The organism is Fructobacillus evanidus (genome assembly GCF_963580165.1).
Classification (GTDB): domain Bacteria; phylum Bacillota; class Bacilli; order Lactobacillales; family Lactobacillaceae; genus Fructobacillus; species Fructobacillus evanidus.
Genome location: NZ_CAUZLM010000007.1, coordinates 1 through 88,143 on the forward strand (window position 1 = coordinate 1; position 88,143 = coordinate 88,143).

Annotated in this window: 75 protein-coding genes, 1 tRNA gene, 1 other RNA gene, 2 pseudogenes, 2 riboswitches and 1 other annotated feature; of the genes and pseudogenes, 19 read left to right on the forward strand and 60 right to left on the reverse strand. The window is 45.7% G+C overall.

The genetic code is table 11. The features are described from left to right. Positions 1-177: 177 nt before the first annotated feature. Both AABI08_RS06100 and AABI08_RS06105 read right to left on the reverse strand, forming a co-directional pair. A complete protein-coding gene (locus AABI08_RS06100; protein WP_338344120.1) occupies positions 178-2,223 on the reverse strand; it encodes a hypothetical protein in 2,046 nt (681 codons plus the stop codon). Positions 2,224-2,240: 17 nt separating this feature from the next. Further along, positions 2,241-2,714, reverse strand: a complete 474-nt coding sequence (locus AABI08_RS06105; RefSeq protein WP_338344119.1) for a hypothetical protein — start codon at positions 2,712-2,714, stop codon at positions 2,241-2,243. Between the two features lie 360 nt (positions 2,715-3,074). Here AABI08_RS06105 and AABI08_RS06110 point away from each other — a divergent pair, with 360 nt between their 5' ends. Further along, on the forward strand, positions 3,075-3,320 hold the full coding sequence (locus AABI08_RS06110) for a hypothetical protein (RefSeq protein WP_203617831.1): 246 nt from the start codon (positions 3,075-3,077) through the stop codon (positions 3,318-3,320). 194 nt (positions 3,321-3,514) lie between these two features. Here AABI08_RS06110 and trmB read toward each other — a convergent pair whose 3' ends face one another. Genes trmB through AABI08_RS06125 form a run of 3 tightly spaced genes read right to left on the reverse strand, consistent with a single transcriptional unit; the run spans position 3,515 to position 6,180 of the window. Next, positions 3,515-4,174: a tRNA (guanosine(46)-N7)-methyltransferase TrmB gene (gene trmB, locus AABI08_RS06115; protein ID WP_059393438.1), complete on the reverse strand. Its 660-nt coding sequence runs from the start codon at positions 4,172-4,174 to the stop codon at positions 3,515-3,517. Positions 4,175-4,186: 12 nt separating this feature from the next. Further along, positions 4,187-5,473 (reverse strand): ABC transporter permease, encoded by a 1,287-nt coding sequence (locus AABI08_RS06120; protein ID WP_338344117.1) that lies wholly within the window; start codon positions 5,471-5,473, stop codon positions 4,187-4,189. Beyond that, on the reverse strand, positions 5,470-6,180 hold the full coding sequence (locus AABI08_RS06125) for an ABC transporter ATP-binding protein (RefSeq protein WP_338344122.1): 711 nt from the start codon (positions 6,178-6,180) through the stop codon (positions 5,470-5,472). The genes AABI08_RS06120 and AABI08_RS06125 overlap by 4 nt, the downstream gene beginning before the upstream one ends. Positions 6,181-6,276: 96 nt before the next feature. On the opposite strand from AABI08_RS06125, the gene AABI08_RS06130 reads away from it, so the two are divergent. The 3 genes from AABI08_RS06130 to AABI08_RS06140 are packed head-to-tail and all read left to right on the forward strand — an operon-like array spanning position 6,277 to position 7,897. Continuing rightward, on the forward strand, positions 6,277-6,705 hold the full coding sequence (locus AABI08_RS06130) for an HIT family protein (RefSeq protein ID WP_059393440.1): 429 nt from the start codon (positions 6,277-6,279) through the stop codon (positions 6,703-6,705). 3 nt (positions 6,706-6,708) lie between these two features. Further along, a complete protein-coding gene (locus AABI08_RS06135; protein ID WP_059393441.1) occupies positions 6,709-6,948 on the forward strand; it encodes a hypothetical protein in 240 nt (79 codons plus the stop codon). Between the two features lie 49 nt (positions 6,949-6,997). Continuing rightward, a complete protein-coding gene (locus AABI08_RS06140; RefSeq protein ID WP_338344115.1) occupies positions 6,998-7,897 on the forward strand; it encodes a peptidylprolyl isomerase in 900 nt (299 codons plus the stop codon). Positions 7,898-8,051: 154 nt separating this feature from the next. Here the strand turns inward: AABI08_RS06140 and AABI08_RS06145 are convergent, their stop codons facing one another. The 3 genes from AABI08_RS06145 to AABI08_RS06155 are packed head-to-tail and all read right to left on the reverse strand — an operon-like array spanning position 8,052 to position 12,664. Next, positions 8,052-9,092 (reverse strand): 3'-5' exoribonuclease YhaM family protein, encoded by a 1,041-nt coding sequence (locus AABI08_RS06145; protein WP_338344114.1) that lies wholly within the window; start codon positions 9,090-9,092, stop codon positions 8,052-8,054. After that, positions 9,085-11,490, reverse strand: coding sequence for an ATP-binding protein (locus AABI08_RS06150; protein WP_338344113.1), 2,406 nt, complete (start codon positions 11,488-11,490; stop codon positions 9,085-9,087). Before AABI08_RS06150 ends, AABI08_RS06145 begins: the two co-directional genes overlap by 8 nt. After that, positions 11,480-12,664: a metallophosphoesterase family protein gene (locus tag AABI08_RS06155; protein ID WP_338344111.1), complete on the reverse strand. Its 1,185-nt coding sequence runs from the start codon at positions 12,662-12,664 to the stop codon at positions 11,480-11,482. Before AABI08_RS06155 ends, AABI08_RS06150 begins: the two co-directional genes overlap by 11 nt. A gap of 815 nt (positions 12,665-13,479) precedes the next feature. Here AABI08_RS06155 and AABI08_RS08425 point away from each other — a divergent pair. Beyond that, a complete protein-coding gene (locus AABI08_RS08425) occupies positions 13,480-13,593 on the forward strand; it encodes an IS3 family transposase (RefSeq protein ID WP_421823472.1) in 114 nt (37 codons plus the stop codon). 90 nt (positions 13,594-13,683) lie between these two features. Here AABI08_RS08425 and ribH read toward each other — a convergent pair whose 3' ends face one another. The 21 genes from ribH to glmS all read right to left on the reverse strand — a co-directional run bounded on the left by ribH (position 13,684) and on the right by glmS (position 39,929). Further along, a complete protein-coding gene (ribH, locus tag AABI08_RS06160) occupies positions 13,684-14,160 on the reverse strand; it encodes a 6,7-dimethyl-8-ribityllumazine synthase (protein ID WP_338344109.1) in 477 nt (158 codons plus the stop codon). Between the two features lie 215 nt (positions 14,161-14,375). After that, complete coding sequence (gene ribA / locus AABI08_RS06165; RefSeq protein WP_338344121.1) at positions 14,376-15,566, reverse strand: GTP cyclohydrolase II; 1,191 nt, start codon at positions 15,564-15,566, stop codon at positions 14,376-14,378. Further along, positions 15,563-16,165 (reverse strand): riboflavin synthase, encoded by a 603-nt coding sequence (locus tag AABI08_RS06170; RefSeq protein WP_338344108.1) that lies wholly within the window; start codon positions 16,163-16,165, stop codon positions 15,563-15,565. The genes ribA and AABI08_RS06170 overlap by 4 nt, the downstream gene beginning before the upstream one ends. A 1-nt stretch (position 16,166) precedes the next feature. Beyond that, a complete protein-coding gene (gene ribD / locus AABI08_RS06175) occupies positions 16,167-17,225 on the reverse strand; it encodes a bifunctional diaminohydroxyphosphoribosylaminopyrimidine deaminase/5-amino-6-(5-phosphoribosylamino)uracil reductase RibD (protein WP_338344106.1) in 1,059 nt (352 codons plus the stop codon). Between the two features lie 153 nt (positions 17,226-17,378). Then, positions 17,379-17,509: riboswitch (FMN riboswitch) on the reverse strand. A 125-nt stretch (positions 17,510-17,634) separates the two neighbouring features. Continuing rightward, entirely contained in the window at positions 17,635-18,987 is a 1,353-nt protein-coding gene (glnA, locus tag AABI08_RS06180; RefSeq protein ID WP_338344105.1) for a type I glutamate--ammonia ligase, read from the reverse strand. Between the two features lie 143 nt (positions 18,988-19,130). Then, positions 19,131-19,469 (reverse strand): MerR family transcriptional regulator, encoded by a 339-nt coding sequence (locus AABI08_RS06185; protein WP_059393450.1) that lies wholly within the window; start codon positions 19,467-19,469, stop codon positions 19,131-19,133. A 31-nt stretch (positions 19,470-19,500) separates the two neighbouring features. Further along, on the reverse strand, positions 19,501-22,191 hold the full coding sequence (gene polA, locus AABI08_RS06190; protein ID WP_338344103.1) for a DNA polymerase I: 2,691 nt from the start codon (positions 22,189-22,191) through the stop codon (positions 19,501-19,503). 81 nt (positions 22,192-22,272) lie between these two features. Then, complete coding sequence (locus tag AABI08_RS06195) at positions 22,273-22,998, reverse strand: Bax inhibitor-1/YccA family protein (RefSeq protein WP_338344102.1); 726 nt, start codon at positions 22,996-22,998, stop codon at positions 22,273-22,275. A gap of 82 nt (positions 22,999-23,080) precedes the next feature. Continuing rightward, on the reverse strand, positions 23,081-24,415 hold the full coding sequence (murC, locus tag AABI08_RS06200; RefSeq protein ID WP_338344101.1) for a UDP-N-acetylmuramate--L-alanine ligase: 1,335 nt from the start codon (positions 24,413-24,415) through the stop codon (positions 23,081-23,083). Positions 24,416-24,429: 14 nt separating this feature from the next. After that, positions 24,430-25,086 (reverse strand): YtpR family tRNA-binding protein, encoded by a 657-nt coding sequence (gene ytpR / locus AABI08_RS06205; protein WP_338344099.1) that lies wholly within the window; start codon positions 25,084-25,086, stop codon positions 24,430-24,432. Positions 25,087-25,137: 51 nt separating this feature from the next. Beyond that, positions 25,138-25,815, reverse strand: a complete 678-nt coding sequence (locus tag AABI08_RS06210) for a 5'-methylthioadenosine/adenosylhomocysteine nucleosidase (protein ID WP_338344097.1) — start codon at positions 25,813-25,815, stop codon at positions 25,138-25,140. A gap of 21 nt (positions 25,816-25,836) precedes the next feature. Next, the gene (locus tag AABI08_RS06215; protein WP_059393456.1) at positions 25,837-26,145 is read right to left on the reverse strand and encodes a hypothetical protein; all 309 of its coding nucleotides are present in this window, start codon (positions 26,143-26,145) and stop codon (positions 25,837-25,839) included. After that, a complete protein-coding gene (locus AABI08_RS06220; protein WP_338344095.1) occupies positions 26,135-26,710 on the reverse strand; it encodes an NUDIX hydrolase in 576 nt (191 codons plus the stop codon). Before AABI08_RS06220 ends, AABI08_RS06215 begins: the two co-directional genes overlap by 11 nt. Before the next feature lie 2 nt (positions 26,711-26,712). Then, positions 26,713-26,928 (reverse strand): cold-shock protein, encoded by a 216-nt coding sequence (locus AABI08_RS06225; RefSeq protein ID WP_059393458.1) that lies wholly within the window; start codon positions 26,926-26,928, stop codon positions 26,713-26,715. Positions 26,929-27,049: 121 nt separating this feature from the next. Further along, the gene (locus AABI08_RS06230; protein ID WP_338344094.1) at positions 27,050-28,501 is read right to left on the reverse strand and encodes an NCS2 family permease; all 1,452 of its coding nucleotides are present in this window, start codon (positions 28,499-28,501) and stop codon (positions 27,050-27,052) included. A 281-nt stretch (positions 28,502-28,782) separates the two neighbouring features. Then, entirely contained in the window at positions 28,783-33,096 is a 4,314-nt protein-coding gene (locus AABI08_RS06235; protein WP_338344093.1) for a PolC-type DNA polymerase III, read from the reverse strand. A gap of 55 nt (positions 33,097-33,151) precedes the next feature. Continuing rightward, positions 33,152-34,888: a proline--tRNA ligase gene (locus tag AABI08_RS06240; protein WP_203617414.1), complete on the reverse strand. Its 1,737-nt coding sequence runs from the start codon at positions 34,886-34,888 to the stop codon at positions 33,152-33,154. A gap of 78 nt (positions 34,889-34,966) precedes the next feature. After that, complete coding sequence (rseP, locus tag AABI08_RS06245) at positions 34,967-36,220, reverse strand: RIP metalloprotease RseP (RefSeq protein WP_338344091.1); 1,254 nt, start codon at positions 36,218-36,220, stop codon at positions 34,967-34,969. Positions 36,221-36,300: 80 nt separating this feature from the next. After that, positions 36,301-37,098 (reverse strand): phosphatidate cytidylyltransferase, encoded by a 798-nt coding sequence (locus AABI08_RS06250; RefSeq protein ID WP_338344090.1) that lies wholly within the window; start codon positions 37,096-37,098, stop codon positions 36,301-36,303. A gap of 93 nt (positions 37,099-37,191) precedes the next feature. After that, positions 37,192-37,977: an isoprenyl transferase gene (locus tag AABI08_RS06255; protein WP_338344089.1), complete on the reverse strand. Its 786-nt coding sequence runs from the start codon at positions 37,975-37,977 to the stop codon at positions 37,192-37,194. 146 nt (positions 37,978-38,123) lie between these two features. After that, a complete protein-coding gene (gene glmS, locus AABI08_RS06260; RefSeq protein ID WP_338344088.1) occupies positions 38,124-39,929 on the reverse strand; it encodes a glutamine--fructose-6-phosphate transaminase (isomerizing) in 1,806 nt (601 codons plus the stop codon). 237 nt (positions 39,930-40,166) lie between these two features. Between glmS and ade the strand changes: the two genes are divergently transcribed. Together ade and AABI08_RS06270 are read left to right on the forward strand one after the other, a co-directional pair. Next, positions 40,167-41,825, forward strand: a complete 1,659-nt coding sequence (ade, locus tag AABI08_RS06265) for an adenine deaminase (protein ID WP_338344517.1) — start codon at positions 40,167-40,169, stop codon at positions 41,823-41,825. A gap of 10 nt (positions 41,826-41,835) precedes the next feature. Continuing rightward, positions 41,836-42,336 (forward strand): hypothetical protein, encoded by a 501-nt coding sequence (locus AABI08_RS06270; RefSeq protein ID WP_338344085.1) that lies wholly within the window; start codon positions 41,836-41,838, stop codon positions 42,334-42,336. 163 nt (positions 42,337-42,499) lie between these two features. Here the strand turns inward: AABI08_RS06270 and AABI08_RS06275 are convergent, their stop codons facing one another. After that, positions 42,500-44,884: an FtsK/SpoIIIE family DNA translocase gene (locus AABI08_RS06275; RefSeq protein ID WP_338344084.1), complete on the reverse strand. Its 2,385-nt coding sequence runs from the start codon at positions 44,882-44,884 to the stop codon at positions 42,500-42,502. Positions 44,885-45,240: 356 nt separating this feature from the next. On the opposite strand from AABI08_RS06275, the gene AABI08_RS06280 reads away from it, so the two are divergent. After that, positions 45,241-46,041, forward strand: coding sequence for a manganese catalase (locus AABI08_RS06280; protein WP_059393467.1), 801 nt, complete (start codon positions 45,241-45,243; stop codon positions 46,039-46,041). A gap of 124 nt (positions 46,042-46,165) precedes the next feature. Here AABI08_RS06280 and solA read toward each other — a convergent pair whose 3' ends face one another. The 4 genes from solA to AABI08_RS06300 form a co-directional block, all read right to left on the reverse strand. Beyond that, complete coding sequence (solA, locus tag AABI08_RS06285) at positions 46,166-47,290, reverse strand: N-methyl-L-tryptophan oxidase (protein ID WP_338344081.1); 1,125 nt, start codon at positions 47,288-47,290, stop codon at positions 46,166-46,168. A gap of 374 nt (positions 47,291-47,664) precedes the next feature. Then, a tRNA-Glu gene (locus tag AABI08_RS06290) sits at positions 47,665-47,736 on the reverse strand. An 86-nt stretch (positions 47,737-47,822) separates the two neighbouring features. Next, positions 47,823-48,335, reverse strand: coding sequence for a tRNA (cytidine(34)-2'-O)-methyltransferase (locus AABI08_RS06295; RefSeq protein ID WP_059393471.1), 513 nt, complete (start codon positions 48,333-48,335; stop codon positions 47,823-47,825). Then, positions 48,332-49,492: an AI-2E family transporter gene (locus tag AABI08_RS06300; protein ID WP_168778202.1), complete on the reverse strand. Its 1,161-nt coding sequence runs from the start codon at positions 49,490-49,492 to the stop codon at positions 48,332-48,334. Before AABI08_RS06300 ends, AABI08_RS06295 begins: the two co-directional genes overlap by 4 nt. A gap of 229 nt (positions 49,493-49,721) precedes the next feature. Between AABI08_RS06300 and AABI08_RS06305 the strand changes: the two genes are divergently transcribed. Further along, positions 49,722-50,753, forward strand: coding sequence for a lactonase family protein (locus AABI08_RS06305; protein WP_168778201.1), 1,032 nt, complete (start codon positions 49,722-49,724; stop codon positions 50,751-50,753). Positions 50,754-50,869: 116 nt separating this feature from the next. Here AABI08_RS06305 and AABI08_RS06310 read toward each other — a convergent pair whose 3' ends face one another. The 5 genes and pseudogenes from AABI08_RS06310 to recU form a co-directional block, all read right to left on the reverse strand. Beyond that, entirely contained in the window at positions 50,870-52,357 is a 1,488-nt protein-coding gene (locus AABI08_RS06310) for an ABC transporter substrate-binding protein/permease (protein ID WP_338344079.1), read from the reverse strand. Between the two features lie 181 nt (positions 52,358-52,538). Next, an RNA gene (gene rnpB, locus AABI08_RS06315) (RNase P RNA component class B) lies at positions 52,539-52,907 on the reverse strand. A gap of 57 nt (positions 52,908-52,964) precedes the next feature. Next, a complete protein-coding gene (locus AABI08_RS06320) occupies positions 52,965-53,348 on the reverse strand; it encodes a cell division regulator GpsB (protein ID WP_047974255.1) in 384 nt (127 codons plus the stop codon). Between the two features lie 258 nt (positions 53,349-53,606). Further along, on the reverse strand, positions 53,607-54,164 hold the full coding sequence (locus tag AABI08_RS06325; RefSeq protein ID WP_338344518.1) for an SLOG family protein: 558 nt from the start codon (positions 54,162-54,164) through the stop codon (positions 53,607-53,609). A gap of 188 nt (positions 54,165-54,352) precedes the next feature. Next, positions 54,353-54,964 (reverse strand): annotated as a pseudogene (gene recU, locus AABI08_RS06330) (Holliday junction resolvase RecU); the annotation flags it as partial. 146 nt (positions 54,965-55,110) lie between these two features. Here recU and AABI08_RS06335 point away from each other — a divergent pair. Next, positions 55,111-56,145 (forward strand): branched-chain amino acid aminotransferase, encoded by a 1,035-nt coding sequence (locus AABI08_RS06335; protein WP_047974253.1) that lies wholly within the window; start codon positions 55,111-55,113, stop codon positions 56,143-56,145. Positions 56,146-56,282: 137 nt separating this feature from the next. Here AABI08_RS06335 and AABI08_RS06340 read toward each other — a convergent pair whose 3' ends face one another. Next, entirely contained in the window at positions 56,283-56,633 is a 351-nt protein-coding gene (locus tag AABI08_RS06340) for a hypothetical protein (protein WP_338344519.1), read from the reverse strand. 223 nt (positions 56,634-56,856) lie between these two features. On the opposite strand from AABI08_RS06340, the gene AABI08_RS06345 reads away from it, so the two are divergent. Next, on the forward strand, positions 56,857-57,558 hold the full coding sequence (locus AABI08_RS06345) for a response regulator transcription factor (protein WP_338344075.1): 702 nt from the start codon (positions 56,857-56,859) through the stop codon (positions 57,556-57,558). 121 nt (positions 57,559-57,679) lie between these two features. On the opposite strand, the gene AABI08_RS06350 is transcribed toward AABI08_RS06345, so the two are convergent. After that, complete coding sequence (locus tag AABI08_RS06350) at positions 57,680-57,922, reverse strand: hypothetical protein (RefSeq protein ID WP_338344073.1); 243 nt, start codon at positions 57,920-57,922, stop codon at positions 57,680-57,682. Between AABI08_RS06350 and AABI08_RS06355 the strand changes: the two genes are divergently transcribed. The 3 genes from AABI08_RS06355 (at position 57,909) to AABI08_RS06365 (ending at position 62,338) form a co-directional block, all read left to right on the forward strand. Then, positions 57,909-59,243 (forward strand): sensor histidine kinase, encoded by a 1,335-nt coding sequence (locus tag AABI08_RS06355; RefSeq protein WP_338344072.1) that lies wholly within the window; start codon positions 57,909-57,911, stop codon positions 59,241-59,243. The genes AABI08_RS06350 and AABI08_RS06355 overlap by 14 nt on opposite strands. A 288-nt stretch (positions 59,244-59,531) precedes the next feature. Further along, a complete protein-coding gene (locus tag AABI08_RS06360) occupies positions 59,532-60,200 on the forward strand; it encodes a phosphatase PAP2 family protein (protein ID WP_338344070.1) in 669 nt (222 codons plus the stop codon). 335 nt (positions 60,201-60,535) lie between these two features. After that, entirely contained in the window at positions 60,536-62,338 is a 1,803-nt protein-coding gene (locus tag AABI08_RS06365) for a glycosyltransferase family protein (RefSeq protein WP_338344520.1), read from the forward strand. A gap of 230 nt (positions 62,339-62,568) precedes the next feature. Here AABI08_RS06365 and AABI08_RS06370 read toward each other — a convergent pair whose 3' ends face one another. The 11 genes and pseudogenes from AABI08_RS06370 to leuS all read right to left on the reverse strand — a co-directional run bounded on the left by AABI08_RS06370 (position 62,569) and on the right by leuS (position 77,042). Continuing rightward, positions 62,569-62,847, reverse strand: a complete 279-nt coding sequence (locus tag AABI08_RS06370) for a helix-turn-helix domain-containing protein (protein WP_203617474.1) — start codon at positions 62,845-62,847, stop codon at positions 62,569-62,571. Between the two features lie 2 nt (positions 62,848-62,849). After that, positions 62,850-63,209, reverse strand: coding sequence for a type II toxin-antitoxin system RelE/ParE family toxin (locus tag AABI08_RS06375; protein ID WP_338344068.1), 360 nt, complete (start codon positions 63,207-63,209; stop codon positions 62,850-62,852). A 399-nt stretch (positions 63,210-63,608) separates the two neighbouring features. After that, complete coding sequence (locus AABI08_RS06380) at positions 63,609-65,489, reverse strand: ATP-dependent DNA helicase (RefSeq protein ID WP_338344066.1); 1,881 nt, start codon at positions 65,487-65,489, stop codon at positions 63,609-63,611. 59 nt (positions 65,490-65,548) lie between these two features. Further along, the gene (locus AABI08_RS06385; RefSeq protein ID WP_338344065.1) at positions 65,549-66,331 is read right to left on the reverse strand and encodes a hypothetical protein; all 783 of its coding nucleotides are present in this window, start codon (positions 66,329-66,331) and stop codon (positions 65,549-65,551) included. Positions 66,332-66,427: 96 nt separating this feature from the next. Further along, a pseudogene (locus AABI08_RS06390) lies at positions 66,428-66,565 on the reverse strand (type I restriction enzyme endonuclease domain-containing protein); the annotation flags it as partial. 711 nt (positions 66,566-67,276) lie between these two features. Further along, positions 67,277-68,818 carry a glutamine-hydrolyzing GMP synthase gene (gene guaA, locus AABI08_RS06395; RefSeq protein ID WP_203617480.1) on the reverse strand — a complete coding sequence of 514 codons (1,542 nt, stop codon included), beginning with the start codon at positions 68,816-68,818 and terminating at the stop codon, positions 67,277-67,279. Between the two features lie 3 nt (positions 68,819-68,821). After that, positions 68,822-69,781 (reverse strand): IMP dehydrogenase, encoded by a 960-nt coding sequence (locus AABI08_RS06400; protein ID WP_203617494.1) that lies wholly within the window; start codon positions 69,779-69,781, stop codon positions 68,822-68,824. 35 nt (positions 69,782-69,816) lie between these two features. Beyond that, complete coding sequence (guaB, locus tag AABI08_RS06405) at positions 69,817-70,929, reverse strand: IMP dehydrogenase (RefSeq protein WP_203617497.1); 1,113 nt, start codon at positions 70,927-70,929, stop codon at positions 69,817-69,819. A gap of 88 nt (positions 70,930-71,017) precedes the next feature. Then, a riboswitch (purine riboswitch) is annotated at positions 71,018-71,114 on the reverse strand. Positions 71,115-71,190: 76 nt separating this feature from the next. Then, on the reverse strand, positions 71,191-72,165 hold the full coding sequence (locus AABI08_RS06410; protein ID WP_047974244.1) for a YitT family protein: 975 nt from the start codon (positions 72,163-72,165) through the stop codon (positions 71,191-71,193). Positions 72,166-72,341: 176 nt separating this feature from the next. Continuing rightward, positions 72,342-74,495: a putative polysaccharide biosynthesis protein gene (locus tag AABI08_RS06415; RefSeq protein ID WP_338344064.1), complete on the reverse strand. Its 2,154-nt coding sequence runs from the start codon at positions 74,493-74,495 to the stop codon at positions 72,342-72,344. Between the two features lie 114 nt (positions 74,496-74,609). After that, complete coding sequence (gene leuS / locus AABI08_RS06420; protein WP_338344063.1) at positions 74,610-77,042, reverse strand: leucine--tRNA ligase; 2,433 nt, start codon at positions 77,040-77,042, stop codon at positions 74,610-74,612. 317 nt (positions 77,043-77,359) lie between these two features. Here leuS and AABI08_RS06425 point away from each other — a divergent pair, with 317 nt between their 5' ends. Both AABI08_RS06425 and AABI08_RS06430 read left to right on the forward strand, forming a co-directional pair. After that, positions 77,360-77,884, forward strand: coding sequence for a hypothetical protein (locus AABI08_RS06425; protein ID WP_338344062.1), 525 nt, complete (start codon positions 77,360-77,362; stop codon positions 77,882-77,884). 64 nt (positions 77,885-77,948) lie between these two features. Then, complete coding sequence (locus AABI08_RS06430) at positions 77,949-78,080, forward strand: hypothetical protein (RefSeq protein ID WP_275542753.1); 132 nt, start codon at positions 77,949-77,951, stop codon at positions 78,078-78,080. 122 nt (positions 78,081-78,202) lie between these two features. Here the strand turns inward: AABI08_RS06430 and tuf are convergent, their stop codons facing one another. The 7 genes from tuf to AABI08_RS06465 form a co-directional block, all read right to left on the reverse strand. Beyond that, positions 78,203-79,390 (reverse strand): elongation factor Tu, encoded by a 1,188-nt coding sequence (gene tuf / locus AABI08_RS06435; protein WP_059393490.1) that lies wholly within the window; start codon positions 79,388-79,390, stop codon positions 78,203-78,205. Between the two features lie 176 nt (positions 79,391-79,566). Next, positions 79,567-80,475, reverse strand: a complete 909-nt coding sequence (locus AABI08_RS06440; RefSeq protein WP_338344060.1) for a type I restriction endonuclease subunit R — start codon at positions 80,473-80,475, stop codon at positions 79,567-79,569. Positions 80,476-80,631: 156 nt separating this feature from the next. Then, on the reverse strand, positions 80,632-82,533 hold the full coding sequence (locus tag AABI08_RS06445) for a ribonuclease J (protein ID WP_338344059.1): 1,902 nt from the start codon (positions 82,531-82,533) through the stop codon (positions 80,632-80,634). Between the two features lie 273 nt (positions 82,534-82,806). Then, positions 82,807-83,226 carry a 50S ribosomal protein L20 gene (gene rplT / locus AABI08_RS06450; RefSeq protein WP_047974239.1) on the reverse strand — a complete coding sequence of 140 codons (420 nt, stop codon included), beginning with the start codon at positions 83,224-83,226 and terminating at the stop codon, positions 82,807-82,809. 43 nt (positions 83,227-83,269) lie between these two features. After that, entirely contained in the window at positions 83,270-83,467 is a 198-nt protein-coding gene (rpmI, locus tag AABI08_RS06455; protein ID WP_047974238.1) for a 50S ribosomal protein L35, read from the reverse strand. A gap of 59 nt (positions 83,468-83,526) precedes the next feature. After that, the gene (infC, locus tag AABI08_RS06460; RefSeq protein WP_047974237.1) at positions 83,527-84,045 is read right to left on the reverse strand and encodes a translation initiation factor IF-3; all 519 of its coding nucleotides are present in this window, start codon (positions 84,043-84,045) and stop codon (positions 83,527-83,529) included. Positions 84,046-84,078: 33 nt separating this feature from the next. Then, positions 84,079-84,203, reverse strand: a sequence feature (ribosomal protein L20 leader region). 62 nt (positions 84,204-84,265) lie between these two features. Next, the gene (locus AABI08_RS06465) at positions 84,266-84,916 is read right to left on the reverse strand and encodes a DUF1361 domain-containing protein (RefSeq protein WP_059393493.1); all 651 of its coding nucleotides are present in this window, start codon (positions 84,914-84,916) and stop codon (positions 84,266-84,268) included. Between the two features lie 223 nt (positions 84,917-85,139). On the opposite strand from AABI08_RS06465, the gene rpmF reads away from it, so the two are divergent. The 3 genes from rpmF (at position 85,140) to mscL (ending at position 87,656) form a co-directional block, all read left to right on the forward strand. Then, a complete protein-coding gene (gene rpmF, locus AABI08_RS06470; protein WP_047974236.1) occupies positions 85,140-85,313 on the forward strand; it encodes a 50S ribosomal protein L32 in 174 nt (57 codons plus the stop codon). Positions 85,314-85,447: 134 nt separating this feature from the next. Beyond that, on the forward strand, positions 85,448-87,160 hold the full coding sequence (locus AABI08_RS06475) for an Rqc2 family fibronectin-binding protein (protein WP_338344055.1): 1,713 nt from the start codon (positions 85,448-85,450) through the stop codon (positions 87,158-87,160). 40 nt (positions 87,161-87,200) lie between these two features. Beyond that, positions 87,201-87,656 (forward strand): large conductance mechanosensitive channel protein MscL, encoded by a 456-nt coding sequence (mscL, locus tag AABI08_RS06480; RefSeq protein WP_059393495.1) that lies wholly within the window; start codon positions 87,201-87,203, stop codon positions 87,654-87,656. Positions 87,657-87,710: 54 nt separating this feature from the next. Here mscL and AABI08_RS06485 read toward each other — a convergent pair. Next, positions 87,711-88,143 (reverse strand): IS3 family transposase (locus AABI08_RS06485; RefSeq protein WP_338344054.1); only part of this gene is annotated, 433 nt, incomplete at its 5' end.

Sequence of the window (88,143 nt, forward strand, 5' to 3'; positions counted from 1 at the left end):
GAATAGCTCAAAGAATTTCTCCTCATGGTTTGTCTAGCAACTACCATTGTAAAGAATTCTTTGGGTTTTTTGTTTTTCAATTATCGTTCGAATTAATTATAGAATCTGCCACATAAAAAAGCCAAAGGTTCTAAAAACCTTTGGCTTCAGTTAAAAACAATGAAGAACTTGTTATTTTTATTCGCGGGTTTTCTTGCTAGTCACCCCGAAGATTGCCAAAATACCAGCAAATACGAGTGCTAGAACACTTTGGTTACCATGGTTACGTTGACCAGTAGCTGGCAATACCGAACTATTCTTTGCAACCCGAGTTGTTGCTACTGGGGTTGCTGTTGCATCCTGAGCACTTGCAGCCACTGTTGTAGCACCATTTGAGGCTGCTACTGCTGTACCTTGACCGCTTGCATCCGCCGTCGTATCACCTGCTGAAGTTGCTGCTGTTGTGCCCTGAGTACTTGCAGCTGCGGTCGTGTCACCGCTTGTTGGCGTGGTAGTTGCCCCGCCGGTAGTTGATGTGTCACCACTGGTTGTTCCGCCTGTGGTTGACGTACCGCCGTTGGTCGTTCCACTCGTTGATGGCGTTTGACTTGCTTCGCTTGTCGTTGAGCCCTCGCTCGCCGTTCCACTCGTTGTTGGTGTTTGACTTGCGGCGCTTGTCGTTGAGCCTTCGCTCGTCGTTCCACTCGTTGTTGGTGTTTGACTTGCGGCACTTGTCGTTGAGCCTTCGCTCGTCGTTCCACTCATTGTTGGTGTTTGACTTGCGGCGCTTGTCGTTGAGCCTTCGCTCGTCGTTCCACTCGTTGTTGGTGTTTGACTTGCGGCGCTTGTCGTTGAGCCTTCGCTCGTCGTTCCACTCGTTGTTGGTGTTTGACTTGCGGCGCTTGTCGTTGAACCCTCACTCGTCGTTCCACTCGTTGTTGGTGCTTGACTAGTTGTTGATGATGTTGGCTGTTGCGTATTACTAATCGCTTCAATCTGCGACAGCAATGCCTGCTTCGACTTCAAATCATCAGTATCAGTGCTCAATTGCTTTTGCAGATCAGTTAACTTACTTTGAGCAGCATCCAACGTTGACTGTGCCTGAGCCTGATTTGACTGAGCAGTCTCCAAATCTTTTTGCTTAGCAGCAACATCTGCCTCGTCAACTGTACCATTGCTCTCAGATTTAATTTTATTTTGTAAATCAGAAATCTGCTGGTTAAGGCTAGCAATCGTGCTATTCAAATTATCAACAGCTGTCTGCGCATTAGCCTTCGCCTGTTGGGCCAAGATAATTTGGTTTTGCAAATCAGTATAAGTTGGATTTGTCACCTGTGTTGCTGTATCAGCAACCTCGCTGGCACCAAGCTCCTCCGTTTCATCGACACTATCCGTCGTAACGGCTGAGGTAGTAGCGGCACTTGTTGATAGCGAGCTAGTAGAACTTGTCGATGAAGCAACATAAATCGAAGGATCTACCGTCGTATCATTAGCAGACTTTGTCTGTTGTCCCAGCAAAGCCTGTTGCGAAGCACTATTGATAGCATAAACATCGTATAGTTGTTCAACCTGACCATTAATTGGGCTTAAACTAAAATTAATCGCAATACCCTGATTAGCAGATTCAGCTGTTGGCTTCAAATCATCTGTAATACCCATCAAGGAATCGCGGTGTCCCCATTGGTTGGATCCGTCTTGATAGACCATGGCGGTAATAACGTTTAAAATCCAAACCTTTGCCTGTAACATGGTTGTTGGATTTTGGCTTGAGTCCCCAGAAGTGCTAAAGTCCTGTGAATAAGTGCTTGGTATAAAACCAATCCCCTTCAAATAATCAATATTCATATAGTGAGGATAGCCACTTTTTACCTTTGGGTCTTGATAACGCAATTGCGTTTCCTTCTGCATATTGGTATCCAACTGTGCATAAGAACTAACCGGATTGACCCCAAATGATGCACGACCAGAATTAACAATGGTCATCGCATACTGACGTAATTCTTGCAATTGTGCCTGATTAGTCACGTCAAACTTAGCTGATGTGTCACCATCTCCGACAGTATACCAACCATAAAAACTATCATTGTTCGCTGTTTGGTCCACATTAGCCGGCTTAACCAATGTCAATGGCAATTGTTGTTGCGAATTAATCGTACCATTCGTCTCACCTTTACTTATGCCACCATCATCAGCCGTGGGTGTTGCTACGCTTGTACCATCAACAGTCTTTGGTGTGTTAGCCAATTTGTTTTGCAAATCAGTTACAGTCTAGTTACAGTCTGGTTATTCGTTTGCAACGTCTGCTGTGCCGGTGTCAAGGCTGACTGATTTTGTGCCAGGCTTGCCTTAGCTGTTGCAAGAGATTGGTTATCGGTTGCAACCTGTGATTGCTGATCAGAGGTAAGACTTCCCTGCTTAGCCGTCGCCAAAGCGGAATTGGCAGTTGCTGTGGCAGCCGTGGTGCTGTTCAGATTCTGTTGGGCACTATTCACAGTAGCCTGTTGGGAATCAACAGCTTGCTGGTCAGAGTCCACCACTTTTTGCTGGGTATCAACAGCAGCCTGCGCCTGCGCCTGCGCCTTTGTTTGCGTCGATGTTCCTGTCTGACCGGAGCTAGCAGCTGACGTCCCCTGGGTGGTGGTGTCATCGGCATGCGCTGTCGTATTTGAAGCAGCAACTCCTGCCAGAGCAGCCGTCGCGGCTGCCAGTCCAATAATTTTCTTAGTATTACTCATTGTTTAATTGTCCCCCTCTGATTCTAAACTTAACCACAGTCATATTAATTTTCACCAATCCGGTTCGCAACAAAAGGTACGCAACAGTATTTTAGAATAATGTGTCGTACTGGTGTCGATTATACAATTATTTTCTAATAAAAACCACACTGTTAAAAACTAAGCAATCTTACTAATCAAGAACAAACAATTGTTGCATTTATAAGTCGAAGGTATACAATAAGAGTTGACTAAGCCAAAAGCACAATTTCATCTCTGCCTCGGCCGATCTGATTTACTTTCTGGTGAAATTTCAATAAAATATTAGTAGGAAATCAGTCATTCGTACACAACCATCAAATTCGCGAAAGGAAATTGCCCATGGTTCAATACAACTTTATTATGGCCTCAGCCCGCGTCGAAACTGACGTTCAACTGCCCATCACTCCCCGTCGCGGTGACATCGTTTCGCTAACAACTGGCGTTGACACCCCCCACTACCTTGTTCAGCGAGTCGAGCTGTTTGCTAACTCCGACATCGTTAACCTCCACGTCCAACGCTTCCCCGACCAACTTTCGGCCAAGCTTGCAATCGACGGTTTCCGCAACACCAGAAACTTCCTTTAAAAGGAAACCTCCCCACAGAAAAATCCTCTTACCAGCAAATTGATTGGTCGCGTTACTATGCTTCCCAGTCAAAGTTGATAAGAGGATTTTTTGTTTTGCCGTCAGGCGTTGCTGGCTCCGAACCTATCCATTCCACACCCAAACATTCTCAAGACAATAAAAAAACGACCTCTCGGTCGTTTTTTAGAACGTCTTTAAAAGTGAGCCTTCACCTTATAGATTGGTTGTCCCAGGGCCATGAACTTCTGTTCATACTCCGTTTCAACGTTGCCTTCAACCTTGTCAGCATCAGCATGCAAGTCCAAGGTATAGTCTTCTGGCGTCCAGCGCATTCCAAAGTCCATGAAAGAAACCAAAGAATACTCGAACAGATGGCGGTTATCAGTCTTGAATTCGACTTCCCCACCCTCTGGCAAAACTGCTCGGTAAGAAGACAAGAAGGTCTTATAAGTCAAACGACGGCTTTCATGTCGTGACTTTGGCCATGGATCAGAGAAGTTCAGGTAAATCTTTTGGATTTCGCCCTTCTCAAAATAAGTTTCCACTCCTGAACCATTACCGTAAAGGTAACGCAGGTTTGGCAAAATGCCAACGGCCTCAAAAGACTTGCGGGCAGCAATCGCCACGGCCGTTTCTTGAATTTCCATCCCAATATAGTTGATATGCGGATTCTTCTTGGCCATTTCCATAATGAATTGACCCTTTCCGGAACCGATTTCAACATGGATTGGTTGGTCTTGGTCAAAAATTTCTTGCCAGTGGCCGCGCAACTTTTGTGCGTGTTCCTGGTCAATGACCAAATCAGTGTGAGCTTCAAGCCAAGGTTTGGCCCATGGTTTTGAACGTAAATGCATAAGTATTTCCTTTTAATTCTTTTTGTGTAAAGTTTTTGGCAGCCAAAGTCCATAAAGAACTAAGGCTAAAAGTAGACCGCCTGCCAAAACAGCTAAGGCAGCCGCAGGACCCGCTATCAGCAACATCAGCAAGAAGGTCAAGCCAATCACGGTACTAGTGATTTCGGCCAGGACAACTAAGAAGGTTTTTTCTTGCTGATTTTTATCCGCAAAGGCTAACCGAGACCACAGCACCGCCCGCGTCTTTTCAAAGACCGGCAGCAACTGAAAGTTGATTAAGTAGACCAACACCGCCATCCCCGCCGCTTGCAGGTAATAGCTATCCTTGGGCAAAGCCACCAGTAAAATCAGCCCAACTACAACCAGCCGAAGAACTAAGACGAGCTCGTCCCCACCGCGCAGGAGCTTAATCCAGAACAACCGACGCATCGGCTCCTTTTGAAAGGAGAACCGGCCAAGCAAGTTATCCAGGTAGGCCCGTCGTTTGACCACGGCACCCTGATTGGGTACCTGAGCAAAGAGGCCGTAAAACTGCCTGACTGCCTGACTGTGCCGCTGACTCGTTGTCAAAGCGACATGCCAATCAATCGCACGCTGCGCCTTTTGGTGTTGCAAAAACCAAGTCACTGCAACCGCTGCTAGAATCACCGTTAATCCCGACAAAACCCAAAGTCGCCATGGATCAGGTAGCAAAACAATCGCCAAGACCAAAACAAATGGCATGGCAAGGCGAATTAGCCAACTTGCTCGAGTTTGGTCAAATCCGGTCCAGGTATTCCCCCGCTCATGACGGTCAAGGGCCTGAACAAGCATGAAGGCCTTACTTGCCACTAAGGTAAGCAAGGATAGCGACCAATCAACAGGATTACCAAGACCGACAATATTCATCACTGGCCAGGCAAGGCCAAGAAAAGCAATCTGCCAACCGGTAGCCAAGATGAAGGACCGACGCCAAGCCTGGTTAAGGTAGGTCTTCGTCAGGAAGTCATCACTGGCTGAGAGAAAGACCCTGTCGGCTGGTTTGAGGTAAGTCACAAAGGAGCCAAACTGTTGTCCTAATACCAACCAGAAAATCAGACCCATCTGCCAATAGGATGGTAAAAAAGCAATTGGCGTTTCCAGGGACTTCTTGGCTAATGATTGAAAGGCCAAGATGGCCGCCCCTATTACAATAAGAAGAAAGACGACAAAATGATCGTTAAACAGCAGGCGAAGGTAACGCTGATTTTGCCGATTCGTAGCCGCTGACCGGTCTTTGTAGAGCCGGTTTAAGTCAAGTTTCTTACTGTCAGCCGTCATGAAAAGAGTTCATCCATTTCAGCTAAGGATATCTGGTGTTCGGCCGCCAATTCTTCGGGGCTTGCCTGCTCGCGAACCTCGCCCTGGTCCAGCCAGACAAATTGATCAACAAAGGCTGCCGCCGAGGACAGCAAATGTGTCGTCAAAAGGATTGCGCCACCCGCCTTGGTTCGGTCTTCCATTAGTTGGACCAAAGCCTTTTGGGCCAAAACATCTAGACCAAGGAATGGCTCATCGATGACCATTAATGGTGCTTCGAGACTGAAAGCTGCCACTAACATCACCTTTTGCTGCATGCCCTTGGAAAAATGCTTAGGCAACCAGTGCAACTTATCATCCAAGCGGAATGTTGCCAACAAGGTCATCGCCTGATGCCAATGTGCCTGGTCGTCAAGACCATGACTGGCCAACATGAGATGAATATGTTCCGCCAGAGTCAACTCGTCATAAAGGATTGGCTGTTCTGGAATATAGGCCAACTGCTCCTTAAAGGCGGTTGGATTCTGGACGAGGTCCACCTCGTTCAAAACCACCTTTCCTGCTCGAATTGGTCGTTCCCTAATAATATGCTTGAAGGTTGTCGACTTTCCGGCTCCATTTAAGCCGATTAAGGCGACGATTTGCCCATCGGGCACCGTGATGGAAACGTCTTTTAAGACATCCTGGCCAGCATAGCCACCATATAATTTTGTAATTGATAGTCCCATAGCCATTATTATACCAGGTTCTAGTCTGAGAACGGTTGTTTTGCCTGAATTTTGCTATAATAGAAAATAAAGCAATACAGGAAAAAGGAGGCCATTATGGCAGATATCTTTGACAAAATCATCGCAGGAGAAATTCCTTCTTATAAAGTCTATGAAGACGACGACTTACTCGCCTTTTTGGATATTTCCCAGGTTACCCCTGGTCACACGCTCTTAATTCCCAAAAAGCACGTCGATGACATCTTCGCCTACGATGATGACATCGCTCAAAAGGTTTTGTTGAAGTTGCCGGTCTTGGCTCGCGCCATCAAGGCTGCCGATAAGACCATTACCGGTATCAATATCTCATCCAACAATGGTCCTTCAGCTGGTCAAACCGTCATCCATTCGCACTGGCACCTGATTCCCCGTCGCGATGGTGACGGTCTCAACGATGCCCTAGCACCAACGATTGACAATTCTGACCAGTACGATGAAAGTCGCTACGAGGAACTCGCTCAAAATATTAAGAAAGAACTGGAGTAAGCCATGGCATTTGCACGAGTAAAAGCAACCATCACGGAATTCAAGACGATTTTGCGCCTCAGTCAGCGTGCAAAAAAGCAAGTCACCGTCTTAACGCAAGCGCTCGAGGCAAACCAAGCTGATTTGGCAGAATTACAGCGGGCAGCCAAGCGTACCCAATATGAAAACCAAGTTCACCTCGATCGAATCAAGGAAGTTCAAGAAAAAATGAAGGCAACGCAGTCGAACGATTCAAAACTGTGATAGAATAGTCTTTGTATCAATTATTTCAACTCGGAAGGAAACTAATTTTATGCACCGCAAAGTTATCTGGGGATTCATCGTCATCGTCTTTGTTGCTGGCGTTGCCTACCTCGGTTTGTCCACTTCGAAGACATTGGCCACGACCGATGCCGGTAAAATCACCCAAGAAGAATACTACGACAAGGTAAAATCCTCGTCTGCTGGTAAGCAAGTCTTCGCCCAAATGGTGATTGATAAGGTCTTGGAAAAGCATTACGGATCACAAGTTTCAAAATCAGACGTAACCAACGCTTACACAACAGCCAAGGCTCAATATGGTGATTCATTTGCTACTATGTTGACTCAGTCAGGGTTGACGGACACTCAGTACAAAGAATCACTGCGCGAAAAGCTTGTGATGAATGCAGCAGTTAAGGCTAACTACAAGATTTCAAAGGATAAGTTGAACGACGCCTATAACAACTACGTCCCTGAGACGACGATTTCTTTGATTACGGCAAAGGACCAAGATACCGCTCAACAGGCCATCGATTCCTTGAACAACGGTACTTCATGGGATGACGTTTACAAGCAATATTCATCAAAGAATACACAAGTTAACAAGTCCGGTCAGTTGCCTGCCTTCGATTCAACAAATACCAATGTTGATTCTGAAATCCGTAAGGCCGCCTTTAACCAGGATGCCGGTTCTTACTCATCATCACCTGTTAAGCCTTCATCTGGTTCAAACTACTATGTTGTCCGCACTGACAAGATGGCAAGTAAGCCAGCCGAAAGCAAGGTTGAGCAGAAGTTGAAGGATAAGTTGACTAACGACTTCTTGAGCGATTCAAACAACGCAACTGAGATTCAAAAGATTGTTGGTAAGATTCTCCGTAAGGATGATGTTAGCATCAAGGATTCTGATTTGAAAAACTCTTTGTCAGGTTACTTAACCGCTGGCGTTTAATCAATCAGTAACAATTAAAAAAAGAAAAGAGGATTCCAATCGGAATCCTCTTTTTTGATGTGGCTGAATTGTGGATGGGCTTTGGGTTAGCCCAGGTATTCGCAGTCCCGCTCTTGTTGAGCTTTACTTAAGGCCACGCGCCACCGTTTCGGGCTTAAAACAGCGCCGTTGGGTCGATTGGCGAACCCGCTTCCGGGTCTTCCGGTGGCAGTGGTGGCAAGTCATCATCCGTTAGTCCTTCTGTTCTTTGAACGCTCTCCGGACGGTAGAATGCTCGATTATCCATAGCGAAAATTCGCTTTGAGAACTCGCCAGGTTCGGTTTGTTCCATGGCGCCCGTCATCATTTGAATTGAGGCGTCCATCTCATCCAGCTGATGAAGAATTTCGGCTTCCATCATCTGAGGGCGAACGGGTGATCCGTACTCCAGAAGCCCGTGATGAGCCAGCACAACGTGCCGTAAAATCAGAACATCTTCCTGGTTCAAATCCATTTTGAGCTCATTAGCTGCCAACACTAGTTGCTCGTCAATCAAAGTGATATGACCAATCAACTTACCGGCCCGGGTATATTCCGTTGAGGCTGGACCCGAAAGCTCAATCACCTTACCCAAGTCGTGCAGCAGTGCACCGGCCAACAACAAGTCCTTATTTAACTGAGGGTAAAGGTCGCTCACCTTATCCGCCAAGCGTGCAATTGATAGGCTATGGAAGGCCAAGCCACGAGCAAAGGCGTGGTGGTTCGTCTTGGCCGCCGGAAATTCCATAAAGTCATCATGGAACTTCTTGAACAATTGACGAACCAAGCGGTTCCATGTTGGCTGGGTAATCTTAAAAATTGTGTCCGTTAATTCCGCTTCCAAATCAGCCTTTTTAACGGGCGCACTTTTGATAAAGTCTGCCGCTGAGCTAGGCTCACCGTCTTCAGTCAAGCGGAGCTGACTGATTTGAATTTGTGGGCTACCCTTAAAGGCTGACCGGGTACCGGTAACCTTAACGACTCGACCAGCCTGGAACTGGTCAATGCCCTCTTTGGTCACATCCCAAAGGTTTCCAGGAATATCACCCGACCTGTCCGAAAAGGTCAAGGCCAGATAATCCTTGCCGGTCTTGGTTTGGCGAACGTCGGCCTTCTTTAACAAGGCAAAGGCGTCAACCGCGTCATTTTCATGGTACTGCAGTAATAACTTAGCCATTTATCTCTCCTAAATTAATCTCCTGGTCGGCTGCTTTTTGACTGGTGAAGGTCCAGAACAGGACTTGCCGGTCACGTGCCAGGTCCTGTAATAAGGATAGCACTTCAGCCTGACGGTTCTCATCAAAATTCACAAAGGCGTCATCGACTAAGATGGGCAGGTCCTCTGTTAGCTGTAAGCTTGTAATCAAGGCCAAGCGAACGGCCAAATAGGCCTGGTCCGCTGCCCCGGTCGACAATTCAGCCAAGGTAAAGGATTGGTTGTCTCGGTCAAAGACCTGCACCTGCTTCTCGGTAATTTGCATTTTTTGGTAGTGCCCTAGGGTCAAGCGGTGAAGGTACGTTCCCGCCTGGTCTTGGACCCGAGTACTTAAGTCCTGGTCTTGGCCGTTAAAAATGTTTTGAATCAAGGCTGGCAAGAGCGACTTCTCTAGGTATCGACCAAAGTCCTCAGTTAAGCGTGCCTCCTGGTTGGCCACTTCCTGGGTCAAATCCTGGAACTGGCTTTCGGAAACCAAGGCGGCCTGGTCAACTTGCAGGGCTTGGACCTGCTTGGTGGCCTGGTCCTTAGCAAATTCGAGGCCCTTTTGGTCCTCTGCCAAATCAGCCACTGCCTGCTCTAAGGCAGGCTGGTTTCGATATTTGACCAATTGTTTGCGGCGGTCTGCACCAATCTGTTGGTATAAATCAGCCAAGCGCTGGTCGTTCTTAGCCCGGTCATTTTGCTTGGCCAAGGCGGCTGACAGCTGGTCAAGCGAGGCCAAACCGTTGTCCTGCAAAGTCGTTTGTAACTGCGCCTGCACCTGGTCTCGTTCCTGATAAAGCTGGTGCTCCAAGTCTGCCGCATGATCCTTTTCTACTCGGCGCTTTAAGCCAGCAGCCGGATCCAAACCGTACAATTGACCAGCCTGGTCCACCGCAGCCAGAAGGTCCTGGTAATTGTCCCCCATTGATTCTTGCAGGTGGGCAAAACGCTTGGCATCAATCTGGTTCAAGCGTTGACTGATTTGGCCAGCTAATGTCTGAGCCTGGCGGCCCAGGTCACGTGACCGCTTTTTAGCATCTTGAGCCAACAGGGCATCGTACTGACCCGCTACAATCGTTTCCTTATCCCATGGCGCAAAGGGGGCCATCACTTCGGCAACTCGGTCATGGTGACGTTTGGCCAAATAACCCGCGACCACCGTGGCGACGACTGGCAGTCCCACAACTGGAAGGCCCAGCCCTAAGGCAAAGGCGCCAACTAACAGCGCCACACTGGCCACTGCTCCACCCAACCAGTAGTTGCGTTCCTGCAGGAGGCGGAAATCAGCGGTATCAAGCGGTTCTGGTGCCTGACCCTGGAATTGCTGGTTAAACTTTTCGACCTGCTGGTTGGCACTGTGGATTTGGCCAAGTAACCCCTTGAGGGCCTGACTCGTTTCGGTCAGTTCCTGGAGTACGGCCACAATTTCGGCCTGGTTGAGGTTGGCCAGTTGAACATCTTTGAGTTTCGCCCGCCGCTCATTCGCCTCCGCTAGCTGTTGGTTAAGCCAGTCAAGTTGCAGGGCTAGTTGCTGTAACTTGTCCTGGTCCGCGGTGCTAATTTTTTGTTGGGGACGGTTGACCTGCTGGCCCCCATCGGCCCCTGCGACCTCCAACGCCAGCGCTTCTTGATAAAGGTCCCAATAGGACAACAAATCCTGAGTCGCTGTTAGCTGCTCCTTGATGGTTGCCAATTGTTGGTCTTGACTCGCAATTTTTTTCTGCAAGTCTTCCACCTGGTTGCCCTTTTCAAGGTACTGGTTTAGCGATTGCGCTTGATCGAAGCGACTTTCCTGCCGTTGTTGGTAAGCCTGACTGGCTAGGTTAAGCGGACGCTTCCCCGTTTTTTGTTTGGCAAAGAGCTGACTCCCGTCTTTTTGCTGGTCTGTCGCCCAGGCTAGCCACTTCGACGCCCGCGGTTGCGTGTAGGTCAACAAATGCTTTTCCAAATCAGGACCCGTTAACTGGTTGACTAGTTGCAGGTCCTTAGCATCGAAAGCAAAAATCTGCTCATAGTCTTTTCGACTAAGCGGCCCAAATAATTGGGTCAAAAATCCTTCGCCATCGGCCAGGGCCTGACCGTCCGCCAAGTTAACGACCGTTAACTCCGACTGCGTTCGGTTCATCCGTTGAATGCGGTAGGTCCCCTGGCTGATTTCTAAATCGAGGTAGCCACCATAGGCCGCACCAGACCGGGGCTCGTATTTTTGGCTAGCTCGGGCCTTGTAACCAAATAAAACACCCAAGATAAAGGCCTTGAGGGTCGATTTTCCAGCTTCGTTTTGACCAAAAAAGGCCTGAAAGTCGGCTAAATCTGTCAGTGTTAAATCCGACCAGCGGCCAAAACCAGAAATATGAATCGTTTTAATCTTCATCCTGGCCTCCTTCCACTAAGTCCTGGTAAAGGCGGTCGGCTAAGTCGGCCTGGCCCTCTTCTGAATAAAAATAATCTCTGATAAACGTTGGCGCCTGGTCTGAAAGCCACTGACCGACGCTGTCTGCTTGGACCACCTGGCGAATGGCCGCCTGCAGGTCAACATCAGCGGGCAACGCTGGGCGCTTTTGGTTAGCAGCCGTTGTGACAATCTGGGCTTTCACCGGCCAGTAGTCACTGTCACTTTTCCGGCTGGCCTGCAGACTTTCCAGCAAGGTCCCAAAACGTGCAGCCGCCTCAATATCCGGACCAACCTGCCCCGTTAATTCAAGTATCACCAGAGTTGGCTGTTCCCAGTGGTAAGCATTTAACTGGCTCTGCAAAGTTGCCAAATCAGGACAGTTTTGGATTTGAACCCGCTGCCACAAAACGGGCGCAACCGGATAAAATTCCGGTACTAGACCTTGACCATCCTGGTCGGAAACCAGGAAAAAACCCTTTTCGCCATCCTCATTGCGGTTGAGGCCCTGAAGGTTCCCAGAATAGGCGACTACGGGGTTACGGTGCAGAATTTGGCGGACGTGAATGTGGCCGAGAGCCCAGTAATCATAGCCCTTGGCCACCATGTCCGGTAATGAAAAGGCCGCATAGTTCTCACCATCCTGGCCAACCACGCCGTGGTACATCCCCAAGTGATAATCAACCCCCACCTGCTTAACCGGAAAATCCGGCAAAGCCGACTGGCGGTGCTGCCGGTCCGTATAAGAAAAAGCCGAAATAGCGACCTTCGCTCCTGATTTTGTCGTGATCGTCTTTGTTTCAACTTCTGGGCCAAAAACCAAAACTCGGTCTGGCCAGGTTGGATGAACCTGCTGTCCTTGCTGAAAATCATGGTTTCCAAAGGAAATGGCGGACCAAATACCAGCCTGGTCCAATTGGGTCAAAGCCTTTGTTAAGCGCTCCTGAATCAGTGGTGAATTATCGGAACCGTGGTACAGGTCACCTGGGAATAAGACCAAGTCGGTCTCTTGATCAACCGCAAATTCAACTAAGCGGTCCAGCGCCGTAAAGGTTGCCAATTGCACATTTTTTTGAAAGTCCGGGCTCAGATTTTGGCTCAACCCGGTAAAGGGATTGCCCAGGTGAACATCCCCGGCATGAATAAAACTAAGCATGGTCTTCCTTCCACTTTCTTTGCATCAAATCGCCCAAAGAGAACAGGCGTTCGTATCTTCTATTATACAAAATGCGCCCCTACTTGCGCCACTATCCACGGCTATTTTCACATTTTTTCATAGAAAAAGGCAATGGCAGAACGCCATTGCCTGAGAGGTCGCTAGATTGTTTTAGCAATAGCGTGTTTCAAATTTTCCCAATGATTTAATTATTATTTTTTATATACCCACTCAGTTACCAGTGTAATCATTTTTATTATTCATCTAAAAATAAAAAGCCCTGCGACTGCAGGGTCCCACCTTGATTACAATAAGTTGCTAAGAGTTTAATTTGTTGATGAGAGCTATAGACTACGAATTTGTAAAAATGAAAATATCGAATGTATAAGTTACAGTGGGCTAAGTGAATGGTGGGAGGGCAATTGGTCCTTTTTATTGCAACAATAACTGTTGCGAATATATTATAACATTTTTTTAAAAACAAATAGTTATTTTTAGTTTAATAATTTTTTAATTATTTTTATTTTTTATCGTTAATTTTATCAATATTTCTTCCATCACATTAAGTACCAGACCAGATTTAGCTTTTGCCATTGAACCAGTGAAACAATGAGTTTACCAGTTACCAAGACGGGGCCTATCAAACATATTTGCATACCGACCAAGGTTAGCAATACCGACATTTTATTCATAGCACAAATTATTACTTCAAAATAGTATTAAACCCAGTATGTCACGGCAAGCGACAGCATTTGATATACACCAATGGAAGGCTTTTTCAATAAATTAAAAACGGAATTAAGCCTATTTAACGGATAGCAGAGCTTAAAGCGCCCATTGAAAACTGGATTCATTATTGCAACACAGAGCGCTTTCGAACCAAACTAAAAGTCCAGTCACCGATAGAATATCGGCGACTGGCCAGTTAGATTTAAATATCTACTTCAACTTTTGGGTACAGGTCATTTTTTTATACATATACCTTTTTACTCTGCATTCCTATATGTGCATCATAAATATCATATCAACGCCTCCAACTGCTCGTACAACGACCGCATAAGTAACAGCGAACCAGCCACCTCAAAGCCCTTATTGCCGGCCTTACCACCCGACCGCTGTACCGCCTGGTCAAAAGTGTTGGTGGTTAGGACGCCATTGACCACCGGAATCGGACTGACTCTGGCAAGGTTAGCAATCTGACTAACCGTTTGGTTCATGACCACTTGGTAATGGTCGGTTTCTCCCTGAATCACGGCACCAAGGCAAATCAGTCCCGAAAAGCGTTCACTATCAACCAACTTTTGTGCCACGGCTGGAATTTCCAAAGCACCGGGCACATGGACCACCACCATTTCGTCTTCCGTTAATCCCTGTTGCTGCAATTGTGTCACCGCACCGCCTACTAGAGGTTCCGTAATCGCGGTATTAAAATCCGAAACGATAATCGCAACGGGCTTTTCACTTTGGCTTAATATCTTTCCTTGGTATGTCTTCATTGTCTTCTTAATCCTTTTTCTACTTTTGGGTACCAACTGCTTGAATGACTATTTTTAGGGTAAGGCTGTTTAATTTATCGACAGGTCGCCACCGTCATCGACTACTCATCAATAAATCTGAGAGTGATTAACAATCTACCGGCAACCTCAATCATCAACTGCTTACCGTTTGGCTAACAATCTACCTGGTCATCACCGTTCGCAACTGCACACCATTAAATTTGATAGCTAGTAAAAACCTGACCTAATTTTTCAGCCTTGGTCTGCAAGTAGGCTGTGTTCTCATTTGCCTGGCCAACTTCTAATGGCACGCGGTCAACCACATCAATCCCGTATGCACGCAAGGCTGCTACCTTATCCAAATTATTCGTCAACAGCCGAATTTTCGTCAGCCCCGCCTGCTTCAGCATCAGCGCTGCTCGCTCATAATTGCGTTCATCAGCCTGGTGCCCCAAGGCCAAGTTAGCCTCTACCGTGTCATAACCATTTTCCTGCAAAAGATAGGCCTTGAGCTTATCATGCAGACCAATCCCACGACCTTCCTGCCTTAAATAAACAACCGCACCACCTTCTTGTCCGATTTGGCTTAGGGCGGCTTCCAATTGTGACCCACACTCACAGCGTTTGGAACCAAACAAGTCGCCGGTAGCGCATTCCGAATGCACACGAACGAGTGGCACGTCCTGTGCTGGTTGGCGGCTTTCAAGTAATAAATCTGGTTCTCGCTCTTGGCCCCTTGCTATAAAATCAGTCAAGAAAAACTGGCCATAACGGGTTGGTAACGTAACCCTGGGTCCTGCAGCCAATTCGGTGCCTTTCTCTTGATTACTATAATCCTGGATGTCTCGAATGCTGATATATTCCAATCCCTGGTCCTTGGCTAATTTTGCTAGGTCCTCTTGCCTGGCCATCGTGCCGTCCTCTCGCAAAATTTCAATAATATAGGCCACTGGGGGAACACCCGCCAATTCGGCCAGGGCCACAGCTGCTTCCGTATGCCCCTGGCGTTCCTTCAAGCCACCGGTTGCTGCTATTAAAGGAAAAATATGGCCCGGTCGGTCAAAATCAGTCGCTTTCGCCGAAAGATTAGCCAGCGCCGTTAATGTCTGTGCCCGATCATTCGCCGACACACCAGTCGTTGTAGCCACATGATCGACTGCGACCGTAAACCGTGTGCCAAATTTTTCGCTGTTCTGCTGGACCATTTCTGGCAGGTCAAGATTTTGCGCCCGTTCAGCCGTCATTGGCGCGCATAGAACGCCTCGACCAATTGACAACGCCTGATTAATTTTGGCTGGGCTGGCCAAAGCAGCTAAGCCAACCAAGTCCCCTTCGTTTTCACGGCTTTGATCATCTTGAACAATAATCAATTCTCCTCGCTGCAATGGCTTTTCTGATTTTTTCAGACATGGAGGGCCTCCCGCCGTTGGCTGTACTTAGCTAAAATATCTGTTTCGACATTGACGAAATCGCCAACCTGCTTCGTGCCAAAGGTTGTGTTTGCCTGCGTGATCGGAATCAGACCAATAGTGAGCACCGGACCGGCAACTCGAACAATCGTCAGCGAAGTTCCATCCAGTGCGACCGAGCCCTTGGAAACCAAATACGGCCAGAGACTTTCATCTTCAACCTCGATTTCCAGCTCAACGGTCTGGCCCACTTTCGTCTGACTAATAATTTTGCCACGACCATCAACATGACCCAAAACAAAATGGCCGTCCAATCGACCAGTTAGCGGTAAACTTTTTTCGAGGTTAACCTGGTCCCCGACCGCCAGATTGCCAAACGTTGTTTGTGTAACCGTTGGCGCCATAATCTCAAAGCGCGCCTGCCGGTCTGATTTTCCAACGATTGACAGGCAAACACCGGCAACCATAATCGAATCTCCCAACCGACAGTCGTCAAAGAACCCCATTGGTCCCTGGATGGTGTAAGCGTAATTTTGTCGGTCTATTTTTTCCACCACCGTAATTCGGCCAACAGCCGCCACAATTCCTGTAAACATCTTAGTGAACCTCCCGCTCAAAATGAAAATCAATGGCATTGCCAACAACCTCGGTTGCTTTCAATTGGCCACCAGCCGCTGCGATTGCCGTTGGCGACAAACCCTGAACTCCGTTTGAACCAAAACGACTCAACGTTTGATATAAATCAAAACTCTGCCAAGCCTGGGCCTTTAAGAAGGCCTTGATGATGGTTGGCCCGCCTTCGACTAACAGCGATTGACAACCACGTTGCCCAAGGTCAACCAACAATTCCTGCAAATCACCCGACCAAGCTTGTACTTGGTCAAAGCCCCGCACAAAATCGTTGTTTTGACTATAAATCAGCGTTCTCTTTGCCCACTGGCCAGCGGCTACTTGCTCATGCAACCTGCCCCGCCGGTCCAAAATCACCCGTAAGGGTTGGTCATGGTCAATTTTCACGGAACGAACCGTTAAGGCTGGCTGATCAACTAGCGCCGTTTCGGAGCCAATCAAGATTGCACTTTGTCGGCCACGTAAAGCGTGGATGGCTTGATCAGCTACTTGGTCCGTGATTTTCGTTTGTTGGCCCTGCTTAGTCGCTACCTGCCAATCGGCACTCTCGGCTAACTTCAACTGCACATAAGGTTTGCCGGTCCTGTGATAATAGACAAAAGCGGGATTTAACAGCGCTTGCCGGTCAGCATCAGCCCCTTGCACATCGACTTCAACACCCGCAGCCTGCAGGATAGCAACTCCACGGCCGTTGACCGCCGGATTTGGATCCAGGCTGCCAATTACCACTCGGCCGATTCCGGCATCAATCACCGCTGCTGTACAAGGGCCCACCTTTCCCTGCTGGCAACAGGGTTCTAAGCTGACATAGAGGGTCGCTGATTTCAAATCAGTCCCCGGCTCAACCTGAGCCAAGGCATCGACCTCCGCATGGCGGTCACCGTAGCGGTGATGGTAGCCCTGACCTAAAACTTGGCCATTACGGTCCACGATAACCGCCCCCACCCGCGGATTTTCCCACGTATCCTTTGGGTCCGCCTGTTTCGCTAAGGCGACTGCCCAAGCTAAACCACCTTCATCATTCATTTCGACTCCGATCTACTCCGGGCATAAAAAAAACGGTGTGATTTAAAATCACACCGGAGCAAATCGAAATTAGATTCTGCAAAGCAAGACTCCTAGACCCGTTTTCGTGTTGCCAAAAGGACAACAAAAAAACTAGCCAAAAAAGCCCTCTTTGTTTATCTTCTCCCATCCAGACTTTACTGTCGGTTACAGATTCTCACTGTATCAATCAATTGCTTGATTCACGGACTAAGGCTTGCGCCATCACCGTCGGTCGGGAATTACACCCTGCCCCGAAGATTTATATTATTTTTTTCTTAGTGTAGCACAACCTACTTTTGAAAAACAATCCTAAAATTAGAAAAAACGAGGACTGATTTATTCAAAGGCACTCAAAAAACCGGCTATCAGCCGGTTTTTAAAGTATTGATTAGTAGTTCATGAAGTAGTTATCCAATTCCCACTGTGAAACAAATTGACGGTATGAAGTATATTCAATCTTCTTAGCTTCAATAAACTTATCAGTAATGTGTGTACCGATGGCATCGATCACAACGTCATCATTAGCCAATTCATCAAGGGCAGCCAACAACGTATCAGGCAAGTTCACGATGCCAGCCTTCTTACGTTCGTTTTCATCCATCAAGTAGATGTTCTTATCAACGTGAGCTGATGGTTCCAACTTGTTGTCGATACCATCCAAACCAGCTGACAAAATAGCAGCCAAGACAGTATATGGGTTTGTCGTTGGATCAACTGAACGCAATTCCAAACGAGTTGCCAAACCACGTGAGGCTGGTACTCGAACCATTGGTGAACGGTTTGATGCTGACCAAGCAACATAAACTGGGGCTTCAAAACCAGGAGTCAAACGCTTGTATGAGTTAACCGTTGGGTTAGCCAAGGCAGTCAAGGCTGGGGCGTGCTTCAAGACACCACCCAAGAAGTGCATAGCTGTGTCAGACAAGCCCAAGTTCTTGTCAGCATCGTGACCATCAAAGACATTACCGTCCTTGTCAAACAAAGACATGTTCGTGTGCATTCCTGAACCGTTAATACCTGAAACAGGCTTTGGCATGAAGGTTGCGTAGTAACCGTTCTTACGAGCAATCGTCTTCACAACCAACTTGAAAGTCTGAATCTTGTCGGCCATGTCAACGGCGTCTGAGTACTTGAAGTCAACTTCGTGCTGACCAGCAGCAACTTCGTGGTGGGCAGCTTCAACTTCAAAGCCCATCTTTTCAAGCGTCAAAACGATTTCACGACGAACGTTTTCACCGCGGTCCAATGGTGCCAAGTCGAAGTAGTTTCCATGGTCATTTAATTCCATGGTTGGTTCGCCCTTTTCATCCAACTTGAACAAGAAGAATTCTGGTTCCGTACCAACGTTGAAGGCAGTGAATCCTTCGGCTTCGGCACGGGCAACGGCATCCTTCAAGGCAATTCGTGGATCACCCTTAAATGGTGTCCGATCCTTTGAGTACACGTCCGCAATCAAACGGGCAACTTTACCACCATGTTCGTCAGTCGCCCATGGGAAGATCATGAACGTTGACAAATCAGGATAGAGGTACATATCAGATTCGTTAATCCGAACGAATCCTTCAATTGAAGAACCGTCGAACATCAGGTCATTGTCCAAGACCTTGTCCAGTTGTGAAACTGGCACTTCAACGTTCTTGATAGCGCCCAAAACGTCAGTGAATGTCACGCGAATGAATTCAACTTGTTCGTCTTGAACGATTTGCTTAATGTCTGCTTTGGTGTAAGAAGGTTTTGCCATTAGAAACTCCTTTACTTGGCTGCTATAGTGGGTACATTTTTTTCTTGGCTGAAGGCTTTCTCCAGCCAAGTTGACTAACGGATCAACATTTTTTCATTCTTGGTTCAAAAAATACATTTTGTTCAGTCAAGTCAGTGACCAAATCAGTGATTGTTAAAGCGGGCGATTTGAGCAAATTCATCTTGCAACGAGCGACGCAGGCTACTATCAACGCCGGCCTGTTGCTGATTTTTCCGCTCGGCCTTGGCAAAGAGTTCTTTAATATCGGCGGTGGAGTCACCAGCATCGAGGTAGTCCTTAATCTGCAAGAGCCGATCAATATCGTTTAAAGAAAAACGCCGTTGACCACCCTTACCCCGTTTCGGAGTGATTAATTCGTGCTGTTCGTAGTAACGAATCTGGCGGTCGGTTAGCAGGGTCAACTCGCGGACGGTTGACATCGGTAAAACGGCTCGGTTACGTTGCAATTCAGAACTGGACATGAAAAACTCCTTTCAGCTGGTGATGACCACCTTACTTGGCTTCGTACCAGGTTGGACCGGCATGGTCCTCAACCTTCAATGGTACGGACAAAGATACGGCGGAATCCATCACGGAGGTTACTAACTTTCGTACTTGCTCTAACTCCTCTTTCGGACATTCAAAGACCAGTTCATCGTGAACCTGCAACAGCATTTTAGCTTGCAAGCCCTCCTTGGTTAAGGCCTGGTCAACCTTAATCATGGCAATTTTGATAATATCAGCCGCCGAACCTTGGATTGGCGAATTCATCGCTGTTCGTTCAGCAAATGATCGACGGTTAAAGTTTTTGGCATTAATCTCGGGCAGGTAGCGACGGCGATGTTCAATTGTTTCAACAAAGCCATCTTTATGGGCCTGCTCCTTAATCTGTTCCATCCAACCATGAATCTTCGGAAACTCTTTGAAGTAGGTTTCGATAAAGGACTTGGCATCCTTGCGCGAAATGCCAAGGTTCTTTGATAAGCCAAAATCAGAAATCCCATAAACAATTCCGAAGTTGACGGCCTTGGCTGTCCTTCGATGGTTGGCATCAACTGGCTCATCTGCCTTCAGACCAAAGACGGCGCGGGCCGTCTCGGCATGAATATCCTCGTCTTCCATGAAGGCCTTCTTCATGTTTGGATCACCGGTAATGGCGGCCAAAACTCGTAATTCAATCTGCGAGTAATCAGCTCCAAAAATCAGCCAATTGGGATGACTGGGAACAAAGGCGTGGCGAATTTTGCGACCTTCCTCCGTCCGCATCGGAATGTTTTGCAGGTTTGGATCGACCGATGACAACCGGCCGGTCTGAGTCAACGTCTGTAAGAACCGGGTGTGGATCTTCTGGTCTGCTTGATCAACCACGGCCAAAAGGCCATCAACATAAGTCGACTTAATCTTCGCAAGTTGCCGGTACTCAAGAATATGGCTAACGATTGGCGCCTGCGGTGCCAGTTCCTCCAAGACCTCAACGGCGGTTGAATAACCGGTTTTCGTCTTTTTAATCACTGGCAAGTTCATCTTTTCAAAGAGCAACGTTCCTAACTGCTTGGTTGAATTAATGTTAAATTCTTCCCCCGCAATCTGGTAAATTTCTTCTTTGAGTTGGCTGATTTTTTCGTCGAGTTCCTGGCCCATCTTTTCCAGACGGTCTTCCTTGACGGCAAATCCCTGGGCTTCCATCTTGGCCAAGACGAATGACAATGGCAACTCGATATCATGGTAGAGAGCCGTTTGCTTATGCTCAGCCAATTCCTCAAAGGCCTTGTCACGTAAGCCATAAAGCGCTTCCGCCTTATGGCCAAGGTGATCATAAACCTCCTGGTCATCGGTTGGTACAGCAAACTTGGCACCCTTGCCATAAAAATCTTCATCGGCTGGTAGGTACAATCCAAAGCGTGCAGCCAACGTCGATAAGACGTTGTCGTTACCAACCGTATCAAGCAGATAGGCAACAAGCATAAAGTCAAAGTCGACTCCAGCAAGCGTCAAGTCCAAGCGGTGCATCAATACCCAAACTTCTTTGGCATTGAAGAGGCGTAACTTCTGTTCTGGATTTTCAATCAGGTCACGTAATGTCTGATTTTCAAACCAGGTAAAGTCGCGACTAGCAAAGTACCCCAAATCATCATTACCGATAGCAAAAGCGAGCATGTCAGCCGTATGATAATTATCTGCATCCGTATCAATTTGGATGGCCAAGGTATCTGCCTTGGCAAGATCAGCTAGGGCCGCTTCGTCCAACTCCTTCACTGGGTGGAAATTAGCACTTTGTGACTCAGCCTCCTCAACGGAAGTGTCATCTTGGTCAACCAATTGGTGCGCCTTGAGCTTGGCCAACGCTGATTTGAAATGTAAGCTTTCAAACAGTTCAACCAAGCCCTTGGTTTTTGGACCATTGTAGGCCAGGTCGTCCAAAGAAATTGATAAATCAGCATCCGTAATGATGGTGGCCAACTTCTGTGCCCGGTAGGCAACTTCCTTATCCGCAATCAAGTTTTCCTTCATCTTGGACTTTTTCATGTCGTCAACGTGGGCATATAAATTATCCAGGTCGTGATATTCGGTTAACAGCTTCAAGGCTGTCTTTTCACCAACCTTTGTTACCCCTGGATAATTATCAGAAGTATCACCAGTCAAGGCTTTTTTATCAATAATCTGTGCCGGTGTCAGTCCGAACTTTTCTTGGATATAAGCGGGTGTGTATTCTTCAATCTGAGTGACACCCTTTTTTGTAATTTTCACAGTCACCTTATCGGTGGCCAACTGCGTCAAATCTTGGTCTCCAGTAATGATGATGACATCATCACCCGCTTTTTCTCCTTCCCGTGACAGTGTTCCAATGATATCGTCTGCTTCCAAACCATTTTGTTCGTAATTATGAAGGCCATGGGCCAACACCATTTCACGAAGGTATGGAAATTGTTCCTTAAATTCAACCGGCGTCTTATCCCGACCACTCTTATAGTCGGCATAGAGGTCACCGCGAAAGGTTTCCTTACCTGATTTGGCATCCCAAGCAACAAGAGCGAAGTCAGGTTGCATTGGTAAGACGATTGATTCTAAAAAGTTATTAAAAGCCATAAGGGCGTTGGTGTGTAATCCTTCCGGTGTTACCATTCGGTCTAGCTGTTGGTACATCGCGTAGAAAGCCCGAAACGCCAGCGAATTCCCATCAATTAAGAGTAGTTTTTTAGTCATTGGTTAGTCCTTATTTAACTTGTTTGTAGTTTAGCACAAAAAAAGCTCGCCGAAGCGAGCAATGTTAGTTTTTCTGACGTGTTAATTTCGGTTATCGCCGAAAAGTTGGATCAAAGCGTAGAAAATGTTCATGAAATCAAGGTAGAGCATCAAAGCCCCTGACACGGCCAAGCCGGTTGTCTGAGCTTCGCTAGCACCATTAGCTGACAATTGAACATAAACTTGACGCAACGTATTGTTGTCGTAAGCCGTGTACAAAGCGAACACGATGACAGTTGCCACTGAGATCAACAAGTGCAAGGTTGAAGAACCCATGAAAATGTTAATCACTGATGCCACGATAATCCCAATCAATGAACCGAAGAGGATTGGACCCATTGAAGCCATTGACTTCTTTGAGAAATAGCCATAGGCAGCCATTCCGGCAAACAAAGCCGCAGTTGAGATAAAGGCAGCGCCGACTGAAGCGGCCGTGTAAACGGCCAAAATCAAACCAAGCGTTAAGCCTTGGACGGCCGAGAAGGCCATCAAAAGACCGAAGGCCTTTGAGGGATTATTTGCGAATGAAGCGCTACGAATCATGGCCACAATGACCAATTCAACGACAACAACCGCTGCCATCCCAATCCAGCTACCCAAAAATAGTTGGGCAACTCGTTGCAAAAAGAAATGTTGAACAACGTAGCCTGCAACGGCCGTTACAGCCAAAGCAATTGCCATATAGCCATAAACACGCTGGAAGAAGGACTTCATGCCTTCATCAGCGCCCGTCACATCGCGGCGAGCGTTCATATCAAAATTATCCATCAGATACCTCCCATTGGTATTGTCAATTTTTCTATCTATATGATAACAAAAAAATCTTAATCTTAGATTAAAGGATGACCCCTTAATTCAAATCAGGTAAAGTTTGACCAAGCAACTTTTCATAAGCATACTCGTACTTTTGAATATCACCGGCTCCCATAAAGACCAAGACGGCGTCATGGTGCTTCAACAATGGTGAGACATCGTCTTCCTTCAAGACAACAGCGCCATTTGGCAAAGCATCGGCAATGTCTTGGGCAGAAACCGTCCCCTTACTTTCTCTGGCAGAACCAAAGATAGGCGTCAAGTAAACAGTATCGGCCGCCTGCAAAGCTTGCGCAAATTCGTCCTTATAAGCGATTACCCGAGTAAAGGTATGAGGCTGGAAAACCGCCACAATTTCCTTTGTTGGGTACTTTTGCTGAGCGGCATCAATCGTTGCTTGAATTTCCGTTGGGTGGTGAGCGTAATCGTCAATAATGACAATATCTTGAACTTTCTTTTCGGAGAAGCGGCGCTTCACCCCAGGATAAGTCAACAAATGTGCACGGACATTCGCCAAATCCAACCCTTCCAGGTAAGCAACGGCAATGACTGCTGTGGCATTATAGACGTTGTGCTGACCAAAAATTGGAATCGCAAATTCGCCCAAGTCCTGCCCCTTAAAGCTCACTGAAAAAGTGGAACCGGAAGTCGTCTTCTTAACATCACTAATCAAAAAGTCATCGCGACCGGCCTGATCACCGTAGTAATAAACGGGCACGTCAACACCCAAATTTTGCAAGCTCGGATCGTCGCCCCAAGCCACAATGCCCTTTTTAACACCCTTGGCAAAATCAACAAAGGCTGAGCGGACATCTGCCAAATCGTGGTAGTAGTCCGGATGGTCAAAGTCAATATTGGTCAAAATGGCATAATCTGGGTGGTATGGTGCAAAGTGGCGTCGGTATTCATCAGCTTCCAAAACGAAGAAATCAGAATTAGCCACACCGTGACCAGTTCCGTCCCCAATCAAGTAAGAGGTCTTCGCAACATTCTTAAAGACGTGTGACAAAAGACCAGTGGTTGAAGTTTTACCGTGAGCCCCAGCGACCGCAATGGTCGTGGCCTGGTCGATTTGCTGAGCAACAGCTTCCGGATAAGAAATCATCTTGACCCCAGCCTGCAATGCTGCCTGGACTTCCACCTGGTCATCCTCAAAGGCATTGCCTCGAATAAAAATTGCATCCTGATTATCCAAGACGTTGTTTGCGTCAAAAGGTAAAATCTTAATGCCCGCTTGTTCCAATGGCGCTTGCGTATAAGTAAACTGATCGATATCCGATCCCAAGACCTCGTTGCCTTGGTCATGTAAAATTTGGGCAAGAGGCCCCATCCCAGTCCCCTTAATCCCGATAAAGTAATACTTCTCTGACATGACAGTCGCCCCTTTTAATAGTTTGTATCAATCAAGCCGTCCGCATACAAACTTTGGGCAGCAGCAAAATCAAAAGCCTGACCAATTTGGCCAAAGTCAGCTGGCAAAACCAAGGCCCCTGGCTTATCGGGTGCCCCTGGCAACTTCAATTCGCGGCCAGAAACAATCATACCGGCTGATGGCACACCGCGCAAAGCACCATCCCAAATGATGGCACCTGAAGGCATCATCGAACCGGGTTTAGCAACCACGACACGGATTCCCTCTTGCATGTTCGGGGAACCAGAAACGATTTGGAGGCTTTCACCATTGCCAACGTTTGCCTGTGTCACGTGCAAGTGGTCAGAATCAGGGTGAGCAGTCATTGAAACGACTTCACCAACAACCAAGTTTGATTGTTCAACGGCAATGGCGTCATCAAAACCGGCATCCTGCAAAATCTGGTTAACTTGTGCCACTTGGCTTTCCGTCAAGAAGACTTGACCAGCTTGGTCAGTCAATGCCAAAGCGGCACCGACACCTTCAATGTTGATGCCCAACGTTTGCTTACTTTCTGCATCGACAACCTTGGTCACCTGTCCCTTGGTTTCTTGGACAACCTTCCCCGTTGCTGGCGCAAAGGTTAACATCAAAATATCGCCAACTGCTGCCTGATTATAAACTGCAATCATGATTTTTCATCCTCTATTTTCAAATATTTTCAATCGCTGGCTGTCCGCTCTTTAGGCAGACAATGAATCCAGGTAAGCCAGTAATAACTGGGCTGATTTTTGGCCGGCTTCGACAACAAACTCGTCAAAGGTCACAGATGATTCACCATTGGCCAAATCAGAAACTCCCCGCAAAACAATAAACGGCACGTTAAAGCGCGTTGCCACTTGAGCAACCGCTGCCCCTTCCATTTCGGCCAAGAGGGCCTTGGGGAAGTGTTGTTTAATTTCTTCTTTTTTGTCCTGCTGAACAAAGCTATCACCAGACACAATCAAGCCAGCTTGGCTATCCGTCAAGGCTTCAAATGCCTTAACCAAGTCCGCATCAGCTTCGAAGTAAGCTGGTTGGGCTGGCAACTGACCAAAATCATAGCCGAAAACTGTGACGTCGGCATCAAAGTATGTCAACTTCGTACCGATAACCAAATCACCAATAGCCAATTCCGGCTGCAATGCACCGGCAGAACCGGTGTTGATAACCACGTCCACATGAAAGACCTGGGTCAAAATCGTCGTTGCCGTTGCGGCAGCAACCTTACCAATCCCTGATTCCGCTAAAAAGATTTCTTGACCGGCATACTTACCAACCAAAACCGTCAAATCAGCAAAGCTTTTTTCAACGGGATTTTGGATAGCGTTCGTCAATGCCTTTTTTTCTTCAGGCATTGGGGTAATAATTCCAACTTTCAAAGTAGGTGTCCTCACTGATTTTTAGTTAAAGTTGACAAAGAAAAAGAAGAGATAAGTCAAGACAATCAAAACCGCCACAAAAATCATGCCGCGGTTATAGCGGTATGCTAGGCGGTCCGTCTTACCTTTTTCCGTTAATTCACCATTTGATCCCAGTTCAAAGCGGCCCTTTTTGGTCAGGCGCATCTCGGCTCGGTTCTCCGGTTCAACTACTGTGATTTCATCCGGATGAGCCTTTTCATATTCGCGTTCAACTTGCCTGCGCATCTTTGCCCGCTTCTTATCTTCACGACTTTGCCGTGACCGGGTGAAAAAATGATTATTTGCCATTTGTTAATCTCCAATTTGTCCAGTAGAAATAAGCCGTCAATGTTTTTTGATCATTGAGTTCGCCTCGTTGATAAAGCGCGGTCATTTCATCATAGGAAACCGTCAATAGGTCCAAGGATTCGCCGTGGTCCTGTGGCAGTTGTTCAGCATTTGTCAGAGCCGTCATATCTGTTGCCAGGTAAAGGGCAATTCTGGCATCCGTAAAGCCAATAGCTTCATAAACGGTCGCAAATTTAGTCAAAGAACCAGGATGGAAACGAATCTCTTCGTTTAATTCCCGGATAGCTGCCTGTCGTGCAGCTTCCCCTTCGTTCCCATGGTCGCGACTGTCTACTTTTCCAGCCGGAATTTCTAAGACAAAATCATCAGCTGCAGCGCGCCATTGACGAACTAAGATAGCGTGATCGGCATCTACTAATGGCAAGATGCCAACGGCCAAGGCGTGGTGCACGATATCGCGTTGCGCCTGACTGCCGTCAGCAAGTTCCACCTGGCGTTTCTCAACAGAGAAAATCTTACCCTGGTAAACGTCCTGCTTTGATAAAAACCGTTCTTTTTCCGCCATGCTTAGTCCTTTCCGTCAATAACCTGGACTTGAGCAGCTTGAAAAGCGTCCTTGCCTTGAACCAGGACGTAGGCAACTCGTTGCCCCTGGTGGAGAGATTTAAAACCATCTCCAGCAATGCCGTTAAAGTGGACGTAAACGTCCGGTCCCTTTTGATCGGGTGTGATATAGCCATAGCCGCGTTCGGCTTGCCAAATTTTTACTGTTCCATATTTCATAGCTCTATTATAGCAAAAAACGGCCTGAATCGCTTGGTAAAAGTCTTCTTTCTGTAAAATCAGGAACGAAATTTGCCAACAAAAAAAGACGACCAAAGTCGTCTTTCAATCCTGATTTGCTTTAAATAATCGCAATCAAGATAAAGTTAATTAAGAAGAAGGCGGTAATCACTAACAAAATTGGTGACAACGTCTTGAATTGCTTTTGAACAATCTTAACCACGATATAGAAGATAAAGCCGGCGGCAATTCCATAAGAAATTGAATAAGAGAAGGCCATGAAAATTGAGGTAAAGAAGGCTGGCAAGGCAACTGCCAAGTCCGCCCAATCGATCTTCTTGAATTCGGCCATCATCATGATTCCAACTACAATCAAAAGTGGTGCGATGGCGGCCGTTGGTACGATTGATACCAATGGTGCCAAGAAAAGCATAAGCAAGAAGCCAACGGAAGTCACCACGTTGGCCAAACCAGTTCGGCCACCCGCAGCGACCCCGGTCGCTGATTCAATAAAGGTCGTTGTATTCGAAGTTCCAACAGCCCCAGCCAAGGTTGTCGTAAAGGTATCAACGACCAAGGCCTTATCCATCTTAGAATTGAAGGAATTATCGGCAACGAACGCTTCTTGGTCTTCCTTGGAGAAGATACCAGTCTGGTTACCAATTCCAATCAAGGTTCCAATGGCATCAAACAAGCCAGTCAAGCCCATGGCGAAAATCGTGACGACTGCCAAAATAGTCTTTTGCCAAGTACCAAAGAGCGACTGCATGCCGTGTGGCCCAAAGGCAGCACCAAAGGTTGATGAAAATTCAGAAAAGGCGTGTGGCAAAGAAGTGGCTGCTGACATATGCACGTCTGTCACACCCATTGGGATACCAATCAAAGTCGTTGCAACCAACGTAATCAAGAATGCGCCTGGGACCTTTTTAATCAACATAAAGGTCAACAACAGCAAGCCAATCAAGGCCAAAAGTGCTGGTGATTGCGTAAACTTTGTTAATTCTGGCGTTACCCCGCCAGAGGCCAACAATGAAGTCAATGGTCCGTGAACTGACCCACCGTTATAGGCCTTATCATTAACGGTAATCAAGTTGTTGCCATCAATCACAAAGTTGATGAAGCCGGCATTCTTCAAACCAATATAGGTCACGAAGACGCCTAACCCACCACCGATTGCTGCCTTTAACTCAGTTGGAATGGCCTTCACAATTGCTTGACGACCATGGGTCAACGTAATGATGACATCCAAGATTCCAACCAAGAAGACGATGGCCAAAGCCTGCTGCCACTTAAAGCCAAAGCCAAAGACGATGGTATAAGTGAAATAGGCCTGCATCCCGATTCCAGGAGCTAAGGCAAAGGGAACGTTGGCATACAAGCCCATCGCCAAGGTTCCAAAAACGGCAACGATAATGGCTGCCACGAAGACAGCCAAAGCTGGCATCCCCGTTTGTCCCAAAATTTGTGGGTTCAAGAAGAAAATGTAAGCCATGGACACGAAAGTCGTAATCCCGGCAACCACTTCACGGCGCACCGTGGTGTTGTTTTCCTTGAGTTTAAAAAATGATTGCATGATATCCGGCTGGCAAAGCGCCGGCTCCTTTTCTTATTTTTTTGATAACTGCTGATATCCGCCACAGCAGTGGTGCACTTTTGTCTTAACTATCTCACGGTCCTGCTGAAAAATCAAACATTAACGTTCTGACAGTCTTGCTTTAAAAGCAGACGTTGACTATCTGGTGGCCTTGCCTAGAAAAAACGTAACCTGTCTGACTGCCCTACTTGAAAATCAAGTATTAACCGCCGGACAGCCCTATCTAAAAAGTAGACACGAACTATCTCTGATGGCCCTACTTAAAAATCAAACAAAGACAACTGATTTTCATCCGGTAAGTCCGAGATGACCGAGTGCAACGTTAAGAACTCGATAATAGTCTGGGAAACCTTGCCCCGCTTCTTCAAGTCTTCTTTACTGATAAACTTCTTTTCAGCGCGGGCCGCCACAATTTGCTTGGCCACGTTATCACCCAAACCAGGAATCGTTGAGAACGGTGGGATTAATTCATTACCATCAATGACCCAATCCGTCGCTTCTGATCGATAAAGGTCAACCATCTTAAAGGAAATTCCTCGTTCTAGCGCTTCATTGGCCATTTCCAAGACAGTCTGCAGGTCTTGGTCACCCTTGGTGGCATCATTACCGAGGTCACGAATCTTGGCGATGGCTGATTTAACCGCTTCCTTACCGCGAGCCATGGCAACCACATCAAAGGCTGAGGCACGGACTGAGAAATAAGTCGCGTAATAGACCGCCGGGAAGTAAACCTTAAAGTAGGCAATCCGCAATGCCATCAACACATAGGCCGCCGCGTGGGCCCGGGGGAACATATACTTAATCTTCAAACAAGATTCGATATACCACTCCGGCACCTCATGCTTGCGCATCAGTGCCTGGTACTCATCGGTAATACCCTTACCCTTTCGAACCTTTTCCATAATGTTAAAGGCATCTTCAGAAGGCAGGCCATAGCCGATTAAATCAGTCATGATTTTATCACGGGTTCCAATCACCGTTGCGATTGTCGCTGTTCCGTTTTCAACCAAGTCGTGGGCGTTACCCAGCCACACATCCGTTCCGTGGGACAAACCAGAAATCTGTAACAATTCCGAATAGGTATGTGGTTGCGTGTCTTCCAACATCCCCCGCACAAAGTTCGTTCCAAATTCCGGCAACCCAAGGGTTCCGGTCTTCGAATTAATTTGCTCAGGGGTCACCCCTAAGGCCTCGGTTGAGGTAAAGAGACTCAAAACACCTGGGTCATTAGCTGGAATTGACTGTGGGTCAATCCCGGACAAATCCTTCAGCGTCCGGACCATCGTGGGATCATCATGTCCCAGAATATCCATCTTCAAAAGGTTATCGTGAATCGAATGGTAATCCATGTGGGTGGTTTGCCACAAGGCCGTTTGGTCATCGGCTGGGTATTGTACTGGGGTGAAATCATAAATATCATAGTCGGCTGGGACAATCAGGATACCACCGGGATGTTGCCCAGTCGTCCGCTTGACCCCGGTAATACCGGAAGCCAACCGTTCTACTTCGACGCCACGGTAGTGCTTATCATGGTCACGTTCATAGGCCTTCACATAACCAAAAGCCGTCTTTTCAGCCACGGTCGCAATCGTGCCGGCACGGTAAACCTTCTTCTCACCGAACATCACCTTCATATAATTATGGGCAATCGGCTGGTAGTCACCTGAGAAGTTCAAATCGATATCGGGCACCTTATTTCCGGTGAAGCCCATGAAGGTTTCGAAAGGAATATTTTGCCCATCACCGATGAGCATTTCACCAGGGTGGTTTGGGTCTTCCTTGTCGGGCAAATCATAGCCCGAACCATACTTTTTTTCATCGGCTAACTCAAAGTAATCGCCATGAGCCGACCGATAATGTGGTGGCAAGGGATTCACTTCGGTAATTCCAGACATCGTGGCCACGAAAGACGATCCAACCGAACCACGAGAACCAACCAGGTAGCCGTCCTTATTGGACTTGGCTACCAGGCGTTGGGCAATCATATAGTGCGGCGCAAAGCCGTTACCGATGATTGACTTCAACTCCCGGTCAATTCGTTCCTGAATCAACTCAGGCAGTGGGTCGCCATAAGCTTCCTTGGCAGCAGCAAAGGTCTTCTCGCGCAATTCATCACCGGCTTCTGGAATCTTTGGTGGGAATGATCCCTCCTTCAATGGTGAAATATCCTCCACCTGATTTGCAATGGCGTGTGTGTTTGTAATGACAACTTGCTTGGCCTCATCCTCGCCCAAGAAAGCAAACTGATCAAGCAAGTCCTGGGTCGTCCGGAAGTGCAAATCCGGCAAGTTTGTCCGGTTCAACGGATTTCCTGGTTGTGACCCAATCAGAATGCTTCGATAAATTTTATCTTCGGGGTTCGTATACTTGACGTCGCCCGTTACCGCAACCGGCTTATTCAATTCCTGACCAAGCTGAATCATTTCCTTGATCAGCTTTTCCAGCTTACTTTTATTGGCAATCAGTTGGCTATCCAACATTGGTTGGTAGTTTGCCAGTGGCTGAATTTCCAAGTAGTCATAAAAGGCAGCCTTCTTCTTAGCCGCTTGATACCCCTTTTCAATCAGCGTGACGATCACATCACCATCAGTATCACCGGTTCCAATCAACAGCCCCTCCCGATATTTAACCAGAACGGACCGCGGAATTCGTGGCACCTTGTTAAAGTAGAGGACGTTTGATTCCGAAACCAGGCGATACAGATTTTTTAGGCCAGTCTCATTTTGCACCAAGACAGACAGGTGGAATGGCCGGCCATGACGCCAAGCCCCACCATCGAGCATATGGTCGTTTAACTGATTCAGGTTTGATAGATCAAAGCGTTCCTTAGCCTCTTTTAGTAACTTCCAAGCCAAGTGACCGGTCGTTTCGGCATCGTAAATGGCGCGGTGGGCCTGCTCCAACTCGATACTAAACTTCTTGGCTAAAGTACCCAAACGATAAGACTTATAGTCGGGATACAGCCAACGCGTTAGGGTCAACGTATCGATCACAGGATTTGAAATTGCTTCTTCACCATATCGGTCATAGGTAGCATTCAAGAAGTCCACATCAAAAGTCACGTTATGACCAATCAAAATCGTCCCAGCGGACCATTCCCGAAAGGCATTAATCACATCCTTTTCGGGCTTGGCGTTAGCCACCATGGCATCGGTAATCGACGTTAAGTTCGTCGTAAATTCGGACAGTGGGAAGCCAGGGTTGATATATTCTGAGAACTTGTCAACCACGTTCCCCAGTTCCATCTTCACGGCCGATAATTCAATAATTCGGTCCGAAACGGCCGACAACCCCGTCGTTTCCAAATCGAAGGCGACGTAGGTTTGGTCCTTGGCCAAGAGGTCTAAGTCCTTGGTGTTATAGGCAATCGGATCACCATCCTCAACGACGTTGGCTTCCATACCATAAATCATTTTCAAATTATGCTTTTTGGCCGCAGCAATCGCCGTTGGATACCCTTGAACGTTGCCGTTGTCCATGACCGCCAGCGTCGTCTGGCCCCAGTTTTCAGCCAAGCCAGCCAAGCCGTTAAAATCAGTGACCGCATCCATCCCAGACATATTGGTATGGGCATGCAGTTCGATGCGCTTTTCCTCGCCCTCATAGGGTTCGGCTCGCTTTTCGTGGTCAACGACTTGAAGGTCATAGATGTTTAAGGCTAATTCACGAGCGTAGGTATCCTCTTGCACGTTTCCACGGACCTTAACCCACTGACCCGCCTTTAATTGATCGAAGACGGCCTCGTCCTGCTCATTATTTGAAAACTTCTTCGCCGTAATTGATGAAGAGTAGTCCGTAATCTTTAAGGTCATTAATTTACGACCGGACCGAAGTTCGCGAACTTCATCGGCAAAGACAAACCCTTCAACGACGACCCGCGACTCCTCACCATCAATTTCCTCTAAGCGAGTGACTGGGATATCAGCGTTGATGGCGCGGCCAAGGCGCAGTGCAACCCCAGATGCAGACTTCTTTGGCTTGGCCGCATTGGCCTTTTCAATGGCCTGATTGATACTTTCTTGAACAGCCTGATGGTGAGACTGGTAATCTTGCGACAACTTTTCCTGCATCTTTTCGTCGACTTGGATGGCAAAGGTCAAATCAGGCAAGCCAAAGCTTTGATAGACTGCTTGCAATTCAGCCAAAACATTCTTCGTCATGGCAGCAGCCAAATTAGGCATTGCCGTGGCAATCAATACCTGACGGTCTTTCGCCAAATTGATTTGCGAAGAAGCCGCTAACTGTTGCCCAACGGCAAACGGCAAACTGGTTTTGGTCAAGGCTAAGTGAAAATAGTCTCGAATCACTTCGTCGCTAACCGTTGTATTAGCGGCTTCAATGGCCAAATCAACTGAGGAAACGTGTTGGAAATTTCCTTTCAGACCTTGGGAAAAACTCAGGTATACCTGGAAGGGCAAAACCTGATTTAACGCCAAGACAAAGCGCCAAGACTTTTCAACCGGATTAACCTCAACCGCCTTTAAGTACCCACCTTGAAAATACGCCCGGTTCTCTTCCCCTTGCTTCGTTTGGGTCAGTAATTGTTCTAATTGTTCTTTTGGGCTCAGCGGCATACAAAAACCTTTCTATGACAGCAAAAAGCCGATCTACATCGGCTTTTTGTCAAACTTACTGTGCATCTTCTTGCCCATCTAATAAGACGGCAATCGATTCATTTACTTCTGAAATACGCATTTCAAATTCAGATTGGGTACCACGAACAGTGACTTCCACAATCCCTTCACCGGCCTTCTTACCAATCGTAATGCGGATTGGCAAACCAATCAAATCAGCATCGGCGAACTTGACACCTGGACGTTCCTTACGGTCATCAACCAAGACTTCTAATCCTTGGTCAGTCAATGAAGCTTCCAATTCAGCCGTGACCTTGGCCTGGTCATCATCCTTCAAGTTGATGGGCACAAGGTGAACATCGAATGGCGCAACGCTTGCTGGCCAAACCAATCCCTTGTCGTCACTCTTTTGTTCTGCAATTGCTGCCAACAAACGAGAAACACCAATGCCATAAGAACCCATAATCATGTCGGTATTGCGGCCATTTTCATCAAGCACTTGGGCACCCAAGGCCTTTGAATACTTTGTTCCTAATTTGAAAATGTGGCCAATTTCGATTCCCTTGGTGAATTGTAGCTTTCCCTTACCGTCAACGGAAAGGTCCCCTTCCTTGGCTGTTCGGAAATCAGCAACCTGGTCATCAGCCAATTCAACATCTCGACCCCAGTTCACGTTCAAGAGGTGCTTGCCATCTTCATTGGCTCCTGCGGCAAAGTTGACCAAATCAGCGGCACGCTCGTCAACTAGTAATTGAACGTTTTCTGGCAAACCAACTGGTCCTAATGAGCCAAATGATGCCCCAACAGTTTCCTTAACCAATCCTTCATCGGCCAATTCAACTTCTGGATAGCCCAAATGATTTTGGACCTTAACCAAGTTCACTTCAAAGTCACCAGTTGTCACAACAGCAACCAAGTCTTGGTCAGGAGTGATAACCATGATTGTCTTCACTAGTTGAGCAGGATCTTCATCCAAAAGTTCTGCTAATTCTGCAATCGTTTTTGCATTTGGCGTATCAATCTTTTGTAATTCAGCTAATTCTTGACCCTCTTGTGGATTTTCCTGGCGAACATAAGCATCCTTGGCCATTTCCAAGTTAGCTGCATATTCGCTTTGATCAGAATAAACAATCGTGTCTTCCCCAGCAGCTGCGGGTGCTGAGAATTCCTTTGAATCAGAACCACCCATGGCACCAGCATCACCAACGATTACCCGGTAATCAATGCCAATTCGATCAAAGATCTTCACGTAAGCTGCTTCCATCTTCGTAAAGGCAGCATCCAAACCAGCTTGATCAGCTGAGAATGAATAAGCATCCTTCATAATGAATTCACGCGTCCGCAAAAGGCCAAAACGTGGGCGACCTTCATCACGGAACTTGGCTTGAATTTGATAAACCAATAATGGTAACTTTTTATAAGACTTCACATCGTTAGCAAAAAGTTCCGTAAAGGTCTCTTCATGCGTTGGGCCCAAGATAAAATCACGGTCCTGACGGTTCTTAAACTTATATAAATCTTGGCCATAAGTAGCATAACGGCCTGACCGCTCCCACAATTCAGCAGGCAAAACTTCAGGCACCAACATTTCGTTGGCATCAACCGCATCCATTTCCTCACGGATGATGGCTTCAATTTTGTTCAACACACGCTTTGCCAATGGTAAGTAAGCAAACATCCCAGCCGTAACGGGTCGGATGTAACCGGCCTTCAAGAGCAATTGATGTGATTTTACTTCGGCGTCAGCGGGAATCTCCCGCAAGGTTGGCATGAAAAGCTGTGATTGTTTCATAAAGTCCTTCTTTCGACTAATTTTAATTAATAGGCAATGGCCTGTCATGAAAAAGCGAATAACATTATTTGTAAATCATTATTGACCCAAGTCCTTAATGGTCACTAAGATCATCAAGACAACCAGTAAGGCTGTTCCAGCACCAGTCAATGTTGTTGCTAACCAGGCAGGCGCAGGTCGCCTGAAGATTGCTTCAATAAGGTCTAAAAAGATTTTACCACCATCCAAAGGCGGAATTGGTAAAAGATTGATTAAGCCCAGGTTAACCGATAGCAGTCCCAGCAGGGCTAGCACCGTGACAAATCCTTGGTGCGATGCCTGGGCAGTTGTCTTGGCTAACATCACGGGGCCACCCAGTTTGTTGATTGAAAAGCCACCCACAAAAAGATCCTTGATTCCGTTACCTACTTGAGTAAACCACGTACCCGTATTGAGGAGAGAAAACTTAATTCTTGACAGCGGATCGCGGTAACTTTTCACCCCAACCCCGATTCGAATTTGTTTTTGTCCTGAAACCTCGCTTAATTCAGGCGTTACTGTTTTATTCAACGTCTTGCCTGACCGACTGATTTTCAATTGCAGTGATTGGTCGGCCTTCTTCGTCACCTCATTAGCAAAATCAGTAAAGCTCTGAACGCTTTGACCGTTGACGGCCAAAATCTTATCACCAGACTGAATGCCAGCCTGAGCGGCCGGTTCACTCTTGACTACCTGGCCAATAATTGGTTCATTAAAGTGAACTGAAGGCAAGGCAAAACTTAAAATTCCGGCAGCTAAAATAGCCAAAATAAAGTTCATTGCCGGTCCCGCAAAGTTAATCAACAACCGTTTCCAAACAGGCGCTGATTCAACCCACGTGTTTGCGGGAGCAATACGCGTAGTAATCCCCTCTTGGTCGGTCTTAATCGCTGTTTGGGCAACCGTCAACGTCAACAAATTTTCTTCATCCTGACGGTAACCGGTCATGGTCATGTCATGGACCAAATCAGCTGAATCGACTTGGAAAAAGAAGCCGGGGCCATCCTGGTCAACCCGCTCATCCATGCTTTCAACTTCGCCGGCCTGATTTAAGACCAGTCGAAAACGCTGCCCAGCCTCGAGCTCATCCTTTTCCATCTCGCTCGCCATGCGCACATAGCCACCAACGGGTAAAAGACGAATCGTATAAGCCGTTTGATTCTTATACCATGATAAAATTTTTGGGCCCATGCCAATGGCAAACTCACGAACCAAGACACCTGATTTTTTGGCGACAATAAAGTGACCAAATTCATGGAAACCGACCAACAGGCCAAAAACAATCAAAAAAGCGATAATCGCAGTGATGTTCATTTATTTCATCCTTAAAAAAAGCTACAAAGTTCTTGTTCTAATTTAGCTGAGAAAAGCAGCCAGACAACAGGTTTTGGATGTTACTGAAGCATCCCCAAGACAGCCATCAAGGGCATCACAACCAACATTGAATCGAAACGGTCTAAGATACCACCGTGACCTGGCAAAATGCGACCAGAATCCTTAACACCGAAGTGACGCTTCAAAGCAGATTCAATCAAATCACCGATTTGACCAGCGATTGACAGCAAAACAGCCATAATAACCAAATCCCAGACGGCATATGGCAAAGCATTGGTCAAAGCGTACAAGGTAACCACAACAACCACCGCAATCACTGTCCCACCAACAGAGCCTTCCCAAGTCTTGTTAGGTGAGAGGTTCGGTGACAACTTGTGCTTACCAAAGGCTTTGCCGACAAAGTAAGCAAATGAATCTGTCAACCAAACCAAAAGCATTCCGAAGAATAAGACGGATAAGCCACGGAAATCAGCCAAGTAGAAATAGTGGAATCCAGTTCCAATATAAACCATGGCCAAAAATAGCGTACCAGCATCCTGGAAATTAAAGCTCTTCTTAGCAAAAACCGTTCGAGCAAGGAACAAAAAGGCCAGACCGTAAATCACGGATTGGCTATTGACCGTTGCCGGCCAAAAGCCGCTTTGCCAAAAATCTTTCGGCAGGATGATAGCGACAACTCCGATATAAGAAATCAGGGCTTCAAAAGAAACCAATAGCGTGTGGGTCATCTTCAAAACTTCACTCATCGCCACAATTCCCAAAGCAATGGTCAAAACTAGCAATGGTAAGTCCCCAATAATAATTAAGGGAATAAAAACAACCAAGGCCAAAACGGCCGTAATAATCCGCGTTTTCATCGGAATTTCTCACTTTCAAAATTTAAATCTTTTTTTCGTTTATGCCACCCTCTTTTGCATCCGGGTAGCGACTAGATGTCGTGATTACTGATTTTATGAGCTGACCTTACCAAAGCGACGATCACGCTTGGTAAAACTCTCCAGTGCCAATTCGAACTGTTCTTGGTCAAAATCAGGCCAAAGAACCGGCGTAAAGTAAAACTCCGAATAGGCGGCCTGATAAGGTAAGAAGTTCGAGAGTCGCTCTTCACCAGAGGTCCGAATAATCAAATCAGGATCGGCCAAGTCACCTAAGAATCCTGTCGTTAATTCAGCAGCAAAGGCCGCTGGGTTAATGTCTTCAACCGCCATTTCGCCATCTTGCACCTTTTTAGCCAGTGCCGCTGCGGCATCAACGATTTCTTTTTGGCCACCATAGTTCAAAGCAAAGTTCAAAACCATCCCAGTATTTTGACTGGTTTGTTCCTTAGCGTCGTAAACCGCCTTTTTGGTTGCTTCGGGCAAGGCATCAATATCGCCAATGGTTTCCACTCGAACATTTTGTTCAATTAACTCCGGTACAAAGGTATCAAAGAAAGTGACCGGTAGTTTCATTAAAAAGGAAACTTCATCCTTGGGTCGGGACCAATTTTCCGTTGAAAAGGCATAGAGTGTCAAAACAGAGACACCAGCAGAAGAGGCTAATTTAGTAACCGTCTTGACCGTCTCCATCCCTTGCTTATGACCCGCAACCCGGGGCATATGCCGTTTTTTGGCCCAACGACCATTCCCATCCATAATAATGGCTAAGTGCTTTGGAATCTTTAATTCATTTAAGACCAAGTGGTGACCGACTAAATGTTTCTTTTTATGTGAAAATACCTTTGCCAACAGGCTCATCGTTTTGTCTCCGTCCGACTTTCGTCATTTAATTCATTCCTCACTATTTTACCAGAAAAAAGCGGGCAAACAAAAAAATGCCGGCTGAAATTCGCCGACATTTTGGTTACTAGTGTTGTTTTTTGATGATTGGGCAGCCAAACACTTTATTGAACCGTGACTGATTTTGCCAGGTTACGAGGACGATCAACATCCAAATGACGGTCCAATGTTGCATAATAAGCAATCAATTGGGCTGGGATAACAGCCAAGATTGGCATCAACAATTCTTCCACTTCAGGCAAAACAAAAGCATCGCCATCCTTAGTCAAGCTCTTTGAAGCAATCACAACCGTATTAGCACCACGGGCAGCAACCTGAGCCACTTCACCACGGAGCAAGCCGGCCGTCTTCTTTTGCGTCAACAACGCGAAGACCGGTGTACCATCCTCAATCAAAGAAATCGTGCCGTGCTTCAATTCCCCGGCTGCAAAGCCTTCTGTCTGCACGTAAGAGATTTCCTTCAACTTCAAAGCCGCTTCCAAAGCAACCGCAGCATCCAAGCCACGACCGATATAAAAGGCTGACTTTTGATCCTTCAAGGCCGTTTCAGCAATCTTCTTAAAGGCTTCCTTTTCATCCGTAATGGCTGAGATTTCAACAGCGACCTTGGCCAATTCTGCCTTCAAATCAAAGCCAGGGTTTCCCAAGGCTGAAGCCAAGATGGCTTGGACTAAAACTTGGGCCGTGTAAGCCTTGGTTGAAGCCACGGCGATTTCTGGGCCGGCCAAGACTGGCAAGGCAAAATCAGCTTCGCGGGTCAACGTTGAGTTCATCACGTTGGCCAACGTCAAAGCTGGGAAGCCCTGCTTCTTGACGTTATCCAACACTTCACGAGAATCAGCCGTTTCGCCAGACTGAGACAAGAAGATAAAGAATGGCTTAGCTGACAACATTGGTTGGTCGTAGGCAAATTCGGAAGCAATGTGCACTTCCGTTGGAATCTTTGCCCATTGTTCGAAGTAACGCTTTCCAACCAAACCGGCGTGGTAAGAAGTTCCAGCCGCGACGATGTAAAGTCGATCAGCCTCCTTCATCTTGTCGGTGATGGCGCAACCGATTCCTTGCAACTGCCCCTCTTCATCGAAGTAATGAGCAGCAATGTTGCGGGCAACGACCGCTTGTTCATCGATTTCCTTCAACATATAGTAAGGATAAGCACCCTTATCAGTGTCTTCTGGGTCAATTTCCAATGTAAAGTGTTCGCGATCAACTGGTTCTTCATTAGCATCATAAACGGCCACTGAGTCTGGCTTGATGATCGCGATATCACCATCGCGCAATTCGATAAATTCTTTGGTCACATCAATCATGGCTGCGGCATCAGACGTTACCACGTTCCCATGGTCAGAAACACCAACCAAAAGTGGTGACTTCTTCTTAGCGGCAAATAAAGTACCGGGTTCCTTCGTATCAATCAACAAGAAACCATAAGCTGAGTTGTCGCCCAACAAAGAAATCATCTTCCGGAAAGCTTCAACGTTTGACAAGCCTTCTTCAGTAGCAAACTTGTCAACCAATTGAACAGCGACTTCCGTATCCGTTTCAGATACGAAGTGAACACCTGGCAAGTATTCAGCCTTCAATTCTTGGTAGTTTTCAATAACACCGTTGTGAACCAAGTAAAAACGGTCATCGGCTGACTTTTGTGGGTGGGCGTTTTCAATCGTTACGTTCCCATGAGTTGCCCAACGAGTGTGCGCAATACCAGAAGTCCCAATAAAGCCATTGGCCTTCGCTTTTTCAGCTAACTTGGCGACCCGTCCCTTCTCACGAATATAGGCATCATTGCCTGCATTATCCATCAGATAAACACCGGCAGAATCGTAACCACGGTATTCCAACTTTTGCAAACCATGCAAAAGGCATGGCAAAGCCTGTTCAACACCGGTTACTCCAACAATTCCACACATACAAAATTTCTCGCTTTCAAAAAAATTGGTTTGGTAATACTTTTTAAGTTAACAACTGCTATTCTATCAGTATTATTCGCTTAGTCAATCCCGAAATCAATAATTGGTATAGACTAAATGACCGGCAGTAGTCAACTTTCTTCACAAAGCTGATTTTCCAGGCGTTTAAATCAGTTCCAAAGCCTGGCTGACATGTGCTAAACTAAATAAAATTCAAAACGAAAAAAGGAGTGCACAATGGTACAGCAAGTCGATTACCGTCTTACCGGCGGTCAAGTCTTAAACGTCTTTAATCAAGAATTTGAGGAAAAGGATGTCTGGATTAAAGGCGAAAAGATTGTCTTTGTCGGTGATAACCAGGACTTGGAGGCCAAGACCACTATCGATTGTCACGGTCGTTGGCTCGTGCCCGGCTTTATCGATGCTCACCTTCACATCGAATCGTCTTTGCTAACCCCTTCTGAATTCGGCCGTCTTTCCCTTGAAAACGGCGTTACCCGAATCTTCGCCGACCCACACGAAATCGCTTCCGTGGCCGGCATTTCGGGTATCCAGTACATGCTTGATTCCGCCAAGCAGACACCATTACACATCCACTATATGCTGCCGTCGTCCGTGCCAGCCACTCCATTTGAGCATGCCGGTGCCATCTTAGATGCGGACGCCCTGCGTCCCTTCTACCAACACCCAGAAATCGCTGGTTTAGCCGAAGTCATGGACTTTCCAGCAGTCGCTAACGGCCAGGCCGACATGTTGCAGAAAATTGCAGACGCCCAGGAAGCCCACCGGCACGTTGATGGCCACGGTGCTGGATTAGGTCCTGCCGAACTATCTATCTACCGCGCCTACGGTATTGATACCGACCACGAAGCAACGAGTAAAAAAGAAGCTCTAGACCGTGTCAACGCCGGTATGGCCGTCTTCTTGCGCGAAGGAACCGTTGAACGCGATGAGCTCGCCCTTCTCCCAGCCGTGACAAAGGCCAACGAAGGTCACTTTGCTTTCGCTACCGATGATAAATCAGCTGCAGATATCCAAAAAGAAGGCTCCATCAACTTTAATATCGCCTTGGCCATCGAGAATGGTCTCACACCCGAATTGGCCTATACTCTGGCTTCTTATAACGGTGCAACCGCCCACCACCTGCAAAATGTTGGTGCCTTAGCTCCTGGTTTCGAGGCCGATTTGGTCATACTGACTGATCCAGAGCAAGTTACCATTGACCAGGTCATGGTTGGTGGCCAATTCTTTGAAAACGAGCAGGAAAACGCCTTGTTACTCCCCGGTCAGCAAATCAATTTGACCTTTAGCAAAGCCGATTTGGCCTTGCCATTAGATGCCAGCAAAAAAGCCCACGTGATTGAAATTGAGCCCCACCACATCACCACGAAGCACCAGGTAGAAATTGTGCCAGTTGATGAAGACGGCCAATTTGCACCAAACGAAACCTTCGCCAAGGTAGCCGTGATTGAGCGCTACCACGACCTCGGCCACGGTCTGGGTATCATCAAGGGCCTTTCTCTAAAAGATGGCGCCATCGCTTCCACCATTGCTCACGATTCCCACAACTTGATTGTTGCTGGTGTCAATGACGACGATATGGTCTTGGCCGTTGAAACCCTCAAGAAAATCGGTGGTGGCCAAGTGGTTGTCAGAAACGGTCAGGTAACGACCTTACCATTGCCTATCGGCGGTTTGATGTCTGATTTGCCTTACGAAGAATTAATTCAAAAGCAGCAGACCCTAAATGAAGCCTTTGCCAAAATTTCACCACTAGCCTTCGACCCATTCTTGACCCTTTCTTTCATGGCCCTACCCGTGATTCCTTCGCTAAAAATTACCGACCAAGGACTCTTTGACTTCGCGCAATTTGCCTTTATTCAAATTCAGGATTAAACTATTTCTCATGCAAGCTATTAATATTACCCCAACCGAATTACTCAACGTCCTCGCCGGCCAAGAAGTCACGGCTGACGAAAAGATGACCGGCCAGTTCCTCCTGGTTGCCAAGGAAAATCAGGACCGCCACCTGCCGTCAGCCATGGCGGGTGCCGTCGCCGATATCGCGCTCGGCCAAGTCCAGTTACAAACTTTGGTCCACCCCATGAAAATTGCAGTCGACTTACCCGATTGGACGCCCTACCAGATTGAAGAGAGCTTCTTAACCAAGGAGCCCCATAACTGGTTTGGCCCCGAAGCCATTGTGATTGAAAAGCGTTTCGACGACTTTACCAAGGGATACGAAGGGCCTCGCGATGACCGTGGTGGCATTCCACGAACGGCAATCCCAAAAAATATCGCCGAACCACTCCTCATCGAAGACGCCTACTGGGCGGCCTACAAGACCTTTGTCAACGATCCCGACGGTACATTTGCCAAACAGATTGTGCCCTTTTTCCAGGAGTAATTTATCAAGAAATTTTGCGCCACCCCATTTGAGGAGGGCGCTTTTTTGATGGATATTTACCCTTAGCCTGCCAAATTCCCCGTCAAATACTCCAAAAAAAATAAGCACCTAAAAAGCGAAACCACCATTCACTTCGGCAGTTTCGCTTTTTTCTTAGCTTTATTTATTCATCGGTTTTCTTGCTAACGTTGACATGGCGTGGCCGTGCCCCGTCAGCCGGGCCAATGTAACCAGCATTTTCGAGGTCATCAACCAGGCGGGCCGCCCGGTTATAACCAATCCGGAAGCGGCGTTGAAGCAATGAAGTCGAGGCCTTCTGCTGGTCAATCACGAATTCTAGTGCTTCCTCGAACAATTCATCATCCGAATTGCCACCACCATTTTCATCCTGGGCAACTTCTTCGTCGGTGACCGTCATCTTCTCATCATAAACGGCATCTTGTTCGCCCTTGACGAAATCAACAATGGCAGTCACATCCTGATTTGAAATAAAGGCACCCTGCAGTCGCTTATGAGCCTTGCCAGGTGGGGCAAAAATCATGTCTCCGCGGCCAAGCAACTTTTCGGCCCCGTTCGTATCCAAAATTGTCCGCGAATCGATTCCCGATGCCGTTCGAAAAGCGATTCGACCGGGAATATTCGACTTAATCGTTCCATTAATCACCTTCACGTCGGGACGCTGGGTCGCTAGAATCATGTGAATCCCGGCAGCTCGCGCCTTGGCTCCCAAGCGGGCAATCGACACTTCAATTTCAGAGCCAACCGTTGCCATCAAATCAGCAAATTCATCGACAACCGCCACGATATAAGGTAACTTCGTCATGATCGCATTGCCGGTCTCCTTGGCATGCGCATTATTGTCGTCCACGGCCGCATTATACTCACCGATATTGCGCTTGCCAAATTGAGCCAGCAGATCATAACGGTTTTCCATCTCATCCACTAACTTTTGTAGTGACTTCGCTGCCTTACGTGGATCGGAAACAACAGGGGTCAATAGGTGTGGAATGCCGTTATAAATCGACAACTCGACCACCTTGGGATCGACCATCATCAGCTTTACTTCGGAAGGTTTGGCCTTTAGAAGCAAGGAAACAATGATGCCGTTCAACCCAACTGATTTTCCAGAACCCGTGGATCCAGCAATCAGCAAGTGCGGCATGGCTGATAAGTCCACTGACACGATATTGCCAGTCACATCACGGCCCAATGGAACCGTTAGCAAGCCCTGGTCTAAGGTGTTAGACTGCTCAATCATCGAGCGAAAACCAACGACCGCCTGCGTATCGTTTGGCACTTCGATGCCGACATAGGGCTTTCCAGGAATTGGCGCTTCAATTCGAATTGATTTCGCCGCTAAGGCCAAGGCCAAATCATCCGCCAAATTCGCAATTCGGTTGACCTTCACACCCTGACCCGGCTTGAGCTCATACTGGGTAACCGTTGGTCCCAAGGAAACCGAGGAAACGGTTGCGTCAACACCAAAGGATTGTAGCGTGTCATGGACCAGACGAGACTTCGCATTCAAGCTTTGGGCCTCCTTAGTCTGGTCGGTCGGCTGAGTCTTTGTTAAGAGTGAGGTTTGCGGCAACTGGTAATCATCGTCGTCCACAGCACTAGCATTAAGGTGCACGTCCTCACTTCCCTGCGAACTAGTAGGTTGCACTGGTGCAGCGGGAGTAGGTGCTGGGCTCGGCGTTGTCGGTGCTTGCCAATTAATAGTTGGTTCAACCGGGTCGGCACCCAAATTCAATCCTTCTTCTGCTGGCAAATCAGCCCCATCTCCGGCAATGTCTTTGGCGGGATCAGGGAAGAATGGGTCTGCTGCCGGTTCATCTGCCTTCGGCTCCGTTTTACTCAAGCCAAATGGGTGATCACCAAATTCCGTCAAATCCTGTTGCTTTTTTTCAGCCAGCAATTGACGCTGATCACGCTTTTGACTTTGTTGTTTTTGGAACTCCGTAAAGTTTTCATGGGCCTTGACAACACCCTTTTGTGCCAAGTCACGAGCGGGCAAACGGAAAGTGACAATTATACCCGCAATATACAAAACAACGACAATAATCGCTACACCAACGTTTGATAAGAGGGTGAAGGTTAATTGGTATAAAAGAGCCCCTAACATACCAGCTCCAACCGGTGTTCCAGCGGATTGATTGGTCATATCCTGGCCAATCAATCGAATTACCTGGGAAGCATAACCACCACCTGGCAATTCGTTTTGTGTGAAGAACAGCATCGATGACAGCAAGACCGTTGCCAAGTAGATCATCCCCACTCCGACATAGATGCGACCTGGAATTGGATAACTTTTGTCCATCACTAGATAAACCGTTGCCCAAGCAATCAGTGGCAACAAAGTAATTTGGTACAAGTTTCCAAAGAAGAAGCGCACCATATCCGCTAGGTAAATCCCAAAAAGTCCTAATTGGAAAATTGCAAAAATTGATAATAAGATAATCGCCAGTAGGCCAACAATTTGTCCAGCAGTACCTGCCCGACTAACTTTCTTTTTCTTTTGACTGCGACGTTTCGTCTGCTTAGCCATGAGGGTTCTCCTTTGCCTCAGACCGCTTAAATGGTCTAAAAATGTCTAGTTTACTCCTTCTATCTTAGCACAGTCGCCTCTTTTGCTCCTAGTGTTTTCAGGACTGAAAACACTAGCTTTAGCCACGGTCGTCTAGACCATTTTCCTGATTTTTCCTTTACCTGCTCCTATTGTCCATGATAAACTAATTTCAACGCAAAATATTAAAATTGGAAAAGTTGATATATACCAACTAATTTTAATTTTAATTACTAGAGAATAGGCGTTTAATAGTTATCGTTTTATAAATAATTATAAATTGGTACTGTTTATTTTTTAACAAATATTCTCACGGATAGCACAGAAAGTAGGAAATTATGTTCACGCACACTCGGAAGTTACAATACAACGCCAAGCCTGATCGTCCGGACCCATTGATGGCCCGTCGTCTGCAAGAAGCATTGGGTGGCCAATGGGGTGAAACAACCGGCATGATGTCATACCTTTCGCAGGGTTGGTCATCAACTGGCGATGAAAAGTACAAGGACTTACTTTTAGACACTGGAACCGAAGAAATCGGTCACGTGGAAATGATTTCAACAATGATTGGCTATTTGCTCGAAGGTGCGCCAATCTCTGATGCTGACGTTGCCGGCGACCCACTTAAGGCAGCCACATTGTCCGGCATGGACCCTGAACACGCACTGGTTCATGGTTTGAACGCCGGTCTAACGAACCCAAATGGTGCAGCTTGGAATGCCGGCTACGTGACTTCATCCGGTAACTTAGTGGCCGACATGCGTTTTAACGTTGTTCGTGAATCACAGGCCCGCCTCCAAGTTTCTCGTCTCTACAACATGACAGAGGACAAGGGAATCCGCGATATGTTGAAGTTCTTGTTGGCTCGCGAAACGCAACACCAACTTCAATTTATGAAGGCCCAAGAAGAACTCGAAGAAAAGTACGGCGTCATCGTTCCTGGCGACATGGGCGATATCGAACATTCAGAATTCGCCCACACCATCATGAGTTTCTCTGACGGCACTGGCTCAAAGGCCTTTGAAGGCCAGGTAGCCAAGGACGGACACAAGTTCACTTACCAGGAACACCCTGAAGCCATGGGTGGCGTTCCTGAGGTGAAGCCCGCGGACAAGCGCTTGAAGAACAACCAAGGCTAATTTTCACCCACCAATTGGCTCCTCTCCCGTATATTTATATATGAAAGAAGCTGCTTACCTCTTCGATTTGAGAAGAAGTAGGCAGCTTTTTTTGGTGGATTGAAAAATCAGGCAGTAAAGCCAACTATTCGAAGCGCTTCAGCTGAAAGGCCGATAAATCAGTCGTAATTTCTTCTTGATTAGCCCTTTTAGCAGCCAATTCGCCAAGAACACTGGCAAACTTAAAGCCATGACCACTTAAACCGGTCACAAATTGCACATTTGGATGACCCGGTAACTGGTCAATAATAAAATCGCCATCTGGTGATTGATCATACGTGCACGAAGCCCCATGGTTCAGTGGCCCAACCCCTTTTAGATAGTCTTCCAACAGAGGCAGCACTTCCTCTTTATCTGAAGCATAATCACCATAAGGAGTCCTCTGCGAGCGCTGGGTGATTGGCTGACCACCAGTATGTTGACCAATTTTGATTGTACCGTCCTTACCCGGAAAGCCATAATAAGTCTGCTCGTCATTAATTTCAATGGCATAGGCAGGGAAACCCTCATCCTCATTCAACCGTTCATCAGCCACATCAAACCAGGCAAAAACCTTGCGAAGTGGTTGGACTGGTACCTTTGCTAAAAGCTCCTTCACCCAAGTACCGGCCGATACTAAAATATTCTTTGCCCGATAAACCTGTTGAGCAGTTGTCACCACCACAATACCATCTTGAAAGTCAATTGATTGAACAGCGCTATCGAATTTTTGCTCAACACCGGCTTCCCTCGCTAAATCCAAATATGCTTGAATCGCAATTTCAGAGTTTAAATAACCAGCTTTCTTTTCGAGAATGCCGACGTAGTCAGCGCTAAAATTAAAGTTTTCCCAGCGTTGGCTGATTTCATCACCCGTTAATTTTTCATACGGTAATTGGTACTTTTGAGCACTCTTTTCAACATTTTCAATAAAATCAGTCCCCTGCCGGCCGACATTCAACAAAGCAGTCTGATGGAAGATATCGCGGTGAGTTTTCTGTTGCAATTCATCCCATAATTTTTGTGCACGCAAGAGCATTGGCAAATATTTCTCACCCTCACCGTAAGCATGACGGATCAACCGTGTCTGGCCATGATGAGAGCCCTGCGTATGCGGTGGCACCGCTACATCCACTTCCAAAACCTTCAAGCCTTTTTGACTAGCATAATAACCAGCAGCCGATCCGACTGAACCAGTCCCAATAATTGCAAAATCATATATTTCCGCCATCTTCAGCACCTCAAGCCTCTTTCAAGCAATTTTGGCCATCATAGCAGAAATAATACCGATGAACAAATAAAAACTTTTTCGACCATTCGCATAGTGACCTGCCCTTTAAAAACAAAAGAACCAGGTCTCTATAAAGTTCGAATTTCGTGTTGATTTCAGGCTTTATATCATTGCTTTTTTACAACTATTTTTACGGTAAATTTACGACAAATCTTCTGCAAATTCGGCAAAAAATAGTCCAAAACACACATTTACCGCAACTTTTCGACAAGTTCCGAAAAACTTCCATACAAACCAAAAGGCCCTATATTCTTGATATAGAGCCTTTTTTAATGGCAACAAAAAAGCCGCAACCGAAGTTGCGACTTTAATAGTAGCTCGTGAGAGAATCGAACTCTCGATTCCGCCGTGAAAGGGCAGCGTCTTAGCCACTTGACCAACGAGCCATGGTCAGTTGTTGCTTGATATCTCTATCAAACAACTATATTAGTATATCAACCATATCTCTAAATTGCAACCCTTTTTTGGAAATTTATTTTAATTTATCTTGTTCATAGGTATGAATCTTATCCAAGTTGGCAAAATCCTGTTGACGCAAGGCTTCATAGACCACGATTGCCACCGTGTTCGACAAATTCAAAGAACGAATATGTTCATCATTTTGCGGAATCCGAATTGCCTTTTCAGGATTCTGACGCATAAAGACTTCAGGCAAACCGGTTGTTTCCTTTCCAAAAAGGAAGTAATGGTCGCCATCATCCAATGTATAGTCCGGATCCGTATAGTCCTGGTTAGCAAATTTTGAAACCAAGTAAAGATGATCCGTTGGCTTTAAGGTAGCCAAAAAATCAGGTAAAGAATCGTGCTTGACCAAATCCACATGATCCCAGTAATCCAAACCAGCCCGCTTCACCGCTTTATCTGAAATATCAAAGCCTAAAGGCTCGATTAAATGCAAGACAGCATTTGTACCGGCAGTCGTTCGGGCAATATTCCCCGTGTTCGCCGGCATAACCGGTTCAAATAAAACAACATGATTCGTCATTTTGTTTCTCCTAATTCTTTGTCTAATTCTTCTTTAAATAACTTTGAGTTTGTCCGCCACCAGGTATAAAGGTGAACTACCAAAACCTTTAAGACAGCATAACCAGGGACTGCCAGAATAAAGCCAAGCAGACCGAAAATTTGACCAGAGGCCAATAAGACAACAATCACCGTCACTGGATGGATATCCAAGGCATCCCCCAAAATCTTCGGTGTAATGACATGACCTTCCAATGGTTGCTCAATAACTAAGACAATCGCTGCCAAAACTGCCATCTTCACTCCACCGGTCACAAAGGCCACCGCAAAGACTGGCACCTGCGCCAAGAAGGAACCTAAATACGGAATCAAGTTCAAGACACCAGCCAAGATAGCCAACAAGATCCCAGAAGGCAAGCCGATAATCGTATAACCAATGGCAAACATAATCGTCACAGACAACGCCACTCCCAATTGTCCCCGAATATACTTTGAAATTTGTTCCGATAACTCAGCCAGGAGATTTTTCGTTGATGGTCGCGCCTTGGGCGGCAACTTGTCGATAATAAATTCTGGCAAATGAGCACCATCAACTAGCAAATAATACAGGATAAAGGGCGTTGAAACCAAAACAACACCGACTTCACTTAAGCGGGCCGCAAAGTGGCCAACACCAGAAATACTAGCACCCAGATGAGATTGTACCCAGGCGATCGCCGTATGGTTAATTTGGTCGTTCGACGTGACCAAAATGTTCCGCAACTGATCATACTGCTTTCCTTCAAATGTTTCCTTAATCCAATCCTGGCCCTCACGTAAGTAACTTGGCCAATGGGTTAACAAATCGGTTACTTGGACCGTCACTACCCGAGCCAGAAAGGCAATCGCCGCTACCAAGATGAGGATAAAAAGGACAAGGACAACCAACACAATTCGATTTCGTTTCCAGCCTAACTTCGTTTCCAACTTTGTGACTAAGGGATTCAATAAGTAGTAAAAGACCCCTGCAATCAAAATTGGTGCCCCAACCGCAGCGACAAAGGACTCAATCGGTCCAAAAATAAAGCGTACTTGATAGGCTAACCAAATGATTAACAAGACTAAGACCACCGCAGTTAAAGTTTTAAGTCCCTTAACCGATGTCAACCCCGTCGATTTTTTTCCGTTTTCTCTCGGCATAGTTGCTCCTTTTCATGACATTTCTATTACTAAACATTTTACCATAGCACTAACTCAAAAAGGGCCTTGACCAACGCTTTCCCCGTGGCAATTCGGTGGCAAATGAGCCGCTCTCCTTAAAAATCAGAAACCAACATGTTGTTACTTTTTTAGCTACTCAGTCGAGACCATGACAAAAATGTGCTACAATATCCCTGATTAGAATATTAAAAAAGGAGTGACACTGAACATGACTGTTCATCACGTACTATTTGGTACTTATACCCGCCAAAGTTCAAAGGGCATTTACGAAGCTGATTTTGACGAAGCAACCGGTCAATTGTCCGATGCACGCTTAGTTTTTGCTGGCACGAATCCGACCTACTTGGCGATTTCCAAGGAAAACGTTGTTTACGCCGTTGAAAAACGTGGCGATGAAGCTGGTGTTGTTTCGCTTGATAACGCCACCCGTCCCATGTCTGAAATCGGCTTGAATGTAACCGAGGGTTCTGCCCCCGCTTACATCGCCGTTGATGAAGACCGTCAATTGGTCTTTGCTGGCTACTACCACCGTGGTACAGTTGAAGTTTACGCTATTCAGCCCGGTGGTTCTCTGGTCTTAAAGGACACATGGCACAATAGCGGTTCTGGTCCTCGTCCAGAACAAGACAGCTCCCACGTTCACTATGTCAACTTGACGCCTGACAATCGTTTGGCTGTTGTTGATTTGGGAACCGATGAAGTCATTACCTTAGATGTCGACCCTGACGGCCTTTTGACCGATGTTGCTCGCTATAAGGCGGACGACGGTTTTGGACCACGTCATTTACGCTTCTCTCCTGACGGTCAATACGCTTACGTCTTGGGTGAATTGTCATCATTGCTTTCCGTTTTGAAGTACGACGCAGAAGACGGTTCATTTGCCCATGTCATGACGATTTCAACTATCCCTTCTGACTGGGACGAACACAATGGTGCTGCGGCCATCCGCTTGACGGAAGACGGCCGTTTCATCTACACGTCAAACCGCGGTCACGATTCCGTTTCTGTCTTCCAAACATCCAACATGGGAGCAGAAATCGAATTGATTCAAACGATTTCGACTGAAGGTTCATTCCCTCGCGACATGAACTTCGATCCAGCCGAAAAGTTCTTGGTTGTCGCTAACCAGAAAACAGACAACGTTTCTGTCTTCTCCCGCGACCACGAAACTGGTGAATTAACACTAGTTCAAAAAGACTTTGCCATCCCTGAAGGTGTCCGAGTAAAGTTTGAAGGCTAAAACCAAACTGATTTTTCAAAGAGTTGCTCGGGCAACTCTTTTTTTACGCCCTTTTTCGTCAAGGCAATCAAAAAAAGACCCTTGCTATCGCAAGAATCTTCCATAAAAATTTTTAATTAGCGAGCCATACGTCGTTCAGCATAGCCCAATGCCCGTGAAATGGTAAAGGTCAACACAAAGTAAATCAGTGAGGCAATCACCAGTGGCATAAATGGTTCAAAGGAAGCTCCCTGAACAACGCCCGTTTCATACATCAACTCGCCGACACCGATAACTGAGATAACAGAGCCTTCCTTGATGACCGAAACAAACTCATTTCCCAAGGCTGGCAAAATCGTGCGGACAGCCTGTGGCAAAATTACCAAACGCATCGTCTTGGCATGAGAAAGTCCCAAAGACCGAGCAGCTTCCGTTTGTCCCTTATCAACCGATTCAATTCCAGAACGGATGATTTCAGCCACATAAGCAGCGGAATTCAAGCCCATCGCCAGCGAACCAGCTACGAAAGCCGACAAGTGCAAGCCAATCGCCTGTGTTCCGAAGAAGACCATAAAGGCCTGGACCAGCAAAGGTGTTCCCCGAACATATTCAACGTAAATGTTTCCAATCGCCTTGAGGATAAAGACGGATGAAAGCTTCAAGAGGGCAAAGAAGGTTCCCAACGTGGTTCCAATCAAGACACCGACCACAGCTAAGGCCAACGTAATGCCAGTCCCTTCAACGAAGTAGTGACCATACTTTTGCCAGTAAGACTTGTCCTTTGAGGCAAACATCTGCTTTTGGGCCTGCTTCTTCCAGTTATTGAACTGACCATTGGTCGTCACCTTATCAATGACCTGGTTGACTTGAGCCACCAAGGCTGGTGAATTCTTAGGAACAGCAATCGAGGTCTGTCCGGTTGAATCCGCTGAGAACTTTGGCTCAACCACCGCAAACTTCGGATTCTGATCCGCATAGGCTTGGGCAATCGTCTTTTCAGCCACGACCCCGGCTACAACCCCTTGTGACAACTGAGAAATCAGGTTAGGATACTTTTGCAATGAAACAACCGTCGCCCCAGGAATCGTCTTAGCAGCATCTTCCTGGATGGTTTGGGTTTGTGCCCCAATCTTTTGACCAGAGAAGGCTGACAATTCGCCACTTTCATACTTGGCCTTGTTTGTCTTCAACACAATCATTGTCTGGGGTGATTTCAGATAGACATGGGAAAAGTCGACTTGTGACTCTCGCTCTGGTGTTGCTGAGAAGCCAGAAGCAATCATATCAATCTTGCCAGTTTTCAAAGCCCCCAAAAGGGCATCAAAGCCCATGTCTTCAATTTGAATTTTAACGCCCAATTTCTTAGCAATCGCCTTTGCTAAGGAGACATCGAAACCAACGATTTGATCCTTACCATCGATTTGGCTATGAAATTCGTAAGGTGCATAGTCTGCTGACAAGCCAACGACCAATGTCCCCTTCTTTTGAATCCGCTCCAAAGTTGGATCCGTTTCAGCTGCACTGGCCTTGGTCGTGAAGGCTGCCGCAGATGCTAGTACAAGGGGCAAAACCAAGATAGCCAAGGTCATCCAGGTCAGCATTTTTTTGCTAATTTTTTTGAACATATTCAATCCTTTTGTTAGTCAGGGACCAACATTTTATTTTTGTTATCCGACCATTCATTTTGCAATGTCTGACATCAAAAAAGAGCTCGCAAAGTAACCAGCTCTTTTCGCACTTACCTATTCTACCAATAATAAGCCATAAAAAAAAGCCCACACGAAGTGTGGACTCCCTGAAACAGGTACCTGTAGGCCATGTTTTGTTCCAGTACTTAACAGGGATTAAGCACCTTCAGTAATCATCTATCTAAGCGTTACCGCCATACCGACCATCGTTTCATTTCACTAGGTCAGCCGCCCCTACCAAAGTTTGGGTTGCCCGCTTGTGGGGTTTACCTCGTCTCAAGTCCTAGACTTTCACCTAGGAATCCGTTTCTATGGCACTTTCAGACCTATTTTGACATAGCAAAGCCTTAGCCATTTCAGTCGCCGTCGTGGTTTGCACCACGCCTGGGTTTATTCTTTATCCCAGCACAAACACTACACCCATCGCAGAGTGTGCGAGCATGGACCTTCCTCACATGAGAAGTATCATGCGCAATTACTCAGTACCTGCCATTAAACAATTAAACCATCGTTAATCGCAATAAAAAGTTTACCACTTTTTAACTTAGTTTGCACCATTTTCTGAACCAAATACGGCTCGTTCCAAATTAGCAACGCGCTTAATCAAATCCAAGTTAGTTGGTGTTGCGCTTGGTGTCTCAACTGGAGCAGGTGCTGGCACCTCTTCAATGACCGGTGCTGGTGCAACCGGTTGGGCTTCGCGAACATGATCCTCAGCAGTCAATTCTTCTTGAGTCTGCTTCAAAGCAGTCTGCAATTGACCGACTTGCGTCTGCAATTCTTCAATGCGCTTGGTGAAAACGCCGTAATCAGAAATGATGTCATCCAAGAAACCATCAACATCATTGGGGTCGTAACCGACACCAACGCGCTTTTCCTTAAAAACGCGGTTGTAAATATCTTTTTGAGTATACTTTACTTGAGCCACAAGAAACACTCCTTTAAATTCTAATTGAACTAGGCTAATAATACCAGGAAAACCTGGCAGTAGCAAGTTTTACAGTCACGCTAGTAATACTACTGTAATTGTTTCAGATTAAACAAACGTTAATTTTTTAAATTTTATCCAACTTTTTGTCGATTATTTATTTACCAAGGCAAAAGAAACGCCCGGCACTGAGATAAAGTTGCCTTCAAGCAAGTTAATCAGTTAGAGCCACCCCTTATTTTAAGGATTTTCGCCTCCTCATTGGTCATGCTGATTTTCCTGGTAATCGTTGGCAAATTCCTGTAAGTCATCCATACTAATCGTTTCCAGTGGGTATGGAGACTGTGCCTGAAAATCTAAAATCGCTTGATAATCATACTGGGCTTTCCCCGGAAATTCGGCATCATACAGGAGCACCGCTCCATCCGTGTGGTTTAGGACAAAGTCCTGATACTGGCGCAATTGATACGACCCCTGATAGTCCTCCTTATGGACATCGGCATAGAAATCAACCTGCTGTTTTAAATCAGCCAACCGCGTCTGGCTCGCCTCCTGCCACTGCGAACCAAAATGACCAAAGGGCAAGAGCATCGCGACGCGCAAATCCGGATAGTCTGCTTTTAAATCCAACGCTACTTCAATCGCCCAGGTCTCCACTCCGAGTTGACCGCCCGTAATTACCCATTCCAGACCTAGGTCCAACTGTTCTATCATCGTTTTCTTGATAGCATACTTCAAAACCTGAACTTTGGGGTCCTTTTCCTTAAAGACACCCAATTCATATGTTCGATAACCGGTCATCCAAATCCGACTCATAATGGGTGCCGCCCATCAGATTGTGGTTGTTCGACTAGGTGATTACCATCTACTGGTTGAGACTGATTTGTCTGAACCAACTTGCCCACGGTTTTCGGAAGCGCTTGTTTTGCCTGATTTTCAGCTGATTTTTTTTGATGCCGCTGTGCTCTTTGATCAGCCACCGGCTGACCAGCCCGTTTGCCAACTGACAAATCTGCCAGGTAATCGTCGAGCGCCTGCAAATAATCCAGACTGGGCATCAGGCTTGGCCTGACCAAATAGCCTGCTGCCACAATATCAGCATATGGCAATGACCGATGGCCATCAAGGGCCTGCCAATTGCGGACCAAATCAGGTGCTGGATAGAGGTAAGTTTCATCTAAAATCGTAAATTTGATGAGAACAAAACCAACGCCTCCTTGGGCCACCACCTCGGATAAGTGGCGCACTTGGTGTTCATGAAAATTCTTCATTGGAAACGAAGTTTTGTTCTTGGTTTCCTTAGCATCAAAATCAACATAACGGCCCTGATAAACACCGTTATAATCAGTCGTTGATGGTTGCTGAAAATAAGCTTCCGTGATTTTAGCTGCTGATCGTGCTGGATAATCAACATTAACAATCGTCACCGGTGTCGGTTTCTTATAAATAACCGCAAGATGGTTGGCCAAATAGTATTCGTTGGCATCGTTAATCAGGCTTTCAAGAGCCATCCCCCGTCGCCCGAAGAGGAGGCCTTTTTGCGTCTTCTTGCCGCGTTGAATTTGATTTTTCACTTGCTGCCCATCGCCATGGACACCCTTGGGATAATTCACCATCGTGTTTCCTCGAATTTCTAAGTTACACTTATTTTAACATATTACATAAATAAGGCGGATTGATGAAAATCTGATAAAATCCCTTGACTTTTTCTCATTTTATTCTAATATAAGGTTAATCATTGAATAACAGAAGGAGAATTATTATGACGAAAGCAAAAGTAAGCGACCTCGACTTTAATAACTTGGGTTTTGGTTATCATGACTTGCCCTACCGCTATAAGGCAGAATACCACGATGGTCAGTGGCAGCCAGGCGAATTGACGACTGATTCAACCATCCATTTGAGCGAGTCAGCCGTTGCCTTGCATTATGGACAAGAAGTCTTCGAAGGTTTGAAGGCCTACCGTCGTAAGGATGGTGGCGTGAACATCTTCCGCCCCGACCGTAACGCCCATCGAATGCATAACTCAGCAGAACGTTTGTTGATGGCTCCATATCCAGAAGATAAGTTTGTTGAAGCGGTGAAGGAAGTTGTTAAAGCCAACCAAGACTTCATCCCTCCTTACGAATCTGGTGGTTCTTTGTACTTGCGACCATTGTTGATTTCGACTTCACCTGAAATCGGTGTCCACCCTGGCCACGACTTCTTGTTCACCATCTTTGCCATGCCAGTTGGCGCCTACTATCCAGGTGGTTTGGCTCCAACAGCCTTTGTGACTTCTGAATTTGACCGTGCTGCTCACGGTGGAACAGGACAAGCCAAGGTTGGTGGTAACTATGCCGCTTCCATGTTGCCTGGTGACAACGCCCACAAGGCCGGTTATTCCGATGTTGTCTACTTGGACCCACGCGAACACGAGTATATCGAGGAACTCGGTTCTGCCAACTTCTTTGGAATTACCAAGGATGGCCAGTTCAAGACACCAAAGTCACCATCAATTCTCCCTTCCGTTACAAAATACTCACTCTTGGCCTTGGCCGAAGAAATGGGCATGAACCCGGTTGAAGAAGCCATTTCCATTCATGATTTGGACCAATTTGCTGAAGCCGGAGCCATGGGAACAGCGGCCGTTATTTCGCCCGTTGGTTCTATTACCCACGAAGGCAAGAAGCATGTCTTCTTCTCAGAAACTGAAGTTGGTCCAAAGACCCAAGCTCTCTATGACCGCTTGATTGGTATCCAATATGGCGACCAAGAAGGTCCTGAAGGTTGGGTGCAAGACGTACCTTTGGTCTAATACCTGCTCATTCAACTTATAAAATCAGGTTACCCAAATAAAACATTTGATGTCCGATAAATCAGAACGAGCCGCGAGGCTGGTTCTGATTTTTTATATGCAAAAATAAAAATTCCAGCCTAATGGCTGGAATTAATTTAACTTTGCTTTTGGTAGGTTGCGCCTGTTACATCACTAATGAAGGTCCGGTGGTTCTTGGTAACCGTAGCCTTTGATGTCACACCGTCGCTTCCTTCAAGGGTCAGTTTGTTATCCTTGAGCCGGTACTTAATGGTCATCGTCTTTTGACCGTCTGAATAAATCGTCGCCTGATCGCCCTTAAAGGTAATCGTCACCTGCGCATTCATATCCCGGTAACTCCCCGATAGGTGGGTTTGTTGGTACGTAATCTTTTGGTAGGCCAGTCCAGCCAGCAAGACTGCCAATAGTCCAACCACGACCGTGACAACTCCTCGCCTTTTGTTCAAAACAAGTAAAAATTGCTTCATCCAACTCTCCTTAGGGCCAAATCAGAATTAGTTAACCCTTCCTCATCTGTTACGCTCATCTTACCACACTCCTGTAGGCCTTTTGTCCGATTTTAGTTCATAACCAGCATTTCTTTTCTGAAAAAATTTCAGAAAGCAATTAGTTAAGATTAGTATCGAAAAGAACCAAGTCGCGGTATCCTAGAACTAAAATCAAAACCCATTTTATGAAGGAAAGAGACAAATGGAGACCAGATTACTACTTGTCGAGGATGAGGAAGGCTTGGCCGATTCCCTCTCCACCGAATTTCAGCTAGAAGGCATCCAAGTGACCCAGGCTCACGATGGCCTGGAAGCCCTGGAAATTTTTAATGACCAACCAGATCAATTTGACGTAATCATCTTAGATTGGATGCTCCCACGCCTGGATGGCTTTAGCGTTTTACGCAAAATCCGCAAGGAAAGCGATGTCCAGATTATTATGCTGACGGCCAGGGACTACATTGGTGATAAGTTGGCCGGCCTGACCAACGGTGCCGATGACTATATCACGAAACCCTTTGAAACAGAAGAACTCCTGGCGCGCATTGAAATCGCCAAACGTCACGGCCAACGACCTCTTGAGGAAAATCAGGAATTGCGGGTTGCTGATTTAATTGTCGATATTAAGAAAAAAAGAGTTTCGGAAAACGGCATTATCATCCCCCTCACCCAAAGGGAGTTCGACCTTTTGGTTGTGCTGATGAACCATGAAAATGAGCCCTGCACCCGCGATTACCTCTTAGACACTGTCTGGGGCGTTGACTTTGAGGGCCAACCAAATATTCTTGATGTCTACATTAAAAACCTCCGCAATAAGCTTGACCAGAATGAAGACCAGCCAAAGCTGATCCATACCATTCGTGGTATGGGCTATATGCTTTCGGCCAACGTTTCTCATGGCTGATTAATCGGCACAGCAATAGCTGGCGATGCCGGCAACTGATTTGTTAGCACAGCAATAGCCGGCGGTGCCGACAGTTGTTTTGTTAGCACAGCAATAGCCAGCGGTGCCGACAGTTGATTTGTTAGTACAGCAAGCCGACGATGCCGAAAACTGATTTGCCCGTACTCATAGCGCCACGTCTCCCAACAGATGATTCGGCTGCACCCATAGCATAGCCCAAGGCGCCCAATAGCTGATTTTCCAGTATATCTGCGGCAACCAATGAAGGTACCCCACCATTGATCAAAACTAAAAGACCAAAGAAAAATAAACAATCCAGCGCCAGCATCATGCTCCGCAGCCAAATCAAAATGATTATCGTCATCACCATTTCTTTTAGCCTGATGATGATTTTTGGCGTAGGCCATAAGCTTCTAAACGACGTGAAGCTCTCAACCTGGCAGATTACCGCCAGTCTTAAGAAAAATGAGATTGATAGCGACCATGATTGGGATGATTGGCGAAAAAACAGTACCGTGGACATTAACCATAGCTATATTTACGTCCATAACCTGCGCCAAGATGCCGAAGCCAGATATTACTTCTCACCGCGAGCCGATGATCTCTTACAAAAGAAGATGATTAAAGTGCCCTTTATCAATAACTTGTATTATCGGCCAGGCTTTGGCTTCCTCTACCGACGCTTTGTTTCTTCCAATGGCATTTACTACACCCTATGGCAAAATATCGGTCCACAACTCTCCATCTTAATGCGTGTGATTGAAGTCTCAGCTATTTTGCTCTCTGTCACTCTGGTTCTCGCCCCCATCTACATTCGTCGGTTAACCGCCAGATTAACGGACCCGCTCACCGACCTGTCAACTAGCACCCAAGTGGTCCATCAAGCAGAGCAATCTGGTCTAATTCAACTTCCTGTTCCCAGTCAGCCAACCGAGGTCACGGAACTTGCACAAGACTTCAACCACCTGCTCGCTCTCCTCAACCAACGACAAGACCAGCAGAAGCTCTTTGTCATGAACGCTGCTCACGAACTGCGCACGCCGATTGCCACCATCAAGAGTCATGCACAATTAATCGACCGCCATGGTGCTGACCACCCAGAAATTATTGAAAAATCAGTGACCTACATCACCAAAGAATCACGGGCAATGCAGCAAATTATCGAAGACCTTCTGGCCATTCTGCGCGTTGAAACGCTGTCATTGGCATTAACGAGGATGAATGTCACTACGGCTGTCAGCGAAATCATGCAACCATTAGAAAAAACAATTCCTCAAAAACTGATTTTACAGCTAGAACCCAACTTGATGGCGCAGACCAACTTGGAGGCCCTCGAGCAGATTCTGCACAATTTGATTCAAAATGCTAGCAAGTATTCAAAACCCTCAGACCCAATTGTCGTTACGCTTTCGAACAAGGAAAATGGTTCTGTGGCTCTCACGGTGATGGATCAGGGCTTGGGTATTCCAGAGGCCGATAAGGCACATATTTTTGAGCATTTTTATCGCAGTGACGATGTCCGTGGCTCCATCCCCGGAACCGGCCTTGGCCTGGCCATTACCAAGCAGTTCGTTGACCTGATTCACGGGCATTTGTCCGTAGCCGATAATCCGACTGGTGGAACAATCTTCACCCTTCTGTTGCCGAGTGCTATTGATACTACCCACCAAAGCGGCCATTCGTAATCATTGATTCACATTGGTAGCATTCCTTTGCCACCCCTTTGGGTGGCTTTTTTAGTCCAATAAAAGGTTGACCTTCCTTGGTCTAATTTGGAATTTAATCGATTTCACGTCATGTTACGATTGCTTACTGTCACCATCAAACCAGCCATCGCCCCATTTCACAGACTGTTTACCGTCCAGCCCGCCTGTCCCATTCTGAAAAAAATTAAGCTTGGCCTTATTTTTCATAAGTAGTTCAAGTTGCATATGCCAACTAAACTATTTGGTATACGTTTCGGAGGAAATACGATGAAAAATAAACAAAAAACACTCTTAAGTTTCGCCCTTATTCTAGCTTTCGCCATTCTAGCTCTCGGCGTCTTGACCAATTCACCAGCCATTACGACTTTCGATTCAACGATTAGCCAAAGCACGGCCAAATTAGTGACACCCACGAATACCGCTTTTTTTACCGTCGTAGCCGACCTGGGCAGCCCACTCGTGGCGATTACACTGACCGTCCTACTGGCTGGCTACGTCTTCTACAAAAAAGACCGCTTCCTAGCTTGTTGGATCATTTTACTCCAGTTCGGCGGTTCCGCACTGACTGAAATCATCAAGGTGACTATTGCTAGGCCTAGGCCCAGCCATCAAATCATTGCTGATACCGGTTTTAGCTTTCCAAGTGGCCACACCTTTTATACGACAATTTTCGTCATTTGCCTGCTGATGGTCGTTTTGCCAAAGATTCCAGTGGACAGTCGCTACTACGTGATTATCCCTGCCTGCACTTGGATTATTTTAGTGGCTTTTTCACGTTTTTACCTGCGTGACCACTACCCATCAGACGTTCTCGCTAGCCTGCTCCTAGCAACTGGATTGTGGTTGCGACTAGAAGGTTATCGCGACCTCCTGCATCAAGCTGCGACTGCCTTTTTAACCCGACGGCAAGCGCGTACTTTACCAAGTAAAAACTAGTCTAAACGAAAACAGTACACTTCCTGATTTTTTATCGATGAACCACAGTACCGCTGTCAGCGTCCTTCGCATTTTTTTATAATTCAAGCGAGACGCTGCCCATACATAAACAAATAACTGATCGATCTCAACTTAGTCAGAATGAAAGGTTCCCCAGCACCATGTCAATCACATCCAAAAGCCACAGGCCCTATTCCCTTTTGGCTGTCCTACTTACCCTCTGCCTCATTATTGGTAGCACCGGCAGCTTTAGTTCACAAACCTCACTCGCCATTGTCAGCACCACCGTCTTGCTCCTGATAGCAAGCTATTATCTGCGGCCTTTTTTCAACCGCTTGAGCATCCGCCAAATCAGAACTATCACCTACCTAGCCCTCACGTTAATGGTTATCGGCCAGGTGCTGATTCTGATTTTTCTACCGGTGTCCGTCTACCACGACCCTTACCGAGTCCTCTCCCAAGCCGATCAACTGGCTGCCGGTGACCACGTCTGGCAAAGTACCTATTTCTGGCGCTACCCCAACAACGTTCCGATTACCTACATCCTGTCCAAATTCTTTGCGCTGGGCCAGCTCGTCCATCTGTCCAACAACATCACGATTCACTTGCTAACGCTGGGCCTACTTGACACCTTTATCGTTTTAGTCTTGAAGACCTGTGCTGACCTAAAGAGTCCTCAGAGCACCTTTTTAGGCCTTCTAGCCTTTCTGACCGCAACACCCTTTGCCTACACTTATTACCTCCAGGTTTTTTATTCTGATTTGCCAGCCATGTTGGCCGTCCTGGTTATTTTCCGACTTTTGTGGCGCTGGCCAAAAGCTAACACTACCAGGGCCAAGGTTAAAATCAGCCTGGGTCTCACTGCCACAGCACTGCTGGGCATGCTGATGAAACCGAATATGATTGTCCTGTTACCTGCTGGATTCTTAACACTACTGATTTTAGCCATCAAGAAAGAACGAACAAAAAAGCAATTGTTGCTCCCAATTATTTGTCTCAGCTTGGGGATGGCCCTAGCGATGCCAGGCACCCTCTTAATTGACCATGCCAGCTCCTATCAGCCACATAGTGCCGAAGCCTTTCCTGCTAGTCATTGGATCTTAATGGGCCTCAATAAAAGTGGGGATGGCATGTACGATGACCAAGACGTCGAAAAAGATATCAGCCTGGGTGACTCCTCTGCCCGCCGACAATATGATAGTCAACAAATTGTTCATCGAATTCAAACGCTCGGTCCATTGGGTCTCAGTGAACTCTGGCTGAAAAAATTAACAATTTTGTTAGACGTCAGCGCCGTCCAAGACTGGTATAACGGTGGCTTTGAATCGGCTCCAAAATGGTATCAAGACCATATTGCCTTTTATCAAAAAGCCATTAAAATCGGCTACGTTGTCGCTTCGATCATTCTCTTTTTCACGGTTAGCCTCCGCCTACTTTGCTGGCGACCACGCTTTCATCGTCAAAAAGACCAACTAGCTCTGCTAGCTGTTTTAACCGCCTTGGGATACCTAGCCTTCCATGTGATTTTTTGGGAAGCAGAATCACGTTATGGGCAAAGTATCCTACCAGCTCTTTTCGTCCTTCTAGTCGCTTTACCAGCCCCTGTCGTCCGTCGACAAAAGGTTACTAAGGTTAAAAGACAAAAACACTGGCCTCGTGTGGCCTTTCTCATTTCGGCAACCATTGCCATCTATGCCGTTTTCCTTCAGTCCTACTCGCTATCCACCATTGTTGTGGCCGCACAACGGAGTCAGCTGTCCGTTCAATACCACGCTCAACCAACAACCATTAACCCCGGCACAACGCTTGAGCAACAAGTTAATTTGGCCAAACCCGCTAATACTTTCTTAGTTCAAATCCAAGCCAAGTCAACCATGACTGTCACACTCCAGAACCTTCAAAGTGGGCAAGTCTGGGCCCTAACAGAAAAGGCCGATGAATTTATCCTAAACCAGCCCCTTCCCGCAGGTTCTTACCAGATTGTCATTCAAAATCAGGGACTAGTTCCTCAGTTAATTGATTTGGTTCAAACGAATAACTACACTCTGGCACCTTTTCCAGTAACGATTAACCAGGTACAAAATAAGAACGCATCATTAATTTACCTCTTTGAATGGCTTAATACGAAGTCATCCTAATAATAGCCATTTTCCGAATAAAAAAGACGAACCCGTCAACACTAACCTGGTCAGCATGACCGGTTGTGAAGCATGGTTCGTCTTTTTGTTTTTAGTTTATGGGACATAGCAAGGCAAATAAGAAAATATTGAAAACCATCAACTCTAAAGCTTGGTTAATAACATGTCAAAATTTTCAAAATACACATTAAAGTCAGCACTGACATCTGCTGTTCATATCATGAATAAACTTACATAAATTCCACTTTAAGTTTCTTACCAAGCGCAGAAGCGATTTTGCTCATAGTATCAAAGCTAGTATTCTGACCATGTTCAATTCTCGCAATCGTTGATTGTGGTACATCTGCACGCTCTGCTAGTTCCCGTTGAGTCAAGCCAGCCCGTTCACGTTCGTTCATCAACGCCACTGCACTCTCAAGTTTGGCAGATTCAGCGTCAAAGCCTGCCTTGAATTCAGGGTCTTTAAGTTGTTCTGCGAGATAATCGTCAAAAGAAATGTTCTTTGCCATAGTTAGTTACCTCCCAGATTCTCATAGTATTCTTTTCTAAGCTCTTTGGCGTGATTAAGCTCAGAAACAGGTGTCTTCTGGGTCTTCTTCGTAAATCCGTGCGTAATCACATGATGCGAACCATCAGCATGAAAGTACAAACCACGCTGAATATTGGATCCTGTCGTCCGTAGCTCAAAGATACCATCCGAAATTTTTTTAATCCACATTTGGCGTGCTGCGACCTGCAACCCAAACTTTTGTGTCTTGGCAATTACGGAAACCAATTTTTGCTTTTCCACCGTCTTTAAATTGTCTAAGAATTCTTTAAATTCATTGTGTCCATTTGGCCGCGTATAGAACTCAAACTTAGGATTTTCCATAATTTTAGTGTACAATCAACAAACTTAAATATCAATATATGCTATCAAAATATCTAGGGCACGAAATAAACAAGACTTCAGATTATTAATAACTAATTTTACATTGTCACACTGTTTTTGATTGCGTTCTCGCTCTTGCCTTTGCTGTTCCTGAGTTAACAATATCTTATACTGTTTATTTGTTTCTTAGATAGCCATTTTTTCAGCCGTCTATCAACATATTTTTATATTAACTACAAAAGCCAGTTCAGATTTCGGGTTCGTTCATAAAAAACGCCCGTATCATTCAATGACGAAGGAGGTCACGAGATGAGCTTTGTAATAACATATAACAATTATCAGGCGACAAAGTTGCACAAAGAACGAATCCAATACGAAGTTAAAAGCCCCCGGCGCGCCTTATTTCATCATTGGTAGCGAAGAAAGTTTAGATAACAATCTTGCATCCTTTGCAAAATTTTTAACTGTAAGTTTTTCAAGCACAGAGTGTTCGGTTTCGGGACTCCAGTAAATTTTTAATTTTTTCTGAGCTCGGGTAATAGCCGTATAGAGAATATTTTGTGTAATTCTCTCTTCTGTCTCCTTCGTAATTACAATCTTTACCGACTCGTATTCCAACCCTTGCGCTTTATGAATGGAGACTGCATATGCGATTTGAAATGGAATAATAGTAGAATCGTTATCTTGATCATCCTCGTCGGTACTCCGATATTTATTCACGCCAAACGAAATAATAGATTTTCCCAATGCCGATTCTCCAATAAGTTCAAAATCATACCCACTGGCCTCAAATTCATTCAATGATTCCTCGAGTTCGATTTCAAACCATATTTTTTGCTGTTCTGGTCGAATGCCAACAATTCTTCCCTTTGAGTTATTGTGAATTAACGGGGAAAAAATGTTCGATTCATTAAATAAAATCGGATCGCCCACTTTATAAGTATTTATTCCCCAAACAATACGCTTAGAAGGATTACTATTTTGCAAAAATCGGTTGATATTGTTGATTCCGTAAAGTCCATCGTAATTCAGACACAGAATAATTTCATCATCTTCGCTATGCTCAAAGATAGATTCGTCCAACCTCGAAACATATCCATTCTTGACTAGCGGTTCTAGAATTGCATCATCAAGTTTGCGGACTCGATCCCAAACGGTCAGCAAATTTTTGTCATTCGTACGATATGGATGAGTTAATTCAAATATCGACGTTTTGGGTACAAATTCTTTTGCAATACTAAACCAGTTTCCGAAATAGACCGACTCAATTTGATAGATGTCACCAACAAGTACAAGCAGTTTAAAGTCAGCTTTCTCTAAAACTTTTCGCATATCTTCATTGCTGACGGTACTACACTCATCAATAAAGAGGATGTCGCAGTCCAAACGAACATTTCGACTCGAAAGAAACTTTGCAATCGTATGGTACTCACTATTTCCAGCCGTGACCTTCCTTCGCATATTATCTACAGCTGGATGCGTGTTGGCTAAGTATATCTTCGTTTTGTTGGCCCAAAAATTAGAAATATGCTTAATTAGCGTAGATTTACCAGTGCCAGCAGAGCCATATATCAATGCAACATGGGATTTGGAAAACATCTGCCGAAGAGCCTTTTGCTTGCTCTGGTCATCAATCGTATACGCTTCTCTTGATATCCACGAATCAACCGATCCTGTATATTGAGCTATGCCAGAGGCCGCCAACTGCTTTAGTGTTTTGATAATCTCCGTGGTATCGTCAACATGACTCTTGATATAGAGATGGGATTTATATTCTTCAATTTTACGGTCAGTATGCTTGTGATACAGAGAGTCATTATATTTCTTAATTAAACTATCAATATTTTCAAAACCATCAATCTTGTCTTTGGGTGTAAAAAGCTGCTCCTCTACCTCTGTATTATTTTTAATATACCTAGCAAGCAATTCGTGCTCATGCCCGGAAACGGGAATAGATTCAAACAAATCATATATTTTTGGATTGTGTCTTCGAAGAGATGTGCAATAAGGCATATCATCAAATGGGATACAGCCATAATTCAAGTAAAGATTCGATAGACGATCGCATTTTTCATTTGAATACTGCCACCTGATAACACGGTTATTCATTTTCTGAAGCAAATATCTTAATACATTGGCGCCTTGTCTATTACCGATTATAATATTTCGACACTGATCAAGCATTTCATAAATACTGACCGATTGAACACCATCTGTAATTTGCTGTTTTATAAAATCATAGTAGGTCTGATCACTGCTCACCAATTCGGTTAAGGACATCTTGACACTTGAAAGGTACCTCATCAACTCTTTGTACTCTTTGGAGTTAGTACTGTGCCTCACTCTTGGTCCAAAAATTTCAGATAGATTATCCCCCACTCGCACGGTCGAATAGACACCTCATATCCATCGATTACGAGAATTGACATATTCTTATCTAAGATACGAATTGTGTCATTGTGTAATGAAAATTTCACAGCATAGTTATCGACAATTTCTTGCTTTGTAAACGCAATCACTCTATCAAATTTACTTGCATTGGAATTTGCAGCAGTAAACGTGATTTCGTAGTAGATTTCTTGATTCACGAAAAAGGGCTTTACTTTTCTCACATAATACCGATCGTTATAAGTTACTGGATAACTATCTGTACTTGGATTTTCAATTTTCTCAGCAATTTTCTCAAAATAATTCGAAAGCTCGGCGTCCGTATCTATAGGAAAATCACTAATATTCTCAAGTACCTCCAAATTGAAATATTTTTTCAAGTACAATTTAATTTTTAGCAGATGCTCATAGTATTTGAGCATAAGACGTTCTGACCCATCCTTGTTAAGGGTATAATGCGACACGGACTTTTGTAGCATTTTGTGGAACCTATAAAGAAACTGTAAATCGCCCCTGCGCTGCACTTTTTTTAAGGACTCCACATTCAAATTATAGTCATTAGGATCAACATCACCACCGTTAGAACATACTTTAATTGCAACATATTCTACAAAATTACGAATCTGACCAAGTATATTCTGGCTTAAGAGGCCCCTATCAGCCACACCTAGTTGAGAAATGTTATCACATATTACACTATTTGTATCTAAAATAGCTTTATCAATTTTAAGCATTCGAATAGTTCTTCTCCTTTTCACCATAAAGATTACTCTACCACAAACAACCGGCTAATTATGACCCACACTTGCGCCGAATGCCATCTTTTCAGCTTACTCCACTACAGTTTCCACGGCGAATTTGGCAAAATCAAGCGGATACCCATATTTGCGCAACAATCTCTTAACAACATTTCGCATGCTTCCCCGAGCCAACTCACGCTGCACCCAGCTTGTCCTTTGAGCAGAGTCGTTCCTTAGATAGATTGTCAGGCGCATAGTTCTTTGACAGGACACCTTTGATACTGTCACTCTCGCTTTCAATAGAAGTCATAGCAGCATCAATGATGGTGCCGACATCTGGTATTTTGGTGGTCTCCACAATTATAGACCAACGTGCATTTTCAGGTAGCTAGAAAATATTTTCGACATCGTAAAAATCACGGTCTTCCGCATCCTCTGAATACTCGGTCGCCTCAAGTTCAGCGTGTCATTCTTCGGATGTATTGGACACATACTTCAGAAAAATCAGTCCTAGTACAACAAGTAGACTGATCCATCGACCCGCGCAACTTGTCACAGGCTTCCCAGAGCTTATCTTAAATTTTCAGTTCATTGCTTTTGGCTGGCATCAGCTTATCCTCCAGTGGTTTCTTATTAGATTCATTTTACTCGATTTAGTCAGTGAATATTCACATTTACATAACCTTCCATTCAACAAATATTCGAGGCTGTCACGCTCTATGCCTTTACAGAACACTTAACATCCTAATTCTTGTCTCAGGACACCGGATTGCCTGGTCGTTAATGACAATTCAACGAAAATCCCCGCCAAGTTCGGTCCTTATCGGCCCAAACTTGGCGGGGATTTAGCAGAGAACACATTCCCCGCCAATAATATCAATTCTATCTTTCCAAGAATGCCGTTAAATCAACATTCCGGTTTCAATTTGCATATAAGTTTTATTCCCATTCAACCGTTGCAGGTGGCTTAGCGGTAATGTCGTACACGACGCGGTTGATGTGATCCACTTCGTTGACGATTCGTGAAGAAACCTTTTGCAACACATCCCATGGCAAGCGGGCAAAGTCCGCTGTCATACCATCAACAGAAGTGATGGCACGAACGGCAATCGTGTATTCATACGTACGGTAATCACCCATGACACCAACAGACTTGTTGTTTGTCAAGACAGTGAAGTACTGCCAAACATCACCTTCCAAACCAGCCTTGGCGATTTCATCGCGCAAGATAAAGTCGGATTCACGGACAGTTTCCAACCGGTCCTCAGTGATTTCACCCATGATTCGAATACCAAGACCTGGTCCTGGGAATGGTTGACGCCAGACCAACTCGTGGTCCATTTGCAACTCTTCACCCAAGGCACGAACTTCATCCTTGAACAACTTGTTCAAAGGTTCGATCAAAGTAAAGTTCATTTCTTCAGGCAAACCACCAACGTTGTGGTGTGACTTGATTGTTTGGGCTGTATCTGTACCAGATTCAATCACATCCGTGTACAACGTTCCCTGGGCCAAGAAGTCAACATCCTTCAACTTAATAGCTTCATCGTTGAAGACTTCGATAAATTCGTTACCGATAATCTTACGCTTTTGTTCTGGGTCAGTAACACCAGCAAGCTTTGACAAGAAACGATCCTGTGCATCAACCTTGATGATGTTCAAGCCAAACTTGCCACCCAACATGTCCATCACTTGTTGTGCTTCGTTCTTACGCAACAAGCCATGGTCAACAAAGATACAAGTCAATTGGTCGCCAATGGCTTTTTGCAACAAGACACCAACAACAGATGAGTCAACCCCACCAGACAAACCAAGCAAGACCTTCTTGTCACCAACTTCGGCGCGAATCTTTTCGATTTGTTCATCAATGAAACCAGCCATTGTCCAAGAAGCATCTGCTCCAGCAATGTTGATGACAAAGTTTTTAATGATTTCCTTACCGTGTTCAGACAACGTTGTTTCGGAGTGGAATTGAACACCGTACAGACGGTCATCATCATTAGCAATCGCTGCAATTGGCGTCTTTTCAGAACCAGCAGCCACAACAAAGTTGTCAGGCAACTTTGTGACGTTGTCTGAGTGTGACATCAAGACAACTTGCTCTTCTGGTGTACCAGCAAAGAGCTTTGAAGGAGCAGTCTGCTTGATAACAGTCTGACCAAATTCCCCATTACCTGGGTTTGCTTCGACTTTACCACCCAAATGTTGGGCCATCAATTGCATCCCGTAACAAACACCCAAGACGGGAATCCCCAACTTGAATACTTCAGGGTCAATTGGATAAGCATCGTCATCATAAACTGATTTTGGACCACCCGAAAGGATAATTGCCTTAGGGTTGTATTCCTTAATTTCATCAATCGTCATCTTCGATGACTTCAATTCAGAGAAAACGCCGAGTTCTCGAACGCGTCGCGTAATCAATTGGTTGTATTGGGACCCGTAGTCCAATACTAAGATTTTGTCATTACCTGTGGTCATGGCTTAGTCTCTTTCCTGTTCAACGTAATTTGGCGCTTTTTTAGTGATTTCCACATCATGAGGATGTGATTCCTTCAAGCCGTTATCCGTGATTTGAACGAATTGTGCGGACTCTTTTAAATCAGCAACCGTATGTGAACCAGTATACCCCATTCCGGCCCGTAAACCACCATCAATTTGGAAAACAGCGTCTTCAGCAACGTCTTCTTTGGCAAGGTAATCAGAGACCATGACCAAATCAGCACCACCAGCCAAGGCCTTAACAACATCACCGGAATAATGGATACCGCCCTGAGCGATAACCGTCTTATCCAATGGGTCTGCCACTTCAGCAATGCCCATCACAGTCGTCAAGAATGGGTAGTGGATGTCATCAGGCCAGTCAGAATGAACTGAACGGCCAGCGATTACGGCATCGACACCCAAGTCGAAGAGTTCCTTAGCAACTGCAGGATCTTCAATAGTTCCAACGGCCAAAGTAACCTGGCCCAATGCTGCCTTCAAATCCTTGATTTCAGCGGCAATATCAGCCGTCAAATCATCATTTAAGTAGAGGAACAAAGCAGAAACACCAGCGCCAACCAATGCTAATGCACGTTCCTTCACGTCAGCGGCCAACCAGATTTCAGCACCAACGGCCACGTGACCATCTTCAGTTACCAAAGTCTGTGGGTTCTTGTCCAAATCAACAGTTGCGGCACGCACAGCTTCAACGGCAGCTACTTGATCTGCAACAGCTTCACTAGCAGCAACCAAACCCAATCCACCAGATTGAGCCACAGCCAAAACGACTTCTTGTTGATCAGCAGCTGGATTAATTGCTGCAGCTGCCAACGGGTTATTCATAGCCAATGCGCCCAAATGCGTCTTCAAGTCGACCAAGTGTGGCAAAACATTTGAAGCTGCTGGGACCAAAAGGGTTTCGTCGTAACCCAAGCCGTGTCGTGTATTCATGTCAGTCATAATTTCTCCCGATCAAAAGTTTGTGTTCGTAAAAATTACAAAGAAGCCTGGTAGTCAAAGACGTCAGTGGTCTTCTCAACGTTTTCGGCTTGGTCAATGGCTTCTTGCACATTGTGCACGCCCATTTCGGCCATTTCCTTGCGCAAGTGGTCCAAGATTGGCATCAAAATATCAGCCAAAGTGCCCTTGTAGGCAACTCGTGCTTCAATTCCTTCTGGCACCATCTTCTTGGCTTCGTTAACTTCACCTTGGAAGTAGCGGTCCTTTGAACCATTTTCCATGGCAGCAATGGAGCCCATGCCACGGTAGAACTTAAACTTCTGGCCGTTATCTTCAAAGACTTCCCCAGGAGTTTCCTTTGTGCCTGAGAACATTGAACCGAGCATCACGGCGTTGCCACCCATGGCGATTGCCTTCATGATGTCATCAGGCGTCTTAGCACCACCATCAGCAATGATTGCCTTGCCACGACGCTTAGCTTCCTTAGCAGCGTCACGAATAGCAGACAACTGTGGTACACCGATTCCGGCAACAACACGTGTTGTACAGATAGATCCAGGTCCAATACCAACCTTGACGACATCAGCACCAGCATCGTACAAATCAGAAGCAGCGCCTTCAGTAGCAATGTTACCAGCAATGATGTTGACGTCAGGGAAAGCATCCTTGACTTCGCGAACCTTACGCAAAACACCTTCTGATTGACCGTGAGCAGAGTCTAAGATGATGGCATCGGCACCGGCATCAACCATCGCACCAGCACGGTCAACCGTGTCATTGGTTACCCCAACGGCACCGGCAACAATCAAGCGACCCTTGGCATCCAAAGCTGCGTTAGGGAATTGATTCAAATCAACTTGGTGTTCCTTCACCTTCTTGATTTCACCTGCTTGGTCAGCAATCGTCATATTCTTATGAACAACGCCCAAGCCACCAAACTGTGCCAGGGTAATGGCAAAATTCGCTTCTGTGACAGTATCCATTGCGGCTGATAGCAAAGGAATCTTCAGCTTGAGCGTAGGCGTCAATTCCGTTTCCAAAGAAACGGCATCAACTGAAATTTCGTCTTTTCTTGGGGCGACCATTTTCATATCGTCAAAGGTCAAACCCATTGGGACGAACTTATTTTTAATCTTAAATTCTGCCATGATTCTCCTCACCATCCTGCTTACAATATAGACCAAAAAAGAGCACTTTGCAGCTACCACAGCTCCGCAAAATGCTCCGTCAAAAAACCTTTGATTCGCATTCACGGATAGTCACGACTTTTGGGGCGCGGTAGAGACTGCTGGCCATTTTCCAGCGATATATCTGTAAATTTCTCTTAAATTATTATTGATAATTGTACTCGGTTTTTTCTCATTTAGCAATAAAAATTCCCGAACATTAAATTATAAAAAGATGAGAATTTAATCCTCATCTTTTAGTTGATCCAACTGGTCAGCCAACTGTTGTTCAGCCTCCAATTGGGCGTCAATCGTGACCGCTTTTGGCCCCATTGACTTCTTCATTTGTAATTGCCGGTCGGCATCCCAAAACTCGCCCGCAACGGAAACCGTTGACAAGAAGTTAATAAAGGCCTTTGGGTCGACCTGGCGAACCGTTTCCTGCATTTCAAACAGTTCAAAACGGGATAGCACCATCATCAACGTTGTTGACTCCCGCTTCGTATAAGCCCCTTCTGATGGCAAAATGGTAATGCCACGAATCAAGTCACGGTGCAAAGCATCGATGACTTCCGGTCCCCGACTCGTCACAATCAAAGCCGTGAGCTTTTGGTAACCAGTATAAATGGCATCGATTACCCGTCCGGTTGCGTAAATCCCAATCAAAGTGTACAAAGCATTTTGCCAACCAATAAAGGAACCAGCAATCAACACAATCACAAAGTTAACTGCGTTATTAAAGGCACCAATTGATTTTCCAGTTCGCTTTTGAACAACCATCGAAATAATATCAAAGCCACCCGTTGAAAAACCATAGCGCAGAGCAATTCCAACAGAAGAACCAACCAGCAGACCACCAAAGAGTGAGGCCAGCAATGGCTGAGTCGTGAAAGGATGGACTGGCACGAAAATCAAAGCCAATGCTACCACCATCGCGTTGATAAAGGATAGAATGGTAAACTTACCACCAATTAATTTCCAACCCATAATTCCAATTGGAATATTGAAAATCAGAAAGAACAGTCCGGTTGGAATCCGTAAATGCCAAGCATCAAAGACCAACAGGGAAAGCAATTGCGAAATTCCATTAATTCCAACAGAAAAAATACTATTGGGGATTAAGAAATAATTCAATCCAAAAACCTGTAGTCCAACGGATATTACGAAAACAGCGCTTGTCAGCGCGGCCTTACGCCAAGATTTTGTTAAAGCTTGCATGGCGAGCCTCTCTTTCAAAAAAGAATTTATCACTGTCTCTCATAATATCATAGAAAGCCTGTATCTTCAGCCTGGTAGCCAACATTTCCCAAACAAAAGAAAAGAAAACAAAAACCACGATAGATTGATTCTTGATACAAAAAAGCCAGACATTTGTCTGGCTAAGAATTCAATCATTATTTAATTTTTTCTGGCTCGTGGCCACGGTCTAGAACCTGATTTAACAGGCCAAAACGGCGATATAAGACCAGCAAAACGACAAGTCCACCAATCACCCCTAAAGCAGTTGCTAAGCCGGCACCAACCTTTGTTGCCGTCGTCAGCAAGAAAGTCTTTGAGACCCAAGTTAACAAAAAGGCAACGATGGCCATTACGGCTGCTGATAGGTAGGTCTTTAGCAAGGTATCCTGGATGGTTCTCATCGAAACTTGGTAATGCTCCTTCAGATACTTCATCATCAGATATAGCGACCAACCTAAACCAAGGGCGGTAGCAATCAAAGCCCCCATCCCCTGGAAGAGGTAAATCAATGGTGCCTGAATCACAATCTTAATTAACAAGCCATAACCAAAGGCCCGCATCACTTCTTTACCGTGTGACAAGGCCTGTAAGACAAAGGCCAACAACATAAAGAAGGACATAATAATCGTCAAAACAGCTGAGAATTGGAGCAAGTAAATCCCGGCTTGGACCGTTTGATCAATTGGATAGAAGAATCGGTACAAAGGATCTGAAACAGCGTACATACCAAGCGCAGATGGCACCAAGACTAAGGAGGTCAATCGCAAGACGGCAATTAACTGTTCCTTCAAGGCCCCCATTTGCTTAGCCGCCTTCTTGGCTGCCAAGATTGGCAAGGCCGTTGCCGCAATACTTGTGGCGAAAGAAATGACAATCATCACCAATTTATTTGGATTGGCCGAGAACAAGGCAAAGTCAATCTGTAACTGACTAAGGCTGGTATGGAAAAAGGCCTTCATCAATGGGAAGAAAGTATACTGGTCAACGAACAAGAACAAATTCGTTGACGAACCAATAACGACAAAGGGCCATGATTCCTTCAAAATATTGATGACCATCGATAGTGCTTTTGACCCGGTTGGCTGATTCTTTTGTCCTTGACTGTCATCTTGTTGATGACGACGGTGCAAAGGTTGGTCAGTAGCTGTTTGATTTTCAGCGACTACTTGCTGGTTCGCAGCACTCATTTGTGCCAAAGCGGCTTGCTCGTCCGGCACCCCGGCAACTGGGTGAATCAACCGCGCATAGCGCACCCAGCCATAGCCCAAGACGGCCAATGAGAAGAGCGCCCCGATAAAGGCGGCAAATGTTGACTGGACAACGGCCCCAGTCCAATTACTGCTGTCATGGCTTAAGACAATCCAAGTGGCTAACAACAAGTAAATCACACGACCAACCTGTTCCCAAATATCAGACAAGGCTGAAATGTGCATCAATTGGTGTCCCTGGAAGATTCCACGAACCATCGACATCACTGGGAAGACCAAGACAGCCGGTGCCAAAGAATGCAGAACTGGGACGACCTGGGCATTGCCGTTCGATAGGAGCGGCGCTGCAACGTACAACAAGGTCGAAAAGATAATCCCAAGCACTACTCCAATTTGTAGTGATCGTTTGGTAAGGGCCCATAAACCATTCTGATCCTTTTTAGCAATCAGTTGGGCCATTACCTTGGAAATGGCTGATGGGAAACCAAAGGTCGCAATCGAGAGTAAAATGGCGTAGATGTTATACCCTTGCGAAAAGAGGGCATTTCCCTGGTTGGCTGCCTTACCAAGCATGGCCAACCACGGCAGGATATAAACTGCTCCTAAGAGACGAGAAACAATGTTTCCCAAGGATAACCAAAAGGACCCGCGGACCAAGGCACTATTTCCGCCACCCTGACTTTGGTCAAGAGCCTGCTCATCACTGGCAGACCGTCCCAACGAAGCCACTGTTTGGTCTGCCAAAGCTGTTACGTCATCAACTGGCTGACCATCATTGCCATCTTTTTGGTTGGCCGACTGCTTTGACCGGCGCTGAAAGAAGGCTGATTTTTTAGTTGTTACTGCTGGTTGTTCTACTTTGATTTCGGATTCAGACAATGGTTTTGGATCACCTTTCGAATCGCCATTATTCAAATTCTGTTTTCGTCGCTGCGACCGTTTTGGCCAAAAAGCGACAATTTTTTCTTGCTTGGTTTTAGGGCGAAGGTTTTGCTCTAACTTGGCGAGCAACTCGTCAGCCGTTAGATGTTGGTCATCAAGTGGCGCCTGGTCTTTTTTTTCTTGACCACCCTCTTGTTCGTTATAAAAATCCTGGGTCATACCTGTATCACCTTTAATATGTATCCCATTAGGAAGGAAAATCCGTCTTCCTAACGGGCTATTCTTGGATTGTTTCGATTAAATCAGCTAAACACCAAGATAACACGTTCGCTCTTACTTCGCAACAATATTAACGAACTTACCTGGAATGGCAATAATTTTTTTGATTTCCAAGCCATCCAAGTTCTTTTGAACCTTTTCATCAGCCTTTGCTGCTGCAATCAAGTCGTCCTGACTGGCATCAGCTGGTAAGACCTGCTTTGAACGGACCTTGCCGTTCACCTGGAAGATGATTTCCTTTGTATCATCGACCAAGGCTTCTTCATCATAAGTTGGCCAGGCAACATAAGTGATGGATTCCTTTGAACCCGTCAACTTTTGCCACAATTCTTCGGCCAAGTGTGGTGCAAACGGTGCTAACATTTGCACAAAGCCTTCCATGTAAGCAGCTGGAAGCTTGTCTTCCTTGTAAGCATCATTGACAAAGACCATCAACGTTGAGATGGCAGTGTTGAAATGCATGTTTTCCAAGTCTTCCGTGACCTTCTTGACCGTCAAGTTGTATTCCTTCTTGAGCGTGTCATCGGCCTTATCCGTCAACTTGTCCGTTACAGAACCATCTTCATTGATGAGCAAGCGCCAAACACGGTCTAACCAACGACGAGATCCTGTCACCCCTTCTTCAGACCATGGCTTGTTCTGAGTCAATGGGCCCATAAACATTTCATAGATTCGGAGTGTATCGGCACCATATTCGTTGACGATATCATCCGGGTTGACCACGTTGCCCTTCGACTTTGACATCTTTTCGTGGTTAGCACCCAAAATCATTCCTTGGTTAACCAACTTTTGGAATGGTTCCTTTTCCTTCACCACGCCAAGGTCATACAAGACCTTGTTCCAGAAACGAGCATACAAGAGGTGCAAAACCGCGTGTTCTGCTCCACCGACGTACAAGTCGACGTTCTTCCAGTAAGCTAATTTCTCAGGATCGGCCAAAGCCTCGCCATTCTTTGCATCGATATAGCGTAAGAAGTACCATGATGATCCAGCCCACTGTGGCATAGTATTAGTTTCACGACGGCCCTTCATGCCATCTGCACGAGTGACTTCCAGCCAGTCCTTGGCATTGGCCAATGGTGATTCACCAGTACCAGAAGGCTTCAATTGCTCTTCTGTCATTTCTGGCAAACGTAATGGCAATTCATCCTCTGGAACCAATGTCTGTGTGCCATCTTCCCAATGGATAACAGGGATTGGTTCACCCCAGTAACGCTGGCGAGAGAAAATCCAATCACGCAAGCGGTAGTTCACCTTCTTTTCACCAGCACCGTTTTCTTCCAACCAGGCAATCATCTTGTCGATGGCCTCTTGCTTGTCCATGCCATTTACGAAGCCTGAGTTAATGTGAACGCCCTCGCCACTATAAGCTTCCTTGTCAATGTCGCCACCTTCGATAACTGGCGTAATGCGCAAGTCGAACTTCTTAGCAAAGTCGTAATCACGCTGATCGTGCGCTGGCACACCCATCACGGCTCCGGTTCCATAAGAAGCCAAGACATAGTCGGCAATCCAGATTGGCAACAATTCGCCGTTAACCGGGTTCTTAGCATAAGCCCCAGTGAAGACCCCTGACTTATCCTTATTCAAATCAGTTCGCTCCAAGTCAGACTTAGTGGCGATTTCTTCTTGATAAACTGCCACAGCCGCCTTTTGATCGGCAGTGGTGATTTGATCAACCAAATCATGTTCTGGTGACAAAACCAGGTAAGAAGCACCAAACAACGTATCTGGACGCGTTGAGAAGACCTCAATCTTTTCACCATCATGGCCTTCGACCGAAAAGCGAATAGAGGCACCGACTGAGCGGCCAATCCAATGACGCTGCTGCTCCTTAATTGCTTCAGGCCAGTCTAAATCATCCAAGTCATCAATCAAGCGGTCCGCATAGGCCGTAATCTTCAAAACCCATTGCTTCATTGGCTTGCGGTAAACAGGGTAACCCCCACGTTCCGTCTTGCCGTTAATCACTTCTTCGTTGGCAACAACCAAGCCACCACCTGGAAAATCAGGAGCCCAGTTGACCATGATTTCATCTTCATAAGCCAAGCCCATTTCATAGAGCTTTTCAAAGATCCACTGCGTCCATTTGTAATAGCTAGGGTCAGTTGTCTTAATTTCACGGTTCCAGTCGTAAGAGAAGCCCAATGACTTCACTTGGTTCTTAAAAGTTTGAATGTTTTGGTCCGTAAAAGTTGCGGGGTTGTGACCCGTCTTCAAAGCATACTGTTCGGCTGGCAAACCAAAAGCATCCCAACCCATAGGATGCAAAACATTAAAGCCACGAGCGCGCTTAAAACGCGATACGATATCCGTGGCCGTATACCCTTCTGGGTGACCAACATGTAATCCTTGACCAGATGGATATGGAAACATGTCTAAGGCATAAAACTTTTCCTTATCTGATTTATCTGGTGCTGCAAAGGTTTGATCCTCATCCCAAAAATTTTGCCACTTCTTCTCAATTGTTTTATGATCGTATCCCATTTTATTCCTCCATCTACTAAAAAACGCCCCATGTTAAGCCACTTGGGCCTAACATAGGGCGATTGTCATCGCGGTACCACCTACGTTTTGTTCAATTTCTTGAACCTCGAAGTTGCCTTAACGCAGCAAGACGTACCGACTACTCCACTTCACCGGTAGGGGTTTCAACCGAGTTCATGATCTTGGTTGGCAAGCTTCCAGCCCCGCTTACTTTCTGATGCTCCGTAATCACTACTATTGTTGAAAAGTACCTTTATTATAGCATAAATCAGTAAAAATTCGTATACTATAGATTAGAAAAGAAAAAGGAGCTCGCGATGCAAATTTCAAATCGACATTTTATTCAAAGTACACTTGAAGAAACGGTCGAACCTGGTAACCTCGTTGTGGATGGTGCTGCTGGTATCGGCTTAAACACACGCTTTCTATCGAGCCGTGTGGGCTCACAAGGCCAAGTTTTGACCTTTAGCGAAGAGAAAGAAAATGCGAATCAAATCGCTTCTTCTCTTTTTATGGCTGGTTTACAAGATCGCGTTGACGTAATCAACGGCGTTTTGACACAAGACAAGTTGCAAGCACAAATTGGTAAAGTTTCAAAGCTTAACCTCGCCATTCTGGACTACGGCTCTGACACCGGCACTTCCCTTCCTAACCGAGAAACGCTTAACGAACAAATCACCCTTCTTTGGGACCACCTTAAAGATGACGGTCTCTTGATTGTCAACTTAACCCGTAACCAACAGGCAGCCAACTTCGACGTTTCCATTACAAATGATACGGATAAGGCTAGCTACCAAACTCATTCTGATTTAACCTATTTGATTGAACGCAAAGACGATTAGTCCCAGCATATCAACTCGTAAAATGGTATAATAGCGCCAATCAACAAAAACGGAGGCAAAATTCATGGGACGAATTGTCAACCAAGAAGAGCACATTAACACACCCTTAGAAGACCTCATCGACCTACCCATTCTTGATAGCAAGCAAGATAAGGAAGCTCGCGATAAGGCTTTGGGTATTAAAAAAGACAAATAAAGCTTAAAAAAGCCCGCTGGCTGTTCAGTAATCACTGACAGTCGCGGGTTTTTAGTTTAAATCGAGCAATTTTAAGCAAAAGAAAAAGCCCACCAAAGTGGACTTTTTGAAGAGATAATAAATTATTCTTCGATTTCAGTAACAGTTCCGGCACCAACAGTGTGGCCACCTTCACGAACAGTAAACTTCAATCCCTTTTCAATGGCAACTGGTGCGATCAATTCAACGTCGAACGTTACTTGGTCACCAGGCATAACCATTTCAACACCGGCTGGCAATTCAACAACACCAGTAACATCAGTAGTGTGGAAGTAGAATTGTGGACGGTAGTTAGTGAAGAATGGTGTATGACGACCACCTTCGTCCTTAGTCAAAACATAAACTTCGGCCATGAACTTCTTGTGAGTCTTGATTGAACCAGGAGCAGCCAAAACTTGACCACGTTCGATCTGGTCACGGTCAACACCACGAAGCAAAGCACCGATGTTGTCACCAGCTTGAGCTTCTTCCAAAGTCTTACGGAACATTTCGATTCCAGTAACCGTAGTCTTTTGGATTTCATCCTTCAAACCAACGATTTCAACTTCAGTACCAGTAGTCAAAACACCACGGTCAACACGACCAGAAGCAACAGTACCACGACCAGTGATCGTAAATACGTCTTCGACAGGCATCAAGAATGGCTTGTCATCTTCACGTGCTGGAGTTGGGATGTATGAATCAACAGCGTCCATCAATTCCATGATGACCTTAGCTTGTTCTTCATCACCTTCCAAAGCCTTCAAAGCTGAACCCTTGATAACAGGAATGTCATCGCCTGGGAAATCATATTCTGAAAGCAATTCACGAACTTCCATTTCAACCAAGTCGATCAATTCTTCATCGTCAACCAAGTCAGTCTTGTTCAAGAAGACAACCAAATGTTCAACACCAACCTGGCGAGCCAACAAGATGTGCTCACGAGTTTGTGGCATAGGACCATCAGTTGCGGCAACAACCAAGATGGCACCATCCATTTGTGCGGCACCAGTGATCATGTTCTTAACGTAATCCGCGTGACCAGGGGCATCGATGTGGGCGTAGTGACGAGCATCAGTCTCATATTCGATGTGAGACGTGTTGATCGTGATACCACGTTCCTTTTCTTCAGGAGCGTTATCGATTTCAGCGAAATCAGTAGCAGTTCCACCATCTTTTTCTGCCAATACCTTTGAGATAGCAGCAGTCAAAGTAGTCTTTCCGTGATCGACGTGTCCGATCGTACCAATGTTAACGTGGGGCTTATTGCGAACGTAAGTTTCCTTAGCCAATGTAGTTTCCTCCAATTTTATCTCTCAGTTTTTGTCCCGAGAAAATCGTATGTTTATATTTTACAACGCCTGGGCCATAAAGGCAACCATTAAACTGCGTTTTTCTGGCACTTAAGCCGACACTTATTATACTAAGTTCTCGAATATTTGTAAACACCCATTTCCTAAGGGGTTTACTACCCTGCCAGTTCACTCAATGCCTGCAAAACCAAGTCGTGTGCCTGCTTTTGTTGGGCCTCTTCTTCCGGTACTTGTTCCTGATAAAAAGCTGACAAATCAGCATCTACCCAGGCCGTGGCATCCAAGATACTTTCTTCTAGCCGTGGGAACAATAACATGGCCTCTAAGCGTAGCTGATCAAACAAAGCCTGGTAGGCAATTGGGTCTTCTTGGCCAACCTGGTCATCTAAAGCTGCAACCAGTTTTTGAAAGGCATGATTTGAGAACAGTGGCAAGATGGCCTGCAAATCGATTTGGTAGCGCTGTTGGTCAAGCCACTGATAGGTGACTACCCCGGTTTCCCCGAGCTCCTGCAAGTCACTCAAAAGCGTGCTGCGCATCAATGGACTGGCAAAGGGGTCAACCAGTAAGAATTTCGCCCCCGTCACAAAAGTAGCTACGGGCAAGTGAAAAGCTTGTTGGTAGCGTTCCTGCTGGGCCACCATTGATTCATCGCTCAGATGGTAAAAATGCTGGGCAATCGTCTTGAGCGTCTGCCCCTGCTGGTCTTCAGCCTTCCTTTCACCATCTCGAATCTGCGCTAACAAACCTTCTGTTAATTCCTGATTTGGACTCTGCAAAGCCCACTGTTGCGCGGAAACGAAGTTTTGTATTTGCAAAAGCAGGTCAAAATACAGTAAGAACAGATTTTCATGTTGGGCATAATCCGACAAAAAATCAGTAGCGTAATCTTTAGCCAGTTGGTATTGCTGGTCCTCTTTTAAGGCCAGCACCAATTGGCGATTAACGGCCAAACTTTGCTCTTCTTGGTAAACTGTCACAAATAAATCAGCTGCCTGGTGGTAGTGTTCCTGGTTAAACTCGGCCTCAGCCTGATCTTTGATTTCAATCAATGTCTTTTCCAAGTGAAACTCCTTTTTACTCTAATAAGGCAACTTGCGCCTCTATTCTAACAAAGAAAAAAGGCCCTGACGGGTCTTTTTTCAAAATGATTGATAACTGCAAGTGGCTAAAAATGCCGATGACAGGAATCGAACCCGTTGAGCCACTTTCAGTTTTAATTATTGGTTTGCTGCTTGTTTCTTGGCTTGATCTTGATTCTTTTGACCTTTCGCCTTGTTGCCCTGGTTCTTGGGCTTATTTTGCTTTGCTTGATTATTTTGCTTCTTTTGGTTGTTATTTTGGCCCGGATTCTTTTGACCCTTCTTTTGGTCTTTATTTCCGTTTGCCTTCTTGCCCTTTTGACCGGTAGTTTCCTGCCCCTTGGTGTGGTGTGGTCGGCGATTTTGGTTAACTTCCATCACCACAGGCATTACCATTGGCCGGCGACGAGTCTCGTTAAACAAGAAGCGAGACAATGATTCACGAACGCCATTCTTTAACTCGTTCCAGTCAAAGGCCTTGGCATTTTTCAAATAGTCTTCAATGGCGTCAATTGTCAGCTTACCAGCTTCCTTCATCAAGTCGCGGTTCGCCTTCACATAGACAAAACCACGAGACGTCATCTTTGGCTTTGACACAACCTTGCGCTTTTTACGATCAATCGTCACCACCGTCACAAAGACACCATCTTCAGACAAAATTCGGCGGTCGCGAAGAACCACATTACCGATATCATTCAAAGAATCACCATCAATCATGGTTTCGCCAATCGTAAAGCCGCCCTTCTTTTCAAAGGTTTGGCCATCATAAACGTACTGGTCGCCACGTTTAGCCATGATAATCTTTTTAGCTGGAATATTAACTTCCTCGGCGGCAGCCTTTGCCGTCACCATCACCCGGAATTCACCAGAAACAGGGAAGAAGAATTCCGGCTTCATGAAATTAATCATCATCTGCACGTCTTCAGCTGATCCGTGGCCAGATGACCGTAAATCAGTTGAAATCTGCTTGACATCAGCACCCTGTTGGAAAAGCAAGTTTCGCGTCTGCGCCACGTAAGATTCAACAGCAAAGGATGGTGTTGTTGCAATAAAGACCAAGTCAGAATCGCCCAAGCGGATGTTTGGATTTTCACCCTTCGCCATCTTGTGCAAGTTCTTAACGGGTTCACCCATCTTACCAGTCTCCAAAACAACGATTTGGCCAGCTGGCAACGTTTCCAAGTCTTTCAAATCAGCAAAAAGTTCTTCCTTTGGCATTGGCAAGTTCAACTTACCCAAATTCAAAGCGGCATGAACGATTTGTTCCACATCTTGCCCAGAGAAAATCAGGCGTCGATGGGTCTTTGCCGTCGCATCAATCACCTGCTGAACACGCTGAATATTAGAAGCGACAACAGCCACAATAATCCGCTTGCCCTTAGCAGCCACAAAGCTGTCTTCAACGTACTGGTGAATCTTCTTTTCACTAACCATTGGCTTACCGATGTCTTCGGTTCCAGCCGCATCAGCTAACAATGCCAAAACTGGCTTGGCACCAATTTCAGCCAAACGAGCGTAATTTGTTTGGTAAGAAGCTTCCGCCGTTTGGTCAAACTTAAAGTGACCAGTATAAACAATCTGGCCCTCATCCGTTCCCAAAACAACCCCTAAAGCTTCAGGGATTGTATGTGTGGTATTGAAGAATGACACCTTAACGGCCCCAAAATCAATTTCAGTATTTTCATTAACCACGTGAAAATCATCAAAAGCCTTTAAGTCGGCTTCGTCTTGGATGGCTAATTTGGCCAAAGCAATGGTCAATTCAGAACCAAAAATTGGCACTTGAAGCTGTTGCAACAAGTATGGCAAAGCACCAATAGAATCTGCATGGCCGTGTGTCAAAAAGATTCCAGCAATTTTTTCTTGGTTATTAACGAGGTACTCAAAATCAGGGATGACAACGTCAATCCCGAGTTGTTCCGTTTCGGGGTACTTGAGTCCGGCATCTAAGATGAAAATTTCATCGTTGACTAAAACGGCATACATGTTCTTGCCGTTTTCACGCACTCCCCCAAAGGGAATTATTCTTAAATCTGTCATGTTCTATCCTTTTGTCGTTACTACTTTTTAAAGCGAATCATCTTGAAAAGGCATATTGGATTATTAGCCTCTTCTTGTCTCGATTTCAATTATATCTAGTTTAACATAAAATCCACTAGCTTGGGCAAAAGGCACCCGATTCAGCTCAAAAATTGGCAAAAAATTAGAAAATGCACATCAAAAAGAAAAAGCCAAAGCCTTGATTGGCTTGGCCTTCAAATAAAAATCAGACTTAGAATAATCTAAGTCTGATTTTTTAGATGTTAATTAAAATTAACGTTCAACCTTAACAGTTGTTTCGGTTGTTGCTGCTGTACGTTCCTGAACCAAAACAGAACCTTGTTCCAAGGCTTGCTTTGCTTGGTCAGCCAACTTAGCAAAAGTATCGAAGTCAGATACGGCCAAATCAGCCAACATCTTACGGTTCAATTCGATACCAGCCATGTTCAAACCGTGCATCAACTTTGAGTATGACAAACCGTTCATCCGGGCTGCCGCGTTAATCCGAGCAATCCACAACTTACGGAAGTCGCGCTTGCGGTTCTTACGATCGCGGTAAGCGTACAAGTATGACTTGTAAACTTGTTGCTTAGCAACCTTATAATTGATGCGACGTTGGCCACGGTAACCCTTAGCCAACTTGATAAACTTTTTGCGACGTGCGCGTGAAACTGTACCACCCTTAACTCGCATGGGTAATTCCTCCTAAATAGTATTAATTAAACGACCCTTTAAATTAGAGGGTAGACAACAACTTAGCGTACTTCTTGATGGTTGTCTTGTTCATCATCCGAGTACCACGTAATTGACGACGTTGCTTCTTTGTCTTACCGTGGAAACGGTGTGATGTGTAAGCTGAGGCTGACTTAAAGCCACCCTTAGCTGTCTTCTTGAAACGCTTTGCTGAAGCGCGGTGAGTCTTCATCTTGGGCATGAGTCCATATTCTCCTATCGTTTTTCAAGTATCTAGCGACCGGTCAAAATGAATCGTGCTTAACCCTTCTTAGGAGCTAAGACCAAAAACATTTGGCGACCGTCCATCTTAGCACGTTGTTCAACCTTGGCAATATCGTCCAATTCGTTGGCCATTCGTTCTAAGACTTCGCGTCCAATATCTTGGTGAGTGATCATCCGGCCACGGAAACGCAAGTTCAACTTCACCTTGTTTCCCTTTTCAAGGAACTTGATGGCAGCCTTCTTCCGCGTTTCGAAATCACCAGAATCAATGACTGGCGACATCCGGACTTCCTTCACCTGGACAACCTTTTGGTTCTTGCGTTGTTCCTTTTGACGCTTTTGCGCCTCGAACTTGGCCTTTCCCCAATCCATGATTTTGGCAACAGGTGGCACAGCGTTGGCCTGTACAAGCACCAAATCTTGTCCCAAGTCATCGGCGATGTTTTGCGCATCACGCGTTGACATTTCTTCTTGCTTACCGTCATGAATTAATAGAACCCGACTTGCTCGGATATTATCGTTGACTAAATCAACTTGTCGTGGTTGACGTGCTATGGCTAGGTACCTCCAAAAATTTTGTTGTGAACAACGAAGAAAAAAATGGGCAAACCGAAGTTCACCCACTTTACCTGACTGTACAAAAAGTACAACGTGTATCTGCCTAGCAACAGCAATCGTCACGAGGCGAGAAGCGGGTGCTCCTACTTGTTCAACACCCAATACTATACGCACTTTTCATCTTGAAGTCAAGACTTTTCTGATTTTTATTGAAAACTCAATCGCGTTGGCTATCCTCTACTGCCAAATTAGCCAATAACCGACCACCAAAGTGATAAACAACTAAAATAGCAAATTGAGCACCAGCAAAGAGCAGGACAAAGGCGACCATGTGTGCCGAGACAGCATCTTGCGTATTAGCCAACACAAACTTGAAGTTTGTGAAGACATCCCAAGAGTTTAACCGCAAGAACCGACCCAAATAAATACCAATCGACGAAACCAGCGAGACAATGGCCAAAAGCACCAAGACAGTTAACCCGCCTCTTTTGATAAAGAACTTTTGAATCAATAACTCCAATGAAAGAATACCTAGATAAACACCAATAAAAATTCCTGCCGATAGAACAGAATAATTAAAGTACTGATAACGAACGTCCAAAGAATCACTAATATATTGCAGATGGATAAAGTCCGTAATCATATACATAGTATTTGGGAAAAACAGCAACCAGAGGAAGGAAAAGAATGCTTGTAGAAGCTTCGATTTAAAAATCAGCACCAACAAGGCAAAGTCCAATGGCAACAAAGCCAAAAAGACGTTCCACATTAAGAAGTCAAAATGGGTTGGTGTCACTAAGACGAACAAAATAAAGGCCAAAACGACCAGGTGAACAACTAGCATATTCATTACATTTCGTTTCGTCATCGCGTTTTTGTACCTCATTACATTCGTCTAACTCCCCCTTTTAATTCAAAGAGAGGAGATAATTTAATATCATCTATTTTAACAGAACTAAGCCCGTTCGTTAAGCCTTTTTAGCCGTTTATTTCAAAGATTTTACAAGGAAAAAGATTCCACCGGTTGACATTCACTCATAAATTCGATAAACTTAACAGGTTGATAAATTGAACCGAAAGGAGGTGCCAGCATGGCTACCCCATCAAACAAGAATTCTAAGTCTCACAAGCGTAACCGCCGCGGACACATCGGTTTGAATGTGCCAAACATTGTTTTGGACAAGACTACTGGTGAATACCGCGTTGCTCATCGCGTCTCTCCATCAGGGATGTACAACGGTAAGCAAGTGACCGAAAATAAGTAAGTTTTAAAAAACCTCACTCTGTGTAGTGAGGTTTTTTTGTGACCAAATCAGTACCCACTCACCCGCTTTCATCACTTTTTCAATGCTGATTTCCGTTATAATAGAATTGATACCCCTTTGAAGGAGGAAAGACAATGCCCCTTGATGGCCTCTTTGTCCATTCGTTGGCCAAAGAATTAAATGAACAACTCGCTGGTGGTCGTATTACGAAAATTCACCAGCCCTACCCGAACGAAATCGTGATGGTCGTTCGCAATAATAGTCAGAACTATCCGGTCCTGCTTTCGGCTAACCCAGCCTATGCCAGAGCCCAAGTGACTCGAATTCCCTACCAGAATCCCGCCACACCGCCTAATTTTGCAATGTTCTTGCGTCGTAACCTGGAAGGCGCTCGTTTAAGCTCGGTTTCACAAGTTAAAAATGACCGAATCCTTCACTTCTCGATTAGTACCCACGATGAACTGGGTGATGATCAAACACTGATTTTAACGCTTGAGATGATGGGACGGCATTCAAACCTCTTCTTAGTCCGAGAAAAAGATCAGCGCATCTTGGAACTCATCAAACACGTCCCTGCCGATCAAAACCGTGTTCGGTCATTGATCCCTGGTGCAACCTATACGTTGCCCCCTGCCCAAAATATGACTAATCCATTTGGCCACGATTTGACGGCTTTGGCTAAAATTTTATTGGACATGGATAAGGCTGATTGGCCAAAAGCCATTCAGCAGACCTACCAGGGATTTGCCAGCCTTTCGGCCAAGAATTTGGCAAAGCATTTGGAAACTGGGGCAGATGCCATGCAGACAGCTAAGGACTGGTTGGCTCATTTCGACTCGCCACAGCCGACCCTTTATCAAATAGACAAAAAGTTTACCTTTGCCGCTTTTGATTGGGATTCTGAACAAGCGGGCCAGCCTTATGACACACTTGGTGATTTATTGGATGCCTACTTCCAGGGCCAGGCCGAAGCTGACCGAGTTAACCAACAAGCCGGGACCTTGGTTCGTCTTGTTAAAAATGAATTGAAGAAAAATCAAACCAAAGAAAAAAAGCTCCAACAAACCCTCACGGACTCGCAAAATGCCGAGACCTATAAGGTCAAGGGCGACCTACTGATTACCTATCCACACCTTGTTCATAAGGGCATGCATTCGGTTGAAATCGAAAATTACTATGACAATAACCAGTTGTTGACTATCGACCTCGACCCACGCTTTGACGGTTTACAAAATGCCAATCGCTACTTCCGTAAGTACCGTAAACTCCGTTCAGCCAAGGACTACGTCTTAGAGCAGCTGAAAACCACCGATGCGGAAATTGACTACTTTAATCAAATCGCTAGCCAATTGGCAGTGGCTTCGCCCAAGGACGTTGCTGACATCAAGGTCGAATTGATTGAACAAGGCTACCTCCGCGAAAAAGTCAAAATCAAGACCAAGGGTAAGCAGACAAAAAAGCCAAAGCATGTTCTGTCTGCTCCCGACCAATTTACGGCTAGTGATGGCACGTTGATTGAAATTGGCAAAAACAATCTCCAAAACGACAAATTATCCCTAAAAAAGGCTAACCGCCAGAACATCTGGATGCACGTCCAAAAATTACCTGGTTCCCACGTCATTGTCCATTCCGACAATCCCTCACAGGAAACCATCGAGGAAGCGGCCAAATTAGCTGCCTACTTCTCGAAAGCCCGCGATTCGGCCAATGTGCCCGTTGATTACTTACCAGCAGGAAAATTGCGGAAGCCAAACGGTGCCAAGCCTGGTTACGTTATTTTTGAAGGACAATCGACCACTTACGTCACACCCGACCCACTTTTAGTGCAAAAGTTGAAACATTCGTGATAGAATAGACTTATTCTGAATCATGTGAGGAGTAAGTAATATGCATTTCGTCAAAGAATTCAAGGCTTTCATTAATCGTGGTAACATGATTGACCTAGCAATTGGGGTTATCATTGGTGGTGCTTTCTCTGGTTTAGTCAAATCATTGACAACAAACCTGATTAACCCCTTAGTGGGCTTTTTCACCGGTGGCGGTAACGACTTAGACAGTTTGAAGTGGGTCCCTTACAAGCACCTGACATTCAAATATGGTGCCTTCTTGAATGATGTCATCAATTTCTTGATTACGGCTTTTGTTGTCTTTCTTCTGATTAAAATCATTAGTAAGTACATTATTAAGCCAAAGCAAAAAGCCGCACCGGCTCCGAGTGATGAATTGCTCGTGCTACAAGACATCAAAAAGATTTTGGCTGACCAACAGAAAACAACCAGCACCCAAACTGCAACAACAGCAGATGCAACTGACTCACAATCCCAGTCTGCCAGCGATAAATAAAGTAATATAAAAAACCTGTCTTTTAAATGATATGAACCCCAAAATTAGGACATGTCATTGAGCGGCCTTGAGGACTGACGCCCGATATTCAATCGGTGTCAGTCCTTTTAGTTTGCTCTTAATTCGTTTTGTATTGTAATAGTGAATATATTCTTTGATGGCTTGATTGAGTGCGCTAATTGATTGAAAGTTCTGTTGGAAACCAAAAAACATTTCTCGTTTCAATGTGCCGAAGAAACTCTCAATCAAGCCATTATCTGTTGATTTACCTTTGCGTGACATGGATTGGTTCATACCATGTTCCGATAACCAATTTTGAAAATAACGATTTTGATATTGCCAACCTTGGTCAGTATGAAAGGTTAGTTCGGCAGCTTTTGGATAGCGTTTCACTGCCTTTTCCATCATACTAATCGTCTGAGCTAAATTTGGATGCCTGGACACTTCATAAGAAATGACTTCTTGCGTACAACCATCGAGTAAAGCG

Coding starts and splice junctions, on each gene's coding strand:
- AABI08_RS06360 (WP_338344070.1), top strand. CDS start 59,532: ATGAAAAATAAACAAAAAACACTCTTAAGTTTCGCCCTTATTCTAGCT.
- AABI08_RS06310 (WP_338344079.1), bottom strand. CDS start 52,357: ATGTTCAAAAAAATTAGCAAAAAAATGCTGACCTGGATGACCTTGGCT.
- AABI08_RS06170 (WP_338344108.1), bottom strand. CDS start 16,165: ATGTTTACAGGAATTGTGGCGGCTGTTGGCCGAATTACGGTGGTGGAA.
- leuS (WP_338344063.1), bottom strand. CDS start 77,042: ATGGGATACGATCATAAAACAATTGAGAAGAAGTGGCAAAATTTTTGG.
- mscL (WP_059393495.1), top strand. CDS start 87,201: ATGCATTTCGTCAAAGAATTCAAGGCTTTCATTAATCGTGGTAACATG.
- guaB (WP_203617497.1), bottom strand. CDS start 70,929: ATGGCAGAATTTAAGATTAAAAATAAGTTCGTCCCAATGGGTTTGACC.
- AABI08_RS06375 (WP_338344068.1), bottom strand. CDS start 63,209: ATGGAAAATCCTAAGTTTGAGTTCTATACGCGGCCAAATGGACACAAT.
- glnA (WP_338344105.1), bottom strand. CDS start 18,987: ATGGCAAAACCTTCTTACACCAAAGCAGACATTAAGCAAATCGTTCAA.
- AABI08_RS06430 (WP_275542753.1), top strand. CDS start 77,949: ATGGGACGAATTGTCAACCAAGAAGAGCACATTAACACACCCTTAGAA.
- AABI08_RS06125 (WP_338344122.1), bottom strand. CDS start 6,180: ATGGGACTATCAATTACAAAATTATATGGTGGCTATGCTGGCCAGGAT.
- AABI08_RS06220 (WP_338344095.1), bottom strand. CDS start 26,710: ATGGCGGAAAAAGAACGGTTTTTATCAAAGCAGGACGTTTACCAGGGT.
- AABI08_RS06230 (WP_338344094.1), bottom strand. CDS start 28,501: ATGCAATCATTTTTTAAACTCAAGGAAAACAACACCACGGTGCGCCGT.
- AABI08_RS06350 (WP_338344073.1), bottom strand. CDS start 57,922: ATGACGATAATCATTTTGATTTGGCTGCGGAGCATGATGCTGGCGCTG.
- AABI08_RS06145 (WP_338344114.1), bottom strand. CDS start 9,092: ATGGCTAAGTTATTACTGCAGTACCATGAAAATGACGCGGTTGACGCC.
- AABI08_RS06150 (WP_338344113.1), bottom strand. CDS start 11,490: ATGAAGATTAAAACGATTCATATTTCTGGTTTTGGCCGCTGGTCGGAT.
- AABI08_RS06305 (WP_168778201.1), top strand. CDS start 49,722: ATGACTGTTCATCACGTACTATTTGGTACTTATACCCGCCAAAGTTCA.
- AABI08_RS06280 (WP_059393467.1), top strand. CDS start 45,241: ATGTTCACGCACACTCGGAAGTTACAATACAACGCCAAGCCTGATCGT.
- AABI08_RS06270 (WP_338344085.1), top strand. CDS start 41,836: ATGCAAGCTATTAATATTACCCCAACCGAATTACTCAACGTCCTCGCC.
- AABI08_RS06195 (WP_338344102.1), bottom strand. CDS start 22,998: ATGGATAATTTTGATATGAACGCTCGCCGCGATGTGACGGGCGCTGAT.
- AABI08_RS06120 (WP_338344117.1), bottom strand. CDS start 5,473: ATGACGGCTGACAGTAAGAAACTTGACTTAAACCGGCTCTACAAAGAC.
- AABI08_RS06215 (WP_059393456.1), bottom strand. CDS start 26,145: ATGGCAAATAATCATTTTTTCACCCGGTCACGGCAAAGTCGTGAAGAT.
- AABI08_RS06380 (WP_338344066.1), bottom strand. CDS start 65,489: ATGTCCTTAACCGAATTGGTGAGCAGTGATCAGACCTACTATGATTTT.
- AABI08_RS06465 (WP_059393493.1), bottom strand. CDS start 84,916: ATGACGAAACGAAATGTAATGAATATGCTAGTTGTTCACCTGGTCGTT.
- trmB (WP_059393438.1), bottom strand. CDS start 4,174: ATGCATTTACGTTCAAAACCATGGGCCAAACCTTGGCTTGAAGCTCAC.
- ribH (WP_338344109.1), bottom strand. CDS start 14,160: ATGAAGACATACCAAGGAAAGATATTAAGCCAAAGTGAAAAGCCCGTT.
- rplT (WP_047974239.1), bottom strand. CDS start 83,226: ATGCGAGTTAAGGGTGGTACAGTTTCACGCGCACGTCGCAAAAAGTTT.
- AABI08_RS06410 (WP_047974244.1), bottom strand. CDS start 72,165: ATGCAAGCTTTAACAAAATCTTGGCGTAAGGCCGCGCTGACAAGCGCT.
- AABI08_RS06370 (WP_203617474.1), bottom strand. CDS start 62,847: ATGGCAAAGAACATTTCTTTTGACGATTATCTCGCAGAACAACTTAAA.
- rseP (WP_338344091.1), bottom strand. CDS start 36,220: ATGAACATCACTGCGATTATCGCTTTTTTGATTGTTTTTGGCCTGTTG.
- AABI08_RS06140 (WP_338344115.1), top strand. CDS start 6,998: ATGCACCGCAAAGTTATCTGGGGATTCATCGTCATCGTCTTTGTTGCT.
- AABI08_RS06135 (WP_059393441.1), top strand. CDS start 6,709: ATGGCATTTGCACGAGTAAAAGCAACCATCACGGAATTCAAGACGATT.
- murC (WP_338344101.1), bottom strand. CDS start 24,415: ATGTCAGAGAAGTATTACTTTATCGGGATTAAGGGGACTGGGATGGGG.
- polA (WP_338344103.1), bottom strand. CDS start 22,191: ATGACTAAAAAACTACTCTTAATTGATGGGAATTCGCTGGCGTTTCGG.
- AABI08_RS06155 (WP_338344111.1), bottom strand. CDS start 12,664: ATGCTTAGTTTTATTCATGCCGGGGATGTTCACCTGGGCAATCCCTTT.
- AABI08_RS06130 (WP_059393440.1), top strand. CDS start 6,277: ATGGCAGATATCTTTGACAAAATCATCGCAGGAGAAATTCCTTCTTAT.
- solA (WP_338344081.1), bottom strand. CDS start 47,290: ATGGCGGAAATATATGATTTTGCAATTATTGGGACTGGTTCAGTCGGA.
- AABI08_RS06255 (WP_338344089.1), bottom strand. CDS start 37,977: ATGAGCCTGTTGGCAAAGGTATTTTCACATAAAAAGAAACATTTAGTC.
- AABI08_RS06345 (WP_338344075.1), top strand. CDS start 56,857: ATGGAGACCAGATTACTACTTGTCGAGGATGAGGAAGGCTTGGCCGAT.
- AABI08_RS06295 (WP_059393471.1), bottom strand. CDS start 48,335: ATGACGAATCATGTTGTTTTATTTGAACCGGTTATGCCGGCGAACACG.
- AABI08_RS06250 (WP_338344090.1), bottom strand. CDS start 37,098: ATGAAAACGCGGATTATTACGGCCGTTTTGGCCTTGGTTGTTTTTATT.
- AABI08_RS06300 (WP_168778202.1), bottom strand. CDS start 49,492: ATGCCGAGAGAAAACGGAAAAAAATCGACGGGGTTGACATCGGTTAAG.
- AABI08_RS06400 (WP_203617494.1), bottom strand. CDS start 69,781: ATGACTGACATGAATACACGACACGGCTTGGGTTACGACGAAACCCTT.
- ribD (WP_338344106.1), bottom strand. CDS start 17,225: ATGAATGATGAAGGTGGTTTAGCTTGGGCAGTCGCCTTAGCGAAACAG.
- glmS (WP_338344088.1), bottom strand. CDS start 39,929: ATGTGTGGAATTGTTGGAGTAACCGGTGTTGAACAGGCTTTGCCATGC.
- AABI08_RS06225 (WP_059393458.1), bottom strand. CDS start 26,928: ATGAAATATGGAACAGTAAAAATTTGGCAAGCCGAACGCGGCTATGGC.
- ytpR (WP_338344099.1), bottom strand. CDS start 25,086: ATGATTGCAGTTTATAATCAGGCAGCAGTTGGCGATATTTTGATGTTA.
- AABI08_RS06235 (WP_338344093.1), bottom strand. CDS start 33,096: ATGCCGCTGAGCCCAAAAGAACAATTAGAACAATTACTGACCCAAACG.
- AABI08_RS06445 (WP_338344059.1), bottom strand. CDS start 82,533: ATGACAGATTTAAGAATAATTCCCTTTGGGGGAGTGCGTGAAAACGGC.
- AABI08_RS06355 (WP_338344072.1), top strand. CDS start 57,909: ATGATTATCGTCATCACCATTTCTTTTAGCCTGATGATGATTTTTGGC.
- AABI08_RS06105 (WP_338344119.1), bottom strand. CDS start 2,714: ATGAGTAATACTAAGAAAATTATTGGACTGGCAGCCGCGACGGCTGCT.
- AABI08_RS06185 (WP_059393450.1), bottom strand. CDS start 19,469: ATGTCCAGTTCTGAATTGCAACGTAACCGAGCCGTTTTACCGATGTCA.
- AABI08_RS06325 (WP_338344518.1), bottom strand. CDS start 54,164: ATGAGTCGGATTTGGATGACCGGTTATCGAACATATGAATTGGGTGTC.
- AABI08_RS06335 (WP_047974253.1), top strand. CDS start 55,111: ATGACGAAAGCAAAAGTAAGCGACCTCGACTTTAATAACTTGGGTTTT.
- AABI08_RS06110 (WP_203617831.1), top strand. CDS start 3,075: ATGGTTCAATACAACTTTATTATGGCCTCAGCCCGCGTCGAAACTGAC.
- rpmI (WP_047974238.1), bottom strand. CDS start 83,467: ATGCCCAAGATGAAGACTCACCGCGCTTCAGCAAAGCGTTTCAAGAAG.
- rpmF (WP_047974236.1), top strand. CDS start 85,140: ATGGCTACCCCATCAAACAAGAATTCTAAGTCTCACAAGCGTAACCGC.
- AABI08_RS06340 (WP_338344519.1), bottom strand. CDS start 56,633: ATGAAGCAATTTTTACTTGTTTTGAACAAAAGGCGAGGAGTTGTCACG.
- AABI08_RS06385 (WP_338344065.1), bottom strand. CDS start 66,331: ATGCTTAAAATTGATAAAGCTATTTTAGATACAAATAGTGTAATATGT.
- AABI08_RS06240 (WP_203617414.1), bottom strand. CDS start 34,888: ATGAAACAATCACAGCTTTTCATGCCAACCTTGCGGGAGATTCCCGCT.
- AABI08_RS06425 (WP_338344062.1), top strand. CDS start 77,360: ATGCAAATTTCAAATCGACATTTTATTCAAAGTACACTTGAAGAAACG.
- guaA (WP_203617480.1), bottom strand. CDS start 68,818: ATGACCACAGGTAATGACAAAATCTTAGTATTGGACTACGGGTCCCAA.
- AABI08_RS06475 (WP_338344055.1), top strand. CDS start 85,448: ATGCCCCTTGATGGCCTCTTTGTCCATTCGTTGGCCAAAGAATTAAAT.
- AABI08_RS06275 (WP_338344084.1), bottom strand. CDS start 44,884: ATGGCTAAGCAGACGAAACGTCGCAGTCAAAAGAAAAAGAAAGTTAGT.
- AABI08_RS06415 (WP_338344064.1), bottom strand. CDS start 74,495: ATGACCCAGGATTTTTATAACGAACAAGAGGGTGGTCAAGAAAAAAAA.
- ade (WP_338344517.1), top strand. CDS start 40,167: ATGGTACAGCAAGTCGATTACCGTCTTACCGGCGGTCAAGTCTTAAAC.